Raw genomic sequence first — 115,343 nt, 5'->3', positions numbered from 1 at the left:
CATTCGGAAACTGGGATTGATATTCATCCAAAAGCGAAAATAGATAAATCTTTCACCATTGATCACGGCACGGGAGTGGTGATTGGAGCCACATCCATTATTGGTAAAAACGTAAAACTTTTTCAAGGGGTTACCTTGGGTGCAAAAAGTTTTCCTTTAGATGAAAACGGAAACCCAATTAAAGGTATACCCCGTCACCCAATTGTTGAGGACGATGTTGTTATTTACTCGCAAGCCACCATATTAGGAAGGATTACAGTGGGCAAAGGATCGGTTATTGGTGGTAATGTTTGGGTAACCAACGACGTTCCGCCCGGATCGAAAATAGTTCAATTTAAACCGCGAGATATTCTTTTTGCAGAAGGAGGTGGAATATAAAAGGGGAAATTGGCTGTTCATACCATATTATCGTTCATCAGTCATGGTGAATAAGTTATTTAAAAAATTGATGTTCGAATGGGTTTGTACAATAGTCAATTTTTATATATTTGTGATAAGCAATATTAGAATAGAAAATGGCATTTAACATTAAGGAGTGGTATAACGAAAAATTGGAGGGAGAAGTGGTTTTAAACTTCAATGGTAGCATTACTCCTGACCTAATAACTGAGGCGCTCGAAACTATTGAGAAGAGTCTTAACCTTAAAAACGAAAAAAACAAGGTTAGGAAAAAGGTGTACAATGTTTTTGTTGAATGCCTGCAAAACCTTTACCATCACGTAGATAAACCACCCATAGATTTGGACTTGGTTCAAAAAGATAACTTCGGCGTTATTATTCTGAGTAAGGATGGCTCTTTTTATAGAATCTCTACCGGCAACTTTGTCGACAAAAACAAAATTAGCGTAATTAAAGACAGGATTGATCAAGTGAACTCTTTAACGGATAAGGAGATTCGCATGCTTTATTTGGACATTATGAGTAACGGTGAATTTTCCGACAAAGGTGGAGGAGGATTAGGAATGCTGGATATTGTCCGGAAAACCGGAAATAAGTTGGAGTACTATTTTTATAAGTACAACGACAATCATATATTTTTTTCATTAGACGTTTATATTAGTTAAAAACACCATATAGTTTTACCAATATGGAAACAATAGTAAGAGAAGGAACACCTAAAACCCCATTTGTTAGGTTTGACGGTCAAAAGGGCATAATTGAGATTAAAGGTAGATCTATACCCGAAAATTCTATCGAATTTTATAAGCCATTGATTGATTGGCTTGAAGAATACGGCAGTGTCGGAAAGGATGAAACTGCTGTTAATGTGCAACTCGAGTATTTTAATACCAGTTCGTCCAAGTGTATACTGGATATTTTTAAGAAGCTTGAGGTTTTGTTCAAGAAAGGACAAAAGGTTGAAGTGAACTGGTATTACGAAGAGGATGACGAAGATATGTTCGAAGCCGGAGAAGATTACCAGTCCATTATTAATATACCTTTTAAAATGATTGAAATGGAAGAGTAGTAACCTCTGGTGATTTCAATAAGAGTTTAAAGGAGTAATGATTTAAGTATATTGCATATTCATTACTCTTTTTTTATTCTGTTATAAAGCTCCGATAGGTTAAACATCACTTTCTTTAACAGGGAAGACTGCAGTATAATAAATAGCAATAGGTTGTAGAACCAAATTACAGTAAGGTTTGCCCAAATGGTATCTATTGTATATTTACCAAGTCTTTTATATGGGCTTAAAAAGTGTGCTTTTAATAGCTTGCTATCCGGTTCTTTGAATATAGGATCCGCTTTTTGAACCAGCTTACCATTGTATTCAATGATTTTGTTGGAGAAAATGTTGTTTGAATTTTTGACAAACCGTTCAAGCTCCAGGTTGTGGTAGTCTTTCTTTAATTGGTTGAACTGCTCTCGCTTGATATCTGAATTGGTTAACTCTTTCTTTTTCAAATCCAGTTTGTTATCCGTATTGTTAAAAAGCTTACGGTAGGCCAATTTCTTACTGCTCAAATATTCTTTAACCTGGTTAAATGTGTAATTATCAACCTTGTTGTAGGACAACTGGTTAATAAAAGGAATGCTTAGTTTTAATAAACCTTGCGTATTTTCAATGCTAATTTCATCTTTTAACAATTTAAGCGCGTCTTTAACTTTTTCTTCAGAACGTGGTGTGTTAATTAACTTTTGGCACTGATTTAATTTAGCTTGCAATGCTGGCACCCAATATTCCTTTTTAAAATGCGCTTCGCTTTTTATTTTATCATACAGATAAAAATTTCTTTCAAAATCATTGTCTTTAAACTGATGAACGGTTAGCGCTTCAAAAGCCCAGCGAGCCGTAATAATCTCTCCATACCAGGGAACTGTATTCGGATTGGAATATTTGGGGTTTAGATGGTCGTAGCTGATAAATACACCGGATAGAATGATTTGCGGTATGATCAAAAACGGGATCAAAATATAAATATTTACGGCCTGTTTAAAGCTGTCTGATATATTAAGACCCAGTAGATTGGCAAAGACTGATACACTAAACAAAACCAGCCAATATTCAAAAAACATACCTTTTAGCTCGATGATGCTGTTGCCAATAATAACTAAAAGAAAAGTTTGAATGGCCGATATTATAGTTAAGATAAACACTTTTGATATCAAGTAACTAAATCTGCTTAAGTTTAGAAACTCTTCTCGCTTTAATATTTTCCGATCGCTAATTATTTCTTCCGCACTTACGGTCAGCCCAACAAACAACGCTATGATGACACACATAATGAGGTAAATAACAATATTAGGATTGTTCTGGAATATATACCCCTCGTTGTTGACAGCATCTACGTTGTAAAACTTAATGATTGAGGCCAGTAATAAGGCTAAGACGGGTGTCTCGAGCAGGTTGATCAACAAATATTGACGGTTTGACAATTTTGAAAGCAGATCGCGCTTTACGAAAACGCTAAATTGTTTAAGCTTATTGGGTACTTTAAAGTTAATGGTAGGCAGTTCCCTATGTTGTTTTGGGGCCACGGAAGTTTCCGTTCTCTTTTTGGTTTGAAAACGTTCGTACCATTCCTGCGGAGAAATTTTTCTGTTCCTTGTGAATGTGCCGTACTCATCAATAACCTGCGAAGTAACAATGTTAAGTACTTGCTCCGGATTTACATTACCGCAGGTGTTACATTCACTCTCGCGGCGATTGGCCTGCTTAATACTCGATTTAAAATAGGTGATACTCTCCACAGGATCCCCATCGTAGATCAGATAACCACCATGGTCCAATACCAAAAGTTGGTTGAACATTTTAAAAATATCACTGGAAGGCTGGTGGATAACCACAAACACAAGTTTCCCTTTTTGTGCCAGTTCTTTTAGCAAGTCCATAATATTGGCCGAATCCCTCGAAGAAAGCCCGGATGTTGGCTCGTCTAAAAATAATACGGCCGGTTCCCGGATCAGCTCCAGTGCAATATTCAGTCTTTTACGTTGTCCGCCACTAATTTTTTTGTTGAGGGGCGAACCCACCTTCATGTCTTTAATGTCATTTAAACCAAGGGATGTTAATAAATCCAGCACCCTTCGTTTAATCTTAAAATCGCTATAGTCACCAAAACATAACTTAGCGTTGTAGAGCAGGTTTTGGTATACCGTAAGATTCTCCATCAACAAGTCGTCCTGTGAAACATAGCCTATAAGGCCTTCTGTTTTTTGGGATTCCTCATGAATATTGATGTCGTTGATGAATACTTTACCGGAATAAGGTTTGTAAATGCCACTTAATATATTGCTCAGCGTGCTCTTCCCCGCACCGCTTGAACCCATAATTCCCACCAGCTTACCCGATTCGCTGTTAAAAGACAAAGGCTGAACACCCAACGTCTTATTCTTAAACTTGTAGGAAATACTTTCGGCCTTGAAAGATATGGGTGCTGCAATGTTATCACTCGTGAATGTTCCAACAATATCGCTGTAATAAATGGGGTTGATACGGTTATTTCGAATCGAACAGCCAGGTGTTAAAACATGAATTCGTTTCGGATTCAGTAGCTGACCATTTATGTGAATATCGTTTTGGTTGTAGATCTTTAACAAATATAACCCGCCCGATTTAATGCGCAGAATACGGATTTCGTTATCAACGTGTTCCCAGATTAGGTGACGTGCCTTATTATATTTGTTTTCCGGTTTACTATCGACTATTAAAATATTCTCGCTATCAATGGCTTTGGGGGAACCATTGAGCATAAACTTTTCGGTTAGAGCATACTCCTTGTCGTTGATATGAAAAGTTTGTGCTATGGTACTCACAAAATCTTTTTCGAAATGACTTATTTCAACCCCGGACTTGAGGAATTCGATTAGCTGTATAATTACTATCAGCTTTTGGTAGTGCGTAAGTTCTTTATTGATGGCATTGGAGATACGCAAGGCCTTAACCGAATTAGCCGTTAGGGTCGATCTGGATATTTCGCTTTGTTGCAGCTTCGCAAGCTTTGATACATGTTCTTGGTAATAAGATTCATAAATGTCCAGATACTCATCCACCATTTGTTGATTCAACTGCTGGTTCAAAAAGTTTCTGACAATCTGCCTACGTGACTTGTTATCCTTATGAGGAAAGGCTATTAGAGCAAAAAGTTGTATTAAGGCTTTTAATATTCCTTCGCTCATTTTATTAGTTTAATTAAAGTAACCTGCAAGGTGTTAATCTAGTGTGCGCTTAGTTTTCTTCAAGGCTTTTAAAACCAATGTACATCAGTGCCATTCCTGAAGAAGCTTGATTGCTATCCAGTTTGGCTTCGATGATACATTCAACGGAACCTGCAATTTTAAAGTCCCACATGTTGGTTTTATTATACTCGTCGTTTGTAAAAAGCAGGTTTCTGTTGGTGTCGTATACCGAGAATATGATGGATTGATTGTTAGCCGAGCATGCCGCCAACCTATAAATACTGCCATTTAAAAATGTAGTATGGAATTCAGCTACTTCGTCTCCTGTTAAAAAAGCCCTCAATGGTTGACCGTTGGGTATAAACGGGGCTTTAATTAAACTAGAGCAATCTTTACGCTTTTCATCTTGCGAATTAACCGGTGATGGAGCAAAAAAGCTACATGCTAGAATAATAATTAAGGTTAAAACAATTCCTTTTTTCATGAGTAAGAGTATTTTTTATCTATTGAATGCCATTATCTTCTCAAGCAATTATACTTGTAATTGCTAAACTACAAACGTTCAATATAAATTATAAATTGCGTGTGATGCTTATTTTTTCGATGTCTAAAATAGCTATTTTTATTAAAATACACCACAAATTGCAATGTTACGGTAGAATATTATTCTTTTTCTTAAAAAAATCATTCATATTTATTCAAAAATAATCAATTTAAAAAGGATAATAATGTTTATGAAAAGGTGGATCTTTTTACTGTCATTAATTTTGACAGGATTATGGGCTCAATCCCAGGGAATTAAAGAATTGAGTTTGGAGGACGTGATTGTCGGAGGTAAAAATTACAGAAAATTTCTACCATCATATAAGAATTATAAATTCTTAGGAAATTCCGATAATGTGGTGTTAAACCAATCGGATAGCTTGTTTCTGGTTACCGGGAAAGGCAAAAAATCCTTCCTCTTAAATTTAGAAAAAGTAAATAAAGAGTTTAAAAGGCTTGATTTAAATCAACTTAATACTTTATGGAATATCAATTGGATCGATAATAACACATTTTGGATTGATAATAATGAAGGTATAGTTGTATATAATATAGAATCGAAAAGCATAGAGTATATTTTATATTATCCTAAAGGTGCAAAACATGTTCATTTTAATTACAAAACGTCAGCTATCGTTTACCTGAAAGATTTTGATTTATATATTTCTGAGCTAAACAAACAGCCCCAAAAAATAGAAAGCGGTTCAAAAGAGGGAATTGTCTTGGGGCAGTCTGTTCATAGAAGTGAATTTGGGATTACGGATGGAATATTCTGGTCGCCATCAGGCAATTCGGTGGCTTTTTACAGGATGGACGAAACCATGGTTACCGATTACCCATTGGTCAACGTTAACGCGCGGGTAGCCAAAACAGAAAATATCAAATATCCAATGGCTGGAATGAAAAGCCATGAGGTAACCGTTGGGGTCTATGACCTGCGCACAGGTAAATTGGTTTATATGCAAACCGGCGAACCCAGAGAAAAATATTTAACGAATATTTCCTGGAGCAATGATGAGCAAAAAATACTGATCGCTGAGTTAAACAGGGGGCAGGATCATATGAAAATGAATATATACGATTCCAAATCCGGAAACCTGGTTAGGGAGTTGTTTGAAGAAAAAAGCGATACGTGGGTAGAACCTGAAAACCCGGCCTTGTTTGTGCCGGCTACCTCAAATCTATTTATATGGCAAAGCGAAAGAGATGGTTACAATCATTTGTATTTGTACGACTTAAACAAAGGCCTGATTAAACAGCTCACCAAAGGTCAATGGGTGGTGACCAAAGCACTGGGTTTTGATGCCAAAAGTAAAAATTTGTTTTTTGAAGCTACAAAAGATGGAGGCGTGCTTAACCGAAATTTATATAAAGTTGCATTAGGTAACGGCAAAGTAAGCAGGATAACTTCCGGTGAGGGAACGCATGCGATAAGTATAAGCAAATCGGGAAACAAAGTAATAGATATGTATTCTAACCTTAACACACCAAGGGTTATTCAATTGGTTGATGTTAATAAGCGTACTTCAATGAAATTGCATGAAGCCGAAAACCCTTTCCAAGGTTACAAGGTGGGTGAAATTGTTTTGGATACTATTAAGTCGGCCAACGGTAAAACAGATTTGTATAGCCGTATGATTTTACCTCCGAACTTTGACACAACAAAAAAATACCCGGTGGTTGTTTATGTGTATGGAGGGCCACATGCCCAATTGGTTAAAAACAGTTGGCTGGGGGCGGCCAGAATGTGGCAGCTTTACATGGCTCAGCAGGGATATATTGCATTTACCATGGATAACAGGGGTTCGCCGGATAGAGGGTGTGACTTTGAAAAGGTAATTCACCGCCGCCTTGGGGAAGCCGAGGCGGCCGATCAAATGGAAGGAATTAAATTCCTGAAATCGCTTCCATATGTGGATGAAAACAGAATCGGGGTTCACGGATGGAGTTATGGAGGTTTTATGACCATCAATTTAATGGAAAAATATCCGGATGTTTTTAAGGTAGGTGTTTCTGGTGGTCCGGTTACGGACTGGAAATATTATGAAATCATGTATGGAGAGCGGTATATGGATTTGCCGGAAGAAAATAAAGAGGGATACGAGCTGACAAACCTCAATAAGCGTACACAAAACATCAACGGACGTCTATTGGTAATTCATGGAGCTATCGACCCTACCGTAGTGTGGCAGCATAGTCTTTATTTTGTAGAACAATGTATAAAAAACAGAAAGCAAATAGATTATTTTGTTTATCCAAGGCACGAACACAACGTCAGGGGTGCTGATCGTGTGCATCTTATGCAAAAGGTGATCAATTATTTTAATGACTTTTTGTAGTCTGAACAAAGAGAAATCTGTAAAAGTTGTGAAGCCAGCTCTGGCTTAAGCTCTTCCCCTGGCTATCCGGCTGGGGGAAGTAATGCAAGGTAAGTATGGGGATGGGTTACATCATTAGATTCTTGAAACACCATAAACTTTTTTATTTATATATGTCAACATAAGGTTTTCGCGGGGCAAATCTATTAAATTTGTTTGTTTGTTCGCTGGTAAGTCTAAAATCGAATTCATTACCACCAGCGGGTACCCTCGGAAAATAGGCCAATTGTACCTGAATAGTGTTAAAAACCAAATGATCGTTACGTATTCTAAACCCGCCACCGATGGAGTAATATGGTTTATTGTTAAATGTTGTTTTACGGTTCGAAATCCAGGCCACATCACAAAAGGAGAAAAAAGCCATTTTAAAACCCAACAATTCCTTGCTTGAAAAAAGTATGTTCTCGTTACTAAAAACAATTTTTTTGGTTCCACGAAGACGGTGGCTTCCATAACCTCTTATTCCATTATTTGCTTCGTTGATGTATAAATAGTTCGGATAACTATTGTGATAACCCTTTACATAATTAACGGAAAAAAAGGAACGCAACCGGTGTATTCCAATATGGTTTAATGATGATATATACTGTGCTTGCAATTTTACCCGGGAATCTTCGGGTTCGCCATGGTAGAAATAAGACTGAATATCGCTACTGATGTACAAATAACCTTTGTTGGGAATCAGTGCTTTGCCAAATGAAAAGTGTGCAGCTGAATAATATCTGTTTTTTAACGTATTGTGGTTATAACCAAAGCTTATAGAGCCAAGGAATCCATAAGGAACGTCCTCGGTTCTGCCGTAGTTATAAATCAGTTGGTTTTTGTAAAAATCTCTTTTAGAAAACGAAACCGAACCAAACACAGAAAAGTTAGGTTTGTAATTGGCAAGCATCATTAATGTATCGTGCATATTAAAATATTCCGAGAACAAAGTTTGGCCCAAGAAAGCCAGGTTAGACCGGTCGAAGAAATTTTCGGCATTTATCAAGTATGATTTGCCCACCCAATAATCTTGTAGAAGATAATCGTGGTTATAGATATTGTTATTGTCAAGTGATCCTGTTAAATGATTGATCTTGAAATTTCTATATATATTAAAACCGGCAGCGTATTTTATTTCCGGAATAAAAAAATCTTTCCTGGCACCAACACTTTGGAAGTTAGATTTATATGTGTTGTTGATCTCCGTATCAAAGGTGATGAAGGTGCCGTAAATATTCTCCCATCTTAAATGTTCATAAAAACCAATGTTGCCTTTTTCGGTTTTCTGGGTGTTAATTTTATGTTCGAGTTCCAGTCCGTATCCTAATGCATTTTTACTATATAGTCCGAATTGAGCGTTACTTCCCGAAAATGAAAGTCGGGCACCATATGGGTAGCTATCCTGAGTGATTACCAAAACATTTACAAGTGAAGTGTCTATTATGGCAGGTTCAACAACAATTAAGGCATCGGTAATGAAATTTAAAGAACGCAAGATACGTTCACTATCCTTGAGTTTCCTCATTTTTACAAACTCACCGTTTTTAAAGGTCAAATTACTTTTAATAATGCTGGGCTTGGTTTTAAAACGGAGATCACTCAGGTGCTTTTCAATTCTATTGGTTGAAAAACCAATTGTGTCGAGGATATTTTTAGCGAAAGGAGATATTTGTTTGATTTTTATAGAACGGATAACCTTATTGTTATATTTAGCATTCTCTTTTTCAAATGCAGCAAAAATATCATTTTTCGATATGTTCGAATCCTGGGAAACGACTAACCATTCATATAACTTTTTATATACAAAGCTGTTACTAGATTGTTGCTTCAGATATTTTTGGATCGAAATTTCGTTTTGAGCCGCAGTATCTAAAGTTGTTGGAATATTCTGTGAACAGACGTGGTAACCTGTAAACAAAAAAACAATGTTCACCAAAAATATCTTTATTGGAATGCAAAACAAGTATGAAAAGTGCTTTCTCAAGGCCAAACATGGTTTATCGTTGTTTTATGAAACACTAATATATAAAGAAAATAATAAGCAGTAGCATGATACCTGCTAAAATAAACAACCAGCGCTGCTTTTGAAAACGATTGTGCTTTCCGGAATGATAATTCGTATCCAACAAACCGAGATAAAACAAGTAAACTGCATTGAAAAGCTGTCTGGGTTGTAAAGTAAAAAGCATCGCAACCTGTAAAATTGACATGTTTTTGTTGAATATTTAGACAAAATGACTTATTCTGCATACTGGCAAATGATTTGTTGCCTCTTTATCACTTAATTATAAAAAATAATAAGATGAATTTAAATGAATATACCATCAAATCGCAAGAAGCCATTCAGCAAGCGGTTGAAATCGCGCGAGGTTTTAGTCATCAAGCCATTGAACCGGGGCATTTGTTAAAAGGAATGATTGAAGTAGACGAAAATGTCATTCCGTACTTGTTTAATAAGTTGGAGGCCAGGAATATCAACTCTCCTTTACAGGCTATTATCGATAGCTACCCCAAAGTGTCCGGTGGAGAACCATTTTTATCCAGGAACACAAACGAGGTCCTGTTAAAAGCCAAGGAATATCTCAAAACTTTTGAAGACCAGTATGTGAGTATCGAACACTTATTGTTAGGACTTATAAAATCAAAGGATCCGGTATCCAACCTGTTAAAAGATGCCGGAGTAGCCGAGAAAGCTTTGATTATGTCGGTAAAAGAACTCAGAAAAGGGGCGAAAGTTGACTCTCCCTCGGCAGAAGACAGCTACAATGCTTTAAATCGTTATGGAGTAAATTTAATCGAAAGTGCCAGGTCGGGAAAGCTTGACCCTGTTATTGGCCGCGACGAAGAGATCAGAAGGGTTTTGCAAATATTGTCTCGTCGTACTAAAAATAATCCTATACTGATTGGTGAACCTGGAGTGGGAAAGACTGCCATAGCAGAAGGTATTGCTATGCGGATAGTAAATGGGGATGTCCCGGATAATTTAAAATCCAAGCTTATTTATGCTTTGGATATGGGAGCCTTGATCGCAGGGGCAAAGTACAAGGGTGAATTTGAAGAACGCTTAAAAGCTGTTGTTAAAGAAGTGGTTGCCAGCGATGGAGGAATTGTCCTGTTTATTGATGAGATACACACCTTGGTTGGCGCAGGAAAAAGTGAGGGTGCCATGGATGCAGCCAATATATTAAAACCGGCACTGGCGAGAGGTGATTTAAGAGCTGTTGGGGCGACCACCTTAAACGAGTATCAAAAATACTTTGAAAAAGATAAAGCACTGGAACGTCGTTTTCAACTGGTTATGGTGGACGAACCGGACACGCCCAGCGCCATATCCATTTTACGTGGCTTAAAAGAAAGGTACGAAACATACCATAAGGTTAGGATCAAAGATGATGCTATTATTGCTGCTGTTACCTTATCGTCGAAATATATAGCGGACAGGTTTCTGCCAGATAAAGCCATTGATTTAATTGACGAGGCGGCGGCCAAACTTAGGTTAGAAATGAATTCTGTACCGGAGGAATTGGATGAGCTGGACAGAAAAGTTAAACAACTGGAGATTGAGCGGGAGGCAATAAAAAGGGAAGGGGATGAAAAAAAGCTGCAGTACTTGAGTAAAGCTCTCTCCGAGCTCAAAGACGAAAGGACTAACTTGAGCGCTAAATGGCAAGAGGAGAAGTCCATTGTTGATGAAATTCAAAAGTACAAATCCGACATCGAACACTTTAAGTTTGAGGCGGAGAAGGCAGAAAGAGAAGGGTTGTTTGAACAAGTGGCCGAACTTCGCTACGGGAAAATAAAAGCTGCGGAAGAACGCATTGAACAACTGAAGTCCAAACTTAAGGAAAGACAATCCGAGCATGCCTTGATCAAGGAGGAGGTGGACTCTGAGGATGTGGCCTCGGTGGTAAGCAGATGGACCGGAATTCCTGTCACTAAAATGCTTAAGAGCGAAAAAGAAAAATTGCTGACATTAGAAAAAGAACTCCACCAAAGAGTCGTGGGACAGGAGGAGGCTATTGCTGCGGTATCGGATGCTATCAGGCGCAGTAGGGCCGGTTTACAGGATGATAAGCGACCCGTAGGCTCTTTTATCTTTCTTGGTATGTCAGGGGTCGGCAAAACCGAGTTGGCCAAGGCCCTCGCTTCATTCTTGTTTGATGATGAAAATAAGATGACAAGAATCGACATGTCCGAATTCCAGGAAAGACATTCGGTTTCGCGACTTATTGGTGCCCCTCCTGGATATATTGGTTACGACGAAGGCGGACAATTGACCGAAGCGGTGCGCAGAAAACCATACTCGGTGGTGTTGCTGGATGAAATTGAGAAGGCTCATCCAGATGTTTTCAACGTTTTGTTGCAGGTGCTTGACGACGGCAGATTAACGGATAATAAGGGACGGGTGGTCGATTTTAAGAATACGATTATCATTATGACCTCGAATGCAGGAAGTCATATCATACAGCAGAATTTTGATTCCCTGGGTCCCAATAATCAATCCGAAGTTATGGAGAAAACCAAGACGGAGGTATTCGGCCTGCTCCGCAATACAATTAGACCCGAGTTTCTAAACCGCATTGACGATATTGTAATGTTTGCGCCTTTAACGCGGAAGGAAATTAAAGAGATAGTGTTACTGCAATTTAATTCGATAAAGAAAACGCTGGAATCGAAACAGGTGCGAATAGATATCTCGGACGAGGCTGTTCAGTTTATCGCCAATGCTGGCTTTGATCCACTTTTTGGGGCAAGACCTATTAAGAGAGTTCTCCAAAAAGAAGTATTAAACGAGTTATCGAAACGTATACTTGCCGATACAATTGTAAAAGACAAGCCCATATTGGTAGATTATGTAAATAATAAACTGGTGTTTAATAATTAGGAAAATACCCGGTTTATCGTTTGACTTTTCCAAAGTTTTAAACTTTGGAAAAGTTTTAATCCTGCTGCGCATTGGTAATTTTAGGCAGGCTAAAGTTGAATTTAATAGCTAATAGCCGAATAGTTATAATAGCTACAATAGTGGCAATTTGCGAAAAATGAATATCAACCTGGAAATAATGCAACAGCAGATATATCGTTCCTCCAAAAATACAAGCTGTGGCATATATTTCCTTATGAAAGATTAAGGGTACGTCATTGCATAAGGTATCGCGTAACACTCCTCCAACAACTGCTGATGATAAGCCCATTACCAAAGATAGCGGAGGGGTAAGACCGAAAACCAGTGCTTTTTCTACCCCAATTATGGTAAAAACGCCAATTCCAATGGTGTCAAAAAGAAACAGGGTTTGCTTTAGCTTAATTATTTGCTTGTAAAAAATAAAGGTGAAAGCTATAGAACAAAGGATTAGAACAAAATATTCCCAACCCATAATCCATGTAACCGGAGTGTTGCCCAATAGCAAATCCCGAATTGTTCCTCCACCTACAGCAGTAACAAAACCAATAAAAGCCGCACCAAACAAATCCAGCTTCTTTTCGGATGCTGATAAAGTGCCACTAATGGCGAAAGCACAAGTTCCTGCATAATCCGCAAAACCCAATAAATCCATTTTGAAGAATTTTGCGCAAAAGTAATTTTTTTTGTCGAGCTTACAAGATCTCTTCTTATGACACAGGAACCGTTTTGTTTAAATTATTGGTGCAAAACCGGCCAACTTTAGAAATGAAATTAACGATGCTTTCCAATTCTTCATCGGTAGGCGGGGTAAACGGAACCACCTCCAGGGAGCAAAAAGTTTGAAATTTATTCATAAACCTGGCGCCTTTGGTAATGTCTTCGCTAAGTTCATAAAACTCGTTTCCTTCTTGCAGCATTCCTGATAATGAAGTGGAAGCAGGTATATAATCGTAACTCAACAACATGCCTAAAGCCAATCTCTCGCCCGCTAATACGGCTAAGTTATAGAGAAACTCATTATCGAAAGGTCCACGGTTAACGATTAGTTTTTCACAAGTGTTTAAGTACGATTTACCTTCATCGAAATAGAATTTCCAATCTTTCTCGGCATCTTGCCAAAACTTAGGTTTTGTTCCCATAATCTAATATTTTACAATTGACCCCTGTACAATGTACGGGCTTATTACAAAAGTATTAAATAAATACATACTTGGGTTGTTTTAAATGCGAATTGTAATTAAAACATGCAAAAAAATGTCAAATTAATATCTACAATGCAATTATCCCTTTGATTTTGTTTACTTCGGATGTGACATCTACGATACTTTGAGGCGAAGACATTTTTACTGTGCATGTGATGGAAACAAACTTAAGGTTTTTGGTGTGTTTATATAAAATTTCCCCTTTTTTAGGAAGTAGTGAAACCACTTGTTTAACTTTGCCGTCTTCGTTTGGAACAATAAACTTAAACATATATAGTAACGGCCATTTATTGTTCTCCTTAAGTTTCTCCAGTAATATGTCGTAGTTTTGCGAAGCCATAATATAATTTTAGGCACAAAAATATATTATTTAATCCATAAAAACATTCTTCAAAATAAAGAAGAATGTTTTTATGGAAAAACCGGTTTATATCGGTTATCTTTTATTTTTTCATCAAACCATGGTAGTAATATACCTTTTCCGATTTTAACGGAACTTCGTACGATACCATTAATCCGGTGGGTATTGGCGATACGAGGATAGCTAGTTTAAATTCTTCGTTTTTAGAAAATTTGATGACATAAGGAGAGTTCATGCTAAAATTTTTTACGGAGTAAAAACTCTTTTGGACATTACCTCCCCTAAAATAAAGGGTTGCAATTTCATCCTCGGCAAATTCAATTTTATAAACATTATGTACTGTTAACGAATCATCCTGAACAAAAGGGTTAAAGCTAACAATACCTGACTCGAAGGGTTCACCGGTCAATTGCACCGGATGAAGGAACAAATCCCATTCCCCAATAAATTCGGCCTCCGATTGCGGGAAAGAGGCTGGGTTAATGGATGATAGAAGTAATTCTTTGTAGGCTTTGTTTTGCGAATCCAATAATTCACTTTGGCCCAAACATTTATTAAGGGAATCATTTATCCCTTGGATTGAATCTCTAAGAACTTCCATTTCCTTAAGTGAAAACTTATACATCTCATCAAATTTTGAAACTCCATCATCGATTGAAGTATTCACGTCTGCCGGATCAAAATAGGCACTCTTGACATGCTCAAAAAAGGTGTTCTGCTTTTTCCAGGCTAACTTCATGACCTTAAGGTCCTGTTGCAAGGTTTTGTGGGTTCTCATTAAAGTGTCAAGGGAAAATTGAACCTCCCTTTTTGTTTGTGCCCTTAATATGCTTCCCCCGATAATAAAAAGCCCCAGTAGAAGGATTTGGCAACTGTATTTAACTCTCATTTTATTATAGTTTTGTAGCGTAAGACATTATATGTGTGTAACATACAAATTACTAAAAAGAACGATTAAAAACTAGGCTAAAAACATTTTATAACAATTTTTAATATTTAAGATGGAATGATTTTTACGGCTGAGCGATAAATAGTTATACCTGTATTAAATTGAGAAGAAAGAATACCGCACCCATAGTATTGTTTGAAGAATGCTATAATATTTTAGATGCTTTATTAAATTTGCATCCTTTTTGTAGATAAGCATCATTAAATAAAAAATATAAGATATATGTTAAGAGTTAAAGTTGTTGTTGTACTAATATTGCTGTGTGGAGCAATGTTTGGGCAAAAATTTAGAGCCCCGTTATCAAAAGGGGATAAGCAATTGAATTTTGGTTTGGGATTTAATACCGACGGTTTTCCGGTGTATGGTGGGGTTGACTTTGCTGTGCATGACGAGATTACAATTGGGCCACAGGTAAATATGGTTTTTGGCGACGATTCTTCGTTGTCACTTGGCTTTCGGGGGGATTATCATTTTAACCGTTTATTAGAAATTACATCAGACTGGGATGTTTATGCAGGAGCAAACGCCGGGTTGGGCATCGAAACAAATAACACCTTGGAATTAGGCCTTCAGATAGGAGGGAGATACTACTGGGACAACAAATGGGGTATAAACCTTGAATTTGGGGGCGGGAATACTTTTAGTACAAAGCTTGGTGTGTCCATGAAGTTTTAAATATCTGGATTGAATACAGAAAGCCCGTTGCCAAATTTTAAGGACGGGCTTTCAACTTATCTACTGTGTTGTGACGTTGTCCGAAAAACCGGGTATGGACAAATTATCTTCTTCAATGGTTGGACGTAATGTTTATGCACCTTTGTCATTAAATAAAAAAGGTTATCCTTGATCCAAATATTTAATTCCTGAATGTGCAGTAATCGTGATAAAAGCACTAAATTATGGTAGTTGCTTACCGTTTTTGTAAACCCACTTTCCTGCTTCCTTTTCGAATATAGATATTTCATGGATGTGATTTAACAGTCCGCTTTCCATAAAAACCGCCTTAAACTCAACGCTAGCACTATCATCGTTAGGCAATCCGTTTTTCCTACTTAAAATGCTTAATCCAATCCAGCTAACCGATTGAGCCCATTTCTTTATCTCCTTCTTTTCTTTTATGTTTCTGGTTTTACTATGCTGGCTGGCCATCAAATACTCAACATCGGCAAAAGTAAAAGCCGTATATCTGGATCGCATTAATTCTTCGGCAGTTTGTGCATTTTTGTACCCTTTAATAATAGGTAAGCAACATATATTGGCCGCTTTATTTGAACCACATGGGCAAATCGAGTTCATGAACAGGTTTATTTTGATTGATTTTGAATAACTTTTTCCAAGGCTATTTTTAATGGGCAACTAGAGTCTATTGGTAAACCTTTGCGATAATTATTTAAAAGCCTTGTGGATTGTTCTGCCAACATTCTTCTTACCGCTCTTCTTTCACCTTTGATTTTAGCTATTCGCATGTTATCGTAAGCAGTGGTCTGATGACGCATCCATGCTATAACTGCCCTTGATGCTCGTTCTTTAATAGGTATCATCTCGGTCCGTGCAACGGTGCCGCTTCCCACAGGTATGGCATGCTGGGTAACCATAATAGACATGGCTTTAGCAACAGGTTGATAACTGGGATGAAAGTTCAAGAATTTCCCTACCTCTTCACAGAACTCAACTTCATATGCCTGCTGTTTCTTTTCTCTGCGTTCTGCATTGTAAACTTTTTGTTTCTGATAACTGGCTGTGGAACGCGTGGCTTCCATTTCTTGTTTGGCTCTTATTATCGCTGCTTTTGGTGCCCAAACTCCTTTAGACATGGTACGACGACCTTTTTTAAAAACAACCCGCCAACATTCACTTCTGGAAGTTACTTTTCGGGTAACCCCTGCATCGCCAGCAGGGAGGAAACCCCAGTGGGCAGGAGGGGTAATTTGGTAACCTTCTTCATCTTTAAGGTTGCCGTGGGTATCCGTTGTCACAGTTTTTATTTGAGCGGGCATATATTATTAAGGTGTAAAATTTGCACAAAAGTAACAAAAAGAAAATAGTAGAAAAGATGAAATAAAGTTGAGGTATTGTTTGTGTCAAATATATCTATCAAGCGGAGAGATGCTAATTTTTAAAAATGTAACAGGAATGTAACAATGGCTTAACTGCACTGTAATAACCCCGCCGTATTTTTGTAGCAGGAAAAATGTTGAATATTAATCAATCAGAACAAATGAGTTAGTTATGTTGGGAAAATGACTAAAGCATTTGATAGATTGCACACACAGGAATAAAACAGGAATAAAATGAGAAGAATTGTATTTTTAAGTGCATTAATAGTTGGGCTATGGTTTAGCAGCATGAAGGCACAAGCACCGGTGGATGTATCTGCCAATGTTGGGAAGGGCATTCAGTTCAAAACAGAGAATGATCTTTTTTTTCTAAAACTTACCACAAGAATCCAAACCAGATGGGACTTCAACAACACCCTGAGTTCTTCATCTGCAGCAGCAGCTTTTGACAATAAAGCCTGGGTAAAACGTTCACGTTTGAAATTTGACGGATACTTCCTTAATAAAAACCTGGTTTATAAAATTGAATATGATCTTGCTGGTGGTTATGTGAGAGATGCTTTGGTGAAATACAAAATGAATAATCTTGAGATTTGGTTTGGTCAAGGGAAACTGCCAGGTAACAGAGAACGTGTAGTATCTTCAGGTAATTTGCAGATGGTGGACCGTTCTGTTTTTAATAAATATTATACGCTTGACAGAGATGCAGGTCTGCAACTTCACCATAAATTTAAAATAGGGAATGCTATTGTATACGATCGTTGGGCCGTTAGTTCGGGTGATGGTATCGTGGATAATGATGATGCACCGGGAGTTAGTTTAACCGGAAAACTTGAGATGCTTCCAATGGGTGAGTTTAAGTCCAAGGGGCATTACAAGTCGGCTGATTTAAGTCGGGAAGAAACACCTAAGGTAGCTTTTGCAGTCTATGCAAATTATAACGTTGATGCGTATAAAGACCAAGGGCAGGTAGGTAGTATAATTGGTGGAGAGGCTGACTTATTAAATATCGGAGGAGACTTCGTTCTTAAATATCGCGGATACTCTTTTATGGCTGAAGCTGGTACCAGATCGGTAACTGATGATAATGAATTTATTTATGATGATAACGGAGTCGTTGCAGATGCGTACTACACAGGATATGGAGCCAATGTTCAAACTGGATATGTTTTTAAAAATAACTGGGAATTATCAGGACGTTACGCATTTACTAAGCCAAATGAGACACAGTTCAATTCTGAAATAAAAGACTTTACTTTAGGTTTAAGTAAGTATATCCTTGGTCATAATTTTAAATTGCAAGGAGATGTCACTTTCCGGGAGAAACTTGGCGACCAAAATCAGATTATTACCAGATTACAGATGGAATTCCAGTTCTAAGGCTGCGGTTGGTTATTGATAAATACGCGTCGCAAGTTCTTGGATTAGAATAATAACAATCTAAATTAATTAGAAGAAAAATGAAGAAGATATTGTTTGTACTGTTGATAGGAACCATGTTTGCTGCATGTCAGAACGGAAAAAAAGGATCCGCAGGGAGTTCAGAAAAAGCTTCAAGTATATCTGCTGCAGGTGCAACTTTCCCAATGCCTTATTACAACATGGTTATTAAAAATTACATCAAGGAAAAAGGTGTATTGGTAACTTACGGAGGAATTGGTTCAGGAGGTGGTATCAAAAGTCTCAAGGATAAAGTAGTGGACTTTGGTGCTACGGATGCTTTTCTATCGGATGAGAAATTAACAGATATGCCCGCCGAAATAGTGCATATCCCAACATGTCTGGGAGCAGTTGTAATTGCTTATAACCTTCCAGGAGTTGAAGGGCTAAAGCTTACCAACGAGTTGCTTGAGGGTATTTTTATGGGAAAAATAACCAAGTGGAACGATAGCCGTATTAAAGCAAATAACGAAGGCCTGGCGTTACCAGACCAGACTATAACATTCGTGCATCGTTCAGACGGTAGTGGTACCACCTTTATTTTTAGTGATTATATGAGTAAAATCAGTTCTGTGTGGGCTGATCAGGTAGGTACTGGTAAATCGTTACAATGGCCTGTTGGAATGGGAGCTAAAGGTAATCCCGGTGTTGCCGGAACAATTAAGTCTACCGTGGGATCAATTGGTTATGTGGGAAGTGAGTATGCCTTGGCTCAGAAAATTCCGGTGGCTCTATTACAAAACCAAAGCGGTAATTACATCGAACCCACTATCGAATCAATTAGTGCTTCTGCTCAAGGTGCTTTGCCTGCGGATACTCGCGTAATGTTAACCGACTCTGATGATGAAAATGCTTATCCTATCAGTGGTTTTACCTGGTTAATATTATACAAAGATCAAGCTTATGATGGCAGAAGTAAAGCTCAGGCTCAGGCTACATTAGCGTTTTTGGATTGGCTGATTAGCGCAGATGCGCAGGGTGTGGCTTCCAAAGTTAATTATGCACCGCTGCCTGAAAAAGCAGCTAAACAAGCAAAAGCAATTCTTCGTTCAGTAACTTATAATGGCGAGGCTTTGTTAAACTAGACCAGCCGATATTAGAGTGGGGCTTGTAAAAAACATCAAAAATCAAGTTCACAATCGACTTGATTTTTGTTTTTTATAATTATACCCTTAAGTACTTATTTGCATTGAATCATATAAAACATGAAGAGCGATACTATCACTAAGTACGTATTACTTATTTCATCTCTCGTAATCTTATTGGTATCGGCAGGAATGGTGTACTCATTGATTGGAGATGCCGTTCCTGTGTTCGAAAAATTTGGGTGGCGTTTTATTACTTCAACCGATTGGAATCCTACCGAGGGTAGAGAAAGTTATGGAGCATTACCTTTTATCGCGGGTACTTTAAGCACTTCTTTATTAGCCTTGCTTATATGTTTGCCCATGGCATTTGCCACCTCTTTGTTTATTGCGGAATATTTCCGTAAATCTTCATTCTCATCGGTATTAGGTTCAATGGTAGATTTGTTGGCAGGAGTTCCTTCCATAGTTTATGGATTGTGGGGCTTTTATACCTTACGACCATTTATCGTTTCTATAGGTCTCGACCCGCAGGGATATGGAATATTTACTTCAGGATTAATATTGGCGATCATGATTATTCCATATGCCACTTCAATTAGCAGCGAGATCATTAGTATGGTGCCAAATGAGCTAAAGGAAGCGGCTTATTCTTTGGGAGCAACCAGGTTAGAGGTTATTAAATATGTGGTTTTACCGAATGCGCGTTCGGGAATTGTTGCCAGTTTCATACTGGCTTTTGGCAGAGCATTGGGAGAAACCATGGCAGTAACTATGTTAATTGGTAACGCCAATATTATTCCCACGGGTTTGTTTAGCACCGGGAATAGTATGGCTAGTGTAATTGCCAATCAATTTGGTGAGGCAGATGGGTTAAAAATGAGTGCATTAATTGCTATTGGATTATTGCTATTTGTAATTACGGGCATCATCAATGCAGTTGGTAAGTTAGTGATTAAAAAAATGTCCTGATAAGAATAGCATGGGAACAGAAAATAATACCGTTAAATTAAAAGATAATAGCCGTTATCGAAACTTAAAAGATAAGTTGTTCTTGGCAGGCGTTATAGTGGTATCAATTATTACAATATCTCCGATTGTATTGATTATAGGCAAACTTGTATGGAAAGGGATAGCGCAAATTAATTTCTCTTTTTTTACAGAAATTACCCCAAGTACCTATGAAGCAATGACTGCTGTTGCAAACAATGAAATTATACCCGGAGGTATAGTGAACGGTATTACAGGTACGCTGCTCATTGTAGGAATAGCTTCGTTAATGGCCATACCCATAGGCATACTTATTGGTTTATTTTTATTTGAAAACGGACAAAAAACTTACGCAACCCTGATTCGTAATTTATCCGATATATTACAAGGGGTTCCCTCTATTGTTTTAGGTTTAATAGCATACCTATGGATTGTAAAAGGTATAACCCATGGTTATTCGGCACTGGCAGGTAGTGTAGCTTTAGCTATAATGATGCTTCCTTTAATTATTCGTTCCACCGAGGAAACCATGAAAATGATTCCCGGAACATTAAAAGAAGCAGGGTTGGCATTGGGCGTACCCTATTACAAGGTTATACTTAGGGTATTAATTCCCAGTGGTTTCAGCGGATTGTCAACAGGTATCCTCTTAGCCATATCCAGAATACTGGGCGAAACGGCGCCTTTGATGCTGACCGCGCTGGGAAACCCATTGATCAACTGGGACGCTACCGCCCCAACAAGTGCAGTGCCATTATTAATTTGGGACTTTTACAACGATCCCAATATGGTTAATCTAATATGGAGCTCATCCTTATTTTTGATGGGTTTTGTATTAACCCTGAACATTATCTCTAAAAGAATAATCGCCAAACGATAAAAGGTAAAAGAAACATAAAACGAGCCATAAAATAAATGCTAATTTCCTGAGCCCATTGGAAACAAAATGATACGAATGAATAAAAATATAGACATAATAGAAAATCCGGTCTTGAAGGTCGATAAACTACATATAGCCTATAACAAATCGGATAAATATGCGGTTAAGGATGTTAATGTCACCATTAAAAAAAATACCATTACTGCTATTATGGGACCATCGGGATGCGGGAAAAGTACCATGCTGCGTGCAATAAACCGTATGCATGAGTTATATCCTGATATCAAAACAGAAGGTGATATTTACCTGAATGAAGAAAATATCATGAAGATGTCGCCTATACACCTCCGTAGAAAAATAGGAATGGTTTTTCAACGTCCGAATCCATTTCCTACCATGAGCATATATGATAATGTTATTGCAGGTTATAAGCTTAATGGTATTCGTATAAAAAAGAGTGCAAGAGACCAGATTGTTGAAGATTCGTTACGCAGTGTGGCCTTGTGGGATGAAGTAAAAGATTCATTGCATAAAAAGGGTACCTTCTTATCAGGAGGACAGCAACAACGTTTATGTATTGCCCGTGCAATAGCCTTTAAACCTGATGTGATTTTATTAGATGAGCCTACATCTGCACTAGACCCAATAGCAACGTCGAAAGTTGAAGACCTTTTAATACAACTGAAGAAAAATTATACCATTGTGATGGTAACACATAACATGTCGCAGGCAGCACGTATTTCAGAGTATTCTATGTTTATGTATCTCGGCGATTTGGTTGAATATGGCAAAACCAAGATGATGTTTACCAACCCCCGAGACAAAAAAACAGAAGAATATTTAACGGGTAAATTTGGTTGATTTTATTGTACAATTGATAATTAAAGACTTAAGCCAAAAAAACAATGATACAAAAAGAAAAGGCAATAAAAGAAATACAGGATAGTTTTAAAGACTATTCTAACCTGATGATTCAGCAGCTTAGTGAGTTAGAGAATATTGTGCAAAGTGGGTCCAACTCCATCTCAGATAAGGAAATTAAAAAGATTGAGATCGCCGAAAAGCAGCTGAATAAATATGAGGTAAAAATTAGTGAGAAAATAATTAGCACCATCAGTTTACATCACCCTGTTGCATCCGAGTTACGCGGATTAATGGCCTGTTACCGCATCGTAATTAGTATGGAACGTATTGGAGATTTAGTAAAGGATATTGTATTCTTCATCAGAAAAATCGAAGATACTAAGTTATACGAAGAACTTTCGGATGTGATATTTAATATGATTACATCAAGTAGTGGAATGGTTGAAAAGGCATTGCTTTCATTTATCAATGAGGACAGAGACTCGGCAATATGGACTATAAAAAATGACGAGGTAATTGATGAGATGAATAAGAAGCTGATGAAGAAGGGAATAAAAAAAGCTAACCTTCAGGAAGAAGCACGGGAGGTTCTTTTGCATTTAATCAACTTTAAGAGCGTTATTTCGAAGATTGAACGAATAGGGGATCACGCCGGTCATATTGCAGAGGCATCAATTTTTGCCCAGGAGGGAAGGGATATTCGCCATCAAAACGTGGATGAAAAATAATTTTTTTGGATTTTCTCGTATATTCGTGCAAACTCCAAAATTTATGACACAGGAAAGTAAACGTATTTTAATTGTTGACGACGAGGAAGATCTTTGCGAAATATTGCAGTTTAATCTTGAAAGTGAGGGTTATATAACCGAGATAGCATACTCTGCCGAAGAGGCCTTAGGAAAAGACTTAAAGTCATTCGACCTGCTGTTGCTAGATGTGATGATGGGCAAAATGTCGGGTTTTAAACTGATAGACACTATTCGTAAAGAATTAAAGATTAAAGTGCCGGTTATATTTTTAACCGCCAAAAGTACTGAAAATGATTTATTAACAGGATTTAATCTTGGTGCAGATGATTATATCAGTAAACCTTATTCGTTAAAGGAACTGATTGCAAGGGTTAAAGTGGTACTCAGACGAAATGCTGGCGTTGATAATGCTGTTGATAAAAAAATCATTCAGGTTGAAAATATGGTTTTAGATCTTAATAAGAAAAATTTCACCATAATGGACAACCGAATAGAGCTAACTCGTAAAGAGTTTGAAATATTAAAGTTGTTTTTCGAAAACCAAACCAAGGTGTTTTCGAGAGATGAGATATTGCATCAGATTTGGGGGTACGATGTTGTTGTAACAGACCGAACCGTTGATGTTAATATTACACGACTTAGAAAAAAGATAGGACCGTATGGAGAATATCTAAAAAACCGTCCCGGCTTGGGATATTATTTTGAAGTTTAACGTTTAATAAAACCTGGTCATGTCATTTAATTTTAATTACAAGAGAAAATTGTTTCTATACTATTTCTCTATATTTTTTATTATCACATCATCATTTATTGCATTTCAGTTTAACAGGGAAAAGCACTTCAGGATTGCACAATTAGAGAATACTTTAAATACATTAACCGATTTAACCAGCAACTATATTAGCAAAAATAACCTGCTAAGTAATAATAATATCTCATTATTAGACTCCTTAGTACAAATTATTCCGGCAGAAGATACCCGAATCACAATAATCGACCTAAAAGGTAATGTGTTGTTCGATAGTTTTGTTGTAGACTATGATGGAATGGAAAACCATCTGCAGCGTTCAGAGGTCCAGAAAGCCAAATACTCAGACGAAGGTAAAGGTTCCAATATCCGAAGGTCGGTTACTACAGGTCAGGAGTTTTATTATTATGCGCGTAATTACAATGATTTTTTTGTTAGAGTAGCCGTAGTGTACGATATTAAGGTGCAGAACTTTTTGAAAGCAGAAAGGCTATTCTTATTCTTTATCGCATTTATATTTATTGTAACCTGGTTTATCCTTTCGTATGTAACCCGCAAAATGAGCGAGAGTATCACGAAATTAAAGGATTTTGCTGTGCAGCTTCGACAAAATAAGCCGGTTTACGAAGATTATGAGTTTCCTCAAAACGAATTAGGGGTGATTAGCAAACAGATTATCTCGATGTATAAAAAACTTACTCAAACCACAAATGCGTTGAGCCTGGAAAAAGAAAAGTTGATTAAACACCTATTTGTACTGAATGAGGGGGTTGGATTCTTTTCTCCGGATAAGAAGGTGGTTTTAACTAACACTCACTTTGTTCAGTACCTCAATTTAATCGCAGAAAAGTCTTCTATTAATCCCGAACATATATTTGAAATTGCTGATTTAAAAGATTTACAGAAGTTTTTAAAAAAACACGTTGAAAAGAAAAATTTAACCATCAATCCTCATGAGCTGCCAAGGTTGGAGTTTAAAGTTAAAAAGAGCGGATATTTCTTCGAAATTAAGTGTATTGTATTCCAGGACCAAAGTTTCGAGATTTATATTAATGATGTAACAAAACTGGAGAAACGCAGATTGCTGAAGCAACAAATGACCTCGAATATTGCACACGAGCTAAAGACTCCTGTAGCTTCTGTAAGCGGGTTCCTTGAAACTATCTTGAATAACAAGGATATGGAAGAAGATAAAAAAGATTACTTTATAGAAAAGGCTTTTCGACAATCGAACAGGCTAACTGCTTTAATTGAAGATATAGTAGTGTTAAATAGAATTGAAGAAGGGGTTGACTCTTATGAATTCGAGGAATTATCGGTTAGTAGTATAGTAAAGGATACAATTGACAATTGTGAAAACTTAATAAGGGAACATCAGCTAACTGTTAATTATAATATTGCAGAGGATGTTAAGATTAAAGGGAATAGGGCTTTAGTTTGTTCTGTATTCCAAAATTTATTGGACAATTCGATAAGCTATGCGGGCGAAGGTGTTAATATAGATATTGACATGTATCATGAGGATGATGAGTTTTACTACTTCTCAGTCATTGATAATGGTGTTGGCATTCCGGAAGAACATCTTTCTCGAATTTTTGAACGCTTCTATCGCGTTGATCCAGGTAGATCAAGAAAAATGGGAGGTACAGGACTGGGATTGGCAATTGTAAAACACGCCGTTAATATACATAAAGGTGAGGTTTCAGTAAAGAATGCCCCTAAAGGTGGTGCTGAGTTTTATATTAGTCTGCCGAAGTACTCAAGCTAATATAGGAATTAAATAATCCATATATAGGTGACTTTAACCGTCAATATGCATTAGAAATCCCGTTTCGACATTTAACTATTCGAAACAAGTGTTTCACTGAGTTGCTTCAACTTACACCATAGCGTTGCTATGCCCCGTGTCAGCAACTCCTTGTTTTTTGGAATATTAAATGCTTATTGCGTACCCCTAATACATAATTTGGGTTTGAACGAGTCACCTTTTTTATCCCTGTATTAAAAAGATGGTCGGTTTTTTATGCAGCTCCGGTAATTTACCTTTCCACTGAGCAACGGTTTTTGTTTTAATGAATTCTGTTTCTAAAGTTATATCGCAAGCCACACAAACCCTGGTTTTCGTATTACAATTACTCAGGATATCCTTTAATAGGTGATTGTTTCGATAAGGTGCCTCGATGAATATTTGCGTTTGTTTTTCGCGGATAGACAGTCCTTCCAGATGCTTGATAGCTTTGGCTCTATCTTCGGATTTAATTGGGATATAACCATGAAATGCAAAGCTCTGGCCGTTCATGCCCGAGGCCATCAACGAAAGCAGGATGGAGGATGGCCCCACCAACGGTACAACCTTCATGTTTTGTTGGTGTGCGGCAGCCACTATATCGGCACCGGGATCGGCAACTCCGGGACAACCAGCTTCAGAAATCACCCCAATATGATGGCCTTTTTTAGCGGCATTCAGGAAACTGCTTTTTTGCTGAGGAGTGGTGCGTTTATTTAATTCGTAAAAAGTAAGTTCATCAATATCAATTGATCTGTCAACCTTTTTAAGGTAGCGTCTTGCTGTGCGAATATCCTCAACAATAAAATGCTTGATTTGCTTCAGCAATATCCCAACATCTGCCGGTATTACACTGCTAATAGATGAATCTCCTAAAGTTGTGGGAATTAAATATAAGAAACCGTTCATACTTTCAATTTTGGGCAAAAGTAGTAAAAAGGTTGCTTATTTAATCCTGGCACCATATTAGATTCATGAAGATTTATTATAAATGAGGAAATATTTAATTAACAAGGCTATCAGTTACCAAATAAGATGTATTTTTATACGGTCAATAAATAGCTGATAAAATCGAATCATAAGAAACTGCTATAACCAAGGTATTTAATTGGCAACAAGGAGGCAGCTCTGATATTTCAGGAGGCCCATTGGAAATGGTTATGGGGTTTTGCTAATTTTTTATGCGCATGAAAAAAAAATCTATTGTATCATTATTGATGCTTGTAATAATTGCTTTGGGAATAAATGCCCAATCACATAACCTTAAATACAAATTAAAAAAAGGTCAGGAATATCGTTTCTATCAAGAAACCAAGATGAATATTACACAATCTTTAGGCATCATAGAACAGGAAATAAAAAATGAATTTAAGGGCGTTACCCGGTTTACGCCAATAGGAAATGAAGGTGCAAATATTGTATTAAACGCTTCGTTTGAAACCATGATTATTAACATTGAAAGCATAATGTTCAATATTAATTACGATTCTTCGAAACCGGTTAAACCTGATGATAAGGTAGCTAACATTTATAATGGCGTTATCGGAAAAGATTTTAAAATGGTGATTACCCCTCAGGGCAACGTGGTACGGATCGATGGTATTGACAAGTTGATAAACGATGCTGTAAATGGTATGGGAAATCTTCAGCCACAAGCAGCCTTGCAAATGAGAAAAACGCTAAACGGGCACTTTGGGGAAGAAGCACTGACCGGAAATATGGCTATGTTGCTTTCCATTTACCCTGCTGAAAGTAAAAAAGTGGGGGATACCTGGAGTACGGATACAAAATTAACCTCTGCGTTAAAAGCTAACTTAAATAATAACTGGACTTTGGCGGATGCGTCCAATAAACAATGGAAACTAAAGGGAAACGGAAGTATCACAACTTTAGGTGAGGAAGCGGAAATGAACGGGATGAAAATGAGCTTTAACCTTAAAGGAAATCAGGATTCAGAATTTGTGGTAAACCAAGAAGATGGTTGGTTTGTGAGCGGCAAACAGAACCAAAAGATTGAAGGCACGGTTTCCATGAAAGGTAATCCTCAAATGCCACAAGGAATGGAAATTCCCATGAAAGTGACTTCTTCTACTTATTTGGAGAAACGTTAATCCGTATTCAGTTACAGTTAGCAGTATGAACAACTGCTAACTGATAACTTCGTACTGATTTACTCCGGTTTTACGTTCCCTTTTATAATCAATTTTTCTGGTTCACCAGAATAAGTGACTTTTCCTCCTGTAGAGGTTTTAGCTTCCAATTTATCGGTAGCCGTTACCCATGCAGTTCCGCCAGTAGAAGCCTTTACAAAGGTTTCCTTGCTTTCAAGTTTGTCTGCAATGTACTTACCTCCAGTATTTGTGGTCACGTCCTGATACCCGGTCTTGCCCACCAGCTCTATTTTAGAAGAAGAAAGGTTAGAGGAAACCGTTTTGGTATCGATATCTAAGATGATCGTGGAGCCAGTGCCTGCCTTTAAATCAAGGTTTTCTGCATAAATAGTGTTGTTGGCGTCGACAAAACTTCCGGTCCCCGTATGTATGGCCTTAATCGTTTTATAGGTAACATAAACCTGAACACCGACGTTTTTATATATTTTTGTCTTCAGTTTTATCTCCAGTTTTCTTCCTTTTAAATTGGTGATCACATCGGTCAACTCTCCGTTTTCGATTTCAACCTTTAAACTTTCTTTGTCGCCTTCAATCAAGGTTACGTTTATACCTTTCCCGGCATAAATTTCGTTAAAAGTTCCTATGTTGCGCTGCTGGCTTTTCCTGTCTTGCGCGAATGCTGCTGTAATGGTTCCAAACAGAACCAGGGCTAGAAATAACTTTTTCATTCTAATATAATTTTAAACTGCTTAATTGACTTTTATTTTTTTTGACACTAGTTTTTGCTTGCTAAACAAAATCCGTACCATGCGAATATATATTTTATGAAAATAATTCTTTTATTTCAGTTTCGTTCATGTTTTTAAATGGATTGTTGGAATTAATAAACGTATCTGCCAATTTAGATTTGTGTTCTTGCAATTTCATGATTTTTTCCTCAATGGTATCAATGGAAATAAACCGGTATACAAAAACGTTCTTGGTTTGACCAATTCTGTGCGCCCTGTTTATGGCTTGCGCTTCGGCTGCCGGGTTCCACCAGGGGTTGAGTAAAAACACATAATCGGCGCTAATCAGGTTTAATCCAACACCTCCCGCTTTTAAAGAAATCAGAAATACCCTGCAATCTTCCTTTTTCTCGAAATCGTCGACAACTTGCTGGCGGTTGGTCGTACTGCCTGTTAATTTGCTATATTTTATTTTCCGTGAGTTCAGCACACCTTCTATCAACTTCAAATCCTTCACAAACGAAGAAAATATTAATACTTTATGCTTTTCGTTGGTAATATTTTCCAGATTGTTGATAATAAGGTTGAATTTTCCCGACTCCCCCTGGAATTCCGGATTTACCAGCTTGGGATGGTTGGCTATTTGGCGCAAACGGGTGAGCCCTTGAAGTGCTAAAAATGTTGATTTTTCAACACCTTTATTTTCAAAAGTTTTGAGCAACTCGTTTCGGATACCGGATTTTTCCGAATCATATACCTTCTTCTGCTCTGCGGTCATGTCGCAATACAATACCTGTTCGTTGACAGGGGGCAGCTCTTTGGCTACTTTTTCCTTGGTTCTTCTGAGGACGAAAGGCTCAATTAGGTTTTGCAATTTTTCTTCCTGTTCCTCGTTATTGTTTTTTGAAATGGGCACCACAAACTGGCGTTTAAAAAATGTGAGGTTACCCAGCAAACCCTTGTTAACAAAGTTCATCTGTGCCCATAAATCCGTAAGCGAATTCTCTATTGGGGTTCCCGTTAAGACCATCTTTTTTGTGCATTCAACCTGCGATATGGCCTCGTAAATTTTTGAGTTGGGGTTTTTTATATACTGACTCTCATCAAGAATAAAATAATGAAACTTATAATGCTTTAGGTAATCAATATCGTTTCTGACCACGCCGTACGAGGTCAATACCACATGGTAATGTCGAATTATTTTTCCTATCTCTCTCGATTTCAATCTCCTGGTTCCGGAATATATGTAAATCTTTAATGTCGGCGCAAACTTCTTAAATTCGTTCAACCAGTTATGAATAAGTGAAGTTGGCATGGCAATTAAGCTGGTAGCTAGCCCACTGGTGTTAAACCCCTCTATTGTAGATGGTTCAAAAAGATTCAGCTGAGCAGGCTGTGTTGTTTCTTCTTGGAGTCCCTGGGTATCGTAAATTTTTAAAAGAAGGGCAATAATTTGCAACGTTTTACCCAAACCCATGTCATCTGCTAAAATTCCACCAAAACTATTGTCGTGCAAATAATGCATCCAATTGAAACCACGCAGTTGATAGGGGCGGAGCAAGGCGTTTAATGTGTCGGGCACCTTTTTACCATTTTCAAGGGGAATGTTTTTAGCTTCTTTGTATTTGCCGTTTGATGACTTTTCCAACAAAGTGTAATACATCCTGTTCAGCTTGACTTTACCTTTTTTTTCTTCGGCATATAATAATATATCTCCATATTTTGTGAACCATTCTTGCGGAATAATAAAAATATCGCCGTTAGGCAGCGTGTATTCGTTTTTACCAGCTAGAATAAATTTCCGGAGCTTTATAAACGGTATTTCATAGTCGCCTACTTGTACTTTCATTTGCAAGTCGAACCAATCCTGTCCTTTATCCGATTTAAAGCTGCAGCTGAATTCTCCAATAAAATAATTGTTCTCTAAATTCTTTTGAATAAACGCAATGTTATTTTCCTGCAGAGTATCCTTGTTGTTATTTAACCAATGTATAATGGTATAAATGGTATTCTCATCATCCTGCTCATTGATGGGTGAAAAGTTGGCTCCGTTTCTTGCTTTTAAACCGTTAGATATTAGTATTTTAATTATCCTATTCTCCCATTCTAGGTGTCGCTGGTACTTGGTAAATACATAATTACCCTTTTCGTTGCTCAGCTGAACCAAAGCATTAGGTTGACTATGCGACAAATATTCTTTATTGGCATATTTAAACTTCAACACCAGGGTGGGTTGTTGTCTAATATCTTGTTCCAGAGAAAGAATGGCTGTTGGTTCTGTTTTGTCTTCTTTTATTTCAAAACCGGATGCCACAACATGGTTGTTTCTAACTGCATTCGCAACAAAGGTATCCATGTAGGTGGGTACGCTTCGTGCTTGGATTTTGATATGTTGCTTGTCGAAAAACGGCAAGAACTTTTTGCTGTCGGTATCTGGTATGCGATAAAGTTTTTCCCTTATCAGGATTGAACAAGGAGAATTTGTTATCACCACAGGTTTTTTATGGGTGATAGAAAGGTCTTCGCCCGAAAGTTTTAATTTTAAAGAGTAATCAATCCCTTGTTCCGACAAATCGAAGTAAAAAACCGGTTCTACATCTTTTTCGTACACCGATATAACATCTGTTTTATACAAATTACTGTACTTTGCATCCTTGAAATATATGGGAACATAGGGGCATTGAACCAATTTGTCGAAACAGGCATACATATATTTTTCGATATGCGGACGTACATGGTCGTTGAATTTCTTTTGGTCGAGATTGTCATAAAATAACTTGATGGTCTTCTCTTTGGAGAATATTCTAAACAAATACCTGTCACTAAGCTTTTTCATGATCTCCAATAACTCCAGTTCCTTGGCCGTGAAATTATAATCATGCACCGAAGGGTTTTCCGTATTCACCATTTCGTTTAATATTAGCGATGGTGAATTGTCCTTATCCATTACAAAATAAGGAACCGCAAGCATTCCAAGATTTCTGTTTTCGGTTAATACAACAATAAATTTCTCCATTCGATCTGCCCTCTATTCGTGTTGTGTTTTGCAAAATAAGAGGGTAAAAATAATTCACTTGAACGAAAAAGAACCATAATATTTTGTTTTTTTACGGAAGATTAGGTTAAAATCGTACTTTAAAAACTTATTTTAAGTATTGGTGTTAACATTTTTATAACTAACACATGATTTGAATGACACATTTAATAATATATGCGCATCCATCAGAGGATAGTTTTTCGCGACAACTTGTAGATAGGATAAAACAATACTCGGAGACATTGAATACTGTTATTGTCAGAGATTTGTATGCGATGGATTTCAATCCAGTATTAAAAAAGGAAGAACTGGATAATCTGAAAAAAGGGGTTATTGCGGAGGATGTGGACAAGGAGCAGGAGTATATTGAAGATGCCGATATTATTTCTGTGGTATATCCTTTGTGGTGGGCTTCTTTTCCGGCTATTTTAAAGGGATATATCGACAGGGTGTTTTCATACGGTTTTGCATATCAGGCCGGAGAAAAGGGAATTGAAGGCTTGCTGACCGGCAGGGCTGTGATTTTGCATACTTCTATGGGCAATGCCATTTCCGACGACGAAGAAGATGATTTATTGCCTAACTTAACCGTTATTCAAGGCCACGAAGTATTTGGGTTTTGCGATATGGATGTGATGCAGCACTTTTTTTACCCCGAAATTATTACTGCTACGGAAGTGGAAAAAGAAGCTTTTATACTAAATACGGTAGAGTATTACAAGGAGCTCTTTATAAGTGAGAGGAATTAGCAAATATTTTATATTTTTGCACTCTGAAATTAAAAATTAGAAAGAATGTTTGATAATCTGTCGGAAAAACTGGAGCGTTCCTTTAAGCTTTTAAAAGGGCAAGGCAAAATTACCGAAATAAATATAGCCGAAACTTTAAAAGATGTACGCAGAGCGCTCTTGAACGCTGATGTTAACTATAAAACAGCTAAAACTTTTACTGAAAAAGTAAAGGAGAAAGCACTGGGTTCTGACGTACTGAACGCGGTACAGCCAGGTCAGATGATGGTGAAGATTGTGCACGATGAGTTGGCACAGTTAATGGGTGGAGAATCGGTTGATATTAACATGAACGGTAATCCTGCTGTTATTTTGATGGCAGGTCTTCAAGGTTCGGGTAAAACAACGCATGCCGGTAAATTGGCCAATTTGCTAAAAACCAAGAAAGGTAAAAAACCTTTATTAGTGGCGGGCGACGTGTACCGACCTGCCGCGATAAACCAGTTGCAGGTATTGGGAGAACAGATTGACGTACCCGTTTATACCGAGGAAGGTAACAACGATCCCGTTAAATTAGCCAAAGATGGTGTAAAGCATGCAAAAGCTAACGGACACGACGTAGTGATTGTGGATACCGCGGGGCGTTTGGCGATTGATGAGCAGATGATGAACGAGATTGCTGCTATCAAAAAAGCGGTTACCCCTGAGGAGATTTTGTTTGTGGTGGATTCCATGACGGGTCAGGATGCTGTGAATACGGCCAAGGAATTTAACGACCGTTTGAACTTTGACGGTGTAATCCTTACCAAGCTTGATGGTGATACACGAGGTGGAGCCGCACTTTCTATACGCAGTGTGGTTGAAAAACCAATTAAGTTCGTAGGTATGGGCGAGAAGATGGAAGCGCTAGATGTTTTCCATCCCAACCGTATGGCCGACCGTATTTTGGGTATGGGTGATATCGTATCACTTGTGGAACGGGCGCAGGAGCAGTTTGATGCGGAGGAAGCCCGTAAGCTTCAAAAGAAAATCGCCAAAAACCAGTTTAGCTTTAACGACTTCTTAAGCCAGATACAGCAAATCAAAAAGATGGGTAACCTGAAAGATTTGGCTGGAATGATCCCGGGTATGGGCAAGGCACTTAAAAACATGGACTTTGATGATGATGCTTTCAAAGGAATCGAAGCAATCATTTACTCAATGACACCGAATGAACGCGAAAACCCTCAGATACTGAATGGCAGCCGCCGTAAAAGAATTGCCAACGGTAGCGGTACCAACATTCAGGAAGTAAATAGGCTGATCAAGCAATTTGAAGATACACGCAAAGTAATGCGGATGATGACCCAGGGAAAAAACATGGGACGTATGATGCAAAATATGCCATTCGGAAGACGGTAATACGTTAACACAGACAGTTCTTAGTATTTGCAGAACTTAACAGTTTAGGTTCTTCCCTTTTTGCCAAAGTAAAAGGGGAAGAACTCCACAGTAGACGGATAGATGGGGATTTGAAATACCTATATGGTCAACCTCTTTTTTAAGTTAAAGTGACCAATATCAGGTTATCTTATATCCTGCAACAAAATATGAACAACATAAAAATCGAAAATGCAAATAATCGACGGAAAAGCGACATCGCAAAAAGTAAAAGATGAAATTGCAGCAGAAGTTGCTGTCATAAATTCTAACGGAGGAAAAGTGCCTCACCTGGCCGCCATACTCGTTGGCCATGATGGAGGCAGCGAAACCTATGTTGCAGCCAAAATTAAAGCATGCGAATATGTCGGTTTTAAGTCGTCTCTAATCAGATTTGAAGATGATGTTACAGAGGAGGAGTTGTTGGCCAAAGTAGAAGAATTAAATAACGATGCGGATATCGACGGGTTTATCGTTCAGCTGCCTTTACCTAAGCATATTTCCGAACAAAAAGTTACTGATGCAGTGGATTACCGTAAAGATGTGGATGGTTTCCATCCTCAAAATGTGGGTAGGATGAGTATTGGCTCCCCTGCATTTGTTTCTGCCACACCACAAGGTATCATGGAGCTGATAAAACGTTACGAAATTGAAACATCAGGTAAGCATGTGGTAGTAATTGGCAGAAGCAATATTGTGGGTCGTCCAATGAGTATTCTGCTTTCTCAAAAAGGTTATCCCGGGGATGCAACGGTAACGGTTTGTCATAGCCGAACTGCCAACTTAAAAGAAGTGTGCCAGTCAGCGGATATTATTATCGCCGCAATCGGTTCTCCTGAGTTTGTTAAAAAAGATATGGTGAAGGAAGGTGCTGTGGTAATTGATGTGGGAACAACTCGTGTGAAGAGCGACAAAACTAAATCGGGCTGGAAATTAAAAGGGGACGTGGCCTACGATGAAGTGGCTCCCAAATGCAGTTGGATTACACCGGTTCCCGGTGGTGTTGGGCCCATGACTATTGCATCCTTGCTGCAAAACACCCTAAAAGCATCCAAAAAGGAGATTTACTAGTGTTTGAAACCCGTCATAAGTAACTACCATTAATATAAAAATATGAAAGCCTTTCCGGAATTTATTCTTGGAAAGGCTTTTTTATTTTTATTCTTCTCGATAAAAAACGTTTCTTTTCTTTTATTAACCACTTCATTTTCATACCTTAAGTAAGTGTTTGTTTTTTCTCGATACGTTGCTTTTAATCAAAAAAGATTGAGTTATGGTGTTAACAGTTACTTTAAACCCGGCCATCGATAAAATACTTGTTGTTGATTCTTTTGAAGTCCATAAGCTACATCGTCTAACAAAGGGAGAAATGAGCATGGTTTCTGCCGGAGGGAAAGGGGTAAATATCGCTAATACACTCAGTAAAATGGGTGATGAGGTAATTGCTTCGGGTTTTGCAGGCGGACATGCCGGCCATATGTTATGTGATGCCATCAGAAAGGAAGGTATCACCACAAATTTTATATTCACTCAGGGCTCCACCCGTACAAATATCTCCATTCTGGATAGAAAAAATGAAACCTTAACAGAGATTAATGATTTTGGACAAGAGATTCCTAAAGAGGATATTGAGTTTTTTATGGAGAATTACGAACGGTTATTGTCCAGAGTAGAGTTAATAGCTATTGCGGGATCATTACCTCAAGGCGTATTGCCAGATGTTTATATTCAGATGGTTGATTTGGCGCGCAAACAGGACAAAAGGGTAATGGTGCATACATCACCAAAATATTTGCCGGTTTTAATGGAGGCGCAACCTTTTCTAATTAATCCCGATATGAGATCAGATCATTCTATTCTTGGGAAAAGGGTAGACGGAGTAGATCAATTTATTAGGTCGGGACGGGAGATATTAGAAAAATGTCCGAATACTGAATATATCATTTTTACACATCGATTGGAGAATGTAGTTGCGGTCTCTCAAACAAAGGCTTTTGTGTTGCGACCTCGGGATATGAATATAGTTAATATGCTGGGTTATGCCGATGCGTATTTAGCAGGTTTTATTCATGCATATACAAAAAGTGAAAAAGAGGTGGAAGTATTACGCTTTGCGTCAGCGGCCGGATTAACTGATGTGGAGGATATTTATAAGGAAATATCAGATATTGATAAAATTGGGAATAATTTGTCCAGAATTGATATAGAAGTAGTTAAATTTTAAGGAAACTATGAAAAAAGTTCAAGAATATATTCATAAAGATATTACCTGCGTAAACGAAAACTCCAGTTTGCGAAGAGTGATCAATACGATGAAACTGCACCGGCTGAGTGCACTGCCGGTGGTAAATAAATTGGGCGAGTATGTGGGATGTATTAGTGAACAGGATATTTTAAATGAAGCCATACCTGCTTATATGAAAAAGATGTACGATACTTCGTTTATGGCAGGGCTGGATCAAATTACTATCCATTTAATAAAAAAACTGGATCATAAAATTATTGATTTTATCGACGAAAAATACCCTTGTGTATCGCCTGATGATTCAATGTCGTATGCGGCAGATCTATTATACCGCCAGAAAGGAACCATTTTACCCGTCGTTGAAGGTAAAACGCTCATAGGATTGTTGACTCGAATTGAGATTCTTTCATTATCGTTGGATATAAATTATTAGGACATGTTGTTGCTCATAACAAGTCAAATAAACTCTTTCCATGTAGTTGTTGCGCTAGTCGTATTTATACTGACTTTTACATTGATTACCACGGAAAAACTACCCAATGCCATTGCTGCCATGTTAGGTGGTTTTCTGTTTGTTGCCTTTCATATAATAAGTCAGGATGAGGCCGTCGAATATATCGATTTTGATACCATAGGATTGCTCTGTGGCATGATGATGACGGTTGCCATCATGCGTAAGTCAGGGTTATTTGAATATATTGCTATCAAAGGTATAAAAATAACTGGAGGTAACCCGTGGAGGATATTGGTGGTTCTATCTATTGTAACTGCTGTATTATCTGCATTTCTTGATAATGTGACAACCGTTCTTATCATCGTTCCGTTAACTTTTGCAGTTGCAGATACCATTAAAATAAGTCCATTGCCGTTGCTGATTTCAGAAATTATATTTTCAAATATCGGTGGAGCAGCCACTTTAATTGGCGATCCGCCCAATATAATGATAGGTGGAGCCACGCATCTCGATTTTATGGATTTCATCAACAATAATCTGCCTATCGTTCTAATCGTTTCCATTGTTACTTTCGCTTTGTTACGAATGATCTATTATAAAAAACTTAACGCTGTGGAAGTAGACACAAGTAAAGTGGATGCGTTTGATGAGAAACGGGCTATTAAGAATAAAAAATTCCTGATTAAAAACTTAATTGTTTTTGGGTTGATTATTGGCGCTTTTATGACCCACCATATTCATCATGTAAGTTTGGCTTCCGTTGCATTGGGGGGAGGGTTTCTACTGATGATGATTACCAAAGAAGATCCTGAAGAGATATTAAAAGAAGTAGAGTGGCCTACCTTATTCTTTTTTATCGGTTTGTTTGTCATAGTCGGAGGTCTCGAAAAAACAGGAGTGATAAACTATCTGGCCGATCAGATGGTTGTTGCCACCGGAGGGGAAGCGCTCAAAGCATCACAGCTGATTTTATGGATGTCAGCCGTAGCTACAACCTTTATCAATAGTATTCCCTATACCGCTACCATGATTTCCGTAATCGAAAATATGGGAGAAGCAGCAGGAGGTAATATTGATTCGCTATGGTGGGCCTTATCCTTGGGTGCTTGTTTTGGAGGTAATGGGACGTTGATCGGTGCTGCGGCCAATATTATTGTCGCCGGATTTACGCAAAAAACAGATCATCCTTTGCGCTTCAAAGAGTATTTGAAAGTCGGTATACCGCTGATGTTGGTATCGGTAGCGTTGGCATCGGTATATCTTTATTTTAGGTATTTTTTTATATAAAAATTCCAGTATAAAATAAATCACGAATACCAAACGTCCTGTTTATTTAAATTAAACGCAAGAATTGTAATTCCTTTATATATCCATTTTAAGACCTTTATATCTTTATTGTATTTGCACAAATTTATAATATATGGATCCCAATAAAGGTAACACCAATCTGATAAATAGATTAAGCCCGGAGGCGCTAAAGAAAAAATTGGAAAATGAGACTTTTAAACGAACCACCCTTTCGTTTTACAGGTATGTCATCGTAGATGATCCGGTTCAATTACGTAACCAGCTATACATGAAATGGAAAGAACTGGATTGTTTGGGAAGGATATATGTGGCCAGGGAAGGTGTTAATGCTCAAATGAATGTGCCTGATCATCATTGGGAAAAGTTTGTGGAAATTATTCAAAACAATCGGTACTTAAAAGATATTCCTTTTAAAATAGCCATTGAAGATGATGGTAAATCATTCCTGAAACTTCAAATTAAAGTCAGAAACAAAATTGTGGCAGATGGTTTAAAGGATAGTGATTTTGACGTGACCAACGTAGGCAAACATTTAGATGCCAAAGAATGGAACAATGCCATGGAGCATGGTGCAATTGTGGTCGATATGCGAAATCATTATGAGAGTGAAGTGGGTAAGTTTGAAGGGGCAATTACACCGAGGTCGGCAACATTTTCCGACGAATTGCCCGAGGTGCTGGATCTCTTAAAAGGAAAAGAAGATGAAAAAGTATTGCTGTACTGCACAGGTGGCGTTAGATGTGAAAAGACAAGCGCTTATCTAAAGCATCATGGTTTCAATGATGTCAACCAGTTACATGGTGGTATCATCGATTATAAAAGACAAATAGATCAAAGTCGGGAAGAAAGCAGGTTCAAAGGGGTGAATTTTGTTTTTGATAACCGTTTGGGAGAAAGAATAAGCAATGATATAATCAGTAGTTGTCATCAGTGCGGCAAACCTTGCGATAAGCATGTTAATTGTTCTAATGTAAGATGTAACCTGCTTTTTATACAGTGCCAAGAATGCGCTTCCAAAAATCACCGGACCTGTTCTGAATCGTGCAAAGAATACGTGTTGGCACTTCCCGAAAAAAAACTCGAACTGGATAAAACACACCATTACAAGCCAGTGAAGCGATATTTTAAACTTGGGTAAAGATTTTTATTTTTCTGAAAGTCGCTTAATTCATTACATTTGTTAAAGATGTATTGATAAAATATGAACGAACCATTTGATATAAAAAAGCAGCTTTGTAAAAAGGTCGAAGAAATCCTGGATAATAAAATTTCTTTGCTCAACTCGGAATTAGCTTCGGCCAAGGAATCTCGTGACAGTGATACCAAAAGCAGTGTTGGCGATAAATATGAAACCAGCAGGGCGATGATGCATATTGAGATTGGTAAAAACGAAGCTCAACTCAACAACATGCTTAGACTAAAGAACGAGCTATCGAAAATTGATGTCAATAAAAGAAGTGATAAGGTGGGGTTTGGAAGTGTGGTTATTACAAATAAAGGTAAATATTTTATATCTGTCGCAATAGGAAAGGTGTTGGTTCAGGCTGGTGAGTTTTATTCTGTTTCGTTGATTTCTCCCATTGGAAAAATATTACAAGGGATGAAAAAAGACGAAGTAGGAGTATTCAACAATCAAAAAATCAAGATTAAAGACATAATATAAAAATGCGTTCACCTACAATTGGTAAGTGAACGCATCGTTTTGTAACAATTGAGTATTTGTATTTGGACTGTTAAATTCTAAATAAAACCTAACATTTCGCTGAACACTAAAAAGAAAATGCAATTTCTAACTCAAACTGATTCATTTCCAATTCAATAGTTTGATTAGGTACCATATTACCTTCCATTGCTTGTGTTGCATCAAAATCCATAGGGTTATATCCTTTAACAGTTGATGTTGGAGCATATACCAGGGCTATATGAAGCGCTTTCCCTGATTCACCCAGGAATTTTGAGCAACCAAGGGTGATGTGATTTTCTACCACACCAGGAGCTAAAATATTAAACATTACTTCTGAAGAAGGAACAGGTTGCTGGGTGTTTGAGTATCCCGCTCTAAAAATCCAATTATCAATACCGGAAAATTCGGTACCGAGTTTTATCACAGAGATATCTTCCCATCCAAAACCAGCTCCGTTATCTGACCCTAAGGGAGCTTCAGCGAATGCTGCAGGATCCATAGGATTTGATACAGAAGCAACGTCTGTGTAATTAATCATTTTATAATCTGCCATCACAGCCCAATCATCGTTTAATTCATAAGCAAGTCCTATGGTCCAGTTTGAAGGAATATCAAAGTCTCCTTGTTCAGCAAAAAGACCGGCATAATCATCAAACTCACTCATCATAGTTTTTGTTTGATAGCTTGCTCCTAAGCTCAGTTTTTCTGTAATTTTCCCTAAGTAACCAATTTTAACGCCGTACCCAAACGCCCCATCATGATCGTTACCGGTTAAAGCGTTTGCATTGCTCGACATCTGGCTGAATGCACCTAATCCGTTAGCCTCAAAATATTGATATGCCAATACACCGGTGATTCCGATACTATGGTTATCAGCTATTTTGCGTGAATAGGTTAATCCTAAAAACAACTGCGCTAAATCTACTCCGGTAGTTGATGAATTCGGATCGTGAAATGTGTTTGTCGGATAATCGGTGTTCATTCCCCCATTACCAAAAACAGTAGCGGAAAAGCTACTTTGCTCATTTATCATCCAATTGGCTCCCATACTTGGCATTAAAAAAAGTTTCGAATCACTTTCAACAGTCCCTGGCATTAGTCCAAATGTGCCATCCATTCCCGAAGGGGTTCCTGTAATTGTGTATTGACGATTGGGATTAAATAAACCAACACCGATTTGATATTGCTTTCCTAAAAATACATGACCGGCTGGATTTCCGTTCATTAATGAGTTTTTATACCAGGCAATTCCTGCACCTGCCAATCCTTTGTTTTGAGCTCCATATCCAACCCCAAAATAACCGTCAGTCGCACTCACCTTGTTCGTTAACATTAGCCCAATAAATAGTGTCATTACATAGATTTTCTTCATACCAATGATTTTAAGTGTATAAATATATATTTGTAGATAGATTAATGGTTAAATATAGAAATATTTCTCTAATTAAATAATTAGATCCATTCTAAACTTTATGCATAAAAAATGGGCTCAAATAAAATATGCTTTTAATCGTTGAACACTGTTTTTACTTTATCCTGCTGTAAATAAATTATTTGAATTCTAAATCTTTCAACATTATCTTACTTTTTCTGTTAAATATTAGAACGCAATAAATATTAATCCTTAAAACGCACCTCTATGGAAAACGACAGGAACGTTTACAACCCCGTAAACGAATATTTCAAGAACCCGGAAATTTCACATCTCGACGAGTACAAAGCCTTGTATCAGGAAAGTATGGATGACAATGAGGCCTTTTGGGAACATCAAGCAAAAAAAGTATTGCGTTGGCAGCACGACTTCGAGGAGGTATGCAACAACGATTTCGAGGAGGGGATGATATCATGGTTTCTGGGAGGTAAGCTGAATGCATGTGAAAATTGCGTTGACCGTCACGCCAAGGAAGACGGGGATAAAGTCGCTTTGATTTGGGAAGCAGATGAACCGGGCGAAGGCAAACAGGTTACCTATAAAGAGTTGTTGCGTGAGGTTTCCAGGCTGGCCAATGTTCTTCGCCACCATGGAATAAGAAAAGGGGACAGGGTGGCGCTTTATATGCCCATGATTCCGGAAGCGGTTTATGCTATGCTGGCCTGTGCGCGTATAGGAGCTGTTCACTCGGTTGTATTTGCCGGATTTAGTGCCGAAGCATTGCGCGACAGGATTAACGATGCTAAATGCAAGGCTGTGATTACTGCCAACGAAGGCTTACGTGGCAGACGTCTTATCCCCCTGAAAAGAATCGTGGACGAAGCGGTGATTGCCTGTCCAACGGTTCAGCATATATTTGTGGCAAAAAGAACAGACAGTAAGGTGCCATTTTTTGAACCTCGCGACGTTTGGTTAAATGAGGCCATGGAAGCGGAACGCCCATATTGTCCCATAGAGCACATGGATTCCGAAGATACCTTATTTTTGCTTTACACTTCGGGGAGTACCGGGAAACCTAAAGGATTGGCCCACACAACAGCCGGTTATTTGTTATATACGGCCTTAACACATAAATATGTATTCGATTATCAACCGGGCGATATTTTTGCCTGTGTAGCCGATATAGGTTGGGTAACGGGGCATTCATACGTTGTTTATGGCCCACTGGTAAACGGGGCAACTACGGTTATTTTCGAAAGTGTACCCAATTATCCCGATTCGGGCCGTTACTGGGAAATGGTGGAACGATTGAAGATCACACAGTTTTACACAGCTCCAACCGCTATTCGTGCCATTCAGCGCGATGGTGACGGGTTCGTGAAAAAATATGACAGGAGCAGTCTCCGTGTTCTGGGAACCGTTGGGGAACCCATCAACCCTGATACCTGGAAATGGTATTACGAAGTGGTTGGGGAAAGCAGGTGCTCTATTGTAGATACCTGGTGGCAAACAGAGACCGGGGGAATCCTGATTTCCCCGTTACCTGCAGCTACACCAACTAAGCCGGGTTCGGCCACACTTCCCTTCTTTGGAATAGAACCTGTGCTGCTAACGCCCGAAGGCGAAGAGGTGGAAGGCAATGATGTTTCGGGTTTGTTGGCCATCAAAAAACCATGGCCTAGCATGGCACGTACCATACAGGGTGACCATCAGCGTTTTATGGAAACCTATTTGAATTCGTATAAAGGATATTACCTTACCGGAGATGGCGCCATGCGCGACAAAGATGGTTATTACTGGTTAACAGGAAGAATTGACGATGTGATGAATGTTTCTGGTCACAGAATTGGTTCCGCAGAAATAGAAGGAGCTCTGGTATCACATCCTTTCTGTGCCGAGGCGGCTGTAGTTGGTTTCCCGCACGAAATTAAAGGAGAAGGTATCTTTGCCTACGTGCTGTTGAAAGAAGGCTATACCTCAAACAATGAGCTGGTCGGTGAATTGCGAAACGAAGTTCGACATCATATTGGCCCTATCGCAACACCGGATCAAATATTGATTGCTCCTGGACTTCCTAAAACCAGGTCGGGAAAAATTATGCGCAGGATATTGCGTAAGATAGCCGCCAATCAAACGGAAGAATTAGGTGATATATCTACCTTGGCCGATCCGGGAGTTGTAGATAAGTTGATTGAGTTAAGAGGGAACTTGTAATATGTTACAGGTACCCAGATAGGAGTTGTTTAACGATAATTTCAGAGGCTGTGAACCACATTCGCAGCCCTTTTACTATCTTGCAACCTGAATCTCGATACCGATGACACATAACATAAAAGAAATAATTAACGCTAAATTCCCATCCTTGTACGAAGAAGGATTGCTTGACGAAATTCAGGAACATGGCAGGATAATAGAGTTCTTGCCGGGAGACAAACTCATTGAAATTGGGGCTTATATTAAGCAAATGCCGTTGTTGATTGACGGTACCATAAAAATTTCAAGGGAAGATTCGGAGGGTAATGAGTTATTGCTTTATTACCTGAATAGCGGAGAAACTTGCGCCATGAGCTTAACTTGTTGTATGGGAGACGCAAAAAGCAATGTAAGGGCTACGGCTATTGAAGAAGCCGAAATAATTATGCTACCGGTCACCAAAATGGATGAATGGATTAAGAAATATGATTCATGGAAGAACTTTATATTTCGAGCCTATCGGATACGTTTTGAGGAAATGCTACAGACCATAGACAGTATTGCCTTTATGAAAATGGATGAACGGCTGTCTAGGTACCTGTTGGAACGATCTAAAGAATTAAATCAAAATATATTAAGTCTTACCCATCAGGAAATCGCCAGTGACCTGAATACTTCAAGAGAAGTGGTGTCCAGGCTCTTAAAGCAGTTGGAGAAACTGGGTAGAATTAAACTTCATCGTAATAATGTGGAAATTATTTCCCTTGTGTGACAAAAGTTACTGTACAATTTTTTTTGTCGTTGTTTTTTTGTCACCATAAAACAAAGCTGGCATGGCCAGATCAAATTTAAACACTTGTAGAATAAAATAACTAAAATGGAAAAAAAAATAACGATAATAGACGTACGTACCCCTATAGAATTTGCAGGTGGTAAAGTGGAAGGATCCATCAATATACCTGTCGATCAAATTGTACAGCGATTGGATGAGTTAAAGGCTATTGAAGGTAAGATAGTTCTGTGCTGCGCATCAGGGATGCGGAGTTTTTCGGCGCTGCAATTTCTTCAGCAAAACGGGATGACCAACGTAAGCGATGGTGGCCCTTGGTTTACCGTGACCGAAATGGAAGAACAGAACTGATAACATAGACTTCAGAAAAATTTCAATTAATATCTAAAACTATCAATACTGCCGGTGGCCACAAGCTATTAGCTACAATCTTTTTTTATGGGACTATTAAATTTTTTATTCGGCGGTAAAAACAACCCGCTTAAAGAAATTATACAACAAGGTGCTACGATCATTGATGTACGAACTCCCGATGAGTTTAAGTATGGGCACGTGGACGGATCTATCAATATTCCGTTAGATCAGATCGAACACAAAATGAAAAGGATAAGGAAAATGAAAATGCCCTTGGTGTTATGTTGTGCTTCTGGAATAAGAAGTGCCAATGCAACACATTATTTGAAAAACAATAACATCGCTGATGTGTATAACGGTGGCCGTTGGTCAAAAGTGGATAGGTTAACCGGTCAGCAGTAGGCAGTCAGTAATCAGTTATCGGTAATTAGCTATTATTATGTAGGATTTCCTTTCATGAAGTTGGTTCTTCCCTTTTTTTGTCTGGACAAAGGGGAATTACTGAACCTCAAATTTAGGGATGGGGATTAACAGGGTACATATCTAACGTGCGATAACCTATAAACTATCATGGCTCAATTATGCAGCCAACAAAACAAAAGAAAAATGGCGTTAGTCTCACAAAAAAGCAGCCATAAAAACATAAATTCAAATCGTTCGCCTTATAAAATATGAGTAAGAAAATTATTGTAATTGGAGGTCTTTCTGCAGGGCCATCTGCTGCAGCAAAAGCACGCAGACAAAACGAAGATGCGGAAATCATATTATTTGAAAAAACAAAGAATGTTAGTTATGCGACATGTGGAATCCCATATGCACTATCAGGCGTAATAAATGATAGAGATAACTTAATCGTTGTAGAGGCTGACTTGCTTCGTAACCGATTTAATATAGATGTTCATCTGGAAGAAGAAGTATTGGATATCGACCCGGAAAAACATATCGTTAAAACAAACATGGGTGAGTATGGATACGATAAACTGGTATACACTGCCGGGGCAAGTACCTTTATTCCACCTATCAAAAATTTAGATCAAGCTTCAAACTGGTCGGCATGCCGTACATTGGAAGATTACGACCGTATCATGCAAAAAGATATGTTGGAGGAAGCCAAGCACATTACTGTGATGGGAGCAGGGCTGATTGGTGTTGAAGTGGCAGAGAACCTTCGCGAAGCCGGGAAAGAAGTAACGTTAATAGAAGGTAGTGAAGGTATATTGCCGATGTGGGAAGGTAAGTTTCGTCAGTTTGCAAAAGCCACATTGGAAAAGCACGGAATTAGGGTGATCACGAATACCTTTGTTAGGGAGTTTGATGTTGAAGACGGTAAAATAAACGGTGTGCAAATCAGTAATGCTGAAACGCAATCCACCGACTTTGTTATTATGAGCGTAGGTATTAAACCTAATGCTCACCTGTTGACATCGAAAGGTGCCGAATATATCGCGAACGGTGCGGTTAAAGTCAACGAAAAGATGGAGACCAACCTGCCCGACATTTATGCAGCAGGGGATTGCGCCAGTATAAAAAACACACAAACCGGGGAGTACGATTATTTGCCTTTGGGAACGCACTCCAATAAAGGAGGTCGTACTGCTGGGGTAAATGCCGCTGGCGGGGACGAGGAATTTAGCGGAGGATATAAAACGGCTATTATCAAGGTGTTTGAGAATACTATGGGGCGTACAGGCATGAATCCTGCCTTCATGACAAAAAATAACATTGAATTTGCGGTTAACCTTATTGTAGCTGGTTCCACACCGGGTTATTATCCCAATCAAAAAGATATGATTGTAGAAACGTACTATGATCCCAAAGATGGCACTATATTAGGATGTGAAGTTTTTGGTGAGAAAGGTGTTGACAAACGTATCGATATTATGAGTACAGCCATATATGCCAAACTTAAAATGAGCGATTTGCCAAACCTTGACCTGGCTTATGCACCTCCATTTTCGCCTGCAAAAGATCCGGTAATTGTATCGGGTTACGTAGGTTCAAACGTTTTAAACGGAAACTATACCGAAGTGGATGCCTTAACGTTAAAAGAATTAATAGAAAATACGCCGGAAGAAGAATATAACTTAATCGACGTACGTGATCCATTGGAGCTGGAAATGGCCGGTAAGATTGCTCATGCTACAAATATTCCCTTGGAGCAATTACGAAAAGATAGCTTGGATGGAATTGATCCTTCCAAACCCACTTATATTTACTGTGCCAAAGGGCTAAGAGGATATTTAGGGTATTTGATTTTAGCAGATAAAGGTTTTACTCATCTTAAAAATTTATCCGGCGGATTTATGATCTGGAGTAAACTGAATTAATATTAGAGAATTATCATTTCTGAAAAATCAGGTGCATTGGCTTTGGCTGGTGCACCTTTTTTTTTATTTGGTAAAAGAATCGTGAAACGTAACAGCGTTAAATAATATAGCGTTGAACAAATAAATAATATGTTCGAAAAAAAAATTTTCATTCTCTGCTTTAAAAGAAATATTTATTTATGTATGCTGTTGACTATAATGTTGTTAAAAAAATAATATGGAATAAATGTATAATAAAGTATAACATTATTGTATTTAACCCGTAATAATTTTTACTTATAAGAGAGAGTCTGGAAAACTATTTAATTTTATGGCGGTTAGTATGATATTCAAGACTAAAAAGGCGTGGGGTAAGTTATTGTCAACGATGACATTATGCTTATACATTGCTTCTTATTATACTATTTATCCTGTATTGGGCAATGCGATGCTAATTGTTTCGATAGTACCTGTGTTGCTGATATATTGGGCCTTTAGCTTATACTATTCAATTTTAATTCAGTTTTTTCTAATAGCACACCGGTTTGTGGCTTTAAAAATTTTAGGGGTGGATTGTGATATAATGCTGTCCTTCGGAACCATACTAGGTACTTGCCTTAATTTTGTGTTGTTGTTTACCGTTAATTATTTACATACCATAAATAAGAAACTGAAAGCAGTAGAACGTAAATTAATATTACAAAACACGGAGTTGATCATTACTAAAAATAAAGCGGAAGAGAGCGAAAGGTTAAAATCTACGTTTATAGCAAATATTAGCCATGAAATACGTACCCCCTTAAATGCCATTATTGGCTTTTCGCACCTACTGCTGGAACCAGATATTAAAGAAGAAGAAAAACAAGACTTTTTCAAGAATATAGAACAGTCGGGAAACCGTTTAATGCAACAAATAGATGGTTATATTAAAATGTCTGACTTGATGGCGAGTCAGCCCCCCTTAATGGAATCGGAGTTTTCTTTAAGAGATTTAATGCAAGAGCTTTATGCGAGTTTCTGTTTAAAGCTGAAGCATAAAACCGGCGTTGAATTAATGATGCCCATGGAACTGAACGAAGGGGAGGACTGTATTTTGGCCGATAGAATCCGGCTAACACAGATATTGAGTGTTTTTATAGATAACGCCATTAAATTTACCCAAGAAGGTTATGTGAAAATATCGTATCAGATCAAGGACAATACTGAATTAATGTTTAAGGTGGAGGACACCGGTATTGGGATTTCTCCCCAGTACAAGGATATTATATTCGATTGTTTCCGTCAGGGCGATGATGATTGTTATTCCAGAAAATACGAAGGAAGCGGTTTAGGCCTGGCCATATCAAAAGCTTCGATCGAACATCTTGGAGGTAAGGTATGGTTTATTTCAACTCCGGACAAAGGTTCAACGTTTTTCTTTACTATCCCATATAGACCAGTGCCAAAGAAAAAGAATATATTAAAAATAAACGGCCTAAGTACCCATTAAATAAATTGGCACATTATTTTATATCCGGCTACTTCATCATTAATAAAAATAAAACCTTTGATAATTACATAATTACTTGACATCGCATATTATATATCAGATATTTGTATCTGTTACTAGTCTTTACCGAATGGGGAAATTAGTGATTGTACAATAAATTAAAGATATGGCTAAAGCACCAAGTAAACGGTTTGGTATTTTGTTAACTACGTCATTGTTTATTATTCTGGCAATGACCCTGTATTATATTTACACGCAAAATGTTAAGGAAACCAAGGTGAAGCGCCAGGCTTTTAAAGTGTTATATAGATATGCCAGTGACTTGTCGGAAAAGGAAAAGGCGATACGTGCGCAATATCAAGAGCCTATTATGATTGAGTTATCAGGAATAAACAAAGCTATCCATGATAAAACCAGGCGTAAAAACAGTATTCGAAATAACATGTTAAAGCTGCAGGTTGAATTTAACAGCGAAGATCTTAAACAGCAACAATTAGCCATCAAACATCAGATGCAAAGTGTTAGGCAGGAATTTGCACCACTGTCGAACGACTTAAAGGAGTTACTCCGAAGAAAAGAAGAACTGGAAGCCGCTTTTCGCACCCATCCGTCCAAACTTATCAATAAAGAAGACTGGTATTTGTTAAAAGGAATTCCTTACCAGGTATGGGAAGAGGATACCTCTGAATTTGTTTATATCAGGAGTGAACAATTGTTCGGTGACGTCTTTAATATCGATTTATTTGAAAATTTTGTTGTTTTTAATAACGACAGTATCGTTTTTAAAACACTTGAGGCGTTAAATGATTTGCAATTGATCATGGACGAAGATAAAGGCCTGGTGCAGGATTCCATTCAGGATAAAGGTTTGAGCGCGTTTACTTTTGCAAAAAAAACACAATACGGAGGCCACGGAATTACAAACCCCTCCGAAAACCAGGTAAAAATAAATATTGCTGGCGAAGATTACCAAGCCTTTATTGTTCCGGTACAATCGGTTGGAATGAGCCATTTGGTAGGTCTGGTGCCCAACAATAAGTATGCTTCCATGAAAAGGGGGTTCGATAGGGGGGTAATATCCGCTATCACCGTTTTTATTGTGTTGTTGCTTTTAAGCATTCCGGTGGTTAAGTTAATGGTCATAACCCCTGGTGAGGCTTTTACCATAAAAAGCTTGGTTACATTATTGTTTAGTGTTGCCGGTATTATGTTCCTGATATTGTTTTTTAGTGTTTATATAAGTAATAAAATATTTATCAGGTCGCATATTAATGCAGATGGTGAGCATTTGCAAAGCCTTTCATTATCTATTAAAGATGCTTTTGACAACGAAATCAGTTCCATGCTCAACCAGTTGGATACTTTTACGAATATCCTTTCTGATACGAACCTGTTGCGTAACACAAAGTTGAAGAAAGGTGCAAATCTTTTAACGCACGGCGAAAGTTTTAATGCCATTGATGAAATGGTTCAAAGGAAAATAAAGGAGCAGGTGGTTCAGAAAATCGATAGCGGTCCATATCCCACATGGCTTGAGGCTTTTACAGCGTCTACCAAGGATAAAAAGACCGTTTTCGTGGTGGAAAACGGTAAGGAGTGGAAAGAAAGCCCATGGGGTATAGATATCAGTAAGAGGGACTATATTCAGAATACACGTAGATTTAATAAAAATGGCAAGTATTTTGGTTTTCAATCTATTTTTTCGCTTAACACCGCCAAACCGCAGGTGGTGGTTTCACAGGAAATAGATACCACAGAATATGCCGTTTGTATTTCGGCCGAGATGCATACGGTGAATGATGTTGTTTTGCCCTATGGCTATTCCTTCTGCATCATCGATAAAACAGGCAAGGTTTGGTTTCACGAGAACCCAAGAAACAACCTACGCGAGAATTTATTTGAAGAAACAGATCATTTCCCGCTGCTCGAGGCGGTTGTGAAAAGCAGGCGAAGTAACACCATAAGCTGCGATTATAAGATGAAATCAACATTGATGCGAATTGATCCGTTAGACGCAGATATGGGCTTGTTTTTGGTGACAATGTGTGGCGTAAACGATTATTACCAGATATTTCATCAAAGCGGCTACATGATCTTGGGTAGCGCCTTGTTGATTTTTGCCTTTTGGTTTTTACTCGCCCTGGTATATCGTTGGTATCAAAAAGTCCGCAATAGTTCCAGGTATCGACCTCATAGTCTGTTGTATTTTTTTCCGGAAAATGATAGTATAAACAGTTATCTGCGATTGATTGTGGTTAACGTTTTGTATTTGGTGATATTTATTGCCATAACCCTGGTGTTTTACGAACAAGTTTATGTGAATCATTGGGTACGATTGATTGGGCTTACAGGAGCTGTCCTGCTCATATTGAATATCAGGGAAGTCAGAGAATCCAATAATAATTTTAGCTTCTTTTCTTTTGCTAAGTTTTTATTTACCGAAATTGTAGCTTTTTTCTTTATTGAATATTTATTGGGCGGAAACCAGGCATCCAGGTCGATGGGAATTTCGGTTCTGTTACTGATTGTACTCAATCTTTTCTTTTTTATCGGATTCAGGATTAAGCACTATGGAAAGGTGTCTAAAAAATGGTGTTTCAATATTTATTTTGCCTATATCTTCACTCTTGGTATTGCAACTATCTTTTTGCCTTTGTTTACGGTTTATACCGTTGTTTATCATCAAGAAAGTATAATGCACTTTATGCATCAGCAACGTCACGTTGCGGATAAACTCATCCAACGGGACAATCGGTTTATGGTCAGCCACAAACCTTCGGTAACCAGGGAGTTGGATAAAAAAGGGAGATACTTTGATATCATTCATGGCCTGGAGCAAAACGATGATCTTGATTCAATTGGAGCACCCGGTAATTTATTGTCGACGCTAAATTATGTAAAAATGTTTGGCGATATTCGTTCGGGCTTATACTTTGTTAACAATAAAATTGAGGACAGAGGCAACTTAATTAAACCCAATTATACCAACTCTGCGGATGGACTTTATACATATGCCATCAATGATAAAACCCTTTTCCTAAAAGTTCGGGCCGGAGGTTATCCCTATTACCAAAAAGCTTTGACCTTGGAGATGGAAAGTTTTGGCGTTTTCGACCTGCCAAAAAGGTACTATGGATTTGGAATTGGCTTGCTTCTGGCGTTTCTCTTATATGCCTTTTACTTCCCGAAAATCGGTTACTATTTGTTTCCACGGTTAAAATATTCCAGGGACTTATTTACCGGAAACCCAGTCGTATTCATTCCTAAACAGGGGGCAAAACGATATATGGTTTGCCTACCTGACAAAGAATTGTTCGATCATGTGTTAAAAACAGATAATGCTGAATTGTTTGCGCTGGAAGAGGTTTCGCAACAAAACGATTTTGTTAATTACAACAAAAGCGGTAAAGATATATATCTGTTTTGTCAGGAAAGGGCTTTTGATAGTTTGAAAGCGCTTGATGCCTTTGTGTTTAGGTTGGAGAAATTAATGAACGATAACCTTCAGCGAAGCATCACCTTTGTCTGTTTTAAAACACCGGGTGCTTTTATAGAAGGGTTACATGACCGTTTACGTACCGAAGATGACAAACATTTCGCCAAACTTGACGCCGTCATTAACCGCCTGCAAAATATTTTGTCCGAATTTGCGGTAAGGTACTCACCAATCTTGTCGCAAGCCCTTCCAAAAGAGCTTCTTCAGAAATCTTTTGAAGGGCAACTCAACTGGTTAAATAACGAAATGGGAAATAATGCCTACTTGCGCTCTCAGTTCGAAGAGCTCGATACGATTAAGTCCTCTTTCTCAGTTAATCAAATAGAAGGCGATATCAATGACGACAATGTTTACGTGGTGTATGTTACGTTTAAGAATTATTATCGGAAAATATGGGATAACTGTACCCAACAGGAAAAGTCGGTACTGTTTGATATTGCAGAAGATCATATGATTAACCTTAACAAAGAAGGGGTGGTTAATGAACTAATCAACAAAGGTCTTATCAAAAAGGAAAGATACCTGTCCTTGTTTAACTTGAGCTTTACCCACTTTGTCTTGCACCAACAAAAACAAATAGAGGTTATTAACAGAAGTTTAAGGGAATCATATAAGAGTGGTTGGAGTCAGTATAATATGCCGATTAAATTATTGGCAGCGGCCATATTAATTTTTTTATTTATTACACAACAAGAGTTCCTAAACGGAATACAGTCGATCCTTATTTCGGTAGGTGCTGTATTAACGGTTGCCGCTCGTTTTATTAATAACCCTTTAAAATCAGGGAACAATCCGGTACTTTAAACTGAGAAACATTGGATATGGTTATACTTCTGATTTATTTGGGTTAATTTAATTATTTTTGGCGTTCAATTAAAAATATTGCATGAACGCTATTGGACTTATCAAAAAACTATTGCCAGGTTTGGCTCCCCTGATTATATTCGTAATTGCAGATAGTATATGGGGGACAGAAGTTGGTTTACTTATAGCTATCGCTTTTGGGTTCATAGAAATAACCTACAGCTTATTCCGGAAGCAAAAACCGGATAAATTCATCCTGTTTGATGTGGGGCTTCTGGTGGCAATGGGGGGAGTTTCTTTATTGTTGGAAAACGATTTGTTCTTTAAACTTAAACCCGGGGTAATCGGTACAATATTGTGTGTATTGCTGGGTATTTCGGCCTATGGCAGGCACAATATCATGATGGCGATAAGCGGTCGATATTTAAAGGATATTTCAATAAACCCCTGGCAACAATACGAAATGCTTCAAAGTATCAAAGTTTTGTTCTGGATTTTTACAGTACATACTATCCTGGTTTTTGTTTCGGCTGTTGCTATGAGCAAGGAGGTGTGGGTTAGTATTAGTGGCCCAGGTTTTTATGTGTTCTTTGGTGGGTATTTTATTTTTGAGTTATATAAAAAACGCCGGGCGCAAAACAAATATCAAGGGGAGGAATGGCTGCCCATAGTTAACGATGATGGCAAAGTATCGGGTAAAATGCCCCGTAGTATAGCTCACAAAGGTTCTATGATTTTACATCCCGTGGTGCATTTGCAAGTGCTGAATTCAAAAGGCGAGTTGTACCTTCAAAAGCGGGCAGACCATAAATTGGTGCAGCCCGGAAAATGGGATACCGCCGTAGGAGGACATGTTGCGGTCGATGAATCAATCGATATATCACTAAAAAGGGAAGCAATGGAGGAAATAGCCTTGCAAGAGTTTTCTGCCACGCCTTTTAAACAATACAAGTGGGAGAGCAATATCGAAAAGGAATTGGTTTTTGCTTTTGTTTCGGTTACGGATTATCCTTTAAAACCTCACCCGTCGGAGGTGAGTGAAGGTAAGTTTTGGACTATGGAGGAGATTAATGCTGGCCTGGGTAAGGGATATTTTACACCCAACTTTGAACATGAGTTTGAGTTTTTGAAAGCGTACTTGGCCAACGGAAAGCAACACTAACTTTACACGCAACCCAAGCAATTTATATTCATCATATTAAAAAAGGTTATGAACAAAGTTATGGTATATTTTATTTGTTTGCTACCACTTATCTTGTCATCATTAAGTTGTGTAAATACAGATGAGTTTAACTTGCCCTATGAAGTAGTGATAAAAAATGGACAGGTGCATCACAATCAGGTTAATAACTTCCGTTTACAGATGATTAAGGTGGTCAGTGATTCCAGATGTCCTACTGGGGTAGAATGCGTTTGGGAAGGCGATGCTGCCATTTTGTTTGATTTGGAAATAAAGGACCACCAAAATTTTATTTTACACACGCATGCAGGTTTTCAAACAGATACAATAATAGATACCATTAAGTTTGTATTGCTAGAGTGCAATCCTGCTCCTGTATATGGTGAAGACATTAAGCCTGAAGACTACGCTGTTAAATTACGAATTGAAGAGGTCAATTAAAATCCAGCTAGTATGAACCACCATTTATCCTAATGAACCTATTCATTTGTAAAGACGTGGCCATGGTTTGATTCCCCGGGTGAATATTTAACCCGCAATATGCATTAGAAATTCTATTACACATTGAAATTACTTTAAAACAAGGCACTTCATTGCATCACTTCAACTCACCAGAACGATGCTCCCGAAAGTAATCGGGACAAGTGATGCCTTGTTTCAGAAATGCCTTGTTTTATTGTATTTGCAATGCTCAGGACGAACCCCCAATACATAATCCGGGTTTAAAATAAACTTCCCTGAATAGCTTCAGTTGAAACAGGAACAATCTTGTCCAGCGAAACATACCAAATAAATCCTTTGACATTAGGATGCCCCATCTTTTTTACATGCCGGATATATTGCGAAACCTGCTTTTCGTATTTTGGCTCCTCAATATCACCAAACTTATAGTCGATGATATGAACTTCATTGTTTAAAAACACAACCCGATCGGGGCGATAGGTACCATTTTTTGTTAAAATGGCATTTTCGGCCTTGGCTCGGTGTTCCGGGTTAAACCATTCTTTCGTGTCGGGTTTTGAAACTAATTCAGCTATTTGTTCTTTTAGTATTTCCTTATCCGATTTAGATATTTTGCCTTCAAAAATCATTCTGGTCAAGGCAATGTCAATATCATCAATGGTCTGAATAAACTCAAAGGCCTCGTGCATTACCTTTCCGTAATTAACCTTGCTTTGCCCGCCATCGCTCGAAAAATAGCCGTCACTATCTGTTTTAATGGCTATGTTTTCATCACTCAACAGCTTATTGGAAAAAGGTTTAAGTGTTTCACTGAGTATTTCTTGTTCCTTTTTATCGTTTAATACTTGTTCCGGAATTTTGCCATAACTAAACAATCCATTTTCTCCATCCCAAGAACCGGCCAGATCTATGTAGCCATTTTTTTCTGTCATTTGATGATGGTTAATGGCGTAATACATTAAATCTGATACACTCTTAAGCTCACCTTTGCTGTTTTTCGACGGTGTGTTGCCAAAAGTCACCAAAACCTCGCAACAGCGCGTTAGGGCTACATACAGTAAATTCAAGCTATCGACATATTGGTATAAACGTTCCTGAAAATATTCTTCTTTAAAAATGGTATTCCGTAACTGGGATGTATAGGTAACAGGCAATAATTTTATCTGATCGAATGGTGCCTTATTGGGCCTGCACCAAATAATATTACTTTTAATTTCGGAATCCAGTTTCCAATTGCAGTAAGGTACAATTACCACCTTAAATTCCAAGCCTTTGGACTTGTGTATGGTCATTATTTTAATGGCATCCTGGTCGTCGGGTACGGCAACTGCCTCACGAATGCCCTTATCGTCCCACCAATCGATAAAAGCGGTTAAATCAGGGTAGTGATCTTTGATAAATTGGTTGGTGCAATTAATCAACGCCTGAATAAAAACGCCTTGTTTTTCTTTTATCTCCCCTGGTAATTTATGAGCCAACAGTTCAACCAGTTCAAGTAAAGGTTTCTGACGTTGTGTCAACAGCTCGTTAATCCAATCAAATTCTTTTTTTGCAAACCCGATTTCCTCATCAAAATCAAAGTGCTTACCCACTTCAACAGTACCCGTTTTTTCCTTTCTCTCTAATATCGCACGGCTTAATACCATTTCGGCTTTGAGGATCAGATTATTGGGGTTTTGCAGGAACTTTATTTGAGCCATCATAAAGTTTACAGCCGAAGATCCCGACAGAAACAACGATTCGTTGGAGATAACAGGTATGACCCTACCTTCTTCGGAATAAGCACCTGAGAGCAAAGCATTGGCAACGGTTTCCCCTTCACCTTTCTTCCGTACCAGGATACAAAAATCACTATATTGATAACCTTTCTCCACCAATGTTTCGATGTTTTCCACCATTTCTGCGAGCATTCGCTCATCGTAACTCAGCTCTTTGTCAGGAGCTAAAAATTTCGATTTAATATGTCCTTGGTCGGGTTCTTGTTTCTCGGGCAGTTCCTGAAATGCATCGGCATATGCCCGGGAAATCTTAGAGCCAAATTCCGATATCGTTTCTTCATCTTTTATAAAATCGGAAAACAATCGGTTAAAATCGTTTTGGATGTATCCGGCACCCGATACAAACAGAGCGTTATTAAACCCAACGATATTAGAAAGACTTCGCCAGTTTTTGTTGAGGGTAAGCCCCTCACTGCCATGTTGTTTAAAATCGTGCTCAACTTTGCCGGCCAACAGGTTCCAGTCCGAGTTACGCCATCGGTAAATCGACTGTTTTACATCGCCAACAATTAAACTGGTTTCACCGCTTGACAGGGAGTTGTCGACAAGAGGTTTGAAGTTAAGCCATTGCAGTTTTGAGGTATCCTGAAACTCATCGATCATAAAATTTTGGAAGCGCGTGCCGATCTTTTCGTATATAAAAGGCGTATCGTTTTGGTCAATAATCTTGTTTAAAAAGTGCGACGAGTCTGCAATCAAAAACATGTTTTCGTCGCGACATATAGCCTGGACTTCATTGGAGATGTCTGCAATAATACCCAGTGCAAAATAATTCTGGCTGATCACCTTTGCCGTGACGTAGTTTTCATATTCCCGTTCCATCAAATCAACGGCTTTTTTTACCAGCATGTTGAGTAAGGGATATAATTCCGATATCTGCTGATTAACAGCAGGGGGATTATCCTTGCGCCCCCATTTTTCCGGTTCATCAATAATTTTAAGTAGGGTAGACCCCGGTTCCAGTTTATCCAGGATTTTAAGTTTTTCGAAATATTTAACGGGAGTACGGCTTTTGCCTGTAAACAGGTCGTAATTTAACCCACTTCTCTTTATCGCCGTGCTTCCTTCTTCGCCAAGCGCTTTTATTTTTGATTCAAAACCGTTTATGATTGCCTGAATTCGGTTCAGGTAATCTTGCATCTGTTCCTTGTTGCTGATAACGTTGAAAATATCACGGCTCTCTAACTGAAAAAGTTCATTGAAAATTTCGGAACCCAGTTTATGTAAATCGTTACCTAAGTTCCAGCTCTTACCTTGGTTTAGCTTTTGTTCGGCGAATTGTACTAACCAATCCTTCAGATGAGAATTTTCAGGCAGATCCACTTTCATTAGCAGGTGGTCAACGGCTTTTTGAAGAATTTTGGGCGTGTTTAATTCTATTTTGAAACCACTTTCCAAACCGGCTTCCCGCGCAAACGAACGTATTATTTTCTGGAAAAAACTATCTATGGTACTTACCGAAAAAAAAGAGAAGTCATGTAGCAAGTAACTCAAAAGCACTTTCGCTCTATGTCTTACCTGTTTGTCGCTTAGTTTAAATTCCACAATCAGATCGCTCACATAATCATCTGTTTTGCTGGTAGATATTTCATACAGTTTTTCAAGTATGCGGCTTTTCATTTCGCCGGTAGCCTTGTTGGTAAAAGTAACGGCCAGGGTATGTATGTAGTTTGTTGGGTTTTTAAACAGAAGGAACAGAAATTCTTTGGTGAGCGTAAAGGTTTTTCCAGAACCGGCTGAGGCCTTATATATTTTAAGTTTTGACATGTACTATTGCTATTTTATCGCTAAAATAGCAATAGTTTTCTAAAAAAGACAGGCAGTCCCAAACCATCCCAATTTATTCTAAACCGAATGAGCTAATAATTCCAGTCTTACTAAATAAAACACTATTTAAAAAATACTGCCCGCCTTTTTTAACTATCACTATCGAGCCTGATTAATTCATGAATTTTTGTAATTAAATATGAATAGATCAGGTAAGCAAGCCAAAACCAATCAAGGTCTATTTATTAAAATTATGAAGGCATACTGTCTTGGTATGTTCGCGTTATTCGATATCCTCTGCTGCGATAAAACCTTCCGAAACAACTGTCATTTTAATGTTTTGGCGGTGCACAATTTGTGCCGGCAACAAGATAGCAGGTACAAGCCTTTTACCATTGTTAACGGTTAGATTCATGTTCGAAGGAGCTTCTCCATCGGCAATTTTTATGGCAGCGTTGGCAGCGGCAAAAGCCATCGATTCAATGGGTTTGTAAATGGTCATGGTTTGTATACCGCCCGCAATATTACGTATTGCTTCAATATCGGCATCCTGACCTGCAACCAACACCCTGCCATCCATATTGTGTTCTTTCAGCGCACTGATAACACCTGCAGCAATAGCGTCATTGCCCGCAATTACGGCATCTAAAGCAGTATCAACGTTGGTTAAATAATCGTTGGTGATTTTATAGCCCTCATGCAACGACCATGTATCGGAAAATTTACTAAATACAATTTCAATATCACCTCTTTCAACAAGAGGCTGTAATACATTCATTTGCCCCAGGTTAAGCAAGTATGCGTTATTGTCGATTACAGAACCGCCCACAATTCCGTATTTGCCTTTGGGCTTTATTTTAGTGAGGTAATTGGCTTGCAATTCTCCAACCGCAATATTGTCGGTCGATATATAATAATCTAGGTTACAATCCTTTATTAAGCGGTCATAGGAAATAACCGGCACGTAATTTTTGTGCGCATATCTGACTATGTTACCTGCTTTTTTCGAGTCAACCGGAACAACAATTAGTACTTCTACTCCGTTTGCGATCATCTCTTTGGCCTGGTCCTCTTGTTTGTCTGGATCTGAATCAGCTATTGCCACAACACAGGTTCCGCCAAGCTCAACAACCTTTTCTTCAATCAGCTTCATATCTTTTTTCCAACGTTCTCGTTCTAAGGTGTCCATCAGCAGACCTACTTTGGGTTTGTTTTTACAGCTAGTAACTATTAGTATTCCAAATGCTAAGATTAATAGGATTTTTAGTGCTTTCATAATGTGATGTTTTAGGAAGAAATTTAATTTTAATAATTTACAAAAAATGATTCGGAAAGTAAAGCACTATCCCATTTAAAATTTAACATCTGTTTTCTGTCAATTATCATATTCTCCAAGGCACAGATAATGGAATAGTCCACAAAAAAATGAATTGGAAGGATAATGAAAGAAATATAGCACATGATATAGACTAAACATTAAGCGGGTGGATAAGATTTGTTTTATTTAGCATGCTTAAATCAAAAAACCTCTTTTATTTTGCCCGAATACATTACTTTAATTAAACAGCTACCTACTACATACTCTCTTTTTTTGCTTCTTCCCAAATCTTGTCCATTTCTTCCAACGACATTGCTTTTAAATCCAATCCTTGTTTTATGGTTTTGTCTTCCAAATAATTAAAGCGTTGAATAAACTTACGGTTGGTTCTTTCTAACGCGTTTTCGGGGTTTACACCATATAATCGAGCGGTGTTAATAATGGAAAATAACAAATCACCAAATTCAGCTTCAATCTTATCTTGGTCTCCTCTAGCAATTTCTTCTTTTACTTCCTGCAGTTCTTCTTGAACCTTGTCCCAAACTTGTTCGCGGTTTTCCCAGTCAAAACCAACGCCGCGGGCTTTGTCCTGTATCCTGTTGGCTTTAACCAAGGCAGGCAACGAATCCGGAACTCCTTCCAAAACGGATTTGTTGCCTCCTTTTTCCTTTAACTTTAAACGCTCCCAGTTTTCTTCAACCTCTTTGGCATCATTTACCTTGGTGTCGCCAAAGATATGGGGGTGCCGGTAAACCAGTTTTTCGTTCAATGATTTGATGACATCTTTAATGGTGAACTGTTGTTTTTCCTCACCAATTTTCGCATAAAACACTATATGCAGTAATAAGTCGCCTAATTCTTTCTTTATCAGGGTCGCATCGTTTTTTATGATGGCATCCGCCAATTCGTAGGTTTCTTCAATGGTAAGGGTCCTGAGTGTTTCATTGGTCTGTTGTTTGTCCCAGGGGCATTTTTCCCTGAGTTCGTCCATTATTATTAATAACTCTTCAAAAGCAGTTAATTTTTCTTGCATCAGTTTTATTTTGGAATTGATATTTTATTAAGTTCAAATGTAAAAATATCCATCCACTTTATTAATATTTGTTGTTAATTTGTATTCTTTATTACCCATATATATATATGATAGAAAAACTGATATACCTTGATTCTGTAGATTTAATTGAGTTTTTGGGCGTGAAGAACGTAAAGCTCGAATTGATTAGGAGCAAATTTCCTAAGCTGCGTATTATTGCGCGCGGCGATTGGCTCAAGGCAATGGGAGAAGAGGAGGAAGTCGCTTTCTTTGAAGAGAAAGTTCACCTGCTACTCGATCATTATAACGAATACAATGTGTTGAGCGAACATTCCATATTTGAAATTATAGATAGTGGCACGGTTGGAAAAACCAAAGAGGTTGATGATGTTATATTATATGGGATTAATGGAAAACCCATCAAAGGCAGAACTACCAACCAACAGCTCTTTGTGCGGGAATACGAAAAAAATGACCTTATTTTTGCGGTGGGGCCAGCAGGTTCGGGCAAAACATATACGGCCATCGCATTGGCAGTTAGGGCATTGAAGAGAAGGGAGGTACGCAGGATTATTTTAAGCCGGCCGGCAGTGGAAGCAGGGGAGAAGCTCGGCTTTTTACCTGGCGACATGAAGGAAAAAATTGATCCATATTTGCAACCGTTGTACGATGCTTTGCAGGACATGATTCCGGCTGCCAAACTAAAGGACTATATGGAGAACGGGACCATACAGATTGCCCCGTTGGCTTTTATGCGCGGCAGGACTTTAAACGAGGCATTTGTGATTTTGGACGAAGCCCAAAACACAACGGTAAACCAGATAAAGATGTTCCTGACCCGCATGGGTCAAAGCACCAAATATGTGGTCACGGGAGACATAACCCAAATAGATCTTCCCCGTAAATCCATGTCCGGACTGGTGCAAGCCATGCGAATCTTAAACAAAGTGAAAGGTATAAAGATAATCAATTTTGATGTCAGGGATATTGTACGCCATCCTTTGGTGAAAAAGATCGTGGAGGCCTACGATAAAGAGAAACCCGAAAAGTACGAGGAATAACCTAAAGAGAGGAGGCAACCGGTTGAGTTAAGTTGTCTCATTGATTTAAATACAAATTATTAAAATTTATGATGAAAAAAGTTTTAGTTGCCATTATTGTTGCCATAGGGCTTATTAGCTGTTCCGACGATTCAGATATTTTTGAATCGGTTGATTATGCAGAGCGGGATGAACAAATAATCCAGGATTATTTTATTGCCAACAACATAATAGATACCATTGCAACTCCATATGGTGTATATATAGAGCATTTGTTGGAGGGAACGGGCGATAACCCGACAATAAACGATAGCGTTACGGTTAATTATAGCTTATACACTATTCCTGATAATAATTTAATCGAAGCATCCGCCGATCCGGTAACCTTTAAACTTTCAGATCTCATCACCGGTTGGCAAATTGGAATCCCGCATATGAGTGAGGGTGGAGAAGCAAATTTATATATTCCAAGCAGTTATGCTTACAGGGGAACCTATAGCCCTTTAGCCGATGATGTATTGAAATTTAAGATTACATTGGTAGATATTAAAGAGTGATTTGAATATAACCAAATTACAGACCATCAATCACAAAAAAAGCTGTCTCATCATTTATGTTTGAGACAGCTTTTTTCATTTATTGGTTTCGATCCATGCAGGATACACCTTGCTAGTTTTCACTCGCATCCGAATCTTTAATTGCCTCAACGTTTTTTTCTATGGACGAGAATATCTTTTCATCCTTTTCGTTAAAGTCTACTTTGATGATATCACCTTCTGTGACGGAAGCTTGAATAATTACTTCCGCCATCTCGTCTTCCAGGTATTTTTGGATAGCTCTTTTCAGCGGACGGGCACCAAAGTTAGTGTCAAAACCTTTGGACGCGATATAATCTTTCGCCTTATCCGTCAGTTGCAATTTATATCCTAACGATTCTACACGGTCATATAAACCTTTAAGCTCGATGTCAATGATTTTGAAGATATGTTCTTTGTCAAGCGTGTTGAATACAACAACGTCATCTATACGGTTGATAAACTCAGGGGCAAACGCTTTTTTCAACGCTTTTTGAATAACATGTCGGGCATGGTCCGAATCGGATTCCCTACTGCTGGGCTGAAAACCGACACCTCTACCGAAATCTTTCAATTCGCGACTACCGATATTGGAAGTCATGATGATTATGGTATTTTTAAAATCCACCCTACGTCCCAAGCTGTCTGTCAATCTACCTTCGTCTAATACTTGTAGCAACAAGTTAAAAACGTCAGGGTGAGCCTTTTCAATCTCGTCCAGCAGAATCACGGAGTATGGCCTTCTTCTTACCTTCTCAGTCAGCTGACCGCCTTCTTCGTAACCCACGTACCCCGGAGGCGCTCCAACCAAACGGGAAACCGAGAATTTCTCCATATATTCACTCATGTCGATACGGATCAGCGCATCTGTTGAATCGAACAGGTATTTCGCCAACACCTTGGCCAAATGTGTTTTACCAACCCCTGTAGGTCCCAGGAACACAAATGAGCCAATCGGTCTGTTCGGATCTTTAAGCCCTGCGCGGTTCCGTTGTATGGCTTTAACAATCTTCTGAATAGCCTCTTCCTGTCCGATAACACTACCCTTCAATTGATCTCCCATCTGAAGAAGCCTGAACCCTTCTGCTTGTGCCACTCTTTGAACCGGGATACCTGTCATCATGGCAACCACTTCTGCCACTTTCTCAATATCAACGGTTTCTCGGTGTTGCTGAAGTTCCTGTTCCCATTTCGACTTGGCAATGTTCAGTTCTTCCAAATAGGTCTTTTCCTTATCCCTGAAGCTGGCTGCCAATTCAAAGTTCTGTGCTTTTACCGCTTTAATCTTGTTTTCCTTGGTTTCCTCGATTTGCTCTTCCAGCTTTAAAATAGTTTCAGGAACAATGATATTAGAAATATGAACACGAGAGCCCGCTTCGTCCAAAGCATCAATAGCTTTGTCTGGTAAATGACGGTCGGTGATATATCTTTCAGTTAGCTTTACACAGGCATCAATTGCCTCTTCGGTAAAAGATACGTTGTGATGGTCTTCGTATTTCTCTTTAATATTGTTAAGTATTTCTATCGTTTCCTCAATAGTTGTCGGTTCCACCATTACTTTCTGGAAACGTCTTTCCAGGGCACCGTCTTTTTCGATATGCTGTCGGTACTCATCTAAAGTGGTTGCACCAATACATTGAATATCGCCGCGGGCCAGGGCAGGCTTAAGCATGTTGGCGGCGTCCAGAGAACCTGTTGCACCACCCGCGCCTACAATGGTATGTATCTCGTCGATAAATAAGATAATATTCGGATTTTTTGAAAGCTCATTTAATATGGCTTTCATTCTTTCCTCAAACTGACCTCTATATTTTGTGCCAGCCACAATCGAGGCCAGGTCAAGCGTCACCACTCTTTTATCGAATAGCACGCGTGATACTTTCTTTTGGTGGATGCGGATAGCCAATCCTTCCGCAATAGCAGACTTACCTACACCCGGCTCGCCAATTAAAATGGGGTTGTTCTTTTTACGTCGGCTTAAAATTTGCGCCAATCTTTCAATTTCCCCTTCGCGACCCACAATGGGATCCAGCTTCCCGTCTTCGGCAGCCTGGGTAATGTCGATACCAAAATTGTCTAACACAGGTGTGTCGGACCCTTTGGAGCCACTGGTTGAACGAGGCGCGTCTGAACCGCCTCCCGAGGAAAAAGGACTGTCTTGATCATCGTCCTCCGGCAAGTCTGCCTTGGCCAAAGGCTCGTTGTTTGTCATCAATCCTTTTACTTTTTCGTAATTAATCTTTTCTTCTGCCATAAGTTCAGGTATAAATCCATTGTTGTCCTTTAATAATGCCAAAAGCAAATGCCCGGTATTAATATTCTCGCTTTTTACCGAACGGGCCTCCAGATAAATCAACCGTAAAATTCTTTCCGATGATTTTAGTAGGGGAATATGTTCAGTATGTTCTAATACAACATTTGTTTTCAGCTTTGATTCGATGCTTCTTTTTAGGTTATCCAGATCAACCTGCAATTGTTCCAGTATTTCTATGGCCGTACCTTCACCTTCCCTTAAAAGGCCAAGTAAAAGGTGTTCCGGTGAAATATAAGGGTTGCCCAAACGCTCGGCTTCTTCTTTGGAAAAACCTATCACATCATTAATCCTTTGAGAAAAATTCAAATTCATTGGATACATCTTTTCTAGTTTCTATTACAATTACCGTACAATTAAGTTCAATGCTGACATTTCAACAGACTGACTTACTGATTATGTCAAATCTTCCGTTATTCATGCCAATAATGTAATGCATTGTTAATTTAAAAGTACAATTTATTTTAAATTTCCCATGCAATAAAGCATAAAAATAGTAATAATTATGCGGATTCCAGAATGTTTATTGCTTGTTAATAAATTGTGTACTTTTTCCCTTTAATATTAGCACATAAATGACTAAATTAGGCCGTCCAAAAAACAGGCTGTGAAAGGCCTGTTTTCGTTTGTATATTCTAATTCATAATTTAATATTAAATGGCTGAAGGAGAGAAAATAATAAAGATAAATATTGAGGAAGAAATGAAATCGGCCTACATCGATTATTCGATGTCGGTGATTGTTTCCAGGGCATTGCCTGATGTTAGGGACGGCTTTAAACCGGTACATAGGCGTGTTCTTTATGGAATGAGCGATTTAGGAGTTACTTCCACCAAGCCATATAAGAAATCAGCGAGAATTGTAGGGGAGGTGCTGGGTAAGTACCACCCACACGGTGATTCATCGGTTTATCTTGCGATGGTGCGTATGGCACAGGATTGGTCGTTGCGTTACCCGCTGGTCGATGGACAAGGGAACTTTGGTTCCGTAGATGGCGACAGCCCTGCCGCAATGCGTTATACCGAGGCTCGCTTGAATAAAATAGCGGAAGAAACGCTGGTTGACATTGACAAGAGAACCGTCGATTTTCAGTTGAACTTTGACGACTCTATGAAGGAACCCACAGTTTTACCTACCAGGATACCCAACCTATTGGTAAACGGTGCTTCCGGTATTGCGGTTGGTATGGCCACCAATATGCCACCACATAACTTAACGGAGATCATCAATGCTACAATTGCCTATATCGAGAACAATGATATAGATATTGATGGATTACTGGAGTATGTAAAAGCTCCTGATTTTCCAACGGGAGGTATTATTTACGGTTATAAAGGGGTAAAAGACGCTTTTGAAACGGGCAGAGGCAAAGTAGTCGTGCGTGCCAAGGCAGAAGTTGAAACCGATAAGAACGGAAGGGACAAGATTGTTATTACCGAGATTCCCTATTTGGTAAACAAAGCTGAACTGATTATTAAAATTGCCGACCTTGTCAACGAGAAGAAAATCGACGGTATTTCAAATGTGAACGATGAGTCGGACAGGGAAGGTATGCGTATCGTGGTCGATTTAAAACGCGATGCCATTGCCAACGTAGTTTTAAATAACCTATATAAATTAACTGCATTACAGTCGTCGTTTAGTGTTAATAATATTGCGCTGGTAAAAGGCCGTCCGCAAATGCTTAACCTAAAAAGTTTGATCAGTAATTTTGTGGAGCACCGTCACGACGTGGTTACACGCCGTACCCAATATGAGTTGGAGCAGGCAGAAAAACGTGCCCATATCCTTGAAGGACTTATTGTTGCCAGTGACAATATCGACGAGGTAATCAAGATAATCAGAGGTGCATCCAGTCCGGATGAAGCACGCGAGAAACTGATTGAGCGCTTTGAGCTTTCAGATATCCAGGCTCGGGCAATTGTAGACATGCGCCTGCGCCAGCTGACAGGACTGGAACAAGATAAGTTACGTAGCGAATATGAAGACCTGTTAAAGGAAATTGCGGACTTAAAAGAAATCTTGGAGAACGAACCTCGCAGAATGCAAATTATCACCGATGAATTAATCGAAATCAGGGATAAATACGGTGACGAGAGAAAAACAGAAATTGTATACTCATCAGAAGAATTCAATCCTGAAGATTTTTATGCCGATGATGAAATGGTAATTACTATTTCATATATGGGTTATATCAAAAGAACGCCTCTTGCGGAATTTAGAACCCAAACAAGAGGGGGAGTAGGTTCTAAAGGAAGTACCACACGCGACGAGGACTTTATCGAGCACCTGTATCCTGCTACCATGCACAATACCATGTTGTTTTTTACAGCAAAAGGACGTTGTTTCTGGTTAAAGGTGTATGAGATTCCAGAAGGTGCCAAAAATACCAAGGGTAGAGCTATTCAAAATTTGTTGAATATTGAACCGGATGACAAGGTTAAAGCATTTATTAAAGTAAAAAAATTAAACGATCAAGATTATATCAACAGCCATTATATTATAATGGGTACCAAAAAGGGTATTATCAAGAAATCATTATTGGCGGATTATTCCCGTCCACGTGTAAATGGAGTAAACGCCATTACCATTAAAGAAGATGATGAACTGATCCAAGCCAGATTAACGCATGGCGAAGCGGAAGTTTTGATGGCCACGCGATCGGGTAGAGCTATCCGATTTAACGAGTCCAAGGTAAGAAGCATTGGCCGTACTGGATTAGGCGTTAGAGGTATAGCGTTAGATACAAGTAAAGACGAAGTGGTTGGCATGATATGTGTAAAAGATATAGAGCAAGAGGATGTACTTGTGGTATCTGAAAACGGGTTTGGTAAAAGATCTAAAATTGAAGATTACCGAATAACCAACCGCGGTGGTAAAGGTGTGAAAACCATGAAGATTACCGACAAAACAGGTGCACTCATATCCATCAAAAATGTGACCGACGACAATGACTTGATGATTATCAACAAATCGGGTATTACCATTCGTTTGGCCTTATCGGAATTAAGAACCACCGGAAGGGCCACTCAGGGAGTCAAGGTAATCAATCTAAGGAACAGTGACCAGATCGCTTCCGTTGCAAAAGTTTCGGCTTTTAAAGAGGAAGAGATTCAAGCGGCAAAGGAGGATGGAGAAAATACCGAAGGAGAAAAAGGAAATCCATTGAACGAAAAAACAGATAATAACAACGACGAAACAATTAACAACGATCAAGAATAAAAAAATATTATTTTTGAGGTGAAAATCCACACAAAAAAAATTAATATGATGAAAAAGACAGTTTTATTTTTAGCAGCTGTGCTAACCTTTTCTGCGGCTATTGCGCAAACTGGAAAAATTACCACGGCTACAACCTTGCTGGATCAAGGTGATGCGGTTAAAGCGAAAGAGGCCATTGATGCAGCGATGGCACATGAAAAAAGTATGAACAATCCTAAAACGTATATCGTTGCAGCAAAAGTTTATACAAAATTGGCTCAGAACGGAAAAGATGATCAAGGAATCATAAAAGCTTATGAGTATTATCAAAAGGCTATCGAATTGGACAAAAAAGGAGATGCTAAGGGTAAGAAAATTGGTAAGTATAAAAAAGAAATCGGTCAGGCTTTATTGTTCTTTGGAAACCAATTGACTAACGCAGGTGTTGAGGCGTTTAACAAGGAAGACTTCGCTACGGCAGTTACTGCTTTTGACGGCCTATTAAAGTTAAACCAGAACGAATATCTGGTAGAGTTACAAGGTGAAAAAATAGATACTGCTATCATCTTCAACACAGCCTTGGCCGCCTATAACGGCAAAAACTGGCCAATGGCAGAAAAGTATTTCGATAAAGCAATATCTGTAAAATACGGTGGAGGCGATGCTATTTTGTTGGTGCACCAGATGTATGCCGAGAAAGGTGACTCAGTAAAAATGGGAGCTAACTTGATCAGAGGTTTCGAGACTTATCCTGAAGACGAGAGGATTTTGACGCAATTGATCAACTTTTACCTTGAAACGAATCAAAACGATAAGGCTTTAGATTACTTAAACAAAGCGATTGAAAGTGACGAGAATAATCCATCATTCTATTATGCAAGAGCTGTATTGAATGATAACAGCAAGAATTTTGATGCTGCATTAGCTGACTACAAGAAATGCTTGGAGATTGATTCAGAATATTTTAATGCGCTATATAACCTTGGAGTAATGTACTTTAACAAAGGTGTGGAGCAAATGAACGACGCTAATTCGGAAACAGACTTTAAAAAGTTTGAGACTAAGAAAGCCATAGCAGAGGCAACATTTAAAGAGTCGTTACCTTACTTCGAAAGAGCAACGGAAATCAAACCTGAAGAGGCTGCAGTATTGGAAAGCCTTAAGACTTTATACTATCGTTTCGAGATGAATGAGAAGTATAATGAAGTAAATGAAAAACTTAAGACTTTATAAGAAGGGAATTAGTTAGATATCCGGGTCGGTTGGCCCGGATATTTTTATATATATTAAAATAACATAATATCAACTATAAGACAAGCATACCTTAAAAAAAAGCATCTGACATAAGATGCTTAAAATATATTATTTCGGAATACGGAAACCTATTTTGAACTGAGGTTCATCGTGTTGATTCACCATCCAGTTCGAAAACTCGTCAAGCCAACGCCAAAACGACAAGATTAAATCATCGGGTACATTTTCTATGCGCGATAAAACTTGCCTGTAGCAATTAAGCCACTCAATACGTGTTTTAGGTGTTATTTTAAACGGCAAATGTCTGTTGGCCAACATGGGATTTCCCCGTGTCATTTTATAGTATTCAGGGCCGCCTAGACGCTGCACGAAAAAATCTGCCGAACGTTTTTTGGCACCTTCAAGCAGCTCTCCCTTTGGTGGAAAAATATCTTTGATCTCACTTTTCACCAATAGTTCGTAATGGTCGTTGATCATTTTGCGTACACCTTCCTCTTTTAGATATTCGTATATACGTATATCCGGTTTAAAGTTAGTACGTCTTTCTCCAAAAGGTAATTCTGTAATCTTAAATTCTGAAATATCTACCATATCACCCTATTTAACCTAATGTACGCCATTAAAATGCATTTTTTGATGCAATATTAACATCAGGTCAATACAAATGTTTAGAAAATAATAGTTTTACGTTGTGGTTTTTCCTTGTTTCTAAGATCAAACAAGTTGTAATCGGGCCATTCGTCCACTTTGGCCAAAGTACGGTCCATCATCCACTTTACATCGTTCGCAAATTCAGGACCTTTCCAGGAATTGGTATTGAACACGATGGCATATGACAAACCATCGTCCTGGCGAACAACCAATGCAGATGTTCCGGCCAGCGTACCTGTCCTGTACCAATAATGTTTTCTGACCCCGCGCCATCCCAGCGGGCTTCCACCTAAAAGTTCGGTAGAGCTCATTTCGTGAATGCTATTGCTAGAGAGTATATCGTTCGGGGTATCGAATCCATCGATGGCAACTACCAATCTCAACAAATCGGTTGTCGAGGCTATCCAACCGCCGGCAGCCCCCAAGGTTTTTATATCGTTGCCTCCATAACTTCTGGGCACCATATTTTTGCTCCCCATATGGTCGTCTACCAAATAAGCATCGTCCGGCTCATAATATTTAACTTCCAGGTCAAAACGTTCCCAAGGATAGCTCCCGCCAATCTGCATATCGAAAATTTCCAAAGGATACAACACGTTGGTTTTTACATAAAGTTCGTAATCCATTCCTGAAGCCTTTTCTATCACTTCTTCAAGAATGGCATAGCCCAAGTTGCTGTAAGAAGACATTGTCCCTGGCGGATAATGCAAGCGCTTAGTCAACATAAAACGAATAATATCCTCTTTCTCAACCGGGTAATCGACCTTCATTTTTTTTGCGATTACATTTGGGATAAACATCGGATCCCCGTACCTGTTGGTAAAACCGGCAGAGTGATTAAGTAACTGTTTTACAGTTATTCTTTCCACTTTTCGGTCCCTATAGCCCAAGAAAATAGAGTCGTTTAAAATACCGTCTTTTCCAAACACTTTACTATCCAATGTTAAATTTCCGTTTTCAACCAGTTTCATCACCGCCACGGCAGTAACCAATTTGGAAACACTGGCGATCCTGAACAGGTTATATGGTTGTACCTGAATGGATTTTTCCTTGTCGGCATAACCGTATCCCTTGGTAAACACAAGCTTACCATCTTTCACCACCGACACGGAGGCGCCGGCCAAATGATTTCTTCTGAGAAAGCGGTTTATATTGTAATCGATAACCTCGAATTTCTCCTGATCGGAAAAAGCGTTGGAAATTCTATGTGAAGCAACAGAAGGTGCTGGTGGAACAAAGTCCCCACCAAAAGAATCGCCAGAATTGAAAAAAGTTAGGTTCGCGACACTTAGCGAAATAACCCCCAACAATGCGATGCTTGCTTTATATATAAATGTCATCTAATATTCACTTTAATGTTGGTAAAAATAGGTAAAAGCAATTTAAACCACAAAATATCAATGCTTAAACATTACCAACCTCTATTAAATACGTCTATATACGCATAAAAGTCAAAAAGGTTATTTCAACTGGCAGCATAACAGGTGTTTAAGGCTTCAAGTAGTAATTTACCACTTAAAGCCTTACCTGAAAAAATGTTCAATAAGGTTTGATGCTACATCCTATTGCCTTGGTATTCTTTACTTTGGGCTCCTTACCGGCAAGCAAAGCATCAATAGCCTGTGCCAGATATTTCTCCTTAACCCGCGAGGCATCCCTTGGAGAATCGTCTATTGCACCGATATAACTTACCTTAAACTTACCAGACGCGTTTTTAAGCAAATAAATATGCGGAGTTTTGGTGGCGCCATATTTGGCATATAATCCTTCGTCATCCACCAGGTACGGAAAAGTAAACCCTTTGTCCTTAGCCCTGATTATCATATTTTCGAAGGAATCATCCTCGAATTCCTCTGGATTGTTGGGATTGATGGCAACAACCGGGAATCCTTTTGCTTTATATTCCTTGTCCAATGCTATAATCCTGTCTTCGTACAACTTGGCATAAGGACAATGGTTACAGGTAAAAATTAACACGACACCCTTTTGGGAATTATATTGGTCCAGGGACACAGCTTTGTTATCGGTACTTTTCAGTTTAAAACCCGGTGCTACATCGCCAATGTTCAGCTGTGCTTGTGCGGTAAGCACAGCTAATGCAAAAATTGCGGATAATGCTAGTTTTTTCATGTATATTGCTTTTTGTTAGTAAAAAAATCTTTCCTTCAACAATGGAATGTGGAAAGAGAACTAGCATAGAAACACTCAAAGCAATAAAGAGTTCAATGTGTTTTCAATGAATTCCGGACTAACCTGTCCCTCGTGGAAAATGGTTTTGTTTTTATAAATAAACAAACAAGCGGGAATGCCGCCGCTCCATTGGTCGTCTATTTTTGGAATCCAATCGTTGGGATTTCTCTCGTCCAAAACAACAACTTCGCTGAGAATCGCGCGCTTCTTAATAAAAGGAACCAGCTTGCTTTCAATTTTCTCCGGAAAGTCAAGGCTTACCAACAGCACTTTAACGGGTACTTCCTTTTGCATGGTGGCAATACTTTCAATAACAGGCATTTCTTCAACACATGGCTTGCACCATGTTGCCCAAAAGTTGACGACCAATATGGAATCCCGGCCAACCAAATCAATTCTTTCGTTCAGTTGCTTGAAGTCAATCACTTTAGGGACGTTATTTTGCGAAAATGCACAGGATACCACTGTAACCCAAAATAAAACCACAAGTACCCCAAGTTTTTTCTTTTTTCCATCATTTTCCATACCTAAATAAATTTTGTATTCGCGTTAAGTTTTGTGTACAACCGAAACACTAACAACAAAGCCAAGGGAATTGTTGCCAACGGAAAAGATTGGGGTATGTATTTCCACCCTAACAAGAAGATCGTCAAACAGGCCAAATTAAAGTATATCAAACACATGGAAATCTTTGAATCCAACTTCGAAAACGCCAGGTAGACAAACGTAGGAACAGCCCAAAGTATATTCAGGTTATTCGCAGGCACACTATGGTCGGTAAAGAGCCACAGATATGCCATGAGCATGCCCACCAATCCGGTTATTAAAAACAAAAAACGATCAAAATAGATCAGCGAATTACCTTGCATTACAATGCTTAAAACTAACACTGACAGTAAGAACGCCCAGCATACCCGTACGGGACTTAAAACAGTCTTTTTTTGGCTTCTTGAAGCATCCAGATCCAACAGTAGATGTTTTTCGCCGACCAAAGCGCTAACCCCGCTGCCTTTACTAATCGTAGCACGATCGAAAGCTTCCATTAAAAAATCAGGTAGATAAGTCGACTCTCTTAGGGAAGCCTTTTTATCGGCAGGCAATCCCAGTAACAGGTTTAAACCGGTTTCAATCCAAGGTGAATAAACAAGGTAATGATGCAGATATTCCCTAAACGATAACTCCTTTGATTTTTCTGTTTCAAGGACAAGCTCACCTTTGATGTTATCTGCAACCATATCCACAATACGCGTAGCACAATTATCGTAGAAAAAGTCGTATTTATACTTACGGTTTTCGGGACGGTAGTTGACCATCAAGGCATTAAATATGCTTTGCCTGTCTTCGAGCGGTAAGTTTAATATCTGCTCGGTAACGGTTCGGTTGTTCCTGAAATACTCGGGCAAAAAATGCTCGAATTTGCTTATGCTGAGGATGTAATTGAGTTTCCCGTTGGCAAATTTTAAGTAAAAATTAGGCGTGTTAAAATCAAAAGTACCATAGTTAAAAACCCAGTCGATATTGTTTTCAGCATCGCTAACCCGCAGGGCCGTATGCCCGAAAGCGGCATATAATTCGTCGCCCTGGGAACAGGTCAAGACAGATATTTTTGATTGCTGCGACAGTATTCTTTGGGCATCAATATTTAGCGCGATAAACGTCACAAATACGTACAGACATACAATTCTTGTCATCATATTCAATTTGTCTCAAATATAGACAAATTGAATAGCTCAGGAAAAAAAACTAAATATTAATGACAGTATACTTTAACCATGAATTTTTAAGGGCGAACACTTTGGGTACATTCCACTTAACGCGCAAGGTTGACGGCACCAGATGGAATGTGTTTCCTGTATGCGCAGTTATTCCCTGAACCCGGTCAATGGCCTCTTTTATAGCTTTAATAGCAAGAACGATCTTAGTTTTTGTCCCACTCTCATGTACTACCTCATTATTGGTTGAAACGTTTTTACCAGGATAAGTTTCTTCAACCCAGTAATATTCGGGATCGGCAAACAGGTTCATAAACCAATCTACACAAAATTCGGCCCACTTAATAAGGACTTCTTCCATACTTAATTTTATTGCTATCATAACTTAATAATTTAAGACGATTAAAATTTCATCTCACAAAGATAAGAACGCTATAAACTGATACATAGTTTTTTAAGCAGTTTAAGCTGTATGTAAGCTCAAATAAAGCCGAACCTAACAGCTTAATTTAAACTTAATTATAAACTTAATATTAACTTAAAAACCTTATCTTTGTACTTAATCGTCTTATTATGTCCGGGAACCTGCACATACTGTCGGAAGACTTGATTTTTTCCATAATCAACCATATCTCGGAAATGGTGGTAGGTGTGGAAAAGATAACCGGAATATACACACATCCCGAAACAGAAGACGTACGCGGTATTACTTTACAATACCGGAACAACCGGTTGCAGGAGCATGAACTGAACTTTTCAGGTATAGAAGACCAACTTCACGGCCTCAGACACGAAAACAATAAATACAGGTGGATAGATAATTCCCAGGTACCATTTGACACGCATTACGAGGCGAAATCGCAGTTGAACATATTTGATGAGTTGAACCACCTGATATTACTCGTTACAATTCCGGGAGCTATAAGACAAGAAAAAGATATATTGTTGATTTACTTCAAAGACGATATCAATGCCTTTGGTGTGCAACACCAAAAATCATCTTTGAGCACGGACAACAAATCCATCATCGGGCATTTACTTTCCGGATCGGTTCATTCATATTGCAAGCTTTTTTGGCAGGAAAAAGAAAAGTTTAACCTTTTTACCCAAAAAACAAGCAGGATATTAGAACAACAACGTTCTGTGAATAAAGGTGATGCGAGAAAAGAAGAGCTAGAAGCCATCATTTTCTCCTGGGCTGACCAATACCTGCTCAATTGTAGCAATTCTGATGGCGTTAATTATGTTTACTCAAGAGAAGCCATTAATAAGATAAAAGAATTTAAAGGAGAATTCTCATCATTACAAAAAGCAATAAAAGAAGCCATCGAATATACAAAATTGATAGTTACAGGAGTAAACAAGAAGGTGCAAGCTGAATATATTGAATATGTTACAGATGTGAATTACACCATAAACAAAGGTGGTTTACATGAGACAACACATCTTTCGTTACGATTGCAACGTGTATATGAATTTTTGGACCGACTAGAAACGGCCGGTCTCAAGGTGGATCGCATGGAACTTAACCTTACAGGGACAAATATAGGTAACGCCATGGAAGATAAACCGATAACAGCAGCGGCTATATCGGACTATGTTGGCAAAAACAAGGAACGTATCAACCTCCTCTTTGAGAAATACCCCAACAAATGGGGCTTTATCAGAAATAATTTTAAGTCCATTATCAACGTGACCTCTCGCACTAACAATCAATCCAGGAGTTGGATGTAAAAAGGTGTCCTTAGGCAACCATAGTAATATGATAAAATTGATTGTTCGGTGAGCGATTCATGGACTGCTTGCAGAAATGAGCAGCCAAGACTGTTGGTCATCTATCACTGTATTAAACAAGGCGTTTATCTGCAAAACAATAACTCAGGTTATAACATTACACAACAATCATCAAGTGGACACTTGAGATTGGATTACATATGTAACAACCCATCATATTATCCGGTTATTGCAATCCCAAAGCGAATCCGGGAATAATTTATTTTGATTTTATTGGTTTAGTAAAGATCTATTGATTCTTTTGATGAGTCCAGGACCTTCATATATAAAACCAGTATAAATCTGTATTAAATCAGCACCTGCCTCAATTTTTCTTTTGGCATCTTCCTCACTGTGAATTCCGCCCACGCCTATGATAGCAAATGACTTAGCGGAGCGTTCAGCCAGGTATTTAATCACATGATTACTTCTGTCGGCAATTGGCCTACCGCTCAATCCCCCGTTTCCAATATTGTTTAACATCTGGCTAGGGGTAGTTAAATTGGTTCTGTTTACGGATGTATTACTAGCTATTACACCATCGATTTTTGTTTCCTGAACCACCTCAATTATTTCATCAAGTTGATTATTATTGAGATCTGGGGAAATTTTTAAAACAATTGGTTTACGTTTTGTACTTTGTAGGCTATCATTTTGCAATGTATTTAATAATTCTATCAAATATGATTTATCCTGTAATTTAGCAGTAACCCCAACATTGGGGCAGCTAACGTTTACAACAAAATAATCTACATAATCATGTAACTCCCTAAAACATGTAAGATAATCGCTGGTGATTTGTTGTTCCGGAATACCCGTATTTTTGCCGATGTTGCCTCCAATTACAACTTTTCCTTTATTTTTCTTTAATTGCTCAACCGCTTTTTGAACACCATCATTATTAAATCCCATCCTATTTATAATGGCTTCATCTTCAATCAATCTAAATAAACGTTTTTTAGGGTTTCCATCTTGAGCGTTGGGAGTAACTGTTCCAATTTCTATAAAACCAAAGCCCAAATCTGCAAGTTCGTTATATACTTCGGCGTTTTTATCTAAACCGGCAGCTAAACCAACAGGGTTTTTAAATTTTAATCCCATGACCACCTTCTCCAGCCTTTTATCCTCTAATCGATATAATCTTCTAATTAGGAAACCTATACCTGGCAAATTAAAGGTTACTTTTATTGTAGCTACTATAAAGTGATGTACCTTTTCTGGGTCGAATTTGAAAAAAATGGGTCGGATAAGATATTTGTACATTGCTCAATTATTTAAAAATCGCACAAAGGTAAGTAATTACGGATGATATCCAAAGAAGGTCTTTTATTGTAACCAATATCGAATGGTACCCAAAAACCACCGGAAGATTTCTCAGGTATTTTTAATGAAACATCAATTTTTTAATCGGACTGTTTAAACCATTTTTAATGTAAAACATTGCACTAATTGTAAGTGTTACATATGTAAACTCACCCATCCTTTAGCGGGACACCCGGGGGTACCAGCATAAGGAAGCCCTTTATTTAAGGTTTTACGGCCTATTGGAGTTTCAAAAATTAAAAAAGTAATCCATACGTTCCGGTCACTCACCTTTATTAGGCCTGTAGGTATCGAAAGTTCCATCGTTATAAAAAAACACGATATGATCCAGTTGTTTGCGTGAATTTAATGGAGAAATTACCTTAGGCTCCTTTTGCGATAGATATGGTGCCCTTTCTTCGGGTTCTTTGGCCTGTTCTGTATTATTATTTTTTTGTTGCTTAATCGGCTTTATTTCTTCTTTCGTCACTTCCTTCTCAGGCTTTTTCTCCTCGAATAAGGTAGGATCGGGAACCGGTATGGAATTATTGTTCGTGCTGTTCCTGTACATCGCGCCCTGTCCCAGCAGCAGCCAATCTGGATTAATATGGGGGAATTTAACCAACACTTTCTGCAAAAACTCCAGGCTAGGATTGTTTCTTCCCGATAAAAGATGGGATATGCTGGATCTGTTTACGCCCACAATGTCGGCAAACTTGGACGATGCGAGCTTTTCTGTAGCCAATAATGTCTGTAGTCTTTGTTTCATATGTGTATTTTTCTTTCAACGGTCATTACCTGTCCCGACATTCGTTGCCAGCACCGAACTCCCGAGAATATTTAATTCCTGATTCAAGTTTGGGACTGGCTTTTGCCAAATGTGCGATACGTTAGATTGAAAACCTGTGTGTGTTACAAATGTATATGTGACCATTGTAAACATTAATTGCAATATTTAATTTAAAGCAGGTGCGTACATGTGTAAATATCAATCTCCAATAATCTCTATACAAATGTAACAACAATTTACAAATTGTAAAATTAATATGTGCATAAAAATTCTATTACACCTATGATATTAGTCGTGTACAAATACTTCTATACCTAAACTTCAGACTATCTATATGTTTCATTAATAATATATTAAACTAAAGCTTTAAACGAATACCATAAATAGCACAATAAAAGATACATAACATTTAGTTTTACCAAAATTAACCAGTTATTAAAAGCATTTTTAAAGCTTCTGCTTATACTGGCTTTTCCTATCTATTGCACTGATTATTATGCAATAAAGTACGTTTTTTGTGTTCTGTAAACCATATGTTTAATTAAACCTCATATACGAATGGTATACAGGGTATTATATGTTTTACGAGCGATCAAATACACATTTATAACGGACTTTATCCATCTGTTGCCTATATTTATTAATGTATAAATTTGTATAAACATTATATATGACTGTAATACAGTATATTATGTATATTGTATAAAAATACTAAAGCATAAAGTCAGCTTATTGGGACAGTAAATTTTAAGGTTGCATAATTGTTTACAATAACACATCCCTCCCCTTTTTGAATAGTCGCTTAAATATATGAAAGGTTATTTGATGTAACTCAGGAAACGATCACATCGATGATTTTCGTAAAAGTATAGATTACATATGTAACTTTTCGATACAACATATTTAATATTCCTGAATTCATTGAATGTTACATATGTAACTATATTCTGGAATTCTGAATCATTAAGACAAAGCTAGTTGTTCAGGTAGTAACGTATTCTGTTACCTGTTCTTTCTCTTGGCTACTAATGTCTTTGTCTGTGACAAGTTACAGTCTTAAATAGTATACTTTTGTAAAGACTTTATTATTATCTGTCGAAATTATACTTATTCTCCATATATTATACATAATGTCATACAGCATTTGACTTAATGCTTAAGTTCTATATTATGAACCTGTGACAAACAGATCATTTTACAAAAGACTCTCACCGTATTCGTTATGTTAAGTTTATTTTAGAACAAGAAGCAAAAAAAAGGCCTTGTGATAAACAAGACCTTTCAACTAGATTTTAGCAATATTATTACTTGAACTCTTTTTTGAGTACTTCCGCCCATTTTTCTATTCTTTCATCAGAAAGTGCTGCCTGGTTTTCAATATCCAATGCCAGTCCCACAAACTGGTCCCCGCGTTGAGCCCTTGAACTTTCGAACTCGTATCCTTCGGTCGATGTAAAACCAACCACCTTTCCTCCTCTTGCTTCGAGAAAGTCGGCCATGATACCAATTCCATCCACAAAATTTTCAGGATAGCCTTTTTGATCTCCGCCTCCAAAAAGGGCAAATGTTTTTCCTTCCAACGAATCATCCTCTACCGAAGGTAAAAACTCGTCCCAATAATTAGGCAGCTCTCCGTCGAACCACGTTGGTACGGCCAATATGTAATTTGAGAAGCCCATAAACTGTTTCTGTGTAGCTTCTTCCACATTAACTTCTTCAATATTATTTTCACCCAAAGCTTTACTCATTTTTTGAGCCTGCTGTCTGGTTTTAACTGAATTAAAACTGTAAAATAATCCTATTTTCTTCATAAGTAGTCTGTTTGATTAATAAGCCAATAATTCTGCCGCTGCATCCTTTATTTTCTGGGTGTTAGGCAAGGTTGCCGCCTCTAAGGTTCTGTTAAATCCGACTGGCGTAAATGTGGAACCCACTCGTTTGATGGGTGCGTCCAGGTACTGAAAGCCTATTTCGGCTATTGTTGCGACTACCTCTCCGCCAAAACCACTAAAAACCTTATCCTCATGCACAACAAGCAATTTAGATGTTTTTTTGACAGATTCCAATATCGTTTCCTTGTCCAACGGAATTAAGGATCTCAGGTCGATCACCTCTATGTTGCCCTTACCTTCCTCATTCAGTGCATCGGCTGCTTCCACACACATATGCGTTGTGTTTCCGTAGGTAATAATGGTCAAATCTGCTCCCTCTCGTCTGATACGGGCTTTTCCATACGGGACCTCAAATTCATCGGGAATAGGTGTTGCGGCCTTAGGAGAATTGTATAAGGCCTTGGGTTCCAAAAACAAGGTCATCCCTTCGGAACGCATGGCTGTGCGTAACAGGCCAGCTGCATCATCCGCATATGAAGGATATACCACCCGTACGCCGGGGAACGTGGTTAAGGCGCCTTCAATATTTTGGGAGTGATAAAGACCTCCACCGATATATCCCCCAGAAGCCAGCCTTACCGTAATATTTGGAGAATACTGCCCCTTTGTCCGCCAGTACTCATGGGTAGTTTCAACAAACTGTTCCATGGCCGGCCAAAAATAGTCAGCGAATTCGGCCCCTTCCACAACTATGCGGATTTTCTTGTTAAAACGGGACATACCGTTGGCCGTTCCCATAATATAATCCTCAGCTATTGGTGCATTGAAAACACGTTGATGGCCAAACTCTTGTTGCATCCCCTTAGAAACGTTAAAGATACCTCCTTTGTCCTTGTTGGCCATATCCTGGCCCCAGATATAGGTATCCGGGTTTTTCCTGAACTCTTCTTTCAGTGTCCCGTTTAACGCTTCAATCAGTTTTTTGGGTTCTCCTTGTTCGTTATGTAAACCATCGGGATATTTTTTCGGAACATAAGCCGGTGCAAACACAAAGTCATGGATGCTTTCCGGTGTCGGATGCGGAGCGGCGAGACCGGCTTTATGGGCGGCTTTCACCTCGGCCTTTACTTTTTCGTCAATCTCGTTCAGCTCTTCTTCGGTCGCACGTTCGTAACGGGTCAGCAATCTTCTGAACTTCGCAATCGGGTCGTATTCCTGTACGTAGTTTAATTCTGCTTTATCACGGTATAATTCGTGCCTGTCGGAATTCGAATGCGAATGAATACGAACACAGTTGGCATGCACGATGACCGGTTTTTGTTCTTCCTCGGCCCATTTTACGGCCTCTGCCATGGTGTTCATGGAATCGAATACATCTTTTCCGTTGCAATATAATATCCTAAGGTGCTTTAGCCCCTCAAAATTCTTGGCGACTTTTCGGTTTGCGGTTTGATCTTTCTTGGGCACCGAGATACCATACCCATTGTCCTGGAACACAAAGACTACCGGCAACTGCTCATTGGAAGCTCCGTTTATGGCCTCATACACATACCCCTCCGACACAGAAGATTCTCCTTGTGAACTGATAGCTACCCCTTTTGACTTATAGGTCTTGATGGCCCTGGCTATTCCCGTTGCATGCAAGGTATGGTTGCCGGTACATGAGGACACGTTATGAATGTTCCATTCAGGTTTGGCAAAGTGGTTAGACATATGGCGGCCACCACCGGCAACATCCGCGTCTTTGGATATACCGTTGTAAATGATTTCCTCCGCCGTCATTCCTGCTGAAACACAAGTCTGTAAATCTCTGTAATACGGAAAAAGGTGGTCCTTGCTCCTATCAAAATTCTGCCCGATAGCCAATTGTATTGCGTCGTGCCCTGCGGCGGGTGCATGGTACGACCAACCTATGGCTTGTTTCAAATAGTTGGGAGCGCGTTCGTCGAGACTCCTACCTAGCTTCAATAGGTAGTACCATTTTAAAAGCGTATCCTTTTCTGCGGTTTTTATCTTATATGTTTCTGTTACTTCTGATTTCATACTGATTTAGTTTTTGTTATACGTCTGTCCAGGTTTTAAATTGCTCTATTGATATCAAATTGTTCCAGGTAATCACCAATCCTACGAAGGAAGTTCCCTCCCAGAGCTCCATCCACTATGCGGTGGTCGTAGGAAAGGGACAAGAACATCTTGTGTCGGATACCGATCATATCACCCGTTGGAGTTTCAATGACGGCAGGTTTCTTTTCGATTGAGCCTACTGCCAGGATAGCCACCTGAGGTTGGTTTATTATTGGGGTACCTATGATATTTTTGAAAGAGCCAAAGTTGGTTATGGTGAATGTTCCTCCCTGAATATCGTCAGGGGAAAGTTTGTTGTCCCGGGCCAGGCCTGCCAACCGGTTTACGTCAGAGGTCAGTCCGGCCAGGTTTTTATGGTCGGCCTGCTTGATTACCGGAACGATCAAGTTGCCACTAGGGAGTGCGACCGCCATTCCGATATTCACGTTTTTGCGGTAAATAATGTTATGTCCGTCCACTGATGCATTCACTCCAGGGAAGTCGCGAAGTGCCCGTGCAGTTGCCTCAAAGAATATGGGTGTGAATGTAATCTTCTCACCATATTTCTCCTGATAGGCAGCCTTGTTTTTGTTGCGCCACAATACAATATTCGTCATGTCCACTTCCACAACAGCAGTAACATGAGGCGAAACCTGTTTTGACATGACCATATGATCGGCGATCATCTTCCGCATGCGGTCCATTTCAACAATCTCATCTTCGGCATTGACCGAAACAGGGGGACTTTGAACAGGAGCCTTAGCTTTAGGTGCGGAAGCGGAAGGCGACGGTTTACTTGCTGCCTGAGCAGGAGTACTCGCTCCTCTGGTTTTAATATAGTTTAATATATCTGCTTTGGTAACCCGGTTGTTTTGCCCAGTACCTTTCATCGAATCAAGTTCTTGTACAGATACCCCTTCTTCTTTGGCAATACTTTTAACAAGCGGGGAATAAAACTTATCCGATACACTAAAGTCATGTTCGCCAGATACTTGCGACGCAGCCACAACGCTTTTCTCTATTTCTTTCGCCTCTTTGGGTTCAGACGAGGAACTGTTTGCGGCTCCTTCAGATCCTTCTAACGCTATAATTGCCACTGCTTTTCCAACCGGAACCAATGCATCGGTTTCGAACAAGATTTCATGGACGGTTCCGGCTACGGGAGAAGGTATCTCGGAATCCACTTTGTCCGTGGCTATTTCCAACAGCACATCATCCTCTTCTATTTTGTCGCCCACGGACACGAACCATTTTGTGATGGTTGCTTCCTCGACGCTCTCGCCCATTTTGGGCATAAGGATTTCGAATGTTGACATTGATGACGCAGGTGCACTTGAAGGTTGTTCTTTTACTTCCTCTACAGCCTTCACTTCAACCGTCTCCGATTTTGCTTCACCTGCGGATTCCGTGCCCTCCAGTTCGATAATGGCTACGGCTTTGCCCACAGGTACCAGCGCATCTGTTTCGTAAAATAATTCTTTTACAATCCCGGACACCGGGGATGGTATCTCGGAATCTACTTTGTCCGTGGCTATTTCCAACAGCACATCATCTTCCTCTATTTTATCTCCAACCGACACGAACCACTTTGTAATTGTTGCTTCCTCAACGCTCTCGCCCATCTTGGGCATAAGAATTTCAAATGTTGACATATTGTTTTATTTATATTTGTTCTAAATAAGAATCGGTCAAAAATCTACAGTTTTTATTTGAACCGAATCTAAAAAAGTAATGTGTTTTGTTTAAATATTGAAGGAATAATCAAACACTCTTGGTTATCATATAACATTTTGTTTAGGTTATTCGATACATAAACAAGCAATTGTAAAAATGGTTCTGAAATTCTGAAATATCTTTTGGATAGTATGCTTTTCTGTATCCTTAATAAGTTAAATTTCATCGTAAGGCAGGATTTGTTTGGTTTAAAACATTTATATTCATCCAATCGTTTTGTTTATTCCTTAACCACAGTATGTCGACAAAATTAGGGTCTTAAAAACCTTGATTTTTAAGACTATAAAAATACAAATGAACATCTTGTAGATGTACTGTTTGTTTTCGGAATATAATAATCGCGATTATTTATGCCATATCTTGGAATCCGCTAACCATGCTTTTTATCAATTTCGACGGCGCTAAAAAAAGTAAGCTTTCAAAAGATCAACTCAATATCATTTATCGAAAAGTACTTTTGGGAATTTATTTGCCCGCGATAACCTTTTTCCCAAAAAACTATTTCATCGGGAATCAAGTTACCCCTGCAAAAACCGATTCTCACAGCATCCTTATCAACCCTCCCCCCAGGTACCGACGACGGCCAGATAAAAACTACTCGTTTGCGGATATAAAAATAAGGCACGCTATAAGTCAATTTTACGTGCAGTAAGGCATACAACTAAAAATAAGATCCTACAAAAAACGAACAATCCTTAATTCATCTTCAGGAAGGAAGCCCATAAAATCTTCGATAGAATCAAATTTTATGGGCTGTATTTTATTCATGGAAATTGAGTATCGGACTATTCTACAATCTTCATTTCGGTCCTGCGGTTTTTAGCCCTACCCTGCTCGGTTTCGTTACTTTCTACGGGGTTGTTCATGCCTTCGCCTTTAAACGACAACCTACTTGTATCAACGCCGGCATCCACAAGGTATTGGTAAACCTGTTGCGCCCTTTGCATGCTCAACTTTTGGTTATAGGCCGCAGAGCCCACATTATCGGTATACCCCAATAATTGAAAATTTGTTTGAGCATTTTCCTTCAAGAACAACAACAACTTTTTTAGTTCCACTTCCGATTCAGGCTTCAGTTCATAGGAATCAGTCTCGAAGAAGATATTGTTGAGCACTATTTGTTCACCCACTTCCAACGGTTTTAGATATATATCGAGTATTTGGGGATCGTTGGCCGTGGCCGTCGAATCCATCCGAAAATTATCGGAATAAAACAGATAGCCCTTTTTAGAAACGTTTAAAGCATAGGATCCGTCAGCAGGCAAACAAACCAGGAACTCACCAGAAAACCCGTTAGACAATGCCTGCACCACCATTTTTCCGTTGCTAAGGTCCTTCAGTTCAAAAGATGCTTTCAGCTTTTCCCCGGTTCGGATATCGAACACCCGTCCCTTCACATACGACACTGACAACGGTCTGATTTCTTTAGGCATATCGAAACTATAAATATCCTTTCCACCAAAAGATTCGCCTAACCTGTCCGATGAAAAATAAGCTTTATCACCACTGGCTGTTACGATCAATCCCACTTCATCGCCCTCGGTATTTATGGGAACTCCCAAATTAATGGGATCTGAATCGATTTTATCATCTTTCATCCGGGACATAAACAAATCGGCCTTGCCCATGCCCGGCCAGCCTTCCGACGCAAAATACAGAGTCTTGTTATCGGGGTGGATAAAAGGAGATATCTCGTTTGAAGGGGTATTGACTTTATCGCCCAGGTTTTCCGGCTTTCCAAAGAATGGCGTACCGTCCGACTTTATGCCCAATAACGATGCCCGCCAAATATCATTGCCCCCCTTGCCTCCGGGCCGGCTGCTGGTATAATACAGGGTTTTACCGTCCGACGCAAACGAAGGTTGCGATTCCCAATACGGTGTATTCACAGGGGCACCTATATTTTTAGGCGAACTCCAGCCTGTTGCGGTTCTTTGGCTAAAATAAATATCGCAAGACCCTTTACTATCACTTCTTCCGCAGGCCGTGAAAAACATCCAGTTACCATCCGACGACAAGGTTTGGGCGCCTTCGTTACTCATGCTGTTTAAGGGTGCCGACAGCTGTGTCCTGTTACTCCATTCCCCTGATTCATCTTTTACCGACCTAAAGAAATCCTCATGATAACGATTGGCCATGGCATTTGCATAAGGCATTTTTGTAACCAGGGAATCGCGTTCCACCATGACCGTATATACCAATGTTTGCCCATCGGCCGTAATACTTGGCCAATACTCGTTATTTTTGCTGTTAACGGCAGGGCCCAAATTTTCAGCTTCAATGACCAACTGTTTTTCTATCGTTTTTTGTGCAAACCTAACCCTTGCCAACCAATCTTCTGCTTTCTTCTTCTGCTCATCATCCTTTGTTTTGGCAGAATACTTCTTAAACCAACCCTCGGCCTTTTCAAATTCTTTGATCTTAAAATTGGCTACTCCCAAATTATAATAACTAAAAATAAAAAAGGTAGAATCCAAGCCAACCACTTTCTCCAGGTAATCTATTTGTGATGAATAGTCTTTTTTTTCGAAACTCACCTCTGACAGTAACAGGTGAGCTTCGATAAACTGAGGGTCTTTATTTATAGCTTGGACCAAAGGCCTCTCTGCTAATTCATATTTATGCGATTTGTAAAAGGACAATCCCTTTTTGTAAAGTGTAGCTGCTTTTTTTGATTGGGTAGATAAATTCTGGGCATCTGCCATCAACGACAGGGTTAATACAGCTATTAATCCCAAAAACTTTATATATTTTGGTATAATTCGGTTTACTAGCGATTCCATATTATAGTTTGTTCAAGCAAAAATAAGACAAATGTGCAAATCAATTCAATAATCGAACATATTTATATTATCAACATATATTTCTCTAAGCCCCTTAATTTGTTTGCATCTTGTATCTTGACAAGTTCTCGTTTGTGTCGTAATTTTATAGCTTACAACAGGATTCACAAACAAAGCGCCTATTAAATCAAGAAACCTTATAAACATACGTAATGAATACAAAAGAGGTTATGAAATCACAGCAAAAAAAGGATGTGGCATTGGTATTAGATTCACTGCTATTGTCTCAGGAAAAAGGGGATTTCGCTCTTTTTTCAAGTTGTTTTGCAAACCAAGAAGATGTGGTTCACATTGGTACAGACCTGGATGAGTATTGGGAAAGCAGGTCCAATTTCATGAATCACATGAAGCATATGGTCGATAGGCGGAAAGGCCTAAAAATAATGTCGGACAACACCCGTATACAAATATCGGATATTGGTGATACTGCTTGGTATACGCAACTGATTGATACCAGTATCGAAACCAAAGGAGACCCATTCAGGCTGGAGGGATTCAGGCACAGCGGGGTAATGGTAAAGAATAATGGCGAATGGAAAATTGTACAATCGCATATATCGGTAGCCTTGGACCATCCTGGAGATGAACTGCCTGGGTGACCACCTTTATTCAACTATTTGATATAATTTTTTTTTGGGTCGGTAAATCATTATTACCGGCCTTTTTAAATGAAATGCACGTTTGGTTTATGGACCAGAAAGAAATAAGGGAGAAGGTACTCAATTGCAGGTCGAAACAGGACGCTCTGCTGCTTTCCTCCTTTATTGTTAAAAATCCGGTATTTATAGAGGAACTTTTCGTTTTAATGCGGAACTACAAAAACAAAAAATACTGGCTTGCGGCATGGGTACTGGATCATGTTTTTGAGGAAAGTCCTGAATTGCTCCTGCCATACATGGACCCAATGATCGAACTTTTCCAAACTACAAAATCAGGCAGCATCCAGAGAATTGTTGGCAAATTATTGTCGTTTAACGATATAACAGACAAAGTCGATGGTAGTTTTGTTAATATCTGCTTTGATATGCTTACTTCACAAACAATTCCGGTCGCAGTAAAGGTTCATGCGATGCAACTGGTATATAATATTTCAACAAAATTTCCGGAACTAAAGCCAGAACTGAAACTTGTTATCCAAGAACAAATTCCTAACAATACGGTTGCTTTTGCAGCCCGTGCAAAAAGACTGTTAAAAAAGCTTTAAAAATTCATTTTTCTTTAGTTTGTGTTTGCAAGGAAAGAAACTTTTCTTATGTCTTTTGTTAAGAAAACGTCAAATACAAAGCCAGCTCCTTGTTAGCTGAGTCTTTTGATTTTTTATGAAAATAAACAAGTGCACTAATCGAAGATGACTGATTCTAAAATGAGCGTATCATACCCAATACCTTCTGTCGCTTACAAAACGAAAATGCCGATTAAGAATAATTCGTCTTAACCGGCATTTATGTTGTCATAATTGATCGACTTAATTTACAATCGCTAATGTCCACCAAAATAAGCATGCTCAAAATCATGGAGCGTTTCCCGAAGCAATTTGATATACTTTAAATCGGTTCCTTGTTTGGCCTTCATGGCATATACCTGTATTTTGTGCATTAGCGTTAGCTGCTTGATATATTTGGCATAAGCCTCCGTTTCTGAGGGATCTTTCACCTTGATTCGTTGATGCATAAAATACTGGCTGGCAATGTCCTGAATTTTAGTGGCGTGCTCCTCTTTGTTAACCACCCAACGTACCATCTGATTGTAATCTTTCTCATCCTCTTCTGATAACTTAACAATCTGATTGATAGATTTTTCAATGGTTTCTATATGCTCATACAAAAGTGCAACACGGGTAGAATCCCCATAAATTCCGCAAGGTATTTCGCAGTGCGCCTTAACCTTGTTTGAAACACTAACAAGTGCAATTGTCAAGATAAGTACGCTAAAAATTTTAGTAGTCGATTTCATTTTTTTGTCTTTATAAATTAACAATTAGAAAACCAGAGATAACAATTTTTGTTCATAGATGAATGATGGGATTTTTATAGTCAGGGAGGCTATCCAATCAATTGAAAGACTGCTAAAGCCATGCTTCGTATGACCATATTGCTCTCATATTATGTAAGTTCCAGGATATATATCAGATTATTTCTTCAACTGATCCTTAAACAACTTTTGAAATTTTTCCACCTTGGGACCAACCACCATTCGGCAATAACCCTGATTGGGATTGTTGGCAAAGTATTCCTGATGATAATCCTCGGCCTGGTAAAACTTAGTAAAAGCGGTTACTTCTGTTACAATGGGGTCATCATACAATTTTTGTGCGTTAACCACTTTTATCTGCTCCTCGGCTATTCGCTTTTGTTCCTGGTTATGGTAAAAGATGGCAGATCGGTATTGTGTGCCCACGTCGGCTCCTTGTCGGTTTAGGGTCGTGGGGTCGTGGACGGACCAAAACACGGTCAGTAATTCGCCAAAGGATATTACATCGGCGTCATAGGTTATTTGGCAAACCTCGGCATGCCCTGTGCTACCGGTGCACACCTCCTTATAAGTAGGACTTGCCTCGTGTCCCCCGGAATATCCGGATTCCACGGAGATAACGCCTTCCAATTGGTCGTAAATAGCTTCCACACACCAAAAACAGCCCGCTCCCAGCGTGGCCTTTTCTTTATTTTTTGCTTCTGAACTCATAAATAAAAATAATACTATCGAAATTAAAAATAGTCCCTTCATTTCCCTCTTCTTTAATAAGCCTACCATGCACATAAAGGAGTACAATAATAAGCTTTCATTGTTAAAGATGAAACAATATTTATCCAGAAGGGTTCACCGTCCACTAATTACACTCAATTATTACAAAACTCATCGGATGAATATAAAACTTATAATAACATTACACAGGGTAAATCCGTTGACAAATATTAAATTTGTTGCATTAAAAACAAAAATATGAGTAACGGATATCCTCCCTTGGCAGAACGCCAACGCCCAACATCTTTGGATCAATATATAGGACAGAAGCACCTTGTTGGCAAGGATGCTGTTTTGCGCAAGATGATTGACTCGGGTGTGATATCGTCCATTATTTTGTGGGGACCTCCGGGGGTAGGAAAAACCACCTTGGCAAAAATTATCTCGCAACAACTCAACCGCCCCTTCTATAACCTCTCAGCTATTAACTCCGGTGTAAAGGATGTTAGGGAGGTGATTGAAAAAGCAAAGAAAAGCAAGTTTTTCAATAGCCCCAATCCTATTCTGTTTATCGACGAGATTCATCGTTTTAGCAAATCGCAGCAGGACTCACTTTTAGGAGCTGTGGAACAAGGAATCGTTACTTTGATTGGAGCTACTACCGAAAACCCTTCTTTTGAAGTGATATCTCCCCTCCTATCTCGAAGTCAGGTGTATGTGCTTAAATCATTGGAGGTTGAAGATTTACGGGAATTGGTAAAAAAAGCCCTGAACACGGATGAACTCCTGAAAAATAAAGAAGTCGACATTAAAGAGGAAGAGGCACTGTTCCGTTTTTCCGGGGGTGATGCGCGTAAACTGCTTAATATTATAGAGTTGGTTGTGAATGCCAATGACGGCGACAAGATTGAAGTCACCAATGAGAGCGTCACCAAGTGCCTGCAATCGAACCCGGCTGCCTACGATAAAAACGGAGAGATTCATTATGATATCATCTCGGCCTTTATCAAGTCTATCCGAGGCAGCGATCCGGATGCTGCAGTGTACTGGCTGGCTCGCATGGTGGAGGGTGGTGAAGATCCCAAATTTATTGCCCGTAGATTGGTTATTTCAGCGGCGGAAGACATCGGTATGGCCAATCCCAATGCCTTATTGTTGGCTAACCAATGCTTTGAAGCTATCAAGATGGTGGGGTGGCCGGAAGGAAGGATAATTCTGTCCCAAACCACTATTTATCTGGCAACAAGCCCTAAGAGTAATGCATCTTACCTGGCTATTAAAAAAGCACAGGAATTGGTTAGAAGAACCGGTAACTTGCCGGTACCCTTGCATTTACGCAATGCGCCAACCAAATTGATGAAGGACCTGGGCTACGGTAAGGAATACAAATATTCGCACGACTATCCGGAAAATTTTGTAGAACAGGATTTTATGCCCGATGAAATTAAGAATGCCAGGTTGTACCAACCCCAAAACAATGCGCAAGAGAATAAAATTTTGGAAAGGTTAAAAAGGTTGTGGAAAGGAAAATATAACAATTAGCCGAATATTATTAGCTAATTGCTATAAGTTATTGAATTATTTTAGCTTTTCCTTAAAAAAAGCAACGGTTCTGCTCCAGGCAAGTTGAGCAGCTTTTTTATCGTAACGTGGTGTGGTATCATTATGGAAACCGTGGTTTACATTGGGATAAATATAAGCTGTATATTCTTTGCCATGTTTTTTAAGCGCTTCTTCATAGGCCGGCCACCCTTCGTTCACCCTATTGTCGAGACTGGCAAAATGAAGCAATAAGGGCGCTTTTATTTGAGGCACCAATTTTGTATCCGGCTGACCGCCATAAAACGGCACGGCCGCAGACAAACCAGGAACTTTAACCGCCATCATATTCGAAATCCATCCACCAAAACAAAATCCGACAACCCCTACTTTTCCGTTACAGTCCTTATGCGCTCTCAAATATTCATACGCAGCGATAAAATCCTCCAACATTTCGTTGCGGTCCCGTTTGCGCTGCATCGTTCTGCCATCGTCATCATTTCCCGGATAACCTCCCAATGGAGAAAGCGCATCAGGTGCAAGCGAAATAAATCCGGCGAGGGCGGCTCTTCTTCCTACATCCTCTATGTGCGGGTTAAGCCCCCTGTTTTCGTGCACCACAATAATGCCCGGCAATTTTATTTTGGGGCTGGAAGGCTTGGACAATAACCCCTTTATCTGTCCACCGCCTAAAGTCGATTCATAGCTTATAGTTTTTGAATCTAATCTGGCATCATCAGGTTTTATTTGAATGGCCTTAACATAGTTGGGCATTATAAAACTGAGCAGCGCAGATACGGTCACACCACCTACCGCATAAACAGCCAGTTTTTCAACAAACTGCCTTCTATCTAATTTATTATGGGCATAGGCATCGTATAAGTCAAACACCTCCTGTTTAACATCTTCTTTTTTAATTTTTCGCATCATCTCAAGGTTTGTTGTTTAACCTTTAATAACACTAATTTGTTCAGGATGAATTTTATTCTAAAGCTTACTCAAACTGTCTTTTCCGGAACCAGCCTTCCAGCATCGACATACTGACACTAATTCCATAATAATTTTCGGTGATAAGCGTATTATTGGCGGTACCTCTTTGCCCATAATTGATGCTCATATTTAAATATGAATTTTTAGAACGCATCGGAATTCCGATACCTGCGGTAATCCCTCTGTCCAGAATAGTTTTCCCTTTAACTTCTATATAGGAATCTTCGTAATACCCCCCTAACCGCCAGGTGTATGGGTTTGCCCTTCTGCTTTTCCGTCTTTGGTACTCCAAACCGCCACTGAACCGATGACTATCCTTATAATTTGCCAGCGAATTGCCATAATCTATATTGGCCCAATTCTGAAACCGATAATCTACGGCAACCTGTATACCGTGATGATTCATCCATCCCAGTCCACCTCCGTAGGTAGCGGGTATTTTAAAACTTTCCCGATCTAAATCTTCGTAGATACCTGCTCCACTGGTGCTGGAAGTCACTACCTCGCGGCTGGTTTTAAAGTTTGCCTCGGGACTGTATGTGGCGCCAACAAACACATTGCTTTTCGCCAAAGGAATTTTGTACTGAAAACCTGCTTCTAGGTATATCTGCTGTAAGAAATCGGCATATTCTATATCCAATTCACCTCCAATAACGCTTGAGTAATAGTTTTCCTGCTTTGTCAGTTTCCCGAAAATATAGGACAACTCCAATCCCAGCGAAAGGTTTTTTCCCAACGTCAACGAATTACTCATGGCCAGTTTGTTCAGCCCCCCGGATCCTTCGTAGCTTTTCGATATTTGCATTGTGGTACCCTCAATGTAATCAGTCGATAAAATATTGTAGCCCACCGATGAATACTGTGAAATATTAAATGAAGTCACCCATCGCTTACCTGACCTAAAAGCCAGGTTAATATTGTTTAATCCGCCCGAGAGTCCGTTGCCCGACTCTGTGTCATGCTCATAGTTGGTGTAACTCGACCGTATTCCGAAATCAATCAGCATCTGCTCAGATTTTATGCTGCTTAGCGAAGCCGGATTTAATGAATTAACCGAATATTGCGATGGCAAAGCAATGCCTGCACCACCCATGCCCTGATATTTAACCGTGGCAGCGCTTTCTATTCTGCCAACCCCAAAGTTTGTGTAGGCTGAAGGGGCTCCATTTTGGGCTGCAATCGTTTCTGTGAATAACAGAACTATGATAACTATTGTAAATAAGTGTATTATGCTTTGTTTCATGCGTTGAATATTTATTAAAACCCTTTAAACCAATTAGCTTGTACAATTAATTGCTTGCTACGTTAATCCAGGTTTAATAGTAATAGGTATAGATGTTTAATTTAGGCTCATAGTCCTTGTTCTTTTCGCCTCCCAATAAAACGGTAGTAAACGTTTCCCGCTCATAATCCGTTGGCAACCCAACCAAAATACATTGATCGGAATATTCAGAATTAAACTCCCCGGTTAATAAATTTTTGATGATATAGTCGGTAATATCAGCACTGTAGTACGGATTACTTTCATAATTGTCGACAGCATCATTGATTACCAAATTAACAGTATTACCTGAATTATCGGTATAATACGAAACCAGACTGTTTATTCGGTTAGATTCGTACAGCATAAGTTCTGAAGGCAAATCATTAATATCCTCTGCTTTATCCGTTGGCATCAAAACCAGTTCCACTTTTATAATCTGGTCGAGCTCAACAAGTTGTAAAATATTATTCAAACCGGGAAACCTTATCTTGGTCATCAGGCCTGAACTTCCCTGTACCAGTGTTTCATCATTTGTTTCTGTGGATCTTATATGTTCCTTTTGCTGTACCAATGGCGCAAACCGTGTTTCACTTCTATCCGCTTTCACTTTGTTAAACATATACGATGCATTGTCGATGCTAAAAGTTGCTTCCAGCTCCTCTTTCTCAAGATCCGTTCTATGGTAATACATTTTCAAACACAGTGAGGTATCGCTATACGCAAAACCGAGGGCCGTCCCGTTTTCTGGGTTGCCTTGAAGCACCAATCCATAAAAATAATCCTGGAAATCATCAGCTGTCAGAATTTCATCGGCATCTTCAATAAATAAATCGAATATCTTCTGTCCAAAAGCGTCGTTTAACCGTTGTTCCATCTCCTTACCCTTATATGGGTGTGGTAAAAATTCTATTTGTCCCAGGCTTTCCTCTTTAACATCCACCTCAGTAATATTATAGAAAGTTGTTTGGTCCAAATCATCCCAATTGGTGGCCAATTCCATGACATTCATATTAAAAACATCAGTTGTATCACCTAAGTAATAATTGTTGTAATACATGCAAATAGTAAGCGAATCGAAAACATCATCATCATCAAAGTTACTTGTGCTAGGTATTCCTAACCTAAATACCGGTTCTGAAATTATTTCACCAAATGTTTCATCTGTATAATCTCCCACCAATACAGACGACCTCCCCGATGTTTGGATAGAATCAATGACAACAGTGCTTAGTTCTAAAGAAAATGTGTCAATAAGCATGATACCCGATTCATCGTTGATGTATTCTTGTCCCATCTTAAGTTCATCGACACTCATGTCGTCGCATGAGTAGAGCACTAATCCAACAGTTATTGTTAATAGCAATAATATTTTATACATTTCAATTAATTTTAAAATGCAAAAAAAAGGATACTCAACTTAAAACACGAACAAGTAAGGCTAACTGGACTTATTTATCGACGAAATAGGCGATTTTATCGTTTATTTATTTTTTTGCTAAAATAGTTTTATAATAGCCAATCCCGTTTGCCATAGTTAATCTGCATCTTACACTACCAGTGCCTAACTGGTTTCCAGTAAAAAATCCTGTTAAGCGCCAATTCGTAGAAGAAAAGGCAATATTCGTCGATAAAATCCCATCTAGTGTCTAAGCTATGCCACATCGTGCAACACGGTAACGTATGTTTGCAGGGTTATTAATTATCAAAAACAATAAACAATTACTAAAGAAGATGATTAAACATTCACTATTTATACTATCGGCTATTTTTATCACTAGTATTTCATTTGTGAGCTGTAGCAACGACGATGACGATTATTTGGGTAACTGGGTCGAAATGGGAGACTTTGGCGGAGTGCCAAGAACGGAAGCTGTTTGCTTTACGATTGAGAATACAGCTTATATAGGCACGGGGTACTATACGGAGGAAGAAATTCGCTTAAAGGATTTTTGGTCCTACAATACCGATAATGGCTATTGGAAACAAATTGCAGAATTACCTGGCGTTGGCCGAAATGGAGCTATCGCATTTAGTTCGAGCACAAAAGGTTACGTAGGCACCGGTTATGATGGAGATGACAAACTAAAAGATTTCTACGAATATAACCCAACCACCAATACCTGGACACAGAAAAATGATTTTGGAGGTGATGCCCGATATGGAGCAACAGCATTTTATATCAATGGTAAAGGTCATGTGGGAACTGGTTATTGTGATATAGAGGTTAACTCTGAAGAAATTAGTGCTACCAATAAAGATTTTTGGAGTTATGATATTGAGGCAGACACTTGGCAAGAGATAGCCACTTTTAACGGTTCCAAACGAAGGGATGCCATGAGCTTTGTAATAAATGGAGAGGCTTATGTTTTAGGTGGCTATGATAACGAATACCTGGACGATATGTACAAATACAATTCCCAGGAAAATAACTGGACTGAACTAGGACATATCAGTGATTATGAAGATGATAGTTACGATGACGATTACACGATTGACAGATATAGTGGTGTTACTTTTGTTATGGACGGTAAAGCGTACGTAACTACAGGAATAAGAGGAGGTAACAACGTTGAAACATGGGAATATGAACCAAGTACAGACCGTTGGGAAGAAAAAACCGATTTTGAAGGTACTTCACGAAACGGAGCGGTTGCTTTTACAATTAACAACGAAGGGTATGTAGCCACTGGAGGAAATGGAAGCTACTCTTTTGACGACGTTTGGAAATTAAGCCCGGATGATGAATATGAAAGCAAGGATTAAATATGTTGCCATACTCATTGTTTTCACAAGCCTTGTTTCTTGCCAGTCCTCCAATCAAAAGGCGTATCTGGAAACATTCCATGAAAACGGGAATTGGGGCTACGAGATAAAGGTAAACAACAAGGTATACATTCATCAGGATTGTATACCGGCCATGGCAGGAAACAAACATTTTGCCAGCAAAAAAGAAGCAGAGCTGGTGGGTAAATTGGTACTGCGAAAAATAATGAATAAAGAAACGCCAGCTGTCAATACTGGGGAGTTACGACAGCTGGGGATTAAAGGTACTTCTTAACTGAAGTGTGGGATATGGTAAGGCCGGAGCGTATAAGATACGTTGCCGGCCTTTTTTTTGTGCGCTTTTTAAACTATTTTACAGCTTGTAACCAACATGGTCGGAACAAACAATTGGGCACAAAAGAACGTCCATGAAATTGGCACTGATTCTTAAGGTATTTATAGATACTAAACAGGTAAAAAAGTAAAGCGAATGCAAGATATTGTCACATACGGGCTCACCAATCCCGAAGGCGAACGGGTCGATTTTATCATCAAAGATACAGGGGCAATCTTCGACCAAAACAATGGGATCAGCGATTCGCCGCACAGACACGATTACTATACCATCATTGTCAATGAGAATGGCGGCGGGACACACATGATTGACTTTAAAGAGTTTGCAATATCCGATCTTTCCGTACACTTTGTTTATCCGGGTCAGGTACATAATGTTTTCAATCCCGAGAGGCCAACCGGTTGGGTCATGAACTTTACCAGGGAGTTTCTGCTAAAAAATCATATTATGCAAGAACTTATTAATCAGGTATACCTATATAATACGTTTGGTGATTCTCCTCCCCTTCAATTAAACCGCCATGAGTTTGACCGTTTTAAAAACATCATCCGGCAGTTTCAATTCTACAGCAATAATGATACACCCTATAAATATGAAGCCCTTGGAGCTGTTTTAAAGCTGTTTTTCATCCAGGTAAGCTCGTTGTGCTCTGTTCCAAAGGTAGAATCGGTTCATAGCAATGGAGTGAACAATTTATTCGTTAATTTTAAAAAATTGATCGAACAACATTATAAACAATGGCATAAAGTATCGGAATATGCGAAAGAACTATCCGTTAGCGGGGACTACCTGAATAAGTACGTAAAATCGCAGACCAATAAATCGGCTAAGGAATATATACAGGAAAAGATTATTGTAGAAGCCAAAAGAATGCTATTGTTCACCGAAGAAAGCAACAAAACGTTGGCATACCATTTAGGCTTTGAGGAGCCCGCACATTTCAGCAATTTCTTTAAAAAACTAACCAGCCAAACCCCTGGCACATTTAGATTAGAGAGTAGAAAATAGCCCTGGCATTCGATATTGAGAAAAACGTTAGAGACTAAATAATTGCGAGCGAAATATTCACCCTCGGATCAGCCACTGTTCTCAATTATATTCAATCATCCCACAGTATTGTTAGATTGTGGTAACCCTTTAAATTTTTACTATTAAGATCAAATATCTTTTAGAAGTTCGATCATTATTAAAAGAGTAAAATATCCATAAATCTGATTATTGCAATACCTCAACTAATTTTCGCAACCCCTCGCCTTAAAATTTGCTGTATGTTTGTATTAAACCCGGATGATATATTAGAGGTGTGTAACAGGATTCCTAATGCAATATGGCGGGTTAAACTAAAAAATTAAGCTATGAATACAGTACTGCACAGATCAGACGAGAGGGGGCATGCAAATCATGGTTGGTTAGATGCAAAGCATTCGTTTAGCTTTGCGAATTACTACGACCCTCAAAAGGTTCACTTTGGTGCTTTACGGGTATTAAATGATGACACCGTTGCGCCAGGTGCGGGATTCCCGGAACATCCGCACGATAATATGGAAATAATTACAATCCCTTTGTCAGGATCCATTGCCCACAAAGACAGTATGGGTAATGCATCAGTTATCCATGCAGGAGAAATCCAGGTGATGAGCGCAGGTTCAGGAATATTCCACAGTGAATTTAATAACAGTGAGGAGGAAGAGCTGAGGTTATTTCAAATTTGGTTGTTTCCACATACGAAAAATGTTAAACCCAGATATGATCAAATCAACCTGAAAAAACTAAAAAAGAAAAATGATTTTATTCAAGTCTTGAGCCCTAATAAAAATGACCAGGGCGTATGGATATATCAGGATGCCTGGTTTAACATGGGTGATTTTGATAAGGGGATAAAAGTGAACTATCAGATACATCAACCAAACAATGGCATATACCTTATGGTTATAGAAGGTAGTATCCAAATTGCAGGAGAAACACTTAACAAACGGGATGCCATCGGCATTACTGAAATACAAAAAATAGAATTGGAAACCCAAAGCAACAGTAGTTTGTTGTTAATAGAAATTCCAATGAACTATTAAGTTATAATAGATTGTTTGACAATAGTAGCCAAGGGGTCAGAAGCATGTAGAAGAGAGCCCTAAGTGATACGAAGTAAGACATGAGCGCATGGGTAAAAACACAAATGCCACCACCTTATATTTAACATCTGAAAATTAAAACAATAACAAATACAAAAACTAAGAATTATGAAAGCAATGAAATTATTATTTGCAGTTACGGCTTTATTAGTAGCCTCTTCAACTTTTGCGCAGACGTATCAGGTAGATGCCAGCAGAACCAGTATCAAATGGGAAGGAAAAAAAATAGGAGGCACCCATAACGGAGATATTAAACTGAAAGAGGGTTCATTTACCGTCCAAGGAAACCAAATTACTGCCGGAACTTTTTTGATAGACATGAGCACGATTACCAATGCGGATATTGAGAGCGACGAGTACAGAAAAAAACTCATTGGCCATTTAAAGTCGGATGATTTTTTTGGTGTAGAGAAATTTCCAACAGCCCAATTAAAAATAACTGGCAGTACTACCTTTAAAAATAACGTTGCCAAGGTAACAGGTGATTTGACCATTAAAGAAAACACTCACCCTATCGAATTTGAAGTTACCAAAAGTGGAAACAAATACACAACCACACTTATCGTGGACCGTGCCAAATACGATGTGAGATACGGTTCCAAATCATTCTTTGATAATTTAGGTGACAAAGTTATTTATGACGATTTTACATTAGATGTAAATTTAACGGTTAGATAATAAAATACTGACACGCGTAATTAAGAATAACCCGCCAGCTAAATAAACAATAGCTTGCGGGTTTATTATTGTTGATAGTTCATGATTCCGATTACAAAGAAAAGGATGGAAAATACCAGACCCGTGACAAAAACAATATAGCCCCACCTTAAATAGGCATATTTTTTATTAAGTACTTTTCCTAAAAAGTAAAGGTCACGACTCATGCTGTTGTACAAGTAATCCCTATCCTTCATTAATTCGCCTATACCCCATTCAAAATCCTCCAGTTCCATCCGGTGGAAGTTGCCAAAAAAAGTCAGGTTACCCCGTTTATGACTTATATCCTCTTTAGAAATGAATCCGTGCGTGGTACGCGGTATAGTTGAAATAATAGCAATAATAATGGTTACAATACTAAAAGCAACTAAAATTAGCGCTGGCCAAATTAAATACTCGTTATTGTCCAGCTTAGGAAAAAGTGTTGAAAGAACTATGGAAATAATAATACCGTTTACACTAATTAAGGTATTGGCTTTGTCATCGGCAATCCTGCTTAAATTCACATGATTTCTTAGGTTTACCCTGAACATTGTTTCGATACCCTTGTCTGGTTTTTCGGTTTTTCCGGCGACACCTCCAACTTTTTTCTTCTTTTTCTTATCCTTTTTCTTTGCTGTTTGTTCTATTAATTCTTCCTCTGAGTTTATTTCCATTTCCGATAGAGCTTTAAGTTTTTCTTTATTTTTTTCCTTTTGCGGGTTTAGGTTTTCCTGTGCAAACTTGGTGTAAAACGGGTGCTCTTCAAAAAACACAATACAATCGTTAATCCATTCTTGAGGCGTTTTTTTCTTAAAACTGTTAATTTCCTTATATAGTTTTATAAATGGGTTCCTAAAATAATCTTTTTTACCAATGTGTGCTATATCCGCATCTTTTATGGTCTTTTCCAAAAGATCTGTTGGTTTATAGCCAAGTTTGGTTGACATGATGATACGCTCAACAGTAAGAATATCAATATGGTTCATATTTTTTGATTTCAGAATTCTTCGGGCAAATGCGGCAGAATTTTTTTCATGCCCAACCACACCTTTACAAAAACAAACATCATGAAAAAGAGCGGCAATTTGCAACAGCTCCTTTTCTTTTTCTGATATTTCGGGTATGTTCTCAGCAAAAAATGTCACAACTTCAAGCACATTTAATGTATGTTCCAGGTTATGATGATACAATTTTCCGTTTTGGTTAGCTGTTATTTCGTCAGATGCAATCACTATGCATTCGTTAACCAATGTGCTGTAAGTCGTTTCTACCATTGTTTTATACTAATATCTTACATGTATTTTTAACTAAATCGAACATGATTTGTTGTGATGGCTTATCATTGTTACCCTCCACGTATGCGTTTTCACCATCTTGCGTAACATATCGCCCTTTCAAGGAATCGGATAGTTGACAGTTTATCTCATCAACCAGGAATTGTTGCGTTCGGTCGTCAAAGACTGGAAATGCTACCTCAATCCTGCCGGAAAGATTCCTTGTCATCCAATCGGCCGAAGCCAAATACGTTACGGGTGATCCACCATGGTTAAAATGATAGATTCTGGTATGTTCAAGAAATTGGTCAATTACACTAACGATTTTAATATTGTTTTGTTGCTTTTCTGTTAAAGGATAATAGCAACAAATCCCCCTGACCACCATATTAATAGTTACCCCTTCATCGGCAGCCTCTCTCAGTTTATCAATCATCTTAGGATCTTCGAGGCTGTTTAGCTTTATCAGCATTTCAGCCTTCTTACCTGATTTCGCCCAAACTATTTCTTCATCTATTAACTGGTAAACGCCTTTGCGCAAAACAAATGGAGCGACCAGCAAATGCTCAAATTCCGGTTTGTATTTCTCATTCTTTAAATAAGAAAATACTTCGTCCAGATCCTTGGTATACCTTTTATCCGTGGTCAGCAATCCATGGTCTCCATATATTCTGGCCGTTTTTTCGTTTAAATTACCGGTACCCAGGTAGGCATATGTTATCGTTGAATCTTTTTCTTTTCGTTTAATGGTAAATATCTTGGCATGAACTTTTAAATCTTTCACGCCATATTTAACTGTTGCCCCGGCTTTTTCCAGTCTTTCTCCCCAGTATATGTTTGACTCTTCATCAAAACGTGCCAACACTTCGGTTAATACGAACACTCGTTTGCCTTGTTGCGCCGCGATTTCTGCTGCCCTACAAATTTCAGAAGTCTTGTTTACACGATAAAGCGTGATGTTTATTTCTTCCACATCGCGGTCGTACGCTGCCGTGTGTAACACCCGTGAAACATACGAAAATTCCTGATATGGATAGCTCAAAAAAACATTCCCATTCCGAATCTCTTCAAAACAGTCCCTTGCTTGTTCTAGTTTCTCACAAGGTATCGTTTGATAATCCTCATTGTAAAGGTGCGGCTTGTTGGTGAAAAATGGGAATTTAAAGAAATCGTAATAATTGTGATACCTCCCTCCTGGCAACAGACCCGTCATATCCACATCGATCTTTTTTCTTAGATAGTCAATGTGCTTAAAAGGAATGTCTTCGTTAAACAGCAGGCGACTGGGAAGACCTGTTTCCCTTTTTTTAAGGCTCCGTTTTATTTTACGTACAATGTTGTCTTCCTGTTCTTCATCAATGTATAATTCGGCATCCCTGGATATCTTAACGGCATATACTTCAGTTTCGTCACACAGATATTTCGCCACATTATACCTGAAAATATCATCGAGTTGAATAATCCGTGTCTCGTTACCATCCCTAGAAATAGTGACAAACCTACCCCACCGATCGTAGTCCAGTTCTAAAATATACTTACCTTTTGTTGAAATGAAATACAGATATACGGTTTGGTGGGTCAAGTCTACACTTTTTTCATCTGTAATATTCTTCAGGGTAAAATTACCCTTTAGATGTTCATCATAGTATTCTGAAACCAGTTCCTTGTCCCTTGCTCCTAAATATTTGTGTAGAAAGTGGATCCCCTCTGCCGCCATAGCCGGGATAATTTCGGTATAAAACAACTGCCCCAAATACTCTTGCTGTTTACTAACAATACTATTAATTTGCTGAAGCACATAAGAAGGGCGAAAGCCAAACTTGTTTTTTTTATCCCCTTTGTATTTTTGTTCAAATCTGTGTCCCGCCACCCTCACTTTATAAAACTCCTCAAGGTTTGAGGAATAAATGGCCACAAATTTTAACCTTTCCATTAAAGGCACGTTTTTGTTTTCCACTTCCTGAAGGATACGGGCATTAAAAGATAACCAACTCAGGTCACGGTCGATATATTTCATATTAAGTTTCGTTGTTCAATAGTGAATTAAGCAATTTTTTTACAGAATCCAAAGCCTCCCATTCTCCAATTTCAATAAACGCGTGTACTATTTTTCAACAGCATTGATTGACCATAGTATCATGCACAACAAGGTTATTCCACAGCTTTTTCCAGTACTTTCTGGTCAATTTTACAGCTTTGCGCTGGATTAAAATTCACTTCTACCCTTAAAGCTCTTAGGCCTGATGCTCCTTTAAGGTCTTCAAGTTCCAATTCTTCAACTACGCCTTTCAGGTAACCTTGCGCCATCATATATTCTATATATCTCTTATATTCGGCGATTTCATCGGCATGCGAATATATAATAGCTATTTTTCCCACTTGAGTCAACCTTTCGTTGCTACCCTTAACCATAGCCTTATCGATACGTTTTTTGATTATCTCATATCGGATATTGTAGGCACCGGCCACGTCAAACTTTTTCTCGTCTTGCCTAAAGGCTATACTTAACGGGTTTGAATGTACCAATACCAGTTGTGTGATATCCAATTTGATTTTCAATTCAGGCTGTATTTCGCGTATACGCCTCGCTATCTTCACCTTAACCAACAACTGCCACAAACGGATATTCTTAAGATACATGTCGTTGTATGTAAGGTTTTTAACCAACGACTGGCCCAGGTAACCGTTATACTCGACACCGTCGGTACGGTATTTTTCGAAATAATGCGGAAACACATCCTGTGCTTTTTCCTGTTCCTTATCGATAATCTCGGTTACGTTGTCGTTGATCAGTGTTAAGCTGTCTTCAAAAGCCTTTCGTTTTTTGTAGAGAACACCCAGCTCCGGGTCGAGCATATTAAAATATTTGTCGATAGGCCCTGTCAATTCCGGATCACGTTCTTTGATTAGCAACAGGAATGGATCTATTTCATGTTTCAGAAACTCTACGATACTAACTTCATCGCCTGCTTTTAGTCCTTGCCGGATGGTTTTGAGATGGGTGCGTATTTTATAACTGATGTCACTCAGCAAAGGAATTTCGCGCACCTGTTTCTCTATTTGCAACACATCATATGCCCATTCCAGCTGTTCGCTCAAATCGGCCTGTATGGCATTGTTACGTTCAAGGGAGGATCCCCGGATATCCGAAGCACCAAATATGGGTACAATATCCGAAAACAGGATAGGATCAACACTTGTATTCCCGTCGGTACTGTTTAATATTTTCGAGGCTGCTTCCCTAAAACGCCATTCGACCGTTGGATGAATGGCCGTAAACTCTTCCTGTATAAAAGCCCGTACCTTATCGTCCCATTCTTCTTGCGAACGCTGAATAGCCAGCGCAAAAACAGGAAACAGATCATACAGCATTTTTAACTGTATCATGCTTAAAGCACCTGGCAAGGCACAACCAAACTCCAGCATTCCCACCACTTTTTTTTCTATAACCAAGGGAACTACTGCGTAACTGCTAATTCCGTTATCCAATAAAGTTTTTGTGAGCCTGGTCTGCTTAACCTCTTTGAGGTCACTGGTTAGAATAATTCTGCGTTCGATATAGGCTTGTTCATACATCGATCCCTCATAATCCTTGTGCTTAAAGTCATCATGAGGGATAATAGGCTTCCACAGAAAATTTTTATGCTCCTCGTGATTATTGGTTTCCGACATAGACGCCAATCCGAACCTGACCAACGGATTGTCCATTAACGATCGGATTTTTTCCTGTATACGGTGGTATCCATCATAAGAAAGAATGGTATTTTTGTTCAGCAGATCCGATTTGAGTTCCGAAATTACATGTTCACGCGTGATATTATTGTATTTGAAGCGCATAAATCCCGTAATCTCAAAATTATCCAAAGGTATCACCTGGTTCCAATAATCCAAATCATGGTCTCTGTCAAAAAGAGCCATAATTTCCGAGTGCTTCAACTTTTTGAGTTTGCCAATCGGTTTTACATTCATGTAACTTATGTCCATGTTTTTGTTGTAGTATTTAACCGATTCGTTTTGGTGGTCTAACAGCTTAAAAGTAAACGGAATGTCAATCGGCAGTTTAAAGTTGTATACCTTATCCAGTATGATAAAATAGGCCTGATAAATAAAAGAGACCAGGTCTTTGTCTTCAACTTCTTTACCGATGATTTCGATTTTTTTATTCCCCCCGCCAATGGTATCCTTATATTTTTGGGAACTGTAAAACGGCTTTTTTTCGAATGGTATAAAAGCTGCCGTTATTTCCTCGTTACAATTCAGCGGGTTAAAAACAAACATCATCAACTGCTTAACCAAACCTTCGTGTTTGTCGAGGATGGTTAAATCTGTAATCTTTTTTTTCAATTCCGGTACGTCCTCCAGCTTTTCGAGCATTCTGAAGGCAGATTCACTTAGTAAAAATTCTTTATGTCTGCTGATTTTTTCTATTTCCTGAATAAGATATTCAAAACTCAGAGATTTTTCGAAAGGCAGCGAACAGAAATTACAATTCACCACTTTGTTTATATTTGCTTCTCCATTTTTATCCATTTCCTACAATTTCAATACAATTTTAAATAATACAACCACAACTAGCCATCAATTTTATGACAAACCATAATAATTGCTTATTGAAATGTTATTGCACGTGTATTAACTAACAGTATTGAATACTGTTTGTTCTGCAAAGAATACTGATGAATCGTTAGATTATCAGACAGGATATGTTACGCAGACTGTTTCTTTTCGAGGATATTGTTCTTCATTTTTTGTTTTTCCTTAGCCATTTTGACATTTTCCATACGTTCTTTTGCGGCAGGATTGGATGTTTTGAAGAAGTGAAGCGAATCTTTCAGGCTATCAGACAAATCTTTTAACTGCTCCGAGGTAAATGCAATTTCTTCCGAAGCTTCCACGTTATTTTGCGCTATTTCATGGAGTTCTTTTATAGAAGAATTAACCTGTTCCACGCTCACTTGCTGTTTTACACTTGCGTTTGATATTTCCGCGACCATCTCCGATGTTTTTTCGATCTGGGGCAACATATGATCAAACAAACCCGACGATCTCTCTACCAGCTTTTTGCTATCTATAGAAAGCTTTGTGATTTGCGAAACCGTATCTTTACTTCGCTCGGCCAGTTTCCTGATTTCATGGGCAACCACGGTAAACCCTTTACCTGCAGCACCTGACTTAGCCGCCTCTATAGCCGCATTTAAGGCCAATATATTGGTTCCCTTGGCAATGTCATCTATTTCTTTTGTCCCACTTGATATGGCTTCTACCATACCCGTAATTTTAGCGGATATTTCAAAAAGCTCTCTCAAGCTAGCCATATTTTCCTGGGACAGTTCATTGCTCTCCCGTGCATAACTTGTATTCTCCCCCACACTTTTAGCTATAGATTCCATTGTATTGGCTATATATTCGCTTGAGTTGGCTTGCTGAGCGGAATCCCTGGCCAAATTATGGATATTATTGGCCAGTAAAGAACTTGATTTCGATAATTTTCGGGAACCCTTGTTCATCTCTTTTACCAAGTGTCTCAGCACAAATACCAACTTTTGAATGTTATTCGTAATCATACCTAATTCATTGTCCTGATGTTCAATCCCTTTTACATTTTCGATTTGCAAATCGCCTTCGGCAATTTTATTCAGATGACTTATGGTATCCAATAAAGGTTTTTGGACTTTTGCTTTTATTCGCAAATAAAACCCACCTGTTATCATACAGGCAACAGGAATAGCCCAAACCAAATGAATCAATCCCAATCTTCCAACCGTAAAATAAATGAGTGATGAAAAATAAACAATGATCAGATTTAACCAGGAAAGCGAAAAAATAATTGATTTTTTAAAAACAATCTTTAGTCCCAAATATCCAATGGGCAACATTGAAGATACAATCACAGTAAAAAGAATCAACTCATTCATATTAGCTGGAATTAATTTAATTAAAATTAGATATTGATTGTACGTGCGTTTTCATATTTAGTGATAGATTTAGTCTAATTTTCCAAGGCATTAATCAAGAATTGTAGCCTGTTCAACCAGATAAAGCAATAGCAACAAATAAGATGGCTAAACATTTTGACAATTTATCATTGATAAATCCCTATTTTAATATAGAAGTATTACTTTTGGCGTTCATTAGAAACAAAAACAAGCATGAACAAACTAATATTGATTACTACAATAACTTTCACCGTATTTTTGGCATTCAGTTGTAACTCAACAACAAGCAAAAAGGGAGAAACCAAAAAACCAACCACGGAAAAAACGGCAACCCCTGCTTCGGAAAAAATATTCGATCGTGACTTAATAATTCAAAGTGCATTAGATGGCAAGATAGGGACAATAAAAGGAGCTTTGGAAAATGGTTTTGATGCCAACTCCACCGATGTCAACAAACGTACGCCATTAATGATGGCTGCTTTTAACGGACATACCGAAATAGTTTTGTTATTGATAAATCATGGCGCCGATGTCAACTTAATGGACAATATTAACAGGACCGCATTAATGTATGCATCCACTGGCCCATTTGCACCCACCGTACTGGCCTTATTGCAAAATGGTGCCCAACCCAACTTGATGGATAATGAGGAGAATTGGACCGCCGTAATGATGGCCGCAGCAGAAGGTCAGCTTGAGGTGGTTAAAACTTTGGTTGCCCATGGTGCTGATTTAAAAATGGTAGACGTCGACGGTGAGTCTTCCTTGGATTTTGCGAACTCGAAGGGACATACCCAGGTAGCAGAATATATTAAAACGCAAATGAAATAATGTTTCAGTTTACAGTCAGCAGTACAACCGTTTGTCATTCATGTTGGATAATCCGACTATTGACTGTTCACTGACGACTGCTGACTAACCTTCATCTTCAAATCCAAGGTTGCCTGATATATTCCTGAATCGTTCCGCTTCATCCTTCTCACCCAATTTATCGCATACCTGGGCCAAATAATAATAAGAATCCGCATGATCTTCCTTCAGCTTAACAGCTTGTTTTAAATCATTGTATGCACCATTTAGGTTGCGTAGCAAAATACGTGTCCGACCTCTATTATAATAGACTTTAAAGGTACGTGGTTTTATTTTTCGAGCTAAGGAATAATCGGCCTCTGCCCCATCCAAATCGTTGATCTCTACTTTCAGTCCCGCTCTTTTGAATATGGCCTCAAAGAAATCCGGGTTTAACACTATGGCTTTGTTTAAATTGGCTATTGCAGCACTTTTGTCGTTGGCTTTCACCAAACACTCGTTGGCCATCAAAAAATATTCCCGGGCAAACTCTGCAAGCTGTTTGTTTCGTCTTTTTTCTCTGCTTTCCAGTTGTTTTACCTTCTTGCTTAATTTTTGAATCACATTCAACTGACGGGAAATAAAACGAAGTACGACAGGCTTGGTCAGATCGTTTCTTTTAGCTACCGCCTGCCCTAATTCCTCCATGGAAGTCCTGAAATCTTTTTTCCGAAAGGCTGTTAAGGCTTTTTTGTAACCGTCGTCGGCCCGGGCAGAATCGAGACTTTCTTTTATTTGAAGTTTGTTGTTGCTCTTTCTCGAAAAATCGACACACTCCCTTTTTACGATGACATCACGGGGGGTGATCTGCGATTTCATGATGATTCCCTGCAAAGAGCGGCAACGACTCAGTGCGACATACAGTTGACCTCCTGCAAAAGCGCCACCGGTGAAATCGATCATCACTTTATCAAATGTTAAACCCTGGCTCTTGTGAACCGTAATAGCCCACGCCAGTTTTACCGGATATTGTTGATACGATCCTATTTCTTCTTCAATGATTCGGTTGTTTTTTTCGTCGTATTTATATCGAACATTCCGCCATACTTCTTTCTCAACGAGGTGGATCTCCTCATTCTCCAGCCGGACATATATACCTTCCTCATTGATTTCATCTATCCGCCCAAGGCTACCGTTAAACCATCTGCGATCAGGGGAATCATTTTTAATAAACATAACCTGGGCGTTTTCCTTTAATATTAGCTGCCGTGGGGTGGGCAAAGCCGATTCGGGAAATTCACCTGAAATATAACCTTCAAAAGTGATTTCTTCCTCTTCCAATTCCTCCAGTTTATGGTCGTTAATATAATCCACGGTATCCCTGCGCGTAGCCAGGGTAATAAAAAGCTCATCCAACGGAGCGTTGTAGGTAGGCTGAAAGCGCTGGTTGATGGTTTTGATATCATCTTGCTTAACGGCATTGACCCGGACTCTATCCAGTAAATTCACAAACTCCGGGTTACTCTGACGATATACCTTTTTAAGCTCTATTTGTACCAAGGGCAGGTTACGAAACGCCCTGGCCGAAAAAAAGAATGGCGTTTGGTAGAACCTCTTTAAAATGGCCCATTCTTCTCTTTTTACTACCGGTTCCAGCTGAAACACATCGCCCACCATCAAAAGCTGTTTCCCTCCGAAAGGCACTTGCATATTGCCTGAAAAAACTCTCAGTACACGATCGATAAAGTCAAGAATATCCACGCGAAGCATGGAAACCTCGTCGATAATCAACAGCTCCATTTCTTTAATAAGCTTTTGGTGATTTTTCCGATATTTTAAGAAATCGTAAATACGGCCGTCTTTTGTACTTAAATCAGGATCGTCGGGTAAAATTGGTCGGAACGGAATTTTAAAGAAGGAGTGCATGGTTTGACCCCCTGCATTTATGGCTGCGATACCGGTTGGTGCCACGACCACATGTTTTTTGTGTGTTTGGGTACAAATATATTTTAAAAACGTACTTTTTCCTGTACCGGCTTTCCCCGTTAAAAAAACGGACCGGTTTGTATATTGAACAAGTTTTAGGGCATCCTGAAATTCGTTATTGTCTGTATCGATATGTTCGAGCCACTCCTCCATTTACTAATGTTTCTCCTCTTTATTTACTTCCGTGTCCTTTAATACGCGTTGCATACCGTACCGTTTAATTACGTTATAGGCTTTGTATAAACCAAGTTCTCCTGCTTTACTTAGGTCCAGGGTTCCTTGTTCATCGTTTTTCAGATAAATTTGGGTAAGACCTCGATTAAAATAAGCTTCGGCGAAAAATGGATTGAGCTCAATTGCCTTATTAAAATTAATAATGGCACCTTCATAGTCTTTTCGTATACATTGCAAAATACCCAGGTTATAATAAGCAAATTCAAATTTAGGATCTATTTCAAGAACTTTTCTCAAGTCGCTTTCAATCAACTGATAGTCGAGCATTTGCTTCACTACACCATCGTCTTTTACTACGTCATCCTTTTTAAATCCGGCAGCCGTATTTTTTGATAACAAATTCACGGGAAGTTCTTCCTCCTTAAAAGTCTTCATCATTTCAACCATCTTATAGCGTATGTAAGCTCTGTTAAAATATGGTAATAAGTTTAAGTTGTTCCCGCCGGTGTTTTCTATAATATAATCGTATTCCGCTATGGCACTTGTGTAATTCAGCACAACGCCGTACAAAATTCCCCTGATAAAACGCAGGTCGTTATTTTCAGGTGTTTTTTCAAGCTCATTTCCTATTTGCTTAATGTTAGTAAAGTACTCCAATGCTTTGTTGTCATCGGTTTCCGCCTCTCTATTGGAGAATATAAGTGGTCTGCCAAACTTCTTTCGCTGGTTGAATTGTGTCACCTCAGGTTTAAAATATCTCGTTCTATTGATTAAAGAGTCTACCGAAAAGAAAGTCAATCCGTAAACCGTTTCAAGATCGATGATGATATTGCGGTTTTGAATCTTACCCCTTAGATTCTCAATTTCCTCCACTTCGCTTTCCTCAATGCCGAAATCGTCTAATACTGCTATCTTGTCGTGATTACTGATATCGTCATCTTTCTCGCTTCGTGTTTCTTTGGGTTTTGCATTATTGGCAGCTGTATTTCTTTCCGCTTTTTTACGGCTATCCTGCTCCAGCTTGTAAGCCATATTGTAATCTTTACCTGCCGCAGAACTGTTGTTTATGCCGCTATATGCCTGTGCTCTTGCCATGTATGCATCGGGATATTCCGGATAACGATCTATAATAAGGTTTAAATCAGATATGGCATCACGGAATTGTCCAACCCGGATATAAAGTAAAGACCTGTTGAAGAGCGTTAGCATATCGTCAGGGTTTAAAGCCAATACTCTGGAAAAATCATCGATAGCATTGTTCACATCCCCTATTTCAACCTTTAATATTCCCCGGTTGGCATAAGCCATGGCATTTTTAGGCTCCAACTCGATCACCTTATCAAAGTCCTGCATGGTGCCTTCCAGATTATCCATCTGATAACGGATTACACCCCGCATCATGTAATAAGATGGCTCGTGCCTATCCAATTTAATCGCTTCGTCGATACGGGCAATCGCTTTCTCAAAATCATTGATATCATAGTAAATAAATGCACTAAAGCGATATGCATCTGCCACTAAGGGATTTACTTGAATTGCTTCGTCCATATCCCGAACAGCTCCGATGGTATCCTTTAAATTAAGCTTGGATATGGCCCTGTTTATATAGGCACCGTACTGTGCAATATCGATTTTTAACACTGAAGTAAAATCGTCGATACTTTTTTGGTAATCTTTGGTATTCATATATACCAAACCTCTGTTAAAATAAATTCCTTCGTCCTGCGGACTGAGTTCCAGTCCCTTGCCATAATCTTCCAGTGCTTTTTGATAGGATCCGAATTTGCTTCGTATATCGCCCCTGAACCTATAATAACTAGCATGAAACGGATTGATCCCGATCGCCTTGTCCATATCTTTTTCGGCTCCTTTTAGATCGTCCAGACTAAACTTGGCATACGCTCTAAAATAGTATGGATCGGCCAAGTAGGGTTTTACGCGTATTACCTTGTTGAAGTAGGAAATAGCCAACACATAGTCTTCGTAATACAACGAATTCCTGCCAATAATCAGCACCCTGTCTGTATCTATTTGTGCATGGCTATTGGCCGAGACGACAAGCAAAAAGAGTATATGAAGGGAATAAAAGATCTTTCTCATAAAAAATAACTGTACGGTAATAAGTATCATATACTAACCTGGGCAAGCCAAAAACAAACAAGTTATTGGCTTGCCCAGGTTAATCGGACAAATATAATAAGTTTAAGGGATTCAACTAAAACCGTACCACACTTTCGGTAAAATAACATGACGGTTCATTTTTGCTGCCCGGTATTATCTTTTCCAGTATTACCTTTTATTTGCAAAGAGTCCTTGCAATAAGCCAAGTTCTTTTTCCACGAAAACCATATTCTCCATGTTCACCTCGGTTTCTCCTTTCCACCTGTAGGCCGCCAGAACTCCTCCGCTAGCAATGCAGGAATCAACGCAACAAACATTTTTCTTGGGTGACATGTTTTCTTTGTCCATACAGTAATGACCAAAAAACACAATTGATTCATCCTCGGAATAATGTTTATACGGAAAGAGCAATTGTTTTGGAATCGTATAATCGGGCAATCGGAACTTATTACCGTAGCTCAGCTCATAAAAGGTTTTGTTGTCCGCTTCCTCCCACCACTTAATTCTGAAATTGTTTCTTCTGTTGTTGTTTGAATCCTTGATAATTAAATCATTCGGTAAGTTAAACTCAATTCCTTTGGTGGATTTTGCAACTGCATTTCCTAACACATGACCGGTATCCACCATATATTCTAAAGTTGTTTTTCGAAAGCGGCCATCTTCCCTGTAATCTTCGATTATGTTGGCATATTCATCGTTCCAATAAGCATGCACCACTTTAATATCCCCGAAATCGAGATGAATGGGCAAGGTCCTTAACCATTTCACATAACCTTTCAGGAGTTTCTCTTCGCCGTAAAACTCTTGCCTTACTTGTTCGACCAGTTTTTTATTTGAGTAGGAAAGTTTTTTGAAGGGTTTCCCCTCTTTGTTTTTAGTAAGATGATAGATCGCATAAAGCTCATGATTCCCTAATATAGCATGTGCAAATCCATAGCTAACCATTCCCCGCACAGTTTCCAGAACTCTGCGTGAATCTGGTCCCCTGTTTATAAAATCGCCCACAAATATAGCCTTGCGGTGGGCATGACGCCAAACGCCATACATTTTGGTATATCCCAGCTTTAAGAGCAGCTCTTCCAGTTCGTTGGCATTACCATGAACATCTCCTATTATATCGTAGAAACATTTTTCCTGAATTATATTTCTTTTTTCGCCTTTAACCTGCTCCAAAATTCGATATATTTGATTATTGTTATCGGGCAAAAGTATAACATTTGCTTTTATTTTAAAAACAAATTTTCCATGACAAAAATAATTAATTGGGGTATCATAGGTTGCGGGGATGTTACAGAGAAAAAAAGTGGTCCTGCTTTCAACAAGATCGATAATTCTAAGCTAATGGCAGTTATGAGGCGCAACTTATTAAAAGCCAAGGACTATGCACAAAGGCACGATGTTCCATATTATTATAACGATGCCGCTCAGCTGATATCGTCTCCTAACGTTGATGCCATATATGTTGCCACACCACCATCTACACATGCCTATTATGCCATCTGTGCCATGAAAGCAGGAAAACCGGTGTATGTTGAAAAACCTATGGCCACATCATACCAGGAATGCCAGGAAATGAATCGTGTATCAAAAGAAACAGGAGTTCCGTTGTTTGTGGCCTACTACAGGCGAACACTGCCAGGCTTTTTGAAAGTAAAAGAACTGGTTGACAATAATACCATTGGCAAACCTCTTGCGGTGAACATTCGTTTGACGCGTCCAGCCAACGAAGATGAAAAGAACAAAGCCTGGAGGGTAGAAAAGTCTGTTGCAGGTGGAGGTATTTTTTACGACCTGGCATCTCATCAACTCGATTTTTTGGACTTTTTATTTGGCCCCATAGTTGAAGCTAAAGGATTTTCGTCCAATAATAACTCCTGGTATCAGGTTGAAGATACGGTAACTGCCTGCTTTAAATTCACGGACGGGCTAGTCGGTAACGGCCTCTGGAGTTTTGTGACCACAGATGAAGCCCAAAGGGATACTATAGAAATAATTGGGACAGAAGGTACGGTCATTTTTAGCTGTTTTGGACACCGAGCTATTCAATTACATACGCATAGTGGAACCTTGGAGTTTCCCTATCTGAATCCGGAAAACATTCAATACAACCTGATTAAGCAAGTTACGGAACACCTGAATGCAGGAAAACCTTGTGTCAGTACCGGTATTACTGCTGCAAGAACCAACAAGATATTGGAAGATATAATTAATTGTGGATAATGCCAGATTAAATAATGATGGTCATTACTTCAATAATTTATTATCTTTCGCAAAAATGAACAAGTACACCAACTTTCAGTTTATCAAATCGCTCCAAGTTGGTCCTCAAATACCCGGAATGAGCGTTAAATTAAAACTATTATTGTTATTGGTTTTGTCGTTGACCCCTATATCAATACAATCACAAGCCATAGATTATCACGGATCACCTTATTTGCAGAACTATAATCCTAGCGTCAATAATTCATATTCCCAACTGTGGGATATAGACCAGGATCAAAGAGGAATCATGTACTTTGGCGGTACAGAGGGTTTGTTTGAATTTGACGGAACAAACTGGAGGCATTATCCAATGCCCAAACATTCTATTGTCAGATCGTTGGCTGTTGATTCGTTGGGTACTGTTTTTATTGGAGGCAATAATGATTTTGGTTTTTTTAAACCGAATCAAATCGGTACATTAAAATATCATTCTCTGACCCACCTGGTTCCTAACGATGCACCTTATTTCCAGAGCATTTGGAGGATATACACCTCGGAACAGGGCGTTTATTTCTTCTCTCGAAAAAGGATATTCAGATATATAAATAATACTATTGAGGTAATACCTGTTAATCTTCAACTACCCTGTGCTTATTTAATTAACGGCGATATTTTTATTAAGGACAGGACAAACGGCTTAGCAAGAATTGATGGCAACCAAATAGTGTTATTAAAAAATTGTGAAGAACTCAGTACTATCGAACAAGGATATTTTTTTATAAACTCATTTTCTGATACTGAATTATTGATTTCATTTAGTAAAACAAACCACTTTTATAAATATAACCTAAATAAACAAACCCTAACGAACCATCATATCCCCGAAGCTACCAGAAAATATTTGGCCGAAAACTATCAGTTTAGCACTGCAGACCTGGAAAACGGTACGATTGCCATAGGTACGTCCAGTGGGGGCGTTATTATTATTAATAAACAGGGAGAAATTGTTGAGCTGATAAATTCAAATCGTGGACTCAGCACCGACCTGGTCTCTAGTGTTTTTCTTGATTCAGAAAAAAACCTGTGGTCCACTTCCAGGAAAGGCATTTCCCGTATAGACATTAGTTATCCGGCTAATTTTTATTACAAAAAGCAAGGTCTCGAAGCTAACGTTGTTTGTTCTAAGTTTCATAACGGAACCCAATACATTGGAACAGATATTAAATTTTATTATTTACCGCCGTATCAGTTGAAATTATCAAACGACAATCATGTTGTTAAGAGTATTGCAAAACCGTTCGCACCCAATCAAATTATTGATGTAAACGGACATTTACTGTTATGCAATTGGTATGGTGTTGAAGAAATTGTCAACGATAAATCAAAAACTTTCTATCAGGGGCTAACTAGGGTGTTTTGTGCTGCCCATGATAAACAATACCCTAACAAAATAGCTCTTGGACAGAACAACGCTGTGGTGATTTGTACATTTAAAGAGACAGGGGTAAACAAAGACTTAGTTTTGACCGATACCCTTAGTATTGAAGACAACAATATCAGTCAGATAAGATCCATGGCTTTCGATAACGATGGAAACTTATGGTTAGCCTCCTTAAACGAAGGAATATTTTTGATAAGATTCATGAGCAAGGACTTAAAATCATATCATATCTCGCATTTCTCTGAAAAAAATGGCTTGCCCAACATACTTCTGGAATCTTTGGTAACTAAATTTAATCACAAAATTAACATTAGTACTCCGAAAGGAATATATAAAGCCGTATTACCGCCGGCTGGTAGCCCTGATTCGCTAACCCGGTTTACGCATGACAAATATTGGGGCAAAACATTTACCGAAGATTCGTGTGCCGTTCGTATGATAGAACAGATTGACAGTATTTCTTATTTTATATCGGGAGACAAAACAGGAATACTAACGGTACAAGACAGCAATGCTCAGTTTAATTTTAAGCCATTTTTAAAGTTAGGCCAAATAAGCTCTGTTTCCGTAGAAAATAACAGGTATATTAACTTAGGTCAGTTCGAGTCCTTTTGTACTTTTGACAGCCAAAATAAAAAAGACTATGCACGTCCTTTTAATGTACTTATTCGAAAGGTAATTATCTCCACCAACGACTCCATCCTGTTTGACGGAGCCTTTCTTAACCCAACAGGAAAAAAAGTGATAAATAACCAAACCGAAGAATTCATACCTACTCTGGAAAATAGGTTTAACAGCTTGAGAATTAATTTCAGCGCCAATTTCCTCGAATCTTCCGAGAAAAACCAATATAGCTACATGATTGAGGGGTTCGATAAAGATTGGAGTCCTTGGTCCCCGACAGCTTCGGCCGTATACACGAATATTCCGCATGGCAAGTTAAAATTTAAAGTGAAGGCTAAAAATGTTTACGGAACGGTTAGTGAAATTAGCACCTATTCGTTTTTGGTTAAACCGGCCTGGTATCAAACCAAATGGGCCTATATTCTGTACTGCTTGCTAAGTATTTTTTTAATAGCACTTATCGCAAAATTGTACAATCGTAACCTGACCCTGAAAAATACCAAATTGGAAACGATGGTTAAAAAACGAACGCACGAACTAGAAGAAACCATCGATAAATTAAAAGATACCCAGTCGACCCTGGTTCAGCAGGAAAAAATGGCTTCGTTGGGAATTCTAACTGCTGGCGTAGCGCATGAAATAAACAATCCGTTGAACTATATTCTGGGTGGCTATACAGGACTTGATTTTTATTTTCGGGAACACGAAATTGAGGATGAAGAGGTTCAGTTACTTATGGATAGCATTAAAATAGGCGTTGACAGGGCGGCGGATATTGTGGCTGGACTGAACCAGTTTAGCCGAACCAAAAACACTTTTGACGAAAAATGCGACCTGCACTCTATAATAGATAACAGTATTTTAATGATCAAGCACCTATTAAAAACCCGTATTAAATTGGTTAAAAACTACGATGCTGAATCATCAACAGTTTTGGGTAATGTAGGAAAACTGCATCAAGTATTTATCAATATACTTACCAATTCGTGCCAGGCAATTAAAGGCAAGGGCATTATAACCATTACCACAAATATCCTGGAGCAGTCTTTAATCATTAAAATATTTGACACGGGGGAAGGAATAAACAACGATAATCTCGATAAAATTACCGACCCATTCTTCACAACCAAGGATCCCGGGGAGGGATCCGGTCTGGGATTATCCATCACCTACAAGATAATTCAGGAACACAATGGGAAATTAGAATTTACATCGGAACTAGGAAGAAGTACTACGGCGTTAATAACATTGCCCTTGATATAAACCAAGCTGTCGAAAATTAAAATCTTGTAGGTTGACGAATCGGCATGAACACATTCTATTGCAAAAGGCCAATTTGTGTTGGAACAAATTGGCCTTCAAATTACATCTGTGAAATATATATTCTGTTATAATATGTTTTCCACGGGTACGTATGGCAAATCAAAAGCAGTAGAAACACCTTCGTAAACCACATCACCTTTCACAATATTTAGCCCTAACTTTAAAGCTGAATTGTCCTGAC

90 protein-coding genes (2 of these 90 cut by a window edge) are annotated in these 115,343 nt (G+C 38.7%); 48 read left to right on the top strand and 42 right to left on the bottom strand.

Annotated elements, in window-relative coordinates:
- The 3 genes from epsC to ACT29I_RS16465 form a co-directional block, all read left to right on the top strand.
- Positions 1 to 378, top strand: partial view of a serine O-acetyltransferase EpsC gene (gene epsC / locus ACT29I_RS16475; protein WP_430932682.1) — the final stretch only. It extends 549 nt beyond the left edge of the window; the window shows 378 of its 927 coding nt (coding positions 550-927); the start codon falls outside the window, past its left edge; the stop codon is at positions 376 to 378.
- A 137-nt stretch (positions 379 to 515) separates the two neighbouring features.
- Positions 516 to 1,064: a SiaB family protein kinase gene (locus ACT29I_RS16470; protein WP_430932683.1), complete on the top strand. Its 549-nt coding sequence runs from the start codon at positions 516 to 518 to the stop codon at positions 1,062 to 1,064.
- Between the two features lie 23 nt (positions 1,065 to 1,087).
- On the top strand, positions 1,088 to 1,468 hold the full coding sequence (locus ACT29I_RS16465) for a DUF1987 domain-containing protein (protein WP_430932684.1): 381 nt from the start codon (positions 1,088 to 1,090) through the stop codon (positions 1,466 to 1,468).
- A gap of 62 nt (positions 1,469 to 1,530) precedes the next feature.
- Here the strand turns inward: ACT29I_RS16465 and ACT29I_RS16460 are convergent, their stop codons facing one another.
- Together ACT29I_RS16460 and ACT29I_RS16455 are read right to left on the bottom strand one after the other, a co-directional pair.
- Positions 1,531 to 4,623 (bottom strand): ATP-binding cassette domain-containing protein, encoded by a 3,093-nt coding sequence (locus ACT29I_RS16460; protein ID WP_430932685.1) that lies wholly within the window; start codon positions 4,621 to 4,623, stop codon positions 1,531 to 1,533.
- A gap of 49 nt (positions 4,624 to 4,672) precedes the next feature.
- Positions 4,673 to 5,107, bottom strand: coding sequence for a hypothetical protein (locus ACT29I_RS16455; RefSeq protein WP_430932686.1), 435 nt, complete (start codon positions 5,105 to 5,107; stop codon positions 4,673 to 4,675).
- Positions 5,108 to 5,357: 250 nt separating this feature from the next.
- On the opposite strand from ACT29I_RS16455, the gene ACT29I_RS16450 reads away from it, so the two are divergent.
- On the top strand, positions 5,358 to 7,505 hold the full coding sequence (locus tag ACT29I_RS16450) for a DPP IV N-terminal domain-containing protein (protein ID WP_444793942.1): 2,148 nt from the start codon (positions 5,358 to 5,360) through the stop codon (positions 7,503 to 7,505).
- Positions 7,506 to 7,647: 142 nt separating this feature from the next.
- Here the strand turns inward: ACT29I_RS16450 and ACT29I_RS16445 are convergent, their stop codons facing one another.
- Positions 7,648 to 9,459, bottom strand: coding sequence for a hypothetical protein (locus ACT29I_RS16445; RefSeq protein ID WP_430932688.1), 1,812 nt, complete (start codon positions 9,457 to 9,459; stop codon positions 7,648 to 7,650).
- Positions 9,460 to 9,828: 369 nt separating this feature from the next.
- Here ACT29I_RS16445 and clpB point away from each other — a divergent pair, with 369 nt between their 5' ends.
- A complete protein-coding gene (gene clpB, locus ACT29I_RS16440; RefSeq protein WP_430932689.1) occupies positions 9,829 to 12,411 on the top strand; it encodes an ATP-dependent chaperone ClpB in 2,583 nt (860 codons plus the stop codon).
- Between the two features lie 55 nt (positions 12,412 to 12,466).
- Here the strand turns inward: clpB and ACT29I_RS16435 are convergent, their stop codons facing one another.
- The 4 genes from ACT29I_RS16435 to ACT29I_RS16420 all read right to left on the bottom strand — a co-directional run bounded on the left by ACT29I_RS16435 (position 12,467) and on the right by ACT29I_RS16420 (position 14,884).
- A complete protein-coding gene (locus tag ACT29I_RS16435; RefSeq protein ID WP_430932691.1) occupies positions 12,467 to 13,084 on the bottom strand; it encodes a trimeric intracellular cation channel family protein in 618 nt (205 codons plus the stop codon).
- A 55-nt stretch (positions 13,085 to 13,139) separates the two neighbouring features.
- Entirely contained in the window at positions 13,140 to 13,571 is a 432-nt protein-coding gene (locus tag ACT29I_RS16430) for a hypothetical protein (RefSeq protein WP_430932692.1), read from the bottom strand.
- Between the two features lie 130 nt (positions 13,572 to 13,701).
- Positions 13,702 to 13,974, bottom strand: coding sequence for a DUF493 family protein (locus tag ACT29I_RS16425; protein WP_430932693.1), 273 nt, complete (start codon positions 13,972 to 13,974; stop codon positions 13,702 to 13,704).
- Positions 13,975 to 14,077: 103 nt separating this feature from the next.
- Positions 14,078 to 14,884 carry a hypothetical protein gene (locus ACT29I_RS16420; RefSeq protein WP_430932694.1) on the bottom strand — a complete coding sequence of 269 codons (807 nt, stop codon included), beginning with the start codon at positions 14,882 to 14,884 and terminating at the stop codon, positions 14,078 to 14,080.
- Between the two features lie 282 nt (positions 14,885 to 15,166).
- Here ACT29I_RS16420 and ACT29I_RS16415 point away from each other — a divergent pair, with 282 nt between their 5' ends.
- Entirely contained in the window at positions 15,167 to 15,619 is a 453-nt protein-coding gene (locus ACT29I_RS16415; RefSeq protein ID WP_430932695.1) for a hypothetical protein, read from the top strand.
- Positions 15,620 to 15,841: 222 nt separating this feature from the next.
- Here the strand turns inward: ACT29I_RS16415 and ACT29I_RS16410 are convergent, their stop codons facing one another.
- Both ACT29I_RS16410 and ACT29I_RS16405 read right to left on the bottom strand, forming a co-directional pair.
- Positions 15,842 to 16,240 carry a YchJ family protein gene (locus tag ACT29I_RS16410; RefSeq protein WP_430932696.1) on the bottom strand — a complete coding sequence of 133 codons (399 nt, stop codon included), beginning with the start codon at positions 16,238 to 16,240 and terminating at the stop codon, positions 15,842 to 15,844.
- 8 nt (positions 16,241 to 16,248) lie between these two features.
- On the bottom strand, positions 16,249 to 16,920 hold the full coding sequence (locus ACT29I_RS16405; RefSeq protein WP_444793941.1) for a DUF2293 domain-containing protein: 672 nt from the start codon (positions 16,918 to 16,920) through the stop codon (positions 16,249 to 16,251).
- Between the two features lie 315 nt (positions 16,921 to 17,235).
- On the opposite strand from ACT29I_RS16405, the gene ACT29I_RS16400 reads away from it, so the two are divergent.
- From ACT29I_RS16400 to ACT29I_RS16365, 8 genes are all read left to right on the top strand, one after another.
- Positions 17,236 to 18,381: a hypothetical protein gene (locus ACT29I_RS16400; protein ID WP_430932698.1), complete on the top strand. Its 1,146-nt coding sequence runs from the start codon at positions 17,236 to 17,238 to the stop codon at positions 18,379 to 18,381.
- Positions 18,382 to 18,461: 80 nt separating this feature from the next.
- The gene (pstS, locus tag ACT29I_RS16395; protein WP_430932699.1) at positions 18,462 to 19,526 is read left to right on the top strand and encodes a phosphate ABC transporter substrate-binding protein PstS; all 1,065 of its coding nucleotides are present in this window, start codon (positions 18,462 to 18,464) and stop codon (positions 19,524 to 19,526) included.
- 120 nt (positions 19,527 to 19,646) lie between these two features.
- On the top strand, positions 19,647 to 20,498 hold the full coding sequence (gene pstC, locus ACT29I_RS16390; RefSeq protein ID WP_430932700.1) for a phosphate ABC transporter permease subunit PstC: 852 nt from the start codon (positions 19,647 to 19,649) through the stop codon (positions 20,496 to 20,498).
- A gap of 10 nt (positions 20,499 to 20,508) precedes the next feature.
- Complete coding sequence (pstA, locus tag ACT29I_RS16385) at positions 20,509 to 21,396, top strand: phosphate ABC transporter permease PstA (RefSeq protein ID WP_430932701.1); 888 nt, start codon at positions 20,509 to 20,511, stop codon at positions 21,394 to 21,396.
- Between the two features lie 75 nt (positions 21,397 to 21,471).
- Entirely contained in the window at positions 21,472 to 22,257 is a 786-nt protein-coding gene (gene pstB / locus ACT29I_RS16380) for a phosphate ABC transporter ATP-binding protein PstB (RefSeq protein WP_430932702.1), read from the top strand.
- A 44-nt stretch (positions 22,258 to 22,301) separates the two neighbouring features.
- Positions 22,302 to 22,988 carry a phosphate signaling complex PhoU family protein gene (locus ACT29I_RS16375; protein WP_430932704.1) on the top strand — a complete coding sequence of 229 codons (687 nt, stop codon included), beginning with the start codon at positions 22,302 to 22,304 and terminating at the stop codon, positions 22,986 to 22,988.
- A 43-nt stretch (positions 22,989 to 23,031) separates the two neighbouring features.
- Positions 23,032 to 23,721 carry a response regulator transcription factor gene (locus ACT29I_RS16370; RefSeq protein ID WP_444793940.1) on the top strand — a complete coding sequence of 230 codons (690 nt, stop codon included), beginning with the start codon at positions 23,032 to 23,034 and terminating at the stop codon, positions 23,719 to 23,721.
- Between the two features lie 19 nt (positions 23,722 to 23,740).
- A complete protein-coding gene (locus ACT29I_RS16365) occupies positions 23,741 to 25,525 on the top strand; it encodes an ATP-binding protein (protein ID WP_444793939.1) in 1,785 nt (594 codons plus the stop codon).
- A gap of 222 nt (positions 25,526 to 25,747) precedes the next feature.
- Here the strand turns inward: ACT29I_RS16365 and ACT29I_RS16360 are convergent, their stop codons facing one another.
- On the bottom strand, positions 25,748 to 26,452 hold the full coding sequence (locus tag ACT29I_RS16360) for an SAM-dependent methyltransferase (protein WP_444793938.1): 705 nt from the start codon (positions 26,450 to 26,452) through the stop codon (positions 25,748 to 25,750).
- 278 nt (positions 26,453 to 26,730) lie between these two features.
- Here ACT29I_RS16360 and ACT29I_RS16355 point away from each other — a divergent pair, with 278 nt between their 5' ends.
- Positions 26,731 to 27,654, top strand: a complete 924-nt coding sequence (locus ACT29I_RS16355) for a DUF6263 family protein (RefSeq protein ID WP_430932708.1) — start codon at positions 26,731 to 26,733, stop codon at positions 27,652 to 27,654.
- Positions 27,655 to 27,713: 59 nt separating this feature from the next.
- Here ACT29I_RS16355 and ACT29I_RS16350 read toward each other — a convergent pair whose 3' ends face one another.
- Together ACT29I_RS16350 and ACT29I_RS16345 are read right to left on the bottom strand one after the other, a co-directional pair.
- Positions 27,714 to 28,382, bottom strand: coding sequence for a head GIN domain-containing protein (locus ACT29I_RS16350; protein WP_430932709.1), 669 nt, complete (start codon positions 28,380 to 28,382; stop codon positions 27,714 to 27,716).
- 94 nt (positions 28,383 to 28,476) lie between these two features.
- Positions 28,477 to 31,398 (bottom strand): SNF2-related protein, encoded by a 2,922-nt coding sequence (locus ACT29I_RS16345; RefSeq protein WP_444793937.1) that lies wholly within the window; start codon positions 31,396 to 31,398, stop codon positions 28,477 to 28,479.
- Positions 31,399 to 31,574: 176 nt separating this feature from the next.
- Here ACT29I_RS16345 and ACT29I_RS16340 point away from each other — a divergent pair, with 176 nt between their 5' ends.
- The 8 genes from ACT29I_RS16340 (at position 31,575) to ACT29I_RS16305 (ending at position 39,236) form a co-directional block, all read left to right on the top strand.
- A complete protein-coding gene (locus ACT29I_RS16340; RefSeq protein WP_430932711.1) occupies positions 31,575 to 32,168 on the top strand; it encodes an NAD(P)H-dependent oxidoreductase in 594 nt (197 codons plus the stop codon).
- Between the two features lie 45 nt (positions 32,169 to 32,213).
- Positions 32,214 to 33,548, top strand: coding sequence for a signal recognition particle protein (gene ffh, locus ACT29I_RS16335; RefSeq protein ID WP_430932712.1), 1,335 nt, complete (start codon positions 32,214 to 32,216; stop codon positions 33,546 to 33,548).
- A 210-nt stretch (positions 33,549 to 33,758) separates the two neighbouring features.
- A complete protein-coding gene (folD, locus tag ACT29I_RS16330; protein WP_430932714.1) occupies positions 33,759 to 34,637 on the top strand; it encodes a bifunctional methylenetetrahydrofolate dehydrogenase/methenyltetrahydrofolate cyclohydrolase FolD in 879 nt (292 codons plus the stop codon).
- Positions 34,638 to 34,839: 202 nt separating this feature from the next.
- On the top strand, positions 34,840 to 35,790 hold the full coding sequence (locus tag ACT29I_RS16325) for a 1-phosphofructokinase family hexose kinase (RefSeq protein ID WP_444793936.1): 951 nt from the start codon (positions 34,840 to 34,842) through the stop codon (positions 35,788 to 35,790).
- 7 nt (positions 35,791 to 35,797) lie between these two features.
- Positions 35,798 to 36,244 (top strand): CBS domain-containing protein, encoded by a 447-nt coding sequence (locus ACT29I_RS16320; protein ID WP_430932716.1) that lies wholly within the window; start codon positions 35,798 to 35,800, stop codon positions 36,242 to 36,244.
- 3 nt (positions 36,245 to 36,247) lie between these two features.
- Positions 36,248 to 37,552, top strand: coding sequence for an ArsB/NhaD family transporter (locus tag ACT29I_RS16315; protein WP_430932717.1), 1,305 nt, complete (start codon positions 36,248 to 36,250; stop codon positions 37,550 to 37,552).
- 133 nt (positions 37,553 to 37,685) lie between these two features.
- Positions 37,686 to 38,711: an oxygen-dependent tRNA uridine(34) hydroxylase TrhO gene (gene trhO, locus ACT29I_RS16310; protein WP_430932718.1), complete on the top strand. Its 1,026-nt coding sequence runs from the start codon at positions 37,686 to 37,688 to the stop codon at positions 38,709 to 38,711.
- Positions 38,712 to 38,774: 63 nt separating this feature from the next.
- Complete coding sequence (locus ACT29I_RS16305; RefSeq protein ID WP_444793935.1) at positions 38,775 to 39,236, top strand: hypothetical protein; 462 nt, start codon at positions 38,775 to 38,777, stop codon at positions 39,234 to 39,236.
- A 106-nt stretch (positions 39,237 to 39,342) separates the two neighbouring features.
- Here ACT29I_RS16305 and ACT29I_RS16300 read toward each other — a convergent pair whose 3' ends face one another.
- Entirely contained in the window at positions 39,343 to 40,629 is a 1,287-nt protein-coding gene (locus ACT29I_RS16300; RefSeq protein ID WP_444793934.1) for an OmpP1/FadL family transporter, read from the bottom strand.
- A gap of 267 nt (positions 40,630 to 40,896) precedes the next feature.
- Here ACT29I_RS16300 and acs point away from each other — a divergent pair, with 267 nt between their 5' ends.
- The 9 genes from acs (at position 40,897) to ACT29I_RS16255 (ending at position 53,682) form a co-directional block, all read left to right on the top strand.
- Complete coding sequence (gene acs, locus ACT29I_RS16295; protein WP_430932721.1) at positions 40,897 to 42,843, top strand: acetate--CoA ligase; 1,947 nt, start codon at positions 40,897 to 40,899, stop codon at positions 42,841 to 42,843.
- A gap of 103 nt (positions 42,844 to 42,946) precedes the next feature.
- Positions 42,947 to 43,594 carry a Crp/Fnr family transcriptional regulator gene (locus ACT29I_RS16290; protein WP_430932722.1) on the top strand — a complete coding sequence of 216 codons (648 nt, stop codon included), beginning with the start codon at positions 42,947 to 42,949 and terminating at the stop codon, positions 43,592 to 43,594.
- 105 nt (positions 43,595 to 43,699) lie between these two features.
- On the top strand, positions 43,700 to 43,963 hold the full coding sequence (locus tag ACT29I_RS16285; protein WP_430932723.1) for a rhodanese-like domain-containing protein: 264 nt from the start codon (positions 43,700 to 43,702) through the stop codon (positions 43,961 to 43,963).
- 87 nt (positions 43,964 to 44,050) lie between these two features.
- On the top strand, positions 44,051 to 44,368 hold the full coding sequence (locus ACT29I_RS16280) for a rhodanese-like domain-containing protein (RefSeq protein WP_430932724.1): 318 nt from the start codon (positions 44,051 to 44,053) through the stop codon (positions 44,366 to 44,368).
- A 269-nt stretch (positions 44,369 to 44,637) separates the two neighbouring features.
- Positions 44,638 to 46,293 carry an FAD-dependent oxidoreductase gene (locus tag ACT29I_RS16275; RefSeq protein ID WP_430932725.1) on the top strand — a complete coding sequence of 552 codons (1,656 nt, stop codon included), beginning with the start codon at positions 44,638 to 44,640 and terminating at the stop codon, positions 46,291 to 46,293.
- Between the two features lie 322 nt (positions 46,294 to 46,615).
- Complete coding sequence (locus tag ACT29I_RS16270) at positions 46,616 to 47,761, top strand: sensor histidine kinase (RefSeq protein ID WP_430932726.1); 1,146 nt, start codon at positions 46,616 to 46,618, stop codon at positions 47,759 to 47,761.
- A 166-nt stretch (positions 47,762 to 47,927) separates the two neighbouring features.
- A complete protein-coding gene (locus ACT29I_RS16265) occupies positions 47,928 to 52,061 on the top strand; it encodes a hypothetical protein (protein ID WP_444793933.1) in 4,134 nt (1,377 codons plus the stop codon).
- Positions 52,062 to 52,143: 82 nt separating this feature from the next.
- A complete protein-coding gene (locus tag ACT29I_RS16260) occupies positions 52,144 to 53,223 on the top strand; it encodes a septation protein IspZ (protein ID WP_430932728.1) in 1,080 nt (359 codons plus the stop codon).
- A 48-nt stretch (positions 53,224 to 53,271) separates the two neighbouring features.
- On the top strand, positions 53,272 to 53,682 hold the full coding sequence (locus ACT29I_RS16255; protein WP_430932730.1) for a hypothetical protein: 411 nt from the start codon (positions 53,272 to 53,274) through the stop codon (positions 53,680 to 53,682).
- 281 nt (positions 53,683 to 53,963) lie between these two features.
- Here ACT29I_RS16255 and ACT29I_RS16250 read toward each other — a convergent pair whose 3' ends face one another.
- The 3 genes from ACT29I_RS16250 to mazG all read right to left on the bottom strand — a co-directional run bounded on the left by ACT29I_RS16250 (position 53,964) and on the right by mazG (position 59,599).
- Entirely contained in the window at positions 53,964 to 57,248 is a 3,285-nt protein-coding gene (locus ACT29I_RS16250) for a UvrD-helicase domain-containing protein (RefSeq protein ID WP_444793932.1), read from the bottom strand.
- Positions 57,249 to 57,531: 283 nt separating this feature from the next.
- The gene (locus ACT29I_RS16245; RefSeq protein WP_430932732.1) at positions 57,532 to 58,524 is read right to left on the bottom strand and encodes a sugar ABC transporter substrate-binding protein; all 993 of its coding nucleotides are present in this window, start codon (positions 58,522 to 58,524) and stop codon (positions 57,532 to 57,534) included.
- 298 nt (positions 58,525 to 58,822) lie between these two features.
- A complete protein-coding gene (gene mazG, locus ACT29I_RS16240) occupies positions 58,823 to 59,599 on the bottom strand; it encodes a nucleoside triphosphate pyrophosphohydrolase (RefSeq protein ID WP_430932733.1) in 777 nt (258 codons plus the stop codon).
- Positions 59,600 to 59,706: 107 nt separating this feature from the next.
- On the opposite strand from mazG, the gene ACT29I_RS16235 reads away from it, so the two are divergent.
- Positions 59,707 to 60,660, top strand: a complete 954-nt coding sequence (locus tag ACT29I_RS16235) for a PhoH family protein (RefSeq protein WP_430932734.1) — start codon at positions 59,707 to 59,709, stop codon at positions 60,658 to 60,660.
- A gap of 68 nt (positions 60,661 to 60,728) precedes the next feature.
- Positions 60,729 to 61,196: an FKBP-type peptidyl-prolyl cis-trans isomerase gene (locus ACT29I_RS16230; protein WP_430932735.1), complete on the top strand. Its 468-nt coding sequence runs from the start codon at positions 60,729 to 60,731 to the stop codon at positions 61,194 to 61,196.
- A 112-nt stretch (positions 61,197 to 61,308) separates the two neighbouring features.
- Here the strand turns inward: ACT29I_RS16230 and ACT29I_RS16225 are convergent, their stop codons facing one another.
- The gene (locus tag ACT29I_RS16225; RefSeq protein WP_430932736.1) at positions 61,309 to 63,840 is read right to left on the bottom strand and encodes an ATP-dependent Clp protease ATP-binding subunit; all 2,532 of its coding nucleotides are present in this window, start codon (positions 63,838 to 63,840) and stop codon (positions 61,309 to 61,311) included.
- 342 nt (positions 63,841 to 64,182) lie between these two features.
- Between ACT29I_RS16225 and gyrA the strand changes: the two genes are divergently transcribed.
- Positions 64,183 to 66,747 carry a DNA gyrase subunit A gene (gyrA, locus tag ACT29I_RS16220; protein ID WP_430932737.1) on the top strand — a complete coding sequence of 855 codons (2,565 nt, stop codon included), beginning with the start codon at positions 64,183 to 64,185 and terminating at the stop codon, positions 66,745 to 66,747.
- 45 nt (positions 66,748 to 66,792) lie between these two features.
- Positions 66,793 to 67,959 (top strand): tetratricopeptide repeat protein, encoded by a 1,167-nt coding sequence (locus ACT29I_RS16215; RefSeq protein WP_430932738.1) that lies wholly within the window; start codon positions 66,793 to 66,795, stop codon positions 67,957 to 67,959.
- 129 nt (positions 67,960 to 68,088) lie between these two features.
- Here ACT29I_RS16215 and ACT29I_RS16210 read toward each other — a convergent pair whose 3' ends face one another.
- The 6 genes from ACT29I_RS16210 to ACT29I_RS16185 form a co-directional block, all read right to left on the bottom strand.
- On the bottom strand, positions 68,089 to 68,571 hold the full coding sequence (locus tag ACT29I_RS16210; RefSeq protein WP_430932739.1) for a globin domain-containing protein: 483 nt from the start codon (positions 68,569 to 68,571) through the stop codon (positions 68,089 to 68,091).
- Between the two features lie 77 nt (positions 68,572 to 68,648).
- Positions 68,649 to 69,971, bottom strand: a complete 1,323-nt coding sequence (locus ACT29I_RS16205) for a serine hydrolase domain-containing protein (protein ID WP_430932740.1) — start codon at positions 69,969 to 69,971, stop codon at positions 68,649 to 68,651.
- A 199-nt stretch (positions 69,972 to 70,170) separates the two neighbouring features.
- Entirely contained in the window at positions 70,171 to 70,761 is a 591-nt protein-coding gene (locus ACT29I_RS16200; protein WP_430932741.1) for a thioredoxin family protein, read from the bottom strand.
- Positions 70,762 to 70,836: 75 nt separating this feature from the next.
- A complete protein-coding gene (locus tag ACT29I_RS16195) occupies positions 70,837 to 71,346 on the bottom strand; it encodes a TlpA family protein disulfide reductase (RefSeq protein WP_430932743.1) in 510 nt (169 codons plus the stop codon).
- Between the two features lie 2 nt (positions 71,347 to 71,348).
- A complete protein-coding gene (locus ACT29I_RS16190; RefSeq protein WP_444793931.1) occupies positions 71,349 to 72,515 on the bottom strand; it encodes a lipoprotein N-acyltransferase Lnb domain-containing protein in 1,167 nt (388 codons plus the stop codon).
- A 49-nt stretch (positions 72,516 to 72,564) separates the two neighbouring features.
- Complete coding sequence (locus ACT29I_RS16185; RefSeq protein ID WP_430932745.1) at positions 72,565 to 72,915, bottom strand: hypothetical protein; 351 nt, start codon at positions 72,913 to 72,915, stop codon at positions 72,565 to 72,567.
- Between the two features lie 191 nt (positions 72,916 to 73,106).
- Here ACT29I_RS16185 and ACT29I_RS16180 point away from each other — a divergent pair, with 191 nt between their 5' ends.
- Positions 73,107 to 74,267, top strand: a complete 1,161-nt coding sequence (locus ACT29I_RS16180) for a hypothetical protein (protein ID WP_444793930.1) — start codon at positions 73,107 to 73,109, stop codon at positions 74,265 to 74,267.
- A gap of 270 nt (positions 74,268 to 74,537) precedes the next feature.
- Here ACT29I_RS16180 and ACT29I_RS16175 read toward each other — a convergent pair whose 3' ends face one another.
- The 6 genes from ACT29I_RS16175 to ACT29I_RS16150 all read right to left on the bottom strand — a co-directional run bounded on the left by ACT29I_RS16175 (position 74,538) and on the right by ACT29I_RS16150 (position 84,811).
- Positions 74,538 to 75,569 carry a quinone-dependent dihydroorotate dehydrogenase gene (locus ACT29I_RS16175; protein WP_430932749.1) on the bottom strand — a complete coding sequence of 344 codons (1,032 nt, stop codon included), beginning with the start codon at positions 75,567 to 75,569 and terminating at the stop codon, positions 74,538 to 74,540.
- Positions 75,570 to 75,891: 322 nt separating this feature from the next.
- Positions 75,892 to 76,377, bottom strand: a complete 486-nt coding sequence (locus ACT29I_RS16170; RefSeq protein ID WP_430932750.1) for a helix-turn-helix domain-containing protein — start codon at positions 76,375 to 76,377, stop codon at positions 75,892 to 75,894.
- Between the two features lie 1,325 nt (positions 76,378 to 77,702).
- Positions 77,703 to 78,209, bottom strand: coding sequence for a flavodoxin (locus ACT29I_RS16165; protein ID WP_430932751.1), 507 nt, complete (start codon positions 78,207 to 78,209; stop codon positions 77,703 to 77,705).
- Between the two features lie 15 nt (positions 78,210 to 78,224).
- A complete protein-coding gene (locus ACT29I_RS16160) occupies positions 78,225 to 80,273 on the bottom strand; it encodes an alpha-ketoacid dehydrogenase subunit alpha/beta (protein ID WP_430932752.1) in 2,049 nt (682 codons plus the stop codon).
- A 35-nt stretch (positions 80,274 to 80,308) separates the two neighbouring features.
- Positions 80,309 to 81,925, bottom strand: a complete 1,617-nt coding sequence (gene sucB / locus ACT29I_RS16155) for a 2-oxoglutarate dehydrogenase, E2 component, dihydrolipoamide succinyltransferase (RefSeq protein WP_444793957.1) — start codon at positions 81,923 to 81,925, stop codon at positions 80,309 to 80,311.
- 888 nt (positions 81,926 to 82,813) lie between these two features.
- Entirely contained in the window at positions 82,814 to 84,811 is a 1,998-nt protein-coding gene (locus ACT29I_RS16150; protein ID WP_430932754.1) for an OmpA family protein, read from the bottom strand.
- Between the two features lie 212 nt (positions 84,812 to 85,023).
- Here ACT29I_RS16150 and ACT29I_RS16145 point away from each other — a divergent pair, with 212 nt between their 5' ends.
- Together ACT29I_RS16145 and ACT29I_RS16140 are read left to right on the top strand one after the other, a co-directional pair.
- On the top strand, positions 85,024 to 85,470 hold the full coding sequence (locus ACT29I_RS16145) for a nuclear transport factor 2 family protein (protein WP_430932755.1): 447 nt from the start codon (positions 85,024 to 85,026) through the stop codon (positions 85,468 to 85,470).
- A gap of 74 nt (positions 85,471 to 85,544) precedes the next feature.
- Positions 85,545 to 86,075, top strand: coding sequence for a hypothetical protein (locus ACT29I_RS16140; protein WP_444793929.1), 531 nt, complete (start codon positions 85,545 to 85,547; stop codon positions 86,073 to 86,075).
- 275 nt (positions 86,076 to 86,350) lie between these two features.
- Here the strand turns inward: ACT29I_RS16140 and ACT29I_RS16135 are convergent, their stop codons facing one another.
- Entirely contained in the window at positions 86,351 to 86,824 is a 474-nt protein-coding gene (locus ACT29I_RS16135) for a superoxide dismutase [Ni] (RefSeq protein WP_430932758.1), read from the bottom strand.
- Positions 86,825 to 87,001: 177 nt separating this feature from the next.
- Positions 87,002 to 87,595: a peptide-methionine (S)-S-oxide reductase MsrA gene (gene msrA, locus ACT29I_RS16130; protein ID WP_430932759.1), complete on the bottom strand. Its 594-nt coding sequence runs from the start codon at positions 87,593 to 87,595 to the stop codon at positions 87,002 to 87,004.
- Positions 87,596 to 87,811: 216 nt separating this feature from the next.
- On the opposite strand from msrA, the gene ACT29I_RS16125 reads away from it, so the two are divergent.
- Positions 87,812 to 89,095 (top strand): replication-associated recombination protein A, encoded by a 1,284-nt coding sequence (locus ACT29I_RS16125; RefSeq protein ID WP_430932760.1) that lies wholly within the window; start codon positions 87,812 to 87,814, stop codon positions 89,093 to 89,095.
- A gap of 36 nt (positions 89,096 to 89,131) precedes the next feature.
- Here the strand turns inward: ACT29I_RS16125 and ACT29I_RS16120 are convergent, their stop codons facing one another.
- From ACT29I_RS16120 to ACT29I_RS16110, 3 genes are all read right to left on the bottom strand, one after another.
- Positions 89,132 to 90,022, bottom strand: a complete 891-nt coding sequence (locus tag ACT29I_RS16120) for a dienelactone hydrolase family protein (protein WP_430932762.1) — start codon at positions 90,020 to 90,022, stop codon at positions 89,132 to 89,134.
- Between the two features lie 64 nt (positions 90,023 to 90,086).
- Positions 90,087 to 91,325 (bottom strand): hypothetical protein, encoded by a 1,239-nt coding sequence (locus ACT29I_RS16115; RefSeq protein WP_444793928.1) that lies wholly within the window; start codon positions 91,323 to 91,325, stop codon positions 90,087 to 90,089.
- Between the two features lie 73 nt (positions 91,326 to 91,398).
- Positions 91,399 to 92,724 carry a DUF4270 family protein gene (locus tag ACT29I_RS16110; protein WP_444793927.1) on the bottom strand — a complete coding sequence of 442 codons (1,326 nt, stop codon included), beginning with the start codon at positions 92,722 to 92,724 and terminating at the stop codon, positions 91,399 to 91,401.
- A 353-nt stretch (positions 92,725 to 93,077) separates the two neighbouring features.
- On the opposite strand from ACT29I_RS16110, the gene ACT29I_RS16105 reads away from it, so the two are divergent.
- The 5 genes from ACT29I_RS16105 to ACT29I_RS16085 all read left to right on the top strand — a co-directional run bounded on the left by ACT29I_RS16105 (position 93,078) and on the right by ACT29I_RS16085 (position 97,271).
- The gene (locus ACT29I_RS16105; protein ID WP_430932766.1) at positions 93,078 to 94,109 is read left to right on the top strand and encodes a Kelch repeat-containing protein; all 1,032 of its coding nucleotides are present in this window, start codon (positions 93,078 to 93,080) and stop codon (positions 94,107 to 94,109) included.
- Positions 94,084 to 94,404 carry a DUF4907 domain-containing protein gene (locus ACT29I_RS16100; protein WP_444793926.1) on the top strand — a complete coding sequence of 107 codons (321 nt, stop codon included), beginning with the start codon at positions 94,084 to 94,086 and terminating at the stop codon, positions 94,402 to 94,404. Before ACT29I_RS16105 ends, ACT29I_RS16100 begins: the two co-directional genes overlap by 26 nt.
- A gap of 195 nt (positions 94,405 to 94,599) precedes the next feature.
- A complete protein-coding gene (locus ACT29I_RS16095) occupies positions 94,600 to 95,472 on the top strand; it encodes an AraC family transcriptional regulator (RefSeq protein ID WP_430932768.1) in 873 nt (290 codons plus the stop codon).
- Positions 95,473 to 95,819: 347 nt separating this feature from the next.
- Complete coding sequence (locus ACT29I_RS16090; protein WP_430932769.1) at positions 95,820 to 96,533, top strand: pirin family protein; 714 nt, start codon at positions 95,820 to 95,822, stop codon at positions 96,531 to 96,533.
- Between the two features lie 168 nt (positions 96,534 to 96,701).
- Positions 96,702 to 97,271, top strand: coding sequence for a YceI family protein (locus ACT29I_RS16085; RefSeq protein ID WP_430932770.1), 570 nt, complete (start codon positions 96,702 to 96,704; stop codon positions 97,269 to 97,271).
- A gap of 65 nt (positions 97,272 to 97,336) precedes the next feature.
- Here ACT29I_RS16085 and ACT29I_RS16080 read toward each other — a convergent pair whose 3' ends face one another.
- The 4 genes from ACT29I_RS16080 to ACT29I_RS16065 form a co-directional block, all read right to left on the bottom strand.
- Complete coding sequence (locus ACT29I_RS16080) at positions 97,337 to 98,566, bottom strand: Pycsar system effector family protein (protein WP_430932771.1); 1,230 nt, start codon at positions 98,564 to 98,566, stop codon at positions 97,337 to 97,339.
- Positions 98,567 to 98,570: 4 nt separating this feature from the next.
- The gene (gene ppk1, locus ACT29I_RS16075) at positions 98,571 to 100,583 is read right to left on the bottom strand and encodes a polyphosphate kinase 1 (RefSeq protein ID WP_430932772.1); all 2,013 of its coding nucleotides are present in this window, start codon (positions 100,581 to 100,583) and stop codon (positions 98,571 to 98,573) included.
- 134 nt (positions 100,584 to 100,717) lie between these two features.
- A complete protein-coding gene (locus ACT29I_RS16070) occupies positions 100,718 to 103,096 on the bottom strand; it encodes a GAF domain-containing protein (protein WP_444793925.1) in 2,379 nt (792 codons plus the stop codon).
- A 176-nt stretch (positions 103,097 to 103,272) separates the two neighbouring features.
- Entirely contained in the window at positions 103,273 to 104,481 is a 1,209-nt protein-coding gene (locus tag ACT29I_RS16065) for a methyl-accepting chemotaxis protein (RefSeq protein ID WP_444793924.1), read from the bottom strand.
- Positions 104,482 to 104,715: 234 nt separating this feature from the next.
- On the opposite strand from ACT29I_RS16065, the gene ACT29I_RS16060 reads away from it, so the two are divergent.
- Entirely contained in the window at positions 104,716 to 105,333 is a 618-nt protein-coding gene (locus ACT29I_RS16060) for an ankyrin repeat domain-containing protein (RefSeq protein ID WP_430932776.1), read from the top strand.
- Positions 105,334 to 105,417: 84 nt separating this feature from the next.
- On the opposite strand, the gene ACT29I_RS16055 is transcribed toward ACT29I_RS16060, so the two are convergent.
- The 3 genes from ACT29I_RS16055 to ACT29I_RS16045 all read right to left on the bottom strand — a co-directional run bounded on the left by ACT29I_RS16055 (position 105,418) and on the right by ACT29I_RS16045 (position 110,745).
- Entirely contained in the window at positions 105,418 to 107,430 is a 2,013-nt protein-coding gene (locus ACT29I_RS16055; protein ID WP_430932777.1) for an AAA family ATPase, read from the bottom strand.
- Between the two features lie 3 nt (positions 107,431 to 107,433).
- Positions 107,434 to 109,551 carry a tetratricopeptide repeat protein gene (locus ACT29I_RS16050; protein WP_430932778.1) on the bottom strand — a complete coding sequence of 706 codons (2,118 nt, stop codon included), beginning with the start codon at positions 109,549 to 109,551 and terminating at the stop codon, positions 107,434 to 107,436.
- A gap of 189 nt (positions 109,552 to 109,740) precedes the next feature.
- Complete coding sequence (locus ACT29I_RS16045; protein ID WP_430932779.1) at positions 109,741 to 110,745, bottom strand: metallophosphoesterase; 1,005 nt, start codon at positions 110,743 to 110,745, stop codon at positions 109,741 to 109,743.
- A 72-nt stretch (positions 110,746 to 110,817) separates the two neighbouring features.
- On the opposite strand from ACT29I_RS16045, the gene ACT29I_RS16040 reads away from it, so the two are divergent.
- Together ACT29I_RS16040 and ACT29I_RS16035 are read left to right on the top strand one after the other, a co-directional pair.
- The gene (locus tag ACT29I_RS16040; protein WP_430932780.1) at positions 110,818 to 111,792 is read left to right on the top strand and encodes a Gfo/Idh/MocA family protein; all 975 of its coding nucleotides are present in this window, start codon (positions 110,818 to 110,820) and stop codon (positions 111,790 to 111,792) included.
- A 55-nt stretch (positions 111,793 to 111,847) separates the two neighbouring features.
- Positions 111,848 to 115,102 (top strand): ATP-binding protein, encoded by a 3,255-nt coding sequence (locus ACT29I_RS16035; RefSeq protein WP_444793923.1) that lies wholly within the window; start codon positions 111,848 to 111,850, stop codon positions 115,100 to 115,102.
- A gap of 125 nt (positions 115,103 to 115,227) precedes the next feature.
- On the opposite strand, the gene ald is transcribed toward ACT29I_RS16035, so the two are convergent.
- On the bottom strand, positions 115,228 to 115,343 hold the 3' portion of the coding sequence (ald, locus tag ACT29I_RS16030; protein WP_430932782.1) for an alanine dehydrogenase. Its footprint extends 997 nt past the window's final position; only the last 116 of its 1,113 coding nucleotides appear in the window; the start codon falls outside the window, past its right edge; it ends in the stop codon at positions 115,228 to 115,230.

It is taken from the genome of Saccharicrinis sp. GN24d3 (assembly GCF_052400645.1).
GTDB lineage: Bacteria > Bacteroidota > Bacteroidia > Bacteroidales > Marinilabiliaceae > Saccharicrinis.
This window is presented reverse-complemented; position numbering and strand designations above follow the sequence as displayed.

What these genes read in the sequence shown, in the direction of transcription:
- ACT29I_RS16470 (WP_430932683.1), top strand. Translation starts at nt 516, where the DNA reads ATGGCATTTAACATTAAGGAGTGGTATAACGAAAAATTGGAGGGAGAA.
- ACT29I_RS16465 (WP_430932684.1), top strand. Translation starts at nt 1,088, where the DNA reads ATGGAAACAATAGTAAGAGAAGGAACACCTAAAACCCCATTTGTTAGG.
- ACT29I_RS16460 (WP_430932685.1), bottom strand. Translation starts at nt 4,623, where the DNA reads ATGAGCGAAGGAATATTAAAAGCCTTAATACAACTTTTTGCTCTAATA.
- ACT29I_RS16455 (WP_430932686.1), bottom strand. Translation starts at nt 5,107, where the DNA reads ATGAAAAAAGGAATTGTTTTAACCTTAATTATTATTCTAGCATGTAGC.
- ACT29I_RS16450 (WP_444793942.1), top strand. Translation starts at nt 5,358, where the DNA reads ATGAAAAGGTGGATCTTTTTACTGTCATTAATTTTGACAGGATTATGG.
- clpB (WP_430932689.1), top strand. Translation starts at nt 9,829, where the DNA reads ATGAATTTAAATGAATATACCATCAAATCGCAAGAAGCCATTCAGCAA.
- ACT29I_RS16435 (WP_430932691.1), bottom strand. Translation starts at nt 13,084, where the DNA reads ATGGATTTATTGGGTTTTGCGGATTATGCAGGAACTTGTGCTTTCGCC.
- ACT29I_RS16430 (WP_430932692.1), bottom strand. Translation starts at nt 13,571, where the DNA reads ATGGGAACAAAACCTAAGTTTTGGCAAGATGCCGAGAAAGATTGGAAA.
- ACT29I_RS16425 (WP_430932693.1), bottom strand. Translation starts at nt 13,974, where the DNA reads ATGGCTTCGCAAAACTACGACATATTACTGGAGAAACTTAAGGAGAAC.
- ACT29I_RS16420 (WP_430932694.1), bottom strand. Translation starts at nt 14,884, where the DNA reads ATGAGAGTTAAATACAGTTGCCAAATCCTTCTACTGGGGCTTTTTATT.
- ACT29I_RS16415 (WP_430932695.1), top strand. Translation starts at nt 15,167, where the DNA reads ATGTTAAGAGTTAAAGTTGTTGTTGTACTAATATTGCTGTGTGGAGCA.
- ACT29I_RS16410 (WP_430932696.1), bottom strand. Translation starts at nt 16,240, where the DNA reads ATGAACTCGATTTGCCCATGTGGTTCAAATAAAGCGGCCAATATATGT.
- ACT29I_RS16400 (WP_430932698.1), top strand. Translation starts at nt 17,236, where the DNA reads ATGAGAAGAATTGTATTTTTAAGTGCATTAATAGTTGGGCTATGGTTT.
- pstS (WP_430932699.1), top strand. Translation starts at nt 18,462, where the DNA reads ATGAAGAAGATATTGTTTGTACTGTTGATAGGAACCATGTTTGCTGCA.
- pstC (WP_430932700.1), top strand. Translation starts at nt 19,647, where the DNA reads ATGAAGAGCGATACTATCACTAAGTACGTATTACTTATTTCATCTCTC.
- pstA (WP_430932701.1), top strand. Translation starts at nt 20,509, where the DNA reads ATGGGAACAGAAAATAATACCGTTAAATTAAAAGATAATAGCCGTTAT.
- pstB (WP_430932702.1), top strand. Translation starts at nt 21,472, where the DNA reads ATGAATAAAAATATAGACATAATAGAAAATCCGGTCTTGAAGGTCGAT.
- ACT29I_RS16375 (WP_430932704.1), top strand. Translation starts at nt 22,302, where the DNA reads ATGATACAAAAAGAAAAGGCAATAAAAGAAATACAGGATAGTTTTAAA.
- ACT29I_RS16370 (WP_444793940.1), top strand. Translation starts at nt 23,032, where the DNA reads ATGACACAGGAAAGTAAACGTATTTTAATTGTTGACGACGAGGAAGAT.
- ACT29I_RS16365 (WP_444793939.1), top strand. Translation starts at nt 23,741, where the DNA reads ATGTCATTTAATTTTAATTACAAGAGAAAATTGTTTCTATACTATTTC.
- ACT29I_RS16360 (WP_444793938.1), bottom strand. Translation starts at nt 26,452, where the DNA reads ATGAACGGTTTCTTATATTTAATTCCCACAACTTTAGGAGATTCATCT.
- ACT29I_RS16355 (WP_430932708.1), top strand. Translation starts at nt 26,731, where the DNA reads ATGAAAAAAAAATCTATTGTATCATTATTGATGCTTGTAATAATTGCT.
- ACT29I_RS16350 (WP_430932709.1), bottom strand. Translation starts at nt 28,382, where the DNA reads ATGAAAAAGTTATTTCTAGCCCTGGTTCTGTTTGGAACCATTACAGCA.
- ACT29I_RS16345 (WP_444793937.1), bottom strand. Translation starts at nt 31,398, where the DNA reads ATGGAGAAATTTATTGTTGTATTAACCGAAAACAGAAATCTTGGAATG.
- ACT29I_RS16340 (WP_430932711.1), top strand. Translation starts at nt 31,575, where the DNA reads ATGACACATTTAATAATATATGCGCATCCATCAGAGGATAGTTTTTCG.
- ffh (WP_430932712.1), top strand. Translation starts at nt 32,214, where the DNA reads ATGTTTGATAATCTGTCGGAAAAACTGGAGCGTTCCTTTAAGCTTTTA.
- folD (WP_430932714.1), top strand. Translation starts at nt 33,759, where the DNA reads ATGCAAATAATCGACGGAAAAGCGACATCGCAAAAAGTAAAAGATGAA.
- ACT29I_RS16325 (WP_444793936.1), top strand. Translation starts at nt 34,840, where the DNA reads ATGGTGTTAACAGTTACTTTAAACCCGGCCATCGATAAAATACTTGTT.
- ACT29I_RS16320 (WP_430932716.1), top strand. Translation starts at nt 35,798, where the DNA reads ATGAAAAAAGTTCAAGAATATATTCATAAAGATATTACCTGCGTAAAC.
- ACT29I_RS16315 (WP_430932717.1), top strand. Translation starts at nt 36,248, where the DNA reads ATGTTGTTGCTCATAACAAGTCAAATAAACTCTTTCCATGTAGTTGTT.
- trhO (WP_430932718.1), top strand. Translation starts at nt 37,686, where the DNA reads ATGGATCCCAATAAAGGTAACACCAATCTGATAAATAGATTAAGCCCG.
- ACT29I_RS16305 (WP_444793935.1), top strand. Translation starts at nt 38,775, where the DNA reads ATGAACGAACCATTTGATATAAAAAAGCAGCTTTGTAAAAAGGTCGAA.
- ACT29I_RS16300 (WP_444793934.1), bottom strand. Translation starts at nt 40,629, where the DNA reads ATGAAGAAAATCTATGTAATGACACTATTTATTGGGCTAATGTTAACG.
- acs (WP_430932721.1), top strand. Translation starts at nt 40,897, where the DNA reads ATGGAAAACGACAGGAACGTTTACAACCCCGTAAACGAATATTTCAAG.
- ACT29I_RS16290 (WP_430932722.1), top strand. Translation starts at nt 42,947, where the DNA reads ATGACACATAACATAAAAGAAATAATTAACGCTAAATTCCCATCCTTG.
- ACT29I_RS16285 (WP_430932723.1), top strand. Translation starts at nt 43,700, where the DNA reads ATGGAAAAAAAAATAACGATAATAGACGTACGTACCCCTATAGAATTT.
- ACT29I_RS16280 (WP_430932724.1), top strand. Translation starts at nt 44,051, where the DNA reads ATGGGACTATTAAATTTTTTATTCGGCGGTAAAAACAACCCGCTTAAA.
- ACT29I_RS16275 (WP_430932725.1), top strand. Translation starts at nt 44,638, where the DNA reads ATGAGTAAGAAAATTATTGTAATTGGAGGTCTTTCTGCAGGGCCATCT.
- ACT29I_RS16270 (WP_430932726.1), top strand. Translation starts at nt 46,616, where the DNA reads ATGATATTCAAGACTAAAAAGGCGTGGGGTAAGTTATTGTCAACGATG.
- ACT29I_RS16265 (WP_444793933.1), top strand. Translation starts at nt 47,928, where the DNA reads ATGGCTAAAGCACCAAGTAAACGGTTTGGTATTTTGTTAACTACGTCA.
- ACT29I_RS16260 (WP_430932728.1), top strand. Translation starts at nt 52,144, where the DNA reads ATGAACGCTATTGGACTTATCAAAAAACTATTGCCAGGTTTGGCTCCC.
- ACT29I_RS16255 (WP_430932730.1), top strand. Translation starts at nt 53,272, where the DNA reads ATGAACAAAGTTATGGTATATTTTATTTGTTTGCTACCACTTATCTTG.
- ACT29I_RS16250 (WP_444793932.1), bottom strand. Translation starts at nt 57,248, where the DNA reads ATGTCAAAACTTAAAATATATAAGGCCTCAGCCGGTTCTGGAAAAACC.
- ACT29I_RS16245 (WP_430932732.1), bottom strand. Translation starts at nt 58,524, where the DNA reads ATGAAAGCACTAAAAATCCTATTAATCTTAGCATTTGGAATACTAATA.
- mazG (WP_430932733.1), bottom strand. Translation starts at nt 59,599, where the DNA reads ATGCAAGAAAAATTAACTGCTTTTGAAGAGTTATTAATAATAATGGAC.
- ACT29I_RS16235 (WP_430932734.1), top strand. Translation starts at nt 59,707, where the DNA reads ATGATAGAAAAACTGATATACCTTGATTCTGTAGATTTAATTGAGTTT.
- ACT29I_RS16230 (WP_430932735.1), top strand. Translation starts at nt 60,729, where the DNA reads ATGATGAAAAAAGTTTTAGTTGCCATTATTGTTGCCATAGGGCTTATT.
- ACT29I_RS16225 (WP_430932736.1), bottom strand. Translation starts at nt 63,840, where the DNA reads ATGAATTTGAATTTTTCTCAAAGGATTAATGATGTGATAGGTTTTTCC.
- gyrA (WP_430932737.1), top strand. Translation starts at nt 64,183, where the DNA reads ATGGCTGAAGGAGAGAAAATAATAAAGATAAATATTGAGGAAGAAATG.
- ACT29I_RS16215 (WP_430932738.1), top strand. Translation starts at nt 66,793, where the DNA reads ATGATGAAAAAGACAGTTTTATTTTTAGCAGCTGTGCTAACCTTTTCT.
- ACT29I_RS16210 (WP_430932739.1), bottom strand. Translation starts at nt 68,571, where the DNA reads ATGGTAGATATTTCAGAATTTAAGATTACAGAATTACCTTTTGGAGAA.
- ACT29I_RS16205 (WP_430932740.1), bottom strand. Translation starts at nt 69,971, where the DNA reads ATGACATTTATATATAAAGCAAGCATCGCATTGTTGGGGGTTATTTCG.
- ACT29I_RS16200 (WP_430932741.1), bottom strand. Translation starts at nt 70,761, where the DNA reads ATGAAAAAACTAGCATTATCCGCAATTTTTGCATTAGCTGTGCTTACC.
- ACT29I_RS16195 (WP_430932743.1), bottom strand. Translation starts at nt 71,346, where the DNA reads ATGGAAAATGATGGAAAAAAGAAAAAACTTGGGGTACTTGTGGTTTTA.
- ACT29I_RS16190 (WP_444793931.1), bottom strand. Translation starts at nt 72,515, where the DNA reads ATGATGACAAGAATTGTATGTCTGTACGTATTTGTGACGTTTATCGCG.
- ACT29I_RS16185 (WP_430932745.1), bottom strand. Translation starts at nt 72,915, where the DNA reads ATGATAGCAATAAAATTAAGTATGGAAGAAGTCCTTATTAAGTGGGCC.
- ACT29I_RS16180 (WP_444793930.1), top strand. Translation starts at nt 73,107, where the DNA reads ATGTCCGGGAACCTGCACATACTGTCGGAAGACTTGATTTTTTCCATA.
- ACT29I_RS16175 (WP_430932749.1), bottom strand. Translation starts at nt 75,569, where the DNA reads ATGTACAAATATCTTATCCGACCCATTTTTTTCAAATTCGACCCAGAA.
- ACT29I_RS16170 (WP_430932750.1), bottom strand. Translation starts at nt 76,377, where the DNA reads ATGAAACAAAGACTACAGACATTATTGGCTACAGAAAAGCTCGCATCG.
- ACT29I_RS16165 (WP_430932751.1), bottom strand. Translation starts at nt 78,209, where the DNA reads ATGAAGAAAATAGGATTATTTTACAGTTTTAATTCAGTTAAAACCAGA.
- ACT29I_RS16160 (WP_430932752.1), bottom strand. Translation starts at nt 80,273, where the DNA reads ATGAAATCAGAAGTAACAGAAACATATAAGATAAAAACCGCAGAAAAG.
- sucB (WP_444793957.1), bottom strand. Translation starts at nt 81,925, where the DNA reads ATGCCCAAGATGGGCGAGAGCGTTGAGGAAGCAACAATTACAAAGTGG.
- ACT29I_RS16150 (WP_430932754.1), bottom strand. Translation starts at nt 84,811, where the DNA reads ATGGAATCGCTAGTAAACCGAATTATACCAAAATATATAAAGTTTTTG.
- ACT29I_RS16145 (WP_430932755.1), top strand. Translation starts at nt 85,024, where the DNA reads ATGAATACAAAAGAGGTTATGAAATCACAGCAAAAAAAGGATGTGGCA.
- ACT29I_RS16140 (WP_444793929.1), top strand. Translation starts at nt 85,545, where the DNA reads ATGCACGTTTGGTTTATGGACCAGAAAGAAATAAGGGAGAAGGTACTC.
- ACT29I_RS16135 (WP_430932758.1), bottom strand. Translation starts at nt 86,824, where the DNA reads ATGAAATCGACTACTAAAATTTTTAGCGTACTTATCTTGACAATTGCA.
- msrA (WP_430932759.1), bottom strand. Translation starts at nt 87,595, where the DNA reads ATGAAGGGACTATTTTTAATTTCGATAGTATTATTTTTATTTATGAGT.
- ACT29I_RS16125 (WP_430932760.1), top strand. Translation starts at nt 87,812, where the DNA reads ATGAGTAACGGATATCCTCCCTTGGCAGAACGCCAACGCCCAACATCT.
- ACT29I_RS16120 (WP_430932762.1), bottom strand. Translation starts at nt 90,022, where the DNA reads ATGATGCGAAAAATTAAAAAAGAAGATGTTAAACAGGAGGTGTTTGAC.
- ACT29I_RS16115 (WP_444793928.1), bottom strand. Translation starts at nt 91,325, where the DNA reads ATGAAACAAAGCATAATACACTTATTTACAATAGTTATCATAGTTCTG.
- ACT29I_RS16110 (WP_444793927.1), bottom strand. Translation starts at nt 92,724, where the DNA reads ATGTATAAAATATTATTGCTATTAACAATAACTGTTGGATTAGTGCTC.
- ACT29I_RS16105 (WP_430932766.1), top strand. Translation starts at nt 93,078, where the DNA reads ATGATTAAACATTCACTATTTATACTATCGGCTATTTTTATCACTAGT.
- ACT29I_RS16100 (WP_444793926.1), top strand. Translation starts at nt 94,084, where the DNA reads ATGATGAATATGAAAGCAAGGATTAAATATGTTGCCATACTCATTGTT.
- ACT29I_RS16095 (WP_430932768.1), top strand. Translation starts at nt 94,600, where the DNA reads ATGCAAGATATTGTCACATACGGGCTCACCAATCCCGAAGGCGAACGG.
- ACT29I_RS16090 (WP_430932769.1), top strand. Translation starts at nt 95,820, where the DNA reads ATGAATACAGTACTGCACAGATCAGACGAGAGGGGGCATGCAAATCAT.
- ACT29I_RS16085 (WP_430932770.1), top strand. Translation starts at nt 96,702, where the DNA reads ATGAAAGCAATGAAATTATTATTTGCAGTTACGGCTTTATTAGTAGCC.
- ACT29I_RS16080 (WP_430932771.1), bottom strand. Translation starts at nt 98,566, where the DNA reads ATGGTAGAAACGACTTACAGCACATTGGTTAACGAATGCATAGTGATT.
- ppk1 (WP_430932772.1), bottom strand. Translation starts at nt 100,583, where the DNA reads ATGAAATATATCGACCGTGACCTGAGTTGGTTATCTTTTAATGCCCGT.
- ACT29I_RS16070 (WP_444793925.1), bottom strand. Translation starts at nt 103,096, where the DNA reads ATGGATAAAAATGGAGAAGCAAATATAAACAAAGTGGTGAATTGTAAT.
- ACT29I_RS16065 (WP_444793924.1), bottom strand. Translation starts at nt 104,481, where the DNA reads ATGAATGAGTTGATTCTTTTTACTGTGATTGTATCTTCAATGTTGCCC.
- ACT29I_RS16060 (WP_430932776.1), top strand. Translation starts at nt 104,716, where the DNA reads ATGAACAAACTAATATTGATTACTACAATAACTTTCACCGTATTTTTG.
- ACT29I_RS16055 (WP_430932777.1), bottom strand. Translation starts at nt 107,430, where the DNA reads ATGGAGGAGTGGCTCGAACATATCGATACAGACAATAACGAATTTCAG.
- ACT29I_RS16050 (WP_430932778.1), bottom strand. Translation starts at nt 109,551, where the DNA reads ATGAGAAAGATCTTTTATTCCCTTCATATACTCTTTTTGCTTGTCGTC.
- ACT29I_RS16040 (WP_430932780.1), top strand. Translation starts at nt 110,818, where the DNA reads ATGACAAAAATAATTAATTGGGGTATCATAGGTTGCGGGGATGTTACA.
- ACT29I_RS16035 (WP_444793923.1), top strand. Translation starts at nt 111,848, where the DNA reads ATGAACAAGTACACCAACTTTCAGTTTATCAAATCGCTCCAAGTTGGT.